Source organism: Cohnella sp. GbtcB17 (assembly GCF_019091135.1).
In the GTDB taxonomy this organism is placed as follows: Bacteria; Bacillota; Bacilli; order Paenibacillales; family Paenibacillaceae; genus Cohnella.
On sequence record NZ_JAGXJW010000036.1, the window covers coordinates 1 to 83371 of the forward strand.

The 83371-nt window shown below is 56.2% G+C and carries 75 protein-coding genes and 1 pseudogene; 8 read left to right on the forward strand and 68 right to left on the reverse strand.

Features of this window, described 5'->3' with window-relative positions:
* A partial coding sequence (locus tag KVT38_RS19685) for a family 78 glycoside hydrolase catalytic domain (protein WP_217595453.1) occupies nt 1-1105 on the reverse strand: 1105 nt, incomplete at its 3' end.
* Between the two features lie 112 nt (nt 1106-1217).
* Here KVT38_RS19685 and KVT38_RS19690 point away from each other — a divergent pair.
* Nucleotides 1218-2099 carry an AraC family transcriptional regulator gene (locus KVT38_RS19690; protein ID WP_217595454.1) on the forward strand — a complete coding sequence of 294 codons (882 nt, stop codon included), beginning with the start codon at nt 1218-1220 and terminating at the stop codon, nt 2097-2099.
* A gap of 18 nt (nt 2100-2117) precedes the next feature.
* Here the strand turns inward: KVT38_RS19690 and KVT38_RS19695 are convergent, their stop codons facing one another.
* The 6 genes from KVT38_RS19695 to KVT38_RS19720 form a co-directional block, all read right to left on the reverse strand.
* Nucleotides 2118-6581 carry a discoidin domain-containing protein gene (locus KVT38_RS19695; RefSeq protein WP_217595455.1) on the reverse strand — a complete coding sequence of 1488 codons (4464 nt, stop codon included), beginning with the start codon at nt 6579-6581 and terminating at the stop codon, nt 2118-2120.
* Between the two features lie 199 nt (nt 6582-6780).
* The gene (locus KVT38_RS19700; RefSeq protein ID WP_217595456.1) at nt 6781-9399 is read right to left on the reverse strand and encodes a DUF5695 domain-containing protein; all 2619 of its coding nucleotides are present in this window, start codon (nt 9397-9399) and stop codon (nt 6781-6783) included.
* A gap of 18 nt (nt 9400-9417) precedes the next feature.
* A complete protein-coding gene (locus tag KVT38_RS19705; protein ID WP_217595457.1) occupies nt 9418-11049 on the reverse strand; it encodes an alpha-amylase family protein in 1632 nt (543 codons plus the stop codon).
* 60 nt (nt 11050-11109) lie between these two features.
* Nucleotides 11110-11931 carry a carbohydrate ABC transporter permease gene (locus tag KVT38_RS19710; protein WP_217595458.1) on the reverse strand — a complete coding sequence of 274 codons (822 nt, stop codon included), beginning with the start codon at nt 11929-11931 and terminating at the stop codon, nt 11110-11112.
* 1 nt (nt 11932) lies between these two features.
* Nucleotides 11933-12841, reverse strand: coding sequence for a carbohydrate ABC transporter permease (locus tag KVT38_RS19715; RefSeq protein ID WP_217595459.1), 909 nt, complete (start codon nt 12839-12841; stop codon nt 11933-11935).
* On the reverse strand, nt 12834-14240 hold the full coding sequence (locus tag KVT38_RS19720; protein ID WP_217595460.1) for an extracellular solute-binding protein: 1407 nt from the start codon (nt 14238-14240) through the stop codon (nt 12834-12836). The genes KVT38_RS19715 and KVT38_RS19720 overlap by 8 nt, the downstream gene beginning before the upstream one ends.
* 259 nt (nt 14241-14499) lie before the next feature.
* Here KVT38_RS19720 and KVT38_RS19725 point away from each other — a divergent pair, with 259 nt between their 5' ends.
* Nucleotides 14500-15405 carry an AraC family transcriptional regulator gene (locus KVT38_RS19725; RefSeq protein ID WP_217595461.1) on the forward strand — a complete coding sequence of 302 codons (906 nt, stop codon included), beginning with the start codon at nt 14500-14502 and terminating at the stop codon, nt 15403-15405.
* Between the two features lie 118 nt (nt 15406-15523).
* On the opposite strand, the gene KVT38_RS19730 is transcribed toward KVT38_RS19725, so the two are convergent.
* Nucleotides 15524-17812 carry a family 78 glycoside hydrolase catalytic domain gene (locus KVT38_RS19730; protein WP_368859130.1) on the reverse strand — a complete coding sequence of 763 codons (2289 nt, stop codon included), beginning with the start codon at nt 17810-17812 and terminating at the stop codon, nt 15524-15526.
* 122 nt (nt 17813-17934) lie between these two features.
* Here KVT38_RS19730 and KVT38_RS19735 point away from each other — a divergent pair, with 122 nt between their 5' ends.
* Nucleotides 17935-18804, forward strand: coding sequence for a helix-turn-helix domain-containing protein (locus tag KVT38_RS19735; RefSeq protein ID WP_217595462.1), 870 nt, complete (start codon nt 17935-17937; stop codon nt 18802-18804).
* A gap of 39 nt (nt 18805-18843) precedes the next feature.
* On the opposite strand, the pseudogene dgoD reads toward KVT38_RS19735, so the two are convergent.
* Together dgoD and KVT38_RS19745 are read right to left on the reverse strand one after the other, a co-directional pair.
* Nucleotides 18844-19992, reverse strand: a pseudogene (gene dgoD / locus KVT38_RS19740) (galactonate dehydratase).
* Entirely contained in the window at nt 19989-20669 is a 681-nt protein-coding gene (locus KVT38_RS19745) for a FadR/GntR family transcriptional regulator (RefSeq protein ID WP_217595463.1), read from the reverse strand. Before KVT38_RS19745 ends, dgoD begins: the two are co-directional and overlap by 4 nt.
* Nucleotides 20670-20871: 202 nt before the next feature.
* On the opposite strand from KVT38_RS19745, the gene KVT38_RS19750 reads away from it, so the two are divergent.
* Complete coding sequence (locus KVT38_RS19750; protein ID WP_217595464.1) at nt 20872-21843, forward strand: aldo/keto reductase; 972 nt, start codon at nt 20872-20874, stop codon at nt 21841-21843.
* A gap of 113 nt (nt 21844-21956) precedes the next feature.
* Nucleotides 21957-22703, forward strand: a complete 747-nt coding sequence (locus tag KVT38_RS19755) for a YqcI/YcgG family protein (RefSeq protein ID WP_217595465.1) — start codon at nt 21957-21959, stop codon at nt 22701-22703.
* A 75-nt stretch (nt 22704-22778) separates the two neighbouring features.
* Here KVT38_RS19755 and KVT38_RS19760 read toward each other — a convergent pair whose 3' ends face one another.
* Entirely contained in the window at nt 22779-24272 is a 1494-nt protein-coding gene (locus tag KVT38_RS19760; protein ID WP_254639358.1) for an alpha-L-fucosidase, read from the reverse strand.
* Between the two features lie 148 nt (nt 24273-24420).
* On the opposite strand from KVT38_RS19760, the gene KVT38_RS19765 reads away from it, so the two are divergent.
* Complete coding sequence (locus KVT38_RS19765) at nt 24421-25269, forward strand: AraC family transcriptional regulator (RefSeq protein ID WP_217595467.1); 849 nt, start codon at nt 24421-24423, stop codon at nt 25267-25269.
* 48 nt (nt 25270-25317) lie between these two features.
* On the opposite strand, the gene KVT38_RS19770 is transcribed toward KVT38_RS19765, so the two are convergent.
* The 10 genes from KVT38_RS19770 to KVT38_RS35245 all read right to left on the reverse strand — a co-directional run bounded on the left by KVT38_RS19770 (nt 25318) and on the right by KVT38_RS35245 (nt 35938).
* Nucleotides 25318-26487 carry an MFS transporter gene (locus KVT38_RS19770; protein ID WP_217595468.1) on the reverse strand — a complete coding sequence of 390 codons (1170 nt, stop codon included), beginning with the start codon at nt 26485-26487 and terminating at the stop codon, nt 25318-25320.
* Nucleotides 26488-26620: 133 nt separating this feature from the next.
* Nucleotides 26621-27793, reverse strand: a complete 1173-nt coding sequence (locus KVT38_RS19775) for a Gfo/Idh/MocA family protein (RefSeq protein WP_254639359.1) — start codon at nt 27791-27793, stop codon at nt 26621-26623.
* A 58-nt stretch (nt 27794-27851) separates the two neighbouring features.
* Nucleotides 27852-28895, reverse strand: coding sequence for a Gfo/Idh/MocA family protein (locus tag KVT38_RS19780; protein WP_217595469.1), 1044 nt, complete (start codon nt 28893-28895; stop codon nt 27852-27854).
* A 52-nt stretch (nt 28896-28947) separates the two neighbouring features.
* The gene (locus KVT38_RS19785; protein WP_217595470.1) at nt 28948-30006 is read right to left on the reverse strand and encodes a sugar ABC transporter substrate-binding protein; all 1059 of its coding nucleotides are present in this window, start codon (nt 30004-30006) and stop codon (nt 28948-28950) included.
* A gap of 34 nt (nt 30007-30040) precedes the next feature.
* Nucleotides 30041-31075: an ABC transporter permease gene (locus KVT38_RS19790; protein WP_217595471.1), complete on the reverse strand. Its 1035-nt coding sequence runs from the start codon at nt 31073-31075 to the stop codon at nt 30041-30043.
* Complete coding sequence (locus KVT38_RS19795) at nt 31059-31331, reverse strand: hypothetical protein (protein ID WP_217595472.1); 273 nt, start codon at nt 31329-31331, stop codon at nt 31059-31061. Before KVT38_RS19795 ends, KVT38_RS19790 begins: the two co-directional genes overlap by 17 nt.
* A gap of 3 nt (nt 31332-31334) precedes the next feature.
* A complete protein-coding gene (locus KVT38_RS19800) occupies nt 31335-32540 on the reverse strand; it encodes a sugar ABC transporter ATP-binding protein (protein WP_217595473.1) in 1206 nt (401 codons plus the stop codon).
* Nucleotides 32537-33382, reverse strand: a complete 846-nt coding sequence (locus tag KVT38_RS19805) for a sugar phosphate isomerase/epimerase family protein (protein ID WP_217595474.1) — start codon at nt 33380-33382, stop codon at nt 32537-32539. Before KVT38_RS19805 ends, KVT38_RS19800 begins: the two co-directional genes overlap by 4 nt.
* A 21-nt stretch (nt 33383-33403) precedes the next feature.
* Nucleotides 33404-34234: a sugar phosphate isomerase/epimerase family protein gene (locus KVT38_RS19810; RefSeq protein ID WP_217595475.1), complete on the reverse strand. Its 831-nt coding sequence runs from the start codon at nt 34232-34234 to the stop codon at nt 33404-33406.
* 231 nt (nt 34235-34465) lie between these two features.
* Nucleotides 34466-35938, reverse strand: a complete 1473-nt coding sequence (locus KVT38_RS35245; RefSeq protein ID WP_217595476.1) for a sugar ABC transporter ATP-binding protein — start codon at nt 35936-35938, stop codon at nt 34466-34468.
* A 212-nt stretch (nt 35939-36150) separates the two neighbouring features.
* On the opposite strand from KVT38_RS35245, the gene KVT38_RS19820 reads away from it, so the two are divergent.
* On the forward strand, nt 36151-36960 hold the full coding sequence (locus KVT38_RS19820; protein ID WP_217595477.1) for an AraC family transcriptional regulator: 810 nt from the start codon (nt 36151-36153) through the stop codon (nt 36958-36960).
* An 85-nt stretch (nt 36961-37045) separates the two neighbouring features.
* Here KVT38_RS19820 and KVT38_RS19825 read toward each other — a convergent pair whose 3' ends face one another.
* The 15 genes from KVT38_RS19825 to KVT38_RS19895 form a co-directional block, all read right to left on the reverse strand.
* Nucleotides 37046-37816, reverse strand: a complete 771-nt coding sequence (locus KVT38_RS19825) for an SDR family NAD(P)-dependent oxidoreductase (RefSeq protein WP_217595478.1) — start codon at nt 37814-37816, stop codon at nt 37046-37048.
* Nucleotides 37817-37831: 15 nt separating this feature from the next.
* The gene (locus KVT38_RS19830; RefSeq protein ID WP_254639360.1) at nt 37832-38584 is read right to left on the reverse strand and encodes an SDR family NAD(P)-dependent oxidoreductase; all 753 of its coding nucleotides are present in this window, start codon (nt 38582-38584) and stop codon (nt 37832-37834) included.
* Nucleotides 38585-38604: 20 nt separating this feature from the next.
* Nucleotides 38605-40059 carry a CoA-acylating methylmalonate-semialdehyde dehydrogenase gene (locus KVT38_RS19835; protein ID WP_217595480.1) on the reverse strand — a complete coding sequence of 485 codons (1455 nt, stop codon included), beginning with the start codon at nt 40057-40059 and terminating at the stop codon, nt 38605-38607.
* A gap of 18 nt (nt 40060-40077) precedes the next feature.
* The gene (gene iolC / locus KVT38_RS19840; RefSeq protein WP_217595521.1) at nt 40078-41088 is read right to left on the reverse strand and encodes a 5-dehydro-2-deoxygluconokinase; all 1011 of its coding nucleotides are present in this window, start codon (nt 41086-41088) and stop codon (nt 40078-40080) included.
* A gap of 110 nt (nt 41089-41198) precedes the next feature.
* Nucleotides 41199-42239, reverse strand: a complete 1041-nt coding sequence (locus KVT38_RS19845) for a LacI family DNA-binding transcriptional regulator (protein WP_217595481.1) — start codon at nt 42237-42239, stop codon at nt 41199-41201.
* A 133-nt stretch (nt 42240-42372) separates the two neighbouring features.
* Nucleotides 42373-44355: an alpha-amylase family protein gene (locus tag KVT38_RS19850; RefSeq protein ID WP_217595482.1), complete on the reverse strand. Its 1983-nt coding sequence runs from the start codon at nt 44353-44355 to the stop codon at nt 42373-42375.
* Nucleotides 44356-44384: 29 nt separating this feature from the next.
* Complete coding sequence (locus KVT38_RS19855; RefSeq protein ID WP_217595483.1) at nt 44385-46670, reverse strand: helix-turn-helix domain-containing protein; 2286 nt, start codon at nt 46668-46670, stop codon at nt 44385-44387.
* 137 nt (nt 46671-46807) lie between these two features.
* Nucleotides 46808-48520, reverse strand: coding sequence for an ABC transporter substrate-binding protein (locus tag KVT38_RS19860; protein ID WP_217595484.1), 1713 nt, complete (start codon nt 48518-48520; stop codon nt 46808-46810).
* Nucleotides 48521-48591: 71 nt separating this feature from the next.
* The gene (locus KVT38_RS19865; RefSeq protein WP_217595485.1) at nt 48592-49497 is read right to left on the reverse strand and encodes a carbohydrate ABC transporter permease; all 906 of its coding nucleotides are present in this window, start codon (nt 49495-49497) and stop codon (nt 48592-48594) included.
* A 17-nt stretch (nt 49498-49514) separates the two neighbouring features.
* Complete coding sequence (locus KVT38_RS19870; protein WP_217595486.1) at nt 49515-50399, reverse strand: ABC transporter permease; 885 nt, start codon at nt 50397-50399, stop codon at nt 49515-49517.
* 343 nt (nt 50400-50742) lie between these two features.
* On the reverse strand, nt 50743-52797 hold the full coding sequence (locus KVT38_RS19875) for a hypothetical protein (RefSeq protein WP_254639362.1): 2055 nt from the start codon (nt 52795-52797) through the stop codon (nt 50743-50745).
* A gap of 60 nt (nt 52798-52857) precedes the next feature.
* On the reverse strand, nt 52858-54489 hold the full coding sequence (locus tag KVT38_RS19880; RefSeq protein ID WP_217595487.1) for an extracellular solute-binding protein: 1632 nt from the start codon (nt 54487-54489) through the stop codon (nt 52858-52860).
* An 89-nt stretch (nt 54490-54578) separates the two neighbouring features.
* A complete protein-coding gene (locus KVT38_RS19885; RefSeq protein ID WP_217595488.1) occupies nt 54579-55439 on the reverse strand; it encodes a carbohydrate ABC transporter permease in 861 nt (286 codons plus the stop codon).
* 13 nt (nt 55440-55452) lie between these two features.
* Nucleotides 55453-56361: an ABC transporter permease gene (locus KVT38_RS19890; protein ID WP_217595489.1), complete on the reverse strand. Its 909-nt coding sequence runs from the start codon at nt 56359-56361 to the stop codon at nt 55453-55455.
* Between the two features lie 31 nt (nt 56362-56392).
* On the reverse strand, nt 56393-57553 hold the full coding sequence (locus KVT38_RS19895) for a Gfo/Idh/MocA family protein (protein WP_217595490.1): 1161 nt from the start codon (nt 57551-57553) through the stop codon (nt 56393-56395).
* Between the two features lie 91 nt (nt 57554-57644).
* Between KVT38_RS19895 and KVT38_RS19900 the strand changes: the two genes are divergently transcribed.
* The gene (locus tag KVT38_RS19900) at nt 57645-58532 is read left to right on the forward strand and encodes an AraC family transcriptional regulator (RefSeq protein WP_217595491.1); all 888 of its coding nucleotides are present in this window, start codon (nt 57645-57647) and stop codon (nt 58530-58532) included.
* A gap of 402 nt (nt 58533-58934) precedes the next feature.
* On the opposite strand, the gene KVT38_RS19905 is transcribed toward KVT38_RS19900, so the two are convergent.
* The 32 genes from KVT38_RS19905 to KVT38_RS20055 all read right to left on the reverse strand — a co-directional run.
* Nucleotides 58935-60350: a SulP family inorganic anion transporter gene (locus KVT38_RS19905; RefSeq protein ID WP_217595492.1), complete on the reverse strand. Its 1416-nt coding sequence runs from the start codon at nt 60348-60350 to the stop codon at nt 58935-58937.
* A 926-nt stretch (nt 60351-61276) separates the two neighbouring features.
* Nucleotides 61277-61687, reverse strand: coding sequence for a hypothetical protein (locus tag KVT38_RS19910; protein WP_217595493.1), 411 nt, complete (start codon nt 61685-61687; stop codon nt 61277-61279).
* The gene (locus KVT38_RS19915; RefSeq protein WP_217595494.1) at nt 61684-61893 is read right to left on the reverse strand and encodes a hypothetical protein; all 210 of its coding nucleotides are present in this window, start codon (nt 61891-61893) and stop codon (nt 61684-61686) included. Before KVT38_RS19915 ends, KVT38_RS19910 begins: the two co-directional genes overlap by 4 nt.
* A 119-nt stretch (nt 61894-62012) precedes the next feature.
* On the reverse strand, nt 62013-62792 hold the full coding sequence (locus KVT38_RS19920; protein ID WP_217595495.1) for a DUF1906 domain-containing protein: 780 nt from the start codon (nt 62790-62792) through the stop codon (nt 62013-62015).
* Nucleotides 62776-63054 (reverse strand): phage holin family protein, encoded by a 279-nt coding sequence (locus tag KVT38_RS19925; protein ID WP_217595496.1) that lies wholly within the window; start codon nt 63052-63054, stop codon nt 62776-62778. The genes KVT38_RS19920 and KVT38_RS19925 overlap by 17 nt, the downstream gene beginning before the upstream one ends.
* A 13-nt stretch (nt 63055-63067) precedes the next feature.
* A complete protein-coding gene (locus KVT38_RS19930) occupies nt 63068-63394 on the reverse strand; it encodes a hemolysin XhlA family protein (protein WP_217595497.1) in 327 nt (108 codons plus the stop codon).
* 63 nt (nt 63395-63457) lie between these two features.
* Complete coding sequence (locus tag KVT38_RS19935; protein ID WP_217595498.1) at nt 63458-63601, reverse strand: CD1375 family protein; 144 nt, start codon at nt 63599-63601, stop codon at nt 63458-63460.
* Between the two features lie 41 nt (nt 63602-63642).
* On the reverse strand, nt 63643-63768 hold the full coding sequence (locus tag KVT38_RS34855; RefSeq protein WP_254639364.1) for a CD1375 family protein: 126 nt from the start codon (nt 63766-63768) through the stop codon (nt 63643-63645).
* On the reverse strand, nt 63765-64259 hold the full coding sequence (locus KVT38_RS19940) for a hypothetical protein (protein ID WP_217595499.1): 495 nt from the start codon (nt 64257-64259) through the stop codon (nt 63765-63767). The genes KVT38_RS34855 and KVT38_RS19940 overlap by 4 nt, the downstream gene beginning before the upstream one ends.
* 16 nt (nt 64260-64275) lie before the next feature.
* On the reverse strand, nt 64276-67017 hold the full coding sequence (locus KVT38_RS19945) for a hypothetical protein (RefSeq protein ID WP_217595500.1): 2742 nt from the start codon (nt 67015-67017) through the stop codon (nt 64276-64278).
* Nucleotides 66983-67204 (reverse strand): hypothetical protein, encoded by a 222-nt coding sequence (locus KVT38_RS19950; RefSeq protein ID WP_217595501.1) that lies wholly within the window; start codon nt 67202-67204, stop codon nt 66983-66985. The genes KVT38_RS19945 and KVT38_RS19950 overlap by 35 nt, the downstream gene beginning before the upstream one ends.
* Nucleotides 67205-67284: 80 nt before the next feature.
* Entirely contained in the window at nt 67285-67485 is a 201-nt protein-coding gene (locus tag KVT38_RS19955) for a YqaE/Pmp3 family membrane protein (protein WP_217595502.1), read from the reverse strand.
* Between the two features lie 78 nt (nt 67486-67563).
* Nucleotides 67564-68064, reverse strand: a complete 501-nt coding sequence (locus tag KVT38_RS19960) for a copper amine oxidase N-terminal domain-containing protein (protein WP_217595503.1) — start codon at nt 68062-68064, stop codon at nt 67564-67566.
* Between the two features lie 33 nt (nt 68065-68097).
* On the reverse strand, nt 68098-70131 hold the full coding sequence (locus tag KVT38_RS19965; RefSeq protein WP_217595504.1) for a hypothetical protein: 2034 nt from the start codon (nt 70129-70131) through the stop codon (nt 68098-68100).
* Nucleotides 70132-70135: 4 nt separating this feature from the next.
* Entirely contained in the window at nt 70136-70495 is a 360-nt protein-coding gene (locus KVT38_RS19970) for a DUF6711 family protein (protein WP_217595505.1), read from the reverse strand.
* Nucleotides 70496-70497: 2 nt separating this feature from the next.
* A complete protein-coding gene (locus KVT38_RS19975; RefSeq protein ID WP_217595506.1) occupies nt 70498-73050 on the reverse strand; it encodes a tape measure protein in 2553 nt (850 codons plus the stop codon).
* Entirely contained in the window at nt 73040-73354 is a 315-nt protein-coding gene (locus KVT38_RS19980) for a Gp15 family bacteriophage protein (protein ID WP_254639365.1), read from the reverse strand. The genes KVT38_RS19975 and KVT38_RS19980 overlap by 11 nt, the downstream gene beginning before the upstream one ends.
* Nucleotides 73355-73382: 28 nt before the next feature.
* The gene (locus tag KVT38_RS19985; RefSeq protein WP_217595507.1) at nt 73383-73700 is read right to left on the reverse strand and encodes a hypothetical protein; all 318 of its coding nucleotides are present in this window, start codon (nt 73698-73700) and stop codon (nt 73383-73385) included.
* A gap of 3 nt (nt 73701-73703) precedes the next feature.
* The gene (locus KVT38_RS19990; protein ID WP_217595524.1) at nt 73704-74180 is read right to left on the reverse strand and encodes a phage tail tube protein; all 477 of its coding nucleotides are present in this window, start codon (nt 74178-74180) and stop codon (nt 73704-73706) included.
* An 18-nt stretch (nt 74181-74198) separates the two neighbouring features.
* Nucleotides 74199-74588: a minor capsid protein gene (locus KVT38_RS19995; protein ID WP_217595508.1), complete on the reverse strand. Its 390-nt coding sequence runs from the start codon at nt 74586-74588 to the stop codon at nt 74199-74201.
* A complete protein-coding gene (locus tag KVT38_RS20000) occupies nt 74585-74965 on the reverse strand; it encodes a minor capsid protein (protein WP_217595509.1) in 381 nt (126 codons plus the stop codon). Before KVT38_RS20000 ends, KVT38_RS19995 begins: the two co-directional genes overlap by 4 nt.
* A complete protein-coding gene (locus KVT38_RS20005; protein WP_217595510.1) occupies nt 74966-75286 on the reverse strand; it encodes a hypothetical protein in 321 nt (106 codons plus the stop codon).
* A complete protein-coding gene (locus KVT38_RS20010; RefSeq protein WP_217595511.1) occupies nt 75286-75651 on the reverse strand; it encodes a head-tail connector protein in 366 nt (121 codons plus the stop codon). The genes KVT38_RS20005 and KVT38_RS20010 overlap by 1 nt, the downstream gene beginning before the upstream one ends.
* A gap of 11 nt (nt 75652-75662) precedes the next feature.
* A complete protein-coding gene (locus KVT38_RS20015; protein ID WP_217595512.1) occupies nt 75663-75965 on the reverse strand; it encodes a hypothetical protein in 303 nt (100 codons plus the stop codon).
* Nucleotides 75966-75968: 3 nt separating this feature from the next.
* On the reverse strand, nt 75969-76169 hold the full coding sequence (locus KVT38_RS20020) for a hypothetical protein (RefSeq protein WP_217595513.1): 201 nt from the start codon (nt 76167-76169) through the stop codon (nt 75969-75971).
* The gene (locus KVT38_RS20025; protein WP_217595514.1) at nt 76169-77125 is read right to left on the reverse strand and encodes a major capsid protein; all 957 of its coding nucleotides are present in this window, start codon (nt 77123-77125) and stop codon (nt 76169-76171) included. Before KVT38_RS20025 ends, KVT38_RS20020 begins: the two co-directional genes overlap by 1 nt.
* An 11-nt stretch (nt 77126-77136) precedes the next feature.
* The gene (locus KVT38_RS20030) at nt 77137-77739 is read right to left on the reverse strand and encodes a phage scaffolding protein (RefSeq protein ID WP_217595515.1); all 603 of its coding nucleotides are present in this window, start codon (nt 77737-77739) and stop codon (nt 77137-77139) included.
* Nucleotides 77740-77858: 119 nt separating this feature from the next.
* The gene (locus tag KVT38_RS20035; protein WP_217595516.1) at nt 77859-78995 is read right to left on the reverse strand and encodes a phage minor capsid protein; all 1137 of its coding nucleotides are present in this window, start codon (nt 78993-78995) and stop codon (nt 77859-77861) included.
* Nucleotides 78992-80488, reverse strand: coding sequence for a capsid protein (locus tag KVT38_RS20040; RefSeq protein ID WP_217595517.1), 1497 nt, complete (start codon nt 80486-80488; stop codon nt 78992-78994). Before KVT38_RS20040 ends, KVT38_RS20035 begins: the two co-directional genes overlap by 4 nt.
* Nucleotide 80489: 1 nt before the next feature.
* Nucleotides 80490-81887 (reverse strand): phage terminase large subunit, encoded by a 1398-nt coding sequence (terL, locus tag KVT38_RS20045; RefSeq protein WP_368859131.1) that lies wholly within the window; start codon nt 81885-81887, stop codon nt 80490-80492.
* Nucleotides 81880-82578 (reverse strand): terminase small subunit, encoded by a 699-nt coding sequence (locus tag KVT38_RS20050; protein ID WP_217595518.1) that lies wholly within the window; start codon nt 82576-82578, stop codon nt 81880-81882. The genes terL and KVT38_RS20050 overlap by 8 nt, the downstream gene beginning before the upstream one ends.
* Before the next feature lie 232 nt (nt 82579-82810).
* Nucleotides 82811-83371, reverse strand: a 561-nt coding sequence (locus KVT38_RS20055; protein ID WP_254639366.1) for an RNA polymerase subunit sigma-24, incomplete at its 5' end; no start/stop codon positions are given.

Consider the following 83371-nt stretch of genomic DNA (forward strand, 5'->3'; position numbering starts at 1 on the left):
CATGGCGCACGGTCACGACCGTTCCCGCCTTGGCCCGAACGGTGAACCGGACCCAGCCGACCATGTTCTGTCCCATGTCAAGCAGCGTCTCGCCGCTCGGCGTGGTCACCACGGAGATCGGCACGATCGTATTCACGATCCGTACGGGCTCGCTCTCCTGCGCGACAAGCGATGTCTTCGGATGCGAATACGGCGAGGCGCTTCCCCATTCCGAATCGTCGAATGCCGGATGCGACCACGACTTCCGCTCCAGCCTGGCGTCGTAATGCTCGCCGTCATAAAGCTCGGACCAGCGAAGCGCGCCGTCGCTGCCCCGCCAGCTGCCGTCCGAGCCGACGATGGTCTCGGTGCCGTCGGCATAGCGTACCTGCAGCAAGACAAGTGCGGCTCTGGTGTCGCCGTAGTAGCTCTTTTTCTCCCAGCCCAGTCTGCCCCGGTACCAGCCGTTGCCGAGCATGAAGCCGATCGCGTTATCCCCTTCGTTCAGCAAGGCCGTGACGTCAAAGGTCTGATATTGCACGCGCTTCGCATAGCTGGTCCAGCCGGGGTTCAGGCAGGTATCGTCGGCAGCCTCGCCGTTGACGAACAGCCGATACATGCCAAGCGCCGTTGCGTATATGCGTGCGGAGGCAACCGGACGGTCCAGTCGGAATGCCTTGCGCAAATAAGCGACAGGTTCATGCCCGTCTTCGATCGCGGGCAGCGCGTACGAGATCCAGTCGGCTCCCGCCCACTCCGCCTCCGACAACAGCCCCGTCTCGAAATAGGCGGCCGGGCTCCATTCCGATTCCTCGCTCTGATTAACCCATACTTTCACACGATAGAAATACCGCGTGCGCGATCGCAATGTCTCGCCTTCATAAGTCACCGCGACCGAACGATCGCCGGCCAACTTCTCCGTATCCCACGCAAGCCCGCCTTCAAACGCGGCATCTTCCGCGACCTGGATCCGGTACGCCTCCTGAACGCCCCCGCGCCGCTCCGAACGTAGCTTCCAGCCCAGCCGCGGCGCCTTGTCGTCGATGCCCACCGGGTTTAACCTGGTGTTGCAGGACAGTCCGTATACTTCGATCTCCGCCATTCGTTCATGCCCCCATGCCGTCATTAAATTACCGATCCTGATTGCAGTTTAAAGCGCTGCCAGCGGCAAATACATTGGTGAACCGGACAATATTCCATGGTAAAATAGACATCAAATTGAAGCTGGAGGCCCTGAGATGAAAAAGACGCAATATACGTTGCGGGGCAAAAATCTGTTCCGCGGCGGCCTGCGCATTTTCGTCAACCGCATCGAGGAGAACTTCTTCGATTCGGGTCTGCACGAGCACGATTTTATCGAACTGAACTACGTCGCCGAAGGGACCGGATACCAGTACATCGGCGAACAGGCGCTGCCCGCGGCTCGCGGCGATCTCTTCGTGCTGCCCGTCGGCTGCTCGCACGTATTCCGTCCCTATTCTGCCGACAAGCGGAGCCGGCTTGTCGTCTATAATGTCGTGTTCGCGCCTTCTCTTCTGACGGAGATCGCCATAACGGCTCCCGAGCTGCTGCTCGACCAGATCGTGGCGGGGCTGATCGAGGACAAAATGGAAGCAGGCATCGCAAGGGACAAGCGACTCGTACTCGAGCCGCTGTTCGAGCGAATCCACGAGGAGCACGCCGCCCTTCGCCCCGGCGCCTCGGCGATGCTGACCGCGCTGCTGACGCAGATTCTGATCGAATGGACGCGGCTGCGCGAAAAGGCGACCGGAGCAGGATCGCCCGCGGCCGCCTTCCTTGACTTCGGCGAAGCCGTCGCCTACGTTCGCGAGCAGGCGCTCGAGCCGCTGACGCAGCGCCAGGCCGCCGAGCGGTTCGGCCTGAGCGAGCGGCACTTCCAGCGGCTGTTCGTCCGGCATACCGGACAGACCTTCCATACGTTCGTCCAGCGCCAGCGCGTGCTGACCGCATGCCAGCTGCTTCGCGATACGCGCCTGAAGCTCGACGCCGTCTCGGGCATGGTCGGCTACCGGGATACCCAGTCGTTCACGGGCGTGTTCAAGCGGATCGAAGGCGTTACGCCGGGGCAGTATCGGAAGAGGTTGGCGGGGGAGCTTTGATCCGCAGCCAACTTGCTTCTATTTCCCGTAAACCTCAAATTCCCTGATTCTAGCATAATTCGCTTGCCCGTCCTGCGCCCCCTGCGTAATGTACAGCCTTACATACCGTCCGCTGGCCGCGATGTTTCGATTGGTGATGTCCGCGGTGTTCCCTGTCACCGAATCCACGTCCGTAAAGTTGGTTCCGTCATTGCTCACCTGGAGTTTGAAGTTTTTCGTATTGTATGCCGCCGCATCGCCTCCAGAATGAGCATGCTTGACCACCCATCTGGAAAGATTGTATACCCGGCCAAGATCAACGCTTAACCAATGCGGGGCTGCGTCGATGCTGCACCAATGATTGGTCAGCAAGCCGTCTACCGCATTCGCGGGACCGCTGCTCGCGTCCACTTGCCCGCTTGCCGTCGCCGTTTTGCCTAAGGTCACATTTTTCTGGATCGCGCCGTAAACCTCAAAGTCCCTTATTCTCGCGAAATTCGACTGTCCGTTCTGCGCGCCTTGGGTGATATAGAGCCTTACGTACCTTCCGCTAACGGTGACATTCCTGTCCGTAATATCCGCCGTATTCCCGGTTACCGTATCCGCATCCGTAAAATTCACGCCGTCGTCGCTAACCTGCAGCTTGAAATCTCTTGTATTGAATAGGGCATTGTCCCCTGCCGAATGCGCATGCTTGACTACCCATCTCGAAATGCTGTAGTTCGCGCCTAAGTCCACTGTCAGCCAGTGCGGAGCGCTGTCGATGCTGCACCATTGGTTGTCTATGGACCCGTCGACGGCTTTAGCCGCTGCAGATTCGGCGTTCACCTGGCCGCTTGCCGTCGCCGGCTTATTCAATACGATATTGTGCCTGTTCGTATCGATCTCCGCCTGGTATAACCTCGCCCCCATATTACTGTCGGCCGCTCCGTCCGTAAATTTCAAGTAGATCTGCTTGCTCGGATTGTTGGATAACAACGCATTCAGATCCACGTCGATCTCGCCTCTCGGCATAACGCTCCCCGGGTCGGCCAGCACCGTCCAATTCGCGTTGTCGCGGGAGCCGCTCACGATATAATCCCCTCCGATATCCAGATAGGCGGTCGCATCGGATACGGCATCGTCCAGGTCGAACTTGTAGGTCCAGGAGTTGGCCGCGCTTGCATATCTGGAATTGCCGTCCATGACGGTGCTTCCATCGTCTTCGAACAGGACGGAGGTTTCAGTTCCTTTCCCGTTTGCAGGAAAACTCAGGTTGGATAAGTTCGCGATCAAAGATTGCCTGTATAATCTGAAAAAGGCGTATTGGTCGACGACCTCGAAATTTAACGCCGGAAAATCGGCATGCAAGGCGTCAATGGCATCCGCAAGCTGCTTGGGGTCTTGTATGACCGTTCTGAAAAAATAAAATTGTTCGTTCGGAAGGATGGCGGTCATGTAATCGTAAAAGGTTTTCTCCACGAAGCTGGCGGACTCATTGATGAATGGGCTGATGACCGGCACATACGGTACGCCCTGCACCAACTTCTTTTCCGCGCTGGTCCAGCCTACGCCGTTTGGAACCAGCTCGCTCAGGACGTCATACGTTGCCGCGGTCATGGGCGCGTCTTCCGTTACAAACAAAAGACCCGTGCTATCGATGTCGAACTTGTTTAATTCGCCTGCGAGATACGCTTTATAGGACTGTAAATATGGACTTGGTATCTTTTGCAAATAAATATAGGCGCCGCTCGAATCGCTGCCGGTAAAGTAGTCCTTTTGCGTCGCTTCGGCATACAGCTTGTTAAATACCATCGGCACCCGTTTGGAGACGACGGGCGATACGGGCCACGAGAGGGGAATTCTTCCCCTTCCATTCGTCTCGTCCCATATTCCAGGCAGCAGGCTTCCTGCCCATGCCGCGTTATCGTAATCTCCCATGTAGAGCATGACGTATTTTTTGGCGGGATCGTATTGCACGCTCGAGTCTCCGTTATTCGTCCGATGCAAATTGCCGTCCAGGGGGATATCCTGGTAGACGGACGCATTGGCTAACGATTCCATTCCGATCGCATCCGCATCGAACTGAATGAGTCTTTGGGAAAACATATGGCCTTGGGCAATTTCCACCGAGCTTACCGTATCCGCAGTCGCATCGACAAAATCGGTATATTTATATTTCCAGGGCAAATAGCCGCCTGTCGTTATCGGATCGGTCCCCGATTGGGCTCTTGCAGCATCAAGGATGGCAGACAAGGTGTTGTAATCCGTCCCTAAAGGCTGAGTAGGGTCATCGTTCGGTTTATGCAACACGCTGCCGGGATTGCGCTCGGGCTGCAGGTCCAGGAAGAAGGCTTTATTTCGGATGAAATAATCCTTGACGATCAGCCCGCGGTCGTTAAGTTCGCCCTCGGCCTCCGTGCTGTTGGGATAGACGATATTCCCGTTTTTATCCGTGTTTGTCGTCCAGGCATCGATATAGTAGGCCAGCAGCCGGGCGTTCGCCTTGCCGGTATCGATGTACTTCTCTTTGGCCCATATATAGGCATCGTTTTTTTTGCTTCCTGTGGAGGGCGTGGACGAATTCCAGATCGTGCCGCTCCCCGTAAATTTGCCGTTCAAATAGACCGACGGGGTGAGTCCAAGCGAGCTTCTGCCCATGATATCGCTGTAGAGGCTGTTGACGGACGCGTCGTATCTGACCGGCAGCAGATCCTCGACGCCTGCAATCGTGTTTGCCACGTTCGAGGTCGAAGGTACGGCTTCATCCCACAGTACAAGCCCGCCGAACTTATAGGCGAAAGCATCGATCAGCACGAACGGATCGGTAACGGTTATTCTGGTCTTGCCGGCGAACAGATTGCCCGGGTCCGTCAGGCCGTCAAGCCAGTAATCGGCCGAATTATAGCCGGACAAATATTCAAGGTTCGTCGTGAAATATTTATAAAATATTTTGGGGCCGCCGGTATCCCTGTTCACGACGCCTTGCAAGGCAGTAAGAAGCGTAATCATATCGTAAGCGTATTTTTTATAGAGCTGCGTGCTGAACGACCTGTCGAAGGCGTTCGGATACGTGGTGTTCGTATAACTCCCTGCGCCGATAAATCCTTTATAGCTCGCATCGACATCCGCAGCGCTCGCCAGCACTTCGAAGGCCACGGTGTTGTTCGCTTGCGGCCCTCCCGAATAGCCGTCGTTTTTTAAGACCACCCTGTTGAATTTCATCACGCTTCCCAGGTCGATCTTGAGCCAGCTTGCAGGCGTGCCGGTGCTCGTCCAGCTTGTCGCGGCATTCCCGTCGATCGCACTTTCAGGTATGTTCGCCCCATCGTGACCAGAGCTCGCAATGACCGTTTTGTTCGTCAAGAGATTTCCCTGGTCGTATAGTTCAAACTCGTAAATATTCGCATGCAAGTCCCCGTTCTGGCTGGGCGTCGTTATATTCAGTCTAAAGTACCTGCCGGTTGCGCCGGTTATCGTCCTCTCGGTTACCGCGCCGGTATTTCCCGACACGCTGTCCGCATTCGTAAAGTTCACCCCGTCCGTGCTGACTTGAAGCGCAAAATCGCGCGTATTTAATGAAGCCGGCTCTCCCCCCGCCTCGGCATGCCTGACCGCCCATCTCTTTATCGTTTTCGTTTGACCCAGATCCACCGTGAGATTGCTGTTTGCCGAGGCGCCGTTGCTCACCCATTTTGTTTCGGGCTGTCCGACGATGGACGATCCGCCGTCCACCGCGGCCTCCGGCCTTGTCGTCTCATTCAGATAGCTCGATGCCGCAACGCTTTTCGCCTGCGCCAGATTGTAATAGAGCTCGAATTCGGGCACCCTTGCCGTCGCGTTGAACGCGTCGCTTGAAGGTCTGCTAATATTTAATTTAATGTACCGGCCGGAAGGGATCGCCGATTCCGCCAAATATTCCGTGGCCCTGCCGGGGTAAAAGGATTTCGGGTCGCTGTTGATATAGCTTTTCATATCGAAGTAGTAATAATTGTTCGAGCTTGGATGCGTATCGTTAAACAGTTCCACTTCCAGTATTCTTACGATCGTGTCCATTCCCTGATTGGGAGCGGTAATAAGTATTCTTGCATACCGAGCCGTCTGCGGCGAAAGGAGTCTGTTCGTGATTCCCTGCGTATTCCCGGAGACGGTATCGACGTTCGTGAAGGCGCTTCCGTCATTGCTGATTTGAAGAACGAAGTCCTTCGTATTGTAGGCCGGATTGTCGTCGCTGGCCTGGGCATGCTTGATTTTCCACCTGTTAAACGTTGTTGCGGCGCCCAAATCGATACGGAGCCAACGGTCCCCGGTACCGGTGTTGTACCAGCCCGTTCCGTAGCTGCCGTCGACGGCCAGCTCGGGGGTCAGGCTGCCTGTCGAAGCGGTGACGGATTTGTTCAAGGCCAGATTCGGACTGGAGGCGAATGCGATCTGAGGCGCGAATATCCCATTGGAACCAAAGTCGGAATACGCCACCAATAGTAACGCTAGCAGAAGGATGCTCATCGCTTTTTTTGGATTCATTTATCATTCTCATTCCTCTCGATTCATCGATTTAAAAGGATCATTTCAAAATGGAAGGGGAAAACGAAATAAACTTATCCTGAAAACCTCCGGTTGTTTCGTCCGAAAAACGCAATAAGAGAATCGGATCGTCAAAGCGATGGAGAGTTCCAGGATAAGCTCTAATGAAAGAATTGATTCTAACCTTAAGCGTTGGAAGTTAAGGGGCCACTGCGATATCGATGGCGAATTCGCCGCCGACCGGCAAGACGGACGGATAGTCGACGGCGTACTCCCGCTCGGCAATCGGGCGGAGTCGAACGGCCTTTCCGTCAATGGCGGCGCCAACCGGCTTGACGGGCAGCCGAAGCCGCAGCTCTCCGGCGGCGTTAGCGCCCGTGCCGACGCGGATGCCGTCGCTTCCGCTGCCCCGGATGGCGATCCGCAGCCCGCCTTTTTCTCCGCCGAAGACGATCTCGCCGATTGCGCCGGACGAGCAGTACGCATCGCCCCGCTCGACCTTCCCGTTCTCGTCCTCGAAATGCCAGGACACCCGCCTGTCCGCACCCGCAAGTGGCGCAAACCGAAGGCCCACTCCGGACGGCTGCCGCGTCAGCTGGCCCAGATACCCCAGCTCGCCATGCCGGGGCGAAGCATAGGCAAAAGCTTGCAAGCCCAGCAGCGTGCCGTACAGGCTCAGCCCGACATCGCCCGTGCACACATGATCGCCGAAGTTGGGAGATTCCTGCTCCCAGCAATAGCTCATGCTGGCCCGCCCGTCCCCGTGAATCTTGGCCGTGGAGCCGAGCAAGCCGCCATAGATAAGGGACAGCAGCGTCGGATCGGGCTGCAGAACGCCTTGCCGAACGAGCATCAGAAGCGCGCTCGAATTAAGCGGGCTGGTATAGTGATGGCATACCTCCGCAAAGTCGGTCCCCGCATCCCACCAGCGGATGTCGCTGCCCTGCCACCACCAGACCGGCTGTTCGCCGCGCACGGCCTGCATCGCTTGGCCGATCGCCGACAGGCAATCTTCTTCCTTGAAATAGTCGGCGTAATAGGCGATACACTCGTATCCGGTGTTGTCGTACGGGCATTCCGAGCCGTAGGGCACATCCCCCCGGAACAGCTCATCCGCGTGCCGACGGACCCGAATGAGCAGGTTGTAGTACATCTCCACCTTCTCTTCTTCCCGCAAGCTGTTCAGCAGGTCGAAGATTCGCTGTCCGCCCATCAACCCGGTGATGAGATCCATCGGACGCGACGCATCGAACATTTTCATCAGCGTCCGGTAGGCGAAGTCCAGGTATTGCTCGGCCGAATACGCTTCCGTCATGCCGTATTGCCTGGCGATCCGGTACATCGAGTAGTACAGATTGGCGACATGCATGTAGTTGTAAGAACGGGTCGTGTCGAAACGAAAGAGCCACCACTGGACTTCATCGTTGTCCGGGTTTTGCAGGTAGCGGCGGACATAATCGACGATATACCGCTCCAATTTGGCGATCTGTCCCCGATTCGGATACAACGCGTTTTTCTCTGCGGCGAACATCCCGTCGGTGATCCCGCCTTCATAGGATCCGTTGCCCCACAAGCTGTCCTCCTTGGCATACAGTCCTTCGCCCTTGAATGCCTCGAAGTCGCCGAGCGAATACAGGAGAATGGCGCCGTTCAGAACGCTGTTCTCGTCGTGCAGCACCTGACGGTCGACAATAAAGTCCGCGCGGCGCTCGAACAATTCGGGCAGCGGCGCGGTCACGCGAAAAAGCAGCGCAGCTGGCTCGGCTGCGCCGTCGCCGGCAATCCGCACCAGCTGCTCGCCCGGTTCGCGGAATTTGAACCGCCAGACACGGCCATCCGCGCTCTCTTGCTCGGACACCGACTCAAGCTTGTTCGCGTCCAGGAGCGACAGCTTGCCGCGGCCCCTGGCGACGATCCGGAACTCGGCGTCGATCGGCCCGGTCATCGCGGGCACCGCGTACGCATCGATTTTACCGCTGTTGACCAGTACCTCGGCCAAGTCGCTCCGTCGCTCGACGAAGCCCAGCCGGAGACGTCGGACGGCCGTCTCTCCCGGCCCCAGACGAATTCCGCTTGCTGCCAGGCCGGGCAGCAGCGGCTTAAATCCGTTCGCGGCCAAATAGCCTTCGGCATGAAGGAACAGCAGGCTGCTTCCCGGCCAGGCGTGGTTGGGAATGCCCGGCCTTTCGAGATCGATCGTGCCAGGGAACCGGGAGACGTGCTCGAATCGGGTATCCCCGAGCGGGATACAGTACAGCAAAGGTTCGTTCCCGCTTAGGCTTTCCACCAGCTGATAGCCGTGCGCGCCGCCCGGATGGACATGCTCGTAGTTCAAATGCCCGTACAAGTAGCGCTGGTCGTATCGCCACGGACAATAGTAGTTGTTTATCGGCGCCGAGATCGCCAGTTCGGCGGCTTCGAGCCCGCGGCTGCCTGCCGTGACGGCGAGTTCGACCGTCAAGGCATCGGCCTCGGCACGGAACGTCTTGATTACCCGGACATGCTCGTTTTCGAATACGTAAGTTTCCGCCTCTCCCGGCTCCCGTCGGAAAGAGAGCCATTGTCGGCAGTAAGCAGGTTCTTCCTCCGGACGGTCTCCCGGCAAACGGTAACCGAGCAGGACGGCCGAGTAGCCTTCCACTTTGTTCGGGGCGTCAGATCCGATCAACGGCAGTTCCATAGGACCGGCTACATAATTTTCCTGTCTGGGGTCGCCTGCGTAGCCCAGAAAAGCAATCTCTCCGTTGTCCGGATTCGGACGAAACGTCAGGCCGATGCCGGGTCCCGCATCACTTCGCGTCGCGGCCGCAGCTGTCATAGCCCATCCCTCCCATGGTCAAAATGGTACGCCTGCCAGGCCCGGCAAATGCATGCGCCACGCCTTGGCCTTGGCGATTTGCGATTCCGCCTCGTCCGCGTGCCGAGTCAGCGTATCCGCCACGATCGACAGCGTCGGGATCACCTCCGGCGTATCGCCGGACGGGAGCTGCCCGCCGGAAGGCCACGCCCACTCGTGCACGCCGCCCGACCCTTTGCCCGGCGCCGGATGGGCCAAATAATGCGTTTGCCTGGCATAACGGTACAACGCGTATTCGTATGCGCCCGGGGCGCGTCCTTCATGGAACAGACTGAACGCGCCCCATAGCGCATCATAGCTGTTCTCGCCGAACAGCAGGAGGTCCGGATAACGGCTCTTCATGGCCGCCGCCCACGCCAGCGTGCCTTCGTACGGCGAATGGACCGGGTCGTTGATCCAGTAGCTCGACACGTCCAGGAAAATGCCGTCCACCCCGTAGGTGTCCACCAGATACGCCGCCCGTTCGATCATATGCTCGCGAAAGGCCGGATGGCCAAGATTGGCAAGCACGCTGTTGCTTTCCGCGGACAGGTCGTAATCCCAATCCACCCAATTGATGCGGCTCTCCATTCCCCATCGGTCCCGCGCGGCAACGTCCCGCAAACCAAGCGCTTCGGCGTACTGCAGGTTCAGCCCGTTGGCGCCGAGCATCGGCACGATCCGGAAGCCGAGACGGTGCGCCGTCGCGACGAGACTTGCGAACCCTTCGGCTCCGCCCATCGCTTCGCTCGGCTCGTAAATCGGATAACGATGATAGTAACGGCCGTCCCACGCGGGGAGAAAAGCCATCGCCTGATGGGCGGGCATCCGCTCCGCGATCCAGTGCAGACTGCGTTCCATCTCCGCGAACGTCTGAAATACATGACCTGTCCAGTGCTCGCCGTGCAGGATCGTCACCAGCTTGATCTCGTCCAGCCAGGCCGGGACGTCGGACCGCCGTTCGTACGGCACGATATTAAAGTGCGACTCCAGGTCGGCGCATCGCTCCCGCACGATATCGGCCGGCTCCTCGCAGCGCCCGATGTGCCAAGGCGGCGCATCGATTTCAAACGCATGGCGTCTAGCGTCTTCCTGATGGACCAAGTCGAGCACATTGCCTTCCAGGTACGGATCTTCATGCACGGCGAAGCTTTTGCCCCGGACGGCGCGATCCTTCGACAAGGCGTACCAGGTTTGTCCCTTTCCGTTCTCGACGAATACCAGCGGCATTTTCATGATAAAGCCGGGATACGGTTTGGCTGCGATGCAGCCGCCGGACCCAACCGTCTCGCGCCTGTTCTGATCGTAGGTGAGCGCCTTAACGTCCAGTCCCAGCACTTCGAGCATGATGGATTTGCATTCCTCCGAGGCATGACTCCCTCTGGCCGTCACGATGTAACGCCCATCCGCTCCTCGCGCGATTTCAAGCCCGATCGAGCCTTCCGCGCGCCGCTGGTTGCCCGCCCACGACAACCCGCTCGCCGCAAGCGTTACGCGGTCCCCTTCCCTGCGCACTTCGACGCGCTGCGGGTCGGGCGCGTATACGTTGTTCACCGTGAACAGGCGGACGGCGAATTGCAATTCGTCCATTCGGACAAAGGTATCTCCAAAATCGTAACCAATCGTATACAACCGCATCTTCCTCCTGGATCGCCATAAGCTGCGATCCGCAAATTTCATCGCCGACCGGCGCTAGCCCTTGATGCCGGTCAGACTGATACCCTCAATAAAGTATTTCTGGCCTATGAAGAACATTGCGATGGCGGGCAGCACCATGATCGCGGAGCCGGCCATCAGCAGGTTCCAGTCCGTGGCGTACATGCCTTTCAACTGAAGCAATCCGAGCGCCAGCGTAAACTTGGAATCTTCATTAAGAAAAATGAGCGGCCCGAAGAAATCGTTCCATACGTTCATAAAGGTGAAAAAGGCGACCACCGTCAATGCGGGTTTGACCAGCGGGAGCATAATGCGAATATATATCTGCAGAAAGCTAGCGCCGTCGATGACGGCGGACTCGTCCAGGTCCCGCGGTATGTTCATGAAAAACTGGCGCATCAGAAAGATGTTGAACGCGCCCCCGCCGAACCAGGCCGGCAGAATGAGCGGCCAGAACGTATTGACGGCCCGCAGCTCCGACCACATGATGAAGGTCGGAATGAGCGTTACGGCCGAGGGCAGCATCATAGTCGACAGAATCACCGCGAACCAGGCGTTGCGGAACCGGAACCGCAATCTCGCGAATGCGTATCCGCACATGCTGCTCGTCAGAACCACGCCGATCATGACCGGGATCAGGATCAGCAAGGTGTTGAACAAATAACGGGCAAACGGAATGATGTCGAACACGTCCGCGTAATTTTGCCAGAGCAGCTCTTCCGGCCAGATGCGGGGTGGGAAGATGAACAACTCGTCGGTTCTCATCAGCGAGCTGCGAATCAGCCACAGGAACGGTACGGCTGCCAGCGCCGCGCAAACGAGCAGAACCGCGAAGCTGGCCGTCTTGCGAATTCGCATGTTACTTGCCACCTCCGTAATGCACCCATGCTTTCGAGCTCTTGAAGACGCCGGCAGTCAACAAAGCGATCAATGCGAACAAAATCCAGGACAACGCGCTCGCATAGCCGAAGTGATTGTATTGGAACGCCTCCCGGTAGATCAGGTAGACATAGAACAATGTCCCGTTGTTCGGTCCCCCGCCGGTCATGACGTAAGCCTGGGCGAACGCCTGCAGCGAACCGATCAATCCCATGACCAGATTAAAGAAAATGACCGGCGTAATCATCGGGATCGTGACGTAACGGAACTTGTGCCAGCCGTTCCCGCCGTCGATCTCCACCGCCTCCAGCAGATGCTTGGGCACATCCTGCAGCCCCGCGAGGATGATAAGGGCCGCGCTGCCGCAGCCCCACATGCTCATCAGGATGAGCGACGGAATGACGGTCGCTTCGTCGTAAATCCACATTAACGTCGGGAGACCTACGCTTTTCAGCACGGTATTCAGCAGGCCGAAGTCCGGATTGAACAGCCATACCCACAGCATGCTCGAAGCCACGATCGGCACGATCGTCGGCAAGTAAAAAATCGTGCGGAACGCCGCTTGACCCCTGACGCCGTAATTCATGAACAACGCCACGACGATGGAAGCCAGCATCGTGAACACGACGCTCCCGATGGCGAAATAAAAGGTGACCAGCAGCGACTTTTTAAAGAAAAGGTCCTCGGTGAAAACGGTTCGGTAATTGTCGAAGCCGACCCATTTTGCCGCGCTCAAAATCTGCCAATCGGTCAGGCTGATGCCCAGACTGGCCACCATCGGACCGATCGTCCAGATCAGCAGGCCGAGAATCGCCGGAAGGGCGAACAGATACCCGGCGATCTCTTCCTTCTTTTTCAGCGCGATTTTTCTCGATGCAGGCTTACTCATACCGGTACTTGTCCCCGTATTTGGCCTTCAGCTTCGGCAAAATGTCGTTGCGCACGACATCCGCGGCCGTCTTTTTACCCTGCCACAGCTGATCGAGCTCCGGATTGATGATGACGAGCGCCTCGGTGTCCTCCCAGTAGTAGGAAGGGTTCTGCTTCGTGTGATTCAATGCGTAATCGACGACGGCCTTGCGGTATTCCGGCGGATGCACCGGCGTATCGGTCCACTTTTTGATCAACGCTTCGTCCGTATACCATTGCTCTTCGTTGGGCATCCACAAGCCGCTGTTGATCAGGCTGATGCTGTTCTCGGGGTTCATGATATAGGCATAGACCGTTTCGACCTGCGCCTTGTATTTCCGCGTTCGATCGGTGTCGAAAATGATGACCGGTTCGCCGAAGTTGGTCGTTAGCGGCGTCTTGAATTTGGGCAGCACGCCGATGCCAAGCTGCAGATTTTTCTCGTTTTTGGCTTTGCCGAGCGTCTGCAGCGACCATTGCCCGCTGATCGACATGGCGATCCGTTTGGTGAGCAGCGCCGTATCCTCGGCGGGGATGGTGGACATTTGCGACGGCTTGGGCATGACTTTGTCCACGTACATCAGATCGGCGATCGACTGAAGCGCTTCCACGGATGCGTCGCTGCCGATCGTGAAGGCGGCGGCGTCTTCGCTTACGATCCCGGTTCCGTTGCTGAATAGCGCAGCCGGATAATATTGCCCGAGACTTTGAATATTGACGCCGAATGTCTGCACGTTATTGGCGTCGAAGCCTTCTTCCCCCGGATGCTTGCCGGCACGGTCCTTCGTCAGCTTCTTGGCCGCATCCACGAATTGCTCCCAGGTCCAAGCCTCGTCCGCGGAAGACGGCGGATAAGGCACGTTCGCTTCATCGAACATTTCCTTGTTGTAATTGAGCACCAGAATTTCGTTGGCGACGCCCGCTCCGATGATGGAACCGCCGCTATTCCGGAAAATGACCGAATCCAGCTTCTTGCCGATCCGGTCGCTCTCATACAGCTCGGTCAGATCCGCCAACTTGCCGTTTTGCGTCCATGACGCCACGGCTCCGGAAGGAAAGTAGCCGAGATCCGGCAGCGTATTCGAGGACGCCATCGTGTTCATCTTCGCCATATAGTCGTCCGCGACGTGCATGCCTTCCACCTGAATGTTCGGATGGAGCTTGTTGAACTGATCCAGCTGTGCCAGCATCGACGCCTTCTCCTCCGGTCCTCCCCAGAAGGAAAACTTGAGCTTGACCACCTCTTCGTTCGCCTTCGCGCTCCCTCCGGGACTTGGGGCGGAACCGCCTGTATTCCCCCCGTTCGCGCAGCCTGCTGCAATTGCAAGCAGCAGAAGCATGGCAATCCACGCGATAGCTCTCTTTCTCGTATTGACCATTTCCCAGCCCTCCGTCTATTTTCTGATAGAATGTGACCTACGCCCAGAATAACATCCGGACGCAGCCTTGTCGGTATACGAAAAAACAGAATAGGTGGCTGAAACCGACCCTCTGTAAACGCTTTATATTTTCTGCTACACTGAAGCTGATTCCATGGATCGCCCCAAAGACTCCCTCTTATCGGCTATAATCGGTCTTTTTTGAGGCTTGCCATGGCGCGCGGGAATGATTCACGTACATTAGGTGGTGAATACTGACATGAAATTCCTGAAATTGAACATCAACCGCCCGCTCTCCTTCGTGTCAGCCGGCAGCTTCGTCGCCGACCAGCCCTGGATTCACACGAAGCGAAGCATCACAAGCTTTGAACTCATCATCGTTGTGCGCGATACCGTCTACCTGGAGCTCGGCGAGGAGCAATACCCTTTGCAGCCCAAGCAAACCTTGCTGATCCTGCCCAACCAATCGCATTGCGGCTACGATTGGTCCGACAAGAACTGCTCCTTCCACTGGTTCCATTTTCAATGCGAGAACGATTACGACGTTATCGAGGAAAAAGAACTGTACGCCGACCTGATCATGTTGGACAACAACCCGTATCTCCATCGTTTGGCCGATTATGTGTACATTCCCGTCTTTTCTTCCCCCCGGGAGATCGAGCGCGTGAATATTCTGTTTCATCAGCTGCTGCACACCATGGAATCCGGATATTACACCGGACATAGTCTGAACTACTTGGTTACGCTGCTGCTCATCGAGCTGTCCGAGCAGACGCTTTCCCAACTGAAGAGCCAATCACAGACGGACGAAGCGGCCGATCCGGCCGAAAAAAAGCTGATGAAGATTCTCGAGTGGATCCGCATTCACAGCGCCGAACGTATATCGGTCCAGGACGTCGCCCAACAATTCACTTACAATAAAGACTACTTAATTCGCTTTTTTAAAAAACATATGGGCATGAGCATGCAGGAGTATATCCACAGCCTGAAAATCGCCAAAGCCAAAAATATGCTGTACCAATCGTCCATGAGCATCAAAGAAATCGCCTTTGCGCTGGGCTTTCAGGACGAGAAATATTTCATGAAGCTGTTCAAACGGCTCCAAGGTCTGACGCCGACGGAATTCCGCAGCGCCTATTACCGCACGCACCTGAATAACAAATGACTAAATGGTGCTGTAGGGGCAAAAAGTTACTTTATAGACTCGCGGGCCGGTCTACATGGAGCGCGAAAAAAGCCCTCGCTATCGCGAGAGCTTGATGCTGGCACGCATTTGGATTCATTCATTCCGTCGACCACTCGTTGTCTCCTGCCTTCAGCTCGCGATCGATCGTCCTGCCGCCGATCGGAAGAGACAATCGGGCGTCCATCCCTTCCGGGATCCGGGCCCGCACGCGGACGGCTCCGTTTTCTTCGCGGTACCAGCCCGCCCGGATGACGCCGAGCGGCGTCCATACGTCGGCTTCGGCGAACGTCAGGCCGTCCGGCAGGTACGGGCGGATGACCGTCTTCGCGAAGCCCGGCGCTTCCGACCGGATGCCGACGACGAACTCCTGCAGCAGCCGGGCCGGGTAACCGTTCCACGCATGGGAGTGGCTCTCGATATCGTCCCAGCCCTCCCACATCGTTGTCGCCCCTTGGGCGAGCATGTATCCCCAGCCGGGATATTCTCTCCGGCTCAGCAGCGCGAACGCTTCGGCCTCCCGTCCGTTCTCGAACAGCATACGCAGCAGCGGCAGCGAGAGCACGGTGCGGCATTCCCACGGCTGGCGCGCCACGGAATCGATCGACGCTTCGCGGTCCTCCGCCGGCACGAGGTCCGCGAGCAGCGCGATGGCCGTCACGCCCTGGTGGGTCGCGGACGCGCCCGAGCTGTCCCGGAACCGCTTCGCCTCCGGGTCATACAGCTGCCCCACGACCCGCTCGGACAGCTCGGACGCCAGGCTCGCGTAGGCGCCCGCCTCCTTTTCCCGACCGAGCAAATCCGCCGAGCGGCTCAATATCCGAAGCGCCAGCACGAGTTTGATCTGCTGCACGGTCAGATGCGCGCCGGCGTGCTCGACCGATGGATACGGCCAGTCGCTGATATGCCAGCCTTTGTCGAGCGGCACGAGCCCCGTCTTCGGGTCGCGGATGCCGACGAAGTAGTCGGCCATCCGGCGCACCGTCTCGTAATGCTTCGCAAGCACCGAGACATGTCCCGACGCTTCGTACAGCTTCCACATGAGCGTCGCGTAGTGCAGGTCCCACTCCGGAATCTGGAGACGGAAGTCCTTATTCTCGTAATTGGTCGGCGCGACGAACGGGAACGTACCGTCGGCCAGCTGCGCATCCGTGAAGTCGGAGAGCGTCTTGTCGACGACGTCGATCGCGTCGAAGTTGTATAGCAGCGTCTCTGCCTGCAAATCCGTATCCGCCGTATATTGCGCTTGCTCGCGATGCGGACAATCGACGGTCTGGCCGAGCGTGTTGTTTTTCTGCGTCCGGATGGCCGCGGCGTACAGCGCGTTCAAATGCTCGTCCGAGCAGGAGAAGCTGCCTACGTACGCCATATCGGTATGCGCCCAGCAGAGGGTCACTTCGCCGGGCAGGATCTCATCCGGATATCCGGTTACCTCGACGTAACGGAACGCCTTGAAGGAAAAGTCCGGCTGCCACGTCTCCGTCTCCGCTCCGCGCATCGTATACTCGTCGTAGTAGTAATCCGAATGCTCGTTTGTCACATTATGCTTGACCCGGCCGTTCTCGTCGAGATCCTCCGACATCCGGAGCCGGATCGTCGCGCCTGCGATTCCCCTCAGCTTAAACTTCGGCCAGCCAGATACGATACGCCCGGGATCGAACACCTGCGGCCGCTCCCCGTTGGCGTCGCCTCCCGCCGGCTGCGGCAGCTTCGCGCAGACGATCTCCTCCTCGATCGCGCCCTCCGGAATCAGCTGAACTGCCATCGGCCATTGTTCCCGGCCGATCTTGGCGACCTTCGCCTTCAGCGTCGCCGCTACCGCGTTGCCGGCGAAGCGCCATTCGGAGTCCAGCTTGCGCGCGTCGAACTTCTCGATCGCCGACACCCGGCGCTTTTGCTGATAGGGCGTCCCCGTCTCGTGCGGCATCTCCTTCAGAACCCGCCACGTCGCGTCGGTCCGAACGACTTCCTCGGTGCCGTCCGCATAGGTCAAATGAAGCTGCAGCCTGAAGCCCGGCAACCCGTCGTAGTAGTTCTGGCCGCCCCCGCCGAGGTAATGGGCATCCGCCGTCAGGCAGTTCGTGCCGCTCGAGAGCAGCTCCGTTACGTCATAGGCCATATAAGCTTTTCTTTTCTCCGGATTCGTCGGCGCGGGAGAGACGAATCCACCCAGTTTCGTCCCGTTGACGTAGACTTTGGCCGTATGGTGCGCGGAGTAAAACAGCTTGGCCGAATCGAGCGTCCCGCGCACCTCGATTTCCTTGCGGAAATAGGCGAAATCGTTGATCCGGATGCGTCGCGAACGCCATATCCAATCCGCCTCCCAGACGACCTCCAGATCCGGTCGATGCTTGATTGCCGTTCCCTGCTCTTTATCGCTTGCGCTCACGATGCCGCCATCCTCTCCGCTTCATTTTTCATTAGCATACAAGAGAGAATCGGTTGCTTGTAGAGGGGGGCATATGATATGAATAGGGCAATCGCATCCTGATGGAAGAGGAGTCGTCGATCGTGTCCGCTACGCCGTTTAAGCTCGAAGGCAAGATTTTCTGGCAGCCGGAATTTCCAATCGCGGTCACGCGAGAGCGCGAGCGATTCACGCTGCCTATCCACATTCACGACTTTGTGGAAATTCAATTCGTCGCCGAGGGCAAAGGCTTCCATTATATCGGGGACGAACGGATTTACGTGGAAAAAGGCGATCTGTTCATTATTCCCGTCGGCACGAGGCACGTCTACCGACCCGCATCGGAAGCGCCGAAGGACGAGTTGATCGTCTACAACTGCTTGTTCGACCCTTCCGTGCCGGGTATTCTTGCGCGTGCGTATCCGCTGCCTGCGACGGCGCTGTCGCTGCTGTCGGGCGACGACAGGCCGTACCGCCGGTTCAAGGATATTTATAATGAAGGAAGAGCTTGCATGGAGTCGCTCTACCGGGAATACGGCTCGCAATTGCCCGGCTACGAAGCCGTGCTCTACGCGCGCCTGACCGAGCTTCTCGTCTGCCTGCATCGCCTGGAGACGGCAGGAAGCGCTGCCGTCGCGACAAGCTCCCGGTTGTCCGCCGCGCTTGACTACCTCGAACGCCACATCGATCGGCCGGTCACGCTGGCCGAAGTGGCCGCCCATCTCCCGGTAAGCGCGAGCTACATGCAGCGTATGCTGAAGCGCGCGACGGGACAATCGTTCACCGAGTACGTGCAAAACCTGCGAATCCGCCATAGCTGCGAGCTGCTGCGAAGCACGACGCTGCCCGTCAAGGAGGTCGCCGCGCGGTCGGGGTATCGCGATTTGAAGTTTTTCCACGAGCTGTTCCGCAAAAAAACGGGGAAGACACCGATCTCCTACCGGAACGAAGGGGACGACGCCAAGGTTGAATAAAAGATTGCGAGATTTCCGCTAGTCAACGCGTTTTTCCTGTTACCACTCCGCTACGCTGCCGTCTTGATGGCGCCATATCGGATTTTTCCAGTCGTGTCCGATATCCGCCATCTTCCGCACATGCGCCTCATCGATCTCGATACCGAGTCCGGGACCGTCCGGGATCGTGACGCAGCCATCTACGTAATTGAAGACGGACGGATCGACGATGTAGTCGAGCAGATCGTTCCCTTCATTATAGTGAATCCCCAGGCTCTGCTCTTGTATAACCGCATTATGGCAAGTCGCGTCCACTTGCAAGCAAGCAGCAAGCGCGATCGGTCCGAGCGGACAGTGCAACGCAAGCGCTACATCGTAAGCCTCCGCCATGCTCGCAATTTTTTTGCACTCGGTGATGCCGCCTGCATGCGACACGTCCGGTTGAATGATATCGGCGTATCCGTCCGCGAGCAGCCTTTTGAAGTCCCACCGCGAGAACATCCGCTCGCCGGTCGCGATCGGGATATTCGTAGCGGACGCGATCTCCCGAAGCGCCTCGTTGTTCTCCGGAAGCACGGGCTCCTCGAGGAACATCGGACGGAATACTTCCAGTTCCTTGGCCAGAATCTTCGCCATCGGCTAGAGGACGCGCCCGTGGAAGTCGATGCCGATGCCCAAATACGGACCGACGGCTCCGCGGACCGCAGCCACTCTCTTCAGCACCTCGTCGATCTTTTCGTACGAATCGATATATTGCAATTCCTCGGTCGCGTTCATCTTGACGGCGGTGAAGCCTTCGGACTGCGCGCGCAACGCGGCTTCCCCCACATCGGAGGGGCGATCCCCGCCGATCCAGGAATATACCTTGATCTTCTGGCGGCAAGCTCCGCCCATCAGCTGATAGATGGGGGCTTGGTGGTATTTCCCCTTAATATCCCACAGCGCTTGATCGATTCCCGCGATGGCACTCATCATCACGGGACCGCCGCGATAGAAGCCGCCCCTGTACATCGCCTGCCAATGATCCTCGATCGCGAGCGGATCCTTGCCGATCAGGTACCCGCTCAACTCCTCGACCGCGGCTCGCACCGCGCGCGCTCTGCCTTCCACGATCGGCTCTCCCCAGCCCGTTATCCCTTCATCCGTATCGATCTTCAGGAACAGCCATCTTGGCGGCACGATAAACAATTCCATACTCGTAATTTTCATGATCCGCTTCCCTTCGCTTGAATGGCATTGATCATATCTTGAATATGTGACTTCATGAGCGCTCTTGCTTGCTCCGCCTCCCGCTCCCGTATCGCGATGGCGATCAATCGATGATAGCTGGCAGCCTTCTCCCGCATATACGGCAGCTTATCCGTCTCTCTCCTTCCTTGCGCCGACAAATCCGCCACGACGGACAGCATTTGGGCAAGCAGCGGGTTGCCTGCGCCTTCAGCGATCTCCTGATGATAGCGGACATCCGTCTGAAAATGCTCCTCGCCCCGCTCCAGCTGCGCCTCCATCAGATCCGACAAATCACGGATCGACTTGACCTGGGCCGCAGACGCCCGCATGGCGCAATAAGCCGCCAGCTCCGGTTCGATCGCAAGACGCGCCTCCAGCAGCTCAAGCAGCGAACGCGTCTCCATTCCTTTGATCGGAGCCATCGGATCTTCGAGAAGACTTGGATCGTTGCGTACGAAAATGCCTCTACCATGTTCGATACTAACGACGCTCCGGCTCTCGAGCAGACGCAGCGCTTCCCTTACTGCAGTCAGACTGAGTCCGTACCGGGACGCCAATTCCTGCATCGTCGGCAGGCGTTCGCCGGGCTTCCACTCCCCCGCGCGGATTTGTTCCTGTATTTGCTCGATTACTTCTTCATGAGCCAGCTTCTTCATCAGCGTCTCCCGTACATCATTCTTCTTATTGATATGATCTTATTTATTTAAAGATAATATCTTTATTCTCAATTTGTCAATCATTCTAATTGCGGCAGGCAGCAATCTACTTTGTTCAATTTGGTCCTGGCAGCGGCTATAATCAAGTTGATCGCAAGATGAAGTTCCTGCCAAATGGCGAAAATAGGAGGCTCGTAAAAGGATGAGCATGCGCAAACGTCCGATAACCGGCATCGATCAACCGTGCTCGGTCATCGTCCTCGGCGGCGTTCCGCTCGGGACGCGGCTGGACGAACGGCAGTCCATGCGGCTGCTGGATCTGTATGCGGATGCCGGAGGCAACATGGTCGATACGGCCGAAGTTTACGGCAACTGGGTGCCAGGCAAAGCGAACGCGAGCGAGCTCGTGATCGGCAAATGGATGAAGTCGCGCGGCATCAGAAGCCGCATGATCGTGACGACAAAGGGCGGGCATCCGGATCTGGGGGCGATGAACGTCTCCAGGCTTCAAGCGGCCGACATCAGAGCCGACGCCGAAGGCAGCTTGCGCCGGCTGCAGGTCGACGCGATTGACCTGTACTGGCTGCATCGCGACGACCGGTCGATCCCGGTCGCCGAGCTGCTCGGTTCGCTCGGCAGACTGGTCGAGGACGGCATCATCAGGAGCTTCGGCTGCTCCAATTGGGAGACGGACCGGATCGCGGAAGCGAATCGCCTCGCGGCGGAGCAAGACTTGCCGATGTTCGCCGCCAATCAGGCATGGTGGAGCCTCGCAAGCCTGGATACGGCGCATATCGAGGATCCCACCGTCGTCGTGCTGGACGAAGCGATGTACCGTTACCATGAGGAGACGGGCCTGCCGCTCTTTGCCTACTCGTCGTTGGCCAAGGGCTTGTTCGCCAAGATGGAAGCCGCCGCCCGGGCGGGGACCGCTTTTGAGGCGCCGCCCTTGTTCGATCTTCCGGCGAATAAGCGCCGGTTCGAGCAAGCGAAGCTTATCGCCTCGGATCGGGGCGTCACGATCTCGCAGGTCGCCCTCTCCTATATCGTATCGCGCCGCTTTCCCTCCTTTGCCGTCGTCGGCGCGACCGACGAATCGCAGCTCGCCGACAGCCTCGGCGCAGGCGGCTTGACGCTTGGCGAGGAGGAGCTTGCCCTGCTCGACAACGGATGATTGGCCGAATAGAAAAGCCGCGCCTCTTCGCATGAGGCGCGGCTTATCATTTTTGCGGCGGTTGTCACCATATTGCGCCCAGGCAATATGCTGTAGCAAAAGGAGGATGCTTCATGTCGCTTTTGCTGCAGCCTGCCGATATCGAAAATGCGGAGCTCGTTCCGGAAGCGTGGAAAAAAGAGGCGTTCCGTGCATTCGCGGCCAAGATGTCCGACCGGAAAGCCCGCTTCCCTTGCATTCCCGCTACGCAAGCTTTTGCGCTGGGTCACCTGCGATACGGGTTCGTCGCGAATCCTTGGCACGCTTGCGCAGGCCGGGAGCTGGGCGAGCTCGTCGCCGAATACGGCAAAGCGTCGCGCCAGTTCGGCGATTATTCGTCTTTGATCGTATTTTTTGAACAAGAACCGGACGAAAAGGATGTCCTCGCCTACGAGGCGAAATTCTGGGACTTGTTAAGCGAAGTGAGCCGCCTGGACCAAGCGGCATGGCCCGCGGACATTCCCGAGGACACCGGACAGCCGACTTGGGAGTACTGCTTCGACAACGAACGGTACTTCGTATACTGTGCGACGCCGGCGCATCGCTCCCGCCAGAGTCGCCACTTCCCGTTTTTTATGCTCGCCTTGACGCCCCGCTGGGTATTGGATCGCTGGCACGCGCAGCCCGCACGCGCAGCCGCTACGGCTCCCCTCATCCGCGCCCGCTTGGCCGCCTATGACGAAGCGCCGGCGCATCCCGAACTGAAGCCTTACGGCTCGCAGGGGAATCTCGAGTACAAGCAATACTTTCTGCGGGACGACGATACGGCGTTGACGGGCTGTCCTTTTCACCGGGGGATCAAGAAAGAGCATGCGGAGTAAAAGCGTTAGCCGCTCCTGTCCGCGTGAACGGGGATCTGCGACGATCGGTCGGCCGTCCGTGCCGACTGTCGCTCCCTAATCCTCGAGCTCGACGGCAAGCGCATGGACGTACGGCGTCGGCCGCCGGTCGGGCAGGCGCACGATCAACGCTCCGTAAGGCTGCTCAAACGGGACTTCGCCGGCGCCGAGCAGCTTGACCGACTTGACCCGATCCGCTTCCGTCAACGTGCGTATCATCGCGATTCCGTCTGCCGGCCAGCGCATCTGGAAGGCATAAAGCATGTTGCCGCGCCGCGTAAACCGGAAATCCGCCGGCGTCCAATCGACGGCATCTTCCTTGAAGTGGTCGATCACGACGCTTGAAGGCCCCTCGCCGAATACGCGAAACGGGCGCGTTTCATAGACGGCCTCCTCGTTGACGCTTTTCCAGGCGGCCATTTCCCGGAGCAGGTAAGTGCACTCGTCGTCCAGCGTGCCGTCCGGCTTCTGCGGAATGTTGAGCAGCAGATTGCCGTTTTTGGAGACGATGTCCACCAAAATTTCAATGACATGCGCCGGCGTCTTATATACCGCGCGCACGTCATAGAACCAACCGCCGACGCAGGTGTCCGTCTGCCAGGGCTCGGGCTTGATGTCGCTCTCCTGGCTGCGCTCGATATCCAGAATGCCGATGGCATAGACGCTCTGTCGCCGATCCTTCTGATTGTATACCGCCTGGTTGACTCCGCCGTGCAGGCTTGCGCTCTTGTTGTACAAGTAAGCGACCGCCTCCCGCCCGGCCTCGAACGCTGCCGCCGCGTCCGACTCCGTCGCGCTCTCCTCGATTCTCCCGAAGGGCAAGGCGCCGTCGGAGTAGAGCAGATCCGGCTCATATCGATCGATCAGCTCTTTCATGACCGCCAGCCAATGCCGGCGCCAGCTTTCGTTCGTCGTATACCAGGGCTCAAGGTCGTGCATGCCTTTGTCCGGGCCGTAGTGCTCCCGGTTGGGCAAATACAAATCTTCGTAAGCCGGGTCGTTGCCGTCATACGGAACGCCCGCGTACGGTCCCGCTTTATCGCTGCCTTTGTTCGGCGCAAACCAGCTGAAGGTCGCTCCCATATGCTCGGTCAGACCGAAAGGCAAGCCTTTCTTTAAAGCCGCGGCTCTCCACAGAGCTACGATGTCCTTCTGCGGTCCCGCCTGCGCCGCATTCCACTTATGCAATTTGGAGTCGTAATTAAAGAAGTTGTCATGGTGCATGGCCTGCGCGACGAAGTACTTGGCGCCCGCTGCCGCATACAGCTCCATTAAGGCGTCCGGATCGAACCTTTCGGCCTTCCAGCGCTGAACGATGTCCTTGTAGCCGAATTCGGAAGGATGTCCGTACACGCGGGCGTGGTGGCGATATTGGTCCGTATTTTCGATATACATATTACGGGCGTACCAGTCGCCGAACATCGGCACGGACTGCGGTCCCCAATGGGACCAGATGCCAAGCTTCGCATCCCTGAACCATGCCGGGCATTCAAAGGTTCTTAACGAATCAAAGGTCGGTTGGAACGGTCCGTTCTTATAATCTGCTTTCAACAAAAGCACCTCCGGTTGTCCGATTCATACGGAGACAGTCCCGTTTTAAATGGAGACAGACCCATGGTAGCACCGGTATGCTATGCTGAAGAAGATACAAACCTAACCGTTGCTTGTATAAAACTAACCATCCTTGCAGGTGAAAAACATGATGAACGAACGCTCCCGTAAGCGACTTCTGCAGATGTACCTTTCCAATTTGCAGGTCAACGTGACCGCGTTAGGGTTTAATCCGGTCTGGTCCGATTGGCGCGACATCGATTATACGCCGGACTATAACAAGTTTTACTTTATTACGGACGGAGAAGGGTGGCTTAAGATCGGCGACCTGGAGCTTTATCCGAAGCCGGGCCAGCTGGCCCTCATGCCTGAAGGCGTCCGGCAATCGTACTCGGCCATTAACGACAAGCCCTATACGAAATACTGGTGCCACTTTACGGCGAAAATCGGAACGATCAACTTGTTCGACCTGATTCGTCTCCCCTGGATGATCGACGTGCAAGAAAAGGACGGCCTGCCTGCCGATCTGTTCAAAGAGATGCTCCGGTTCCACCAGGCCGATACGCTGTCCTCGTCGCTGCATATGAACGCCTGTCTGCTCCGGCTCATCGGATACTTTCTCGACCGGTCCGTTCCGATCGACATCCAGCACGCGCACGCCGAAACCTCCGACCTCCTCCGCGCCGTGCTGACCTACATCGACGATCATTTTCAGCGGAACATTACGGTGCAGGAGCTGGCGGATTTGACGCATATGCATCCCAATTCCTTTATTCGGCTGTTCAAAAAGCACCTCGGCACGACGCCGATCCAATATATCAACCGCAAACGAATCGACAGCGTAAAGCGGCTGCTCACCTCTACCGATCTCACGCTATCCGAGATCGGCGAGCGGACGGGCATTCCCGATACCTCCTACTTGTCCAAGCTGTTCAAGTCGACGACCGGTCTGTCCCCGACGCATTTTAAGATGCTCGCAGGGCGTAAGCTTGTCTGATTGATTGGTGAGCGCGCGACAGGCATCGGCGCATGCCGCGCGAGAGATTTACGTTGATTGCGTCATCGAACGGCGCTCCATGCGGCGGAACAAAACCGCGAACACGGCAATGCAACCGACCGCGAGCACCGCATTGTACAGGAACACGTTGCGCATCCCCCAGATCTCGCTCGCTTCTCCGCCCGCGTAGCTCCCGATCAAGCGGGCGATGCCCAGACAGAGCAGCGCGTTTAGCGTCTGTCCGCTCGCTTTGAGTTCATCCGGCACTTCCCGGTTGATCATGGTAGCCATCGTGACGGACAATACGATAAAGATCAAGCCGTGCAGCACCTGCACCGGAATCGTCCAATAGGGATCATGGATGGCCGAGAACAAGTACCACCGCAGCGCCGCCGCGATGCCTGCCCCGAACAAAATGTAGTGGATGCGTACCCGCTGAAATATTTTGCCCGCCAGCAGCAGGAACGGTACCTCGCTCAGCGACGACAGAACCATCGACCAGCCGAGCCAGGCGTTGCTGCCGCCCAATTCCTGAAAATATAAAGGAAAAAACGTATAGTAGTAGCCCAACGTGATATGAAGAACGAAATTGACCGCCAAATAGAAGACGAGCTTGCGATTGCGAAACAAGATCCAAATTCGGATGCGACGTCCCTGCTTCTGGTGGCCGGCGACCGACGGAAAGCGGAGGACGAACGCGAAAGATACGGCCATGACCATCGCGTAGACCGCAAACATCAGGTCTACCCGCTTCTCGGCAATCAAGCCGAACACGATCGACATGAGCGCGAATCCGAGCGTGCCCGCCAGCCGAATGCGGCTGAATCCGCCCGCCCAGCGGCGCCGATCCAATTCTTCAAGCGTGATCGCGTCGCTGAGGGCGAAGATCGAGGCCTGGAAAAAAGTAAAGATGCTGATCATGCCTAGCAAATAGCCGAACCCGTCGGATAAAGGATACAGCAGCATCGCGCCTCCGCTCCCGGCGATCAGCAGCAGCAATATATGATTTTTGGTCTTGGCCCTGTCGCTGAGCGTTCCCCATACCGGCTGCGCAAATATGGCCACCAGCGGGCCGATGCCAAGCAGGATGCCGATCTGCGAGGCGTCAAACCCCGCATCGCGGAAGTAGAGCGGGATAAAAGTGCCGTATACCGCGTTGCCCATATAAATGAAGAAATAGAACAGATAGAAATAGGATAGCCGAACCGATGCTGTCATAAGTCGAAGTCGCTTCCTTTGCGGCAGGTTAAACAAGATGCCTCTAGCATAAGCCTTGCTGCCGGCAAGATCAACGCTGAATCGCCACAAGCCGGGACCGACATCCGCATCGGAAGTCGGTCCCGGCTTGCATTTAATCGTCCACCCGTACCCAAGCGCCTGTCCGGCGGCTTTCCAGAATGGCGTCGATCACCTTCATGATGCCATGTCCGTCGGCCAGCGTCGCGAACGACGCCGGTCCGGGACGGTGCGCCTCTCCGGCTTCCCGCTTGCTCATCGCCTCCCGATAGAAGTCGGCCATCAGATTGCGCAGCGCATCCGGCCAGCCTTCCTCGTGCCCGCCGGGGAAGTGCGCCAGCCGGGCGGCTTCCGGAGACAGCAAGCCGGGATCGCGCATCCGCTCGCGGTTGGGCTCGCTGCGCTTGCCTTCCCAGAGCCGGTTCGGATTCTCCTGGTCCCAGCACAAGGAGGATTCGGCCGCCGCTATCTCGAAGAGCAGCCGGTTCTTGCGGCCCGCACTGACCTGGGAGACGGTGAACACGCCGCGGGTGCCGTCCTCGAAGCGGAGCAGCACGGAGCCCGCGTCCTCTGTCGCGACTTCGAACGCCTCGCGGTCGCCGTCATCCGCTTGTCCGAATGTTGCCGCAGCCAGCCTCGGCTTATACCGCACGGGATGCACCGTACTCAGATCGGCGAACACCTCCGAGATCCGGCTGTTCAACACGAACTGAACGGTATCGCACCAATGGGAGCCGATATCCGCGATCGCGCGGGACTCGCCGTTCACCCCGGGCTCCAGCCTCCAGCTGTAGTCGGTATCGTAGAGCAGCCAGTCCTGGAAGTAGCCGCCGTGGACCAGATGCGCCTTGCCGATCTCGCCGCTGCGCAGCATGGACCGGGCCTGCACGACCATCGGGAAGTGCCTGTAATTGAAGCAGACGCCGCTCACGCCCTTGCTGTTCTCCGCCAGCCGCGCCAGTTCCGCCGATTGTGCGCTGTTCATCGCCAGCGGCTTCTCGGACAGCAGATGCTTCCCGGCCAGAAGTACGTCCCGGTTGACGGCAAAGTGCAGCACGTTCGGCGTGCAGTTGTGGACGGCCTCCACCGCCTCGTCCGCGATCAGATCGCCATAGCTTCCATAGGCGGCAGGGATGCCGTATTTGTCAGCCAACGCCCGTGCCTTGGCCTCGCTGCTGCCCGCGACCGCGACGACCTTCACCTCAGGCAGCCGCAGCAGCGCCTGAATATGGAAGTCGGCCGAAAAGCCCGTCCCGATCACGCCGACGCCCATCTTGCCGTTGTCCATTCCGATTCCCTCCGCCCTTTCATATGTCAGGCCCGGCTTCTTCCGATATCTCGTCTTCCTATTCGTTCATAATCTCGTCGATCGTGACCGGGCGCCCAAGCTCCGCCGAGCGCACCGCCCCGATGACCATCGCCATGCTCTTGATATTGTCCGCACCGGACGTCTCCGGCGCGCGATTGTCGTCGATCGCCAGCGAGAACTCCAGCAGCGTCGCCTGCCGTTCCTCGGCAGGAAGACGGAGCAGGTCCGCTTGAAGCGCGCCCCTTTTCTCCACCGCCCCCTCCTGGAATACGGTCTTGAACAGGTCATGGGGCTTCACCGTCACTTCGTTGTCAGCCCAATGGATCTCGCCGCCGTCTCCTTGGATGCGCCAATCGCCGTCCCAGGTCGTCTCCCAGCCCCGCGATACCCAGCTGCCGGTATAGGAGACGCGTGCGCCGTTCGACATCTCGAACAGTACGGTGGCCGCCGCATTGCCTGCGAACCTGCTCCAGCGCGGATTCCAGCTGACCGCCGTGATCTTGACCGGCTCCAGGCCCAGAATGCCGCGGATCTGATCGAAGTGATGGATCGCCATGTCGGTGATAAGCGGCTCCTCCATCTCGGTGCGAAAGCCCGTGAACGCAGGATCCTTCTGAAATTGAATGTAGACGCTGCCGATCTCGCCGATCAGATCGCGGCCGAGCAGGGACTTGACGGTCTGCGGGGCGCGCTTGAACCGGTAATTCTGTCCTACCATCAGCTTGCGGCCGAGCCGATCGGCCGCCTCGACGATGCGGCGCGCATCCTGAATCGTGTGCGCGAGCGGCTTCTCGACGATGCAATCGAGCCCCCGCTCCATCGCTTCGATCGCGACGGAAGCGTGGAACTGGGGCGGCACGATGACGAGTGCCGCATCCGCATGGACGACGGCGAGCGCCTCGCCCAGCGAGGAGAAGCATTGCCTCTCCCGGTCCAGGCCGAACTGCGCAGCCGCTTTGTCCAGCAGCTCTGCATTCAGATCGACGATCGCGGCCAGCTCCCATACGGCGGAGTCCACGACGACCTGCTGCCAGCTCCAGCCCCATCCGCCGATGCCGATTTGAATCATTTTCCGTTTCATACGGTTTTCTCTCCTTTGTGCCTATCCTTGTTGTTCGGGCCTATCCGCCCGTTTATTTCTTAAACTTGTTGCCCCACAGGTTCGGATCGTCGACGTTGTCCTTCGTCACGAGCGTCGCCGGCATATACTGCTCTTTGGTCACTTCCTTGCCGTCGATCTTGTCGACGGCCGCTTGAACGGCCGCGGCGCCCATCTCGAACGGATCCTGCTGGACCGTGGCATCCTGCTGACCCTTGCGGATACGGTCGAGCGCTTCCGGGGTGCCGTCCGTGCCGACGATCATGATGTGCCCGGCTTCGCCTACGTTTTTAAGCTTGCCGATCTGGCGCAGTCCGCCGAGAATGCCGCGGATCATATCGTCGTTATGGGAGAAAATCGCGTTGATGTCGGGATTGGCCGTGACGGAATCGGCGGTGATGTTCTGGGCGTTCTCCGCTTGCCAGTCGGCGTTTTTGGAGATGACCTTGAAGTCGGGGGAAGCCTTCATGCCTTCGTTGAAGCCGCCACCGCGGAGCACGGCATGGTAGGCGCCTTGCGCGCCGGTATTTTCCAGCACAGTTCCCTTTTGCAGTTGCTTGATGATATACTCCGCCGCCATTTTGCCGGCTTTTTTGTTGTCGAAGGTGACGCTGCTGACGACGTCAGCGCCCTCGGAGACGACGCTGTCCACGGTGACGACCGGGATGCCGGCTTGATTCGCTTTTTTGACGCCCGGAACGAGCTCGTCGGAGTTGTTCGGAGCGAGGACGATGGCGTCGACCTTCTTCGCGATGTTGTCTTCGATCTGGCCGATCTGCGTCTGGCTGTTGGACTGTCCGTCCAGAACCGTCACCTCTACGCCCAGCTCCGCCGCCTTCTGCTGAATGCCCTGATCCAGCGCGACCATGAATTCGAAGCCGCGGCTGTAGAGGAGCACGGCGATTTTTTTCTTGCCGCCGCCGGCTGCGGGTTGCGCGCTGCCGGAGGCAGCTGCGGAAGCGCTTGCGGAATTGTCGGAGCTGCCGGCGGAATTGCCGGCGGAATTGCTGGTGGAGTTGCCGGACGAACCGCATGCGGATAAGACGACTGCGAGCAGCGTAATCGATAATGTGCTGACCAACGATTTTTTCATAGGAAAAGCTCCTCTCTTGGCATAGGGGACAGGCTTATTTGGATAAGCCCGCCTTGGAATACTTGCGTCGGTACACGTCCAGCAGCGCGGCCACAAGGATGACGACGCCTTTGACAAGCTGATCCCAAGCCGGCGGAACGCCGAGCAGGTTGACTGCATTCGATACGAGGGAGATGAGCAGCACCCCGAGCAGCGTGCCGAGGATGTTGCCCTGTCCGCCGAACAAGCTCGTGCCTCCGATGACGACCGCCGCGATGACGGTCAGCTCGATGCCGTTGCCCGCGGTCGGACCGGCCGACTCGAGACGCGCCGAGAGCAGAATACCCGCGACGGCGGCCATCAGTCCCGACAGAACGTAGGTCATTGTGATGACCCGCTTGGTGCGGATGCCCGCCAGCCGGGCGGCCAGCTCATTGCCGCCGCTGGCATAGACCGAGCGGCCGTAGACCGTATTGGACAAAATGATATGGGCGATGACGGCGAGCAGTCCGACGAGGAGCAGGATGACGGGAATGCCCAATATCCGTCCATTGGCCAGATAGACGTAGCTGTCCGGGACCGGAGAGATATTTGCGCCGTTCGTGTAGATTAAAATGATCCCCCTGCCGATCCCCATGGATGCCAACGTGACGATCAGAGCCGGCACCTGAAACCGGGTGATGATAAAGCCGTTGAAAATACCGAACGCAATACCGATAATCAGACTGACCAGCACCCCGACGATGACCGGCATGCCGTGATGCTCGATGAGCCCGAGCCCGACCGCGGAGGAGACGGCCAGTACGGAGCCGACCGACTGATCGATGCCGCCCGTCATAATGACGAAGGTGGAGCCGATGGCAAGCGCGGCCAGAATCGTCGATTGAATGAGGAGATTCACGATGTTGGTCGTCGACAGGAAGACAGGCGACAGGATGCTCAGCACGATGCCGAATACGAGAATGACGAGGAACAGTCCCAGACTTCCCATATACCGGCCGAGGCTTTTCTGACTGATTTTCGATGTGCCGCTCTTCTGTCCGGCACGGGCGGATCCGGCTCCCGCCTCTTGTTCATGAACCCGTTGCATACTTAAGCACCTCTTCTTTGGTTGCGTCCGGTCCGGCCAATTCGGCTACGGTGCTGCCGTCCCTGACGACGACGATACGGTCGCTCATGGACAGCAGCTCAAGCAGGTCGGACGAGATCAGAATAATCGCGAGGCCCTGACGCACCAGCTCTTCGATCAGCGACTGGATCTCCGCCCTCGCGCCGACGTCGACGCCGCGAGTCGGCACGCCCAGAACCAGGATCTTGGGCAGGACGGCCAGCCATCTGGCCAGCACGACCTACTGCTGATTGCCGCCGCTCAGCGAAGAGACAGGCGTGTCGATCGAAGGGGTCTTGATCCGCAGCTGCTCCTTGTAGCTCTGAACGAGATCCGTTTCCTGCCCGCCCTTGATCCAGCCAAACCGCTGCAGCCGGCCGAGCACCGACAGCGTTGCATTGTTCTTCACGCTTCCCTGCAGGACGAGACCCTGATTTTTCCGGTCCTCTGGTACCAGCCCGATGCCTTTGCGAATGGCGTCCAGCGGATCGCGAATGCGCACGGTCTCGTTTTGCAAAATGATCTCGCCCTCGTCGATCCGGTCGACGCCGAACAGACAGCGCGCAATCTCCGTCCTTCCGGAGCCGACGAGGCCGGCGAAGCCGACGATCTCGCCTTCGTGGAGGTGGAAGTTCACGTTCCGGAGCGCCCCGGAACGTCCCAATCCCCTGACCTCGAGCACCTTGCGGCCGTGAACGCCTTTGTTTTTGCGCTCCAGCGAGACATCTCGTCCCACCATGAGGCGGACGACCTTGTCCGGATCCATCTCTTCCTTCGATGCCGATTGTACCACCGCTCCGTCGCGGATGACCGTGATATCGTCGGCCAGATCGAACACCTCCTCCATCCGGTGGGACACGTACAATATAGCGAGGCCGCGTTTTTTCAGGTCCTTGATGATGCTGAGCAGCCTCGACGTCTCGGACTCGGACAACGAAGCCGTCGGCTCGTCAAGAATTAAAATCTTCGTATCGACGGACAAAGAACGCGCGATCTCGACGAGCTGCTGCTCTCCCGTCGACAGCTCGGCCACCTTCGATTTCGGATCGATGGCGGCGTTCAGCAGGGCGAGCGAGCTTGCCGCCTTTTGCTGCGCGCTCTTCCAGTCGATCAGTCCGGAGCCGGCCTTCGGCAGCCGGCCGAGCGATATGTTCTCGGCGACGGACAGCTCCGGCACGAGCAGCAGCTCCTGGTGAATGATCGAGATGCCGAGCCGCTGCGATTCGCGCGGGTTGGCGATCCGCAGCGGCTGCCCGTCGAGCGCGATCTCGCCTTCGTCCGGCATGTAGTGCCCGGCGAGAATCTTGATCAAGGTGGACTTGCCCGCCCCGTTCTCGCCGACAAGACAGTGAACCGAACCGCCGCGCAGTTTGAAATGCATGTTCTTCAAGGCGGTGACGCCGGAGAAGCGCTTGACGACGTTGCGGACTTCCAGCGATTCGATCATGCGAATACCTTTTTCAGAAACGCGATGCCCTCCGCGGCGATCGCATCCTGGGTCGGCGCCAGCTTCCGCCACTGGGATACGGCTCTGGCAATCTCCTTGATCTCGGTCGTGAACGCTTCGATCACGATGTAGCCGTCATAATTTACGTCCCGCAGCGCCCCGGCCGTTTGCTCCCAAGGGATGTGACCGGTGCCCGGGATGGCGCGGTCGTTTTCGCAGGTATGGAAGTTAAAAATATGCTTGCCGGCCAGCCGGATCGCGTCGGCAATGTTTTTCTCCTCCAAATTCATGTGGAACGTATCCAGCAAAAAGCCGAGGTTCGATTGCCCCACCTTATCCAGCAGCTCCAGCCCCTGCTCGACCGTGTTGATCAGATCCGTCTCGTAGCGGTTGAGCGGCTCGATCGCCAGCTTGACGCCTCGCTGCCCCGCATAGTCCGCCGCCATCTTCAGATGCTCGACCGTCCATGCCCACTGCTGCTTTTTCTCGTCCGGACCCAGCAGCCGCGTCTTGCCCGTTGCCGAATACATCGGACCGGAGACGAGCGGCGAGCCGAGCTTAACGGCAAAGTCGACACAGGTCTTGATGTAGGCAAGCCCTTCCGCACGGATGCCGGCATCCTCGGAGCTGATGTCCCGGTTCGGACCGAAAGCGCCGCATACGAGCGCTTCTACGCCCTGCTTGTCCAGATATTCCCGCGTCTGCTCCGCCGGAATGGTGGCGGGATCCTCAATGCAGATCTCCAGGACGTCGAATCCCATTTCCTTGACCTTGTCCGCCAGATGGAACGTAGCGGGAGAGAAGGGCGATGCCCAGATGAATGTGCTTGCGCCGAATTTCATGCGATCTCCTCCTCCTGCGGTTTAGAGCGATTTTTCGATTTCTTTAATGAACGCGATCGATTGCTGCGTGTATTCGTCGAAGAACTCCTTGCCGCCGCCCTTTTGCATAACCCCGAACGGGTCGGCCGCCGCCGGGAGAATCTCGAAGGTCAGATAGCCTTGATAATCGATATCCTTCAGCGCCTGCAGTACGGGACGGAAGTCCGTATGGCCGATGCCCGGCGCCGCGCGGTTGCTGTCCGCCAGATGAATATGGATAAGCGCGCTGCCGCTGGCGCGGATGGCGTCAGCGTTGTTCGTCTCCTCGATGTTCATATGGAAGGTGTCGCCCATAATGCCGACGTTCGTCAGGTCGACATCCTTCATCATCGCAACGCATTGGTCCAGTCGGTTAAGCATGTACGTCTCGTAGCGGTTCCATGCTTCGATGCAGAGATTGACGTTCAGCGATGCGGCGTATTCTCCGCCCTCGCGAATGCCTTCGACCGCCCACTTCCATTCGTCCGACGCGGCTCCCAGCTCCTTGATCCGCATGTTCGCGGCCGGTGCGACGATCATGACCGGAGCCCCCACCTCGGCTGACATGTCCGCGATGCGTTTGACGTACTCCACGGCCTTCTTGCGTTTAGCCGGGTCTGGATGAGCAAGGTCCCGCTCCGCGTTGTAGATCGAGCATATCGAGGAGACAGCCATATTGTGATCGCTTACAACTTGGCGAACTTCCTTCGTATCGTAGAGCGCCGGCTCGCCGACCAGCTCAATGGCATCGTAGCCGAACTTGGACAAGCGCTGCACGCTTGCGCCAATGGATTCACCATGGTAGACGAGAGCGTCAAAGCTGTACTTGAACATTTAAGGTTCCTCCCGGGATTGTGAATTTTGAGGGCTGTCGGACGGCGGCGTCGCTCCGGAATCGACGGGCCGGCTTTGCCTTGACTCCATACTACTCAGCAACCGGTTACAAAACAATTCAGCAAAATTGAGATTCGATTATAAATAATTGCGCTTTCATTTCCGCAAAATAATGCAATTAGTTAAAAAAAGCCCGTCCGCGCGACTGAGCGGACAGACTTCGGTTCACGATCAGGAGATCAGTACAGCAATTTGCTCCTCGCTCGTCTCGCTGCTCTTGCAGTTCTCTATAATTTTGCCGCCCCGCATGACCAGAATCCGATTGCACAAGCCGACCAGCTCCTGAATGTCCGACGAGATCAGTAGGATCCCTTTGCCCTGGCGCGCCAGGTTGTGTATTTGCACATACAGCTCCGCTTTGGCACCGACATCGATTCCCTGCGTCGGTTCGTCGAGCAGGTAAACTTCACTGTCCGCGGCGAGCCATCTGCCGAGCATGACTTTCTGCTGATTGCCGCCGCTCAAATACTTCACCTGCTGATTCAGATGGTTCAACTTGATATCCAGCCCGACGATCTTGTCAAGCGCGAGCTCCCGCTCCTCCCCCCTGTGCAGGAACTTGTAGCGGTTGATCTTGTCGAGGCTGGAGATCGACAGGTTTTCCGTCACGCTCATATTCATCAGCAGCCCCGAATCGATGCGGTTCTCACGGACGTAGCCGAGATTCTGCTTCACTGCATCATAAGGATCGGCGACTTCGACCGGCTTCTCGTCGCGGTATATCGCGCCATGGTCCTTGCGCATCTGGCCGAACAACGTGTCGGCGAGCTCCGTCCTCCCGGCTCCCGCCATCCCGGCTACGCCAACGATCTCGCCCTGACGCAACGCGAAGCTGATATCCTGCAGCTCCGGCCACCTGGTCAGCTTCTCGACGCGCAGCAGCTCCTTGCCGAACTGCTCGCGGATCGGCGGAAACAGATTGCCGATCTCCCGCCCGAGCATAAGCGCAGCCGTCTGTTTCTCGGACAGTCCTTCCACGCTGCGCGTGATCACATGCTTGCCGTCGCGCAGGATGGTGATCCGATCGCACAGATTCGCTATTTCTTTCAGGCGATGGGTAATATAAACGATGCCGATGCCCTGCGAGCTGCAATCCCGCACCAGATCGAAGAGGCGTCCCCGGTCCTGGTGGGGCAGGTAATCGCTGGGCTCGTCCATAATCAATATTTTCGGCTTGCGCGAGATGGCCTGCGCGATCGCCACCAAGTACCTGTCGCTGGCGGACAAATAACGGACAAGCGTATCGGGATGAAGGCTGCTGCCTAACGAGCGGAGCAGCTGCTTGGCCTGTCTCCTTCGCCTGCGGTTGTTCGTGAAGATGCCCATCAAATCGGCTTGGCGAGACAAAAATATATTTTCCGCCACGGTCATGTCGGGCAATAGCGGGGGTTCCTGATGCACGATTGCGATGCCCAGTTTTTTCGCATGATAAGGCGATCCGATCGACACCTCGCGGTCCTCCAGCATAAATGTGCCGGAGTCCGGCTGATGGACACCCGCGATCAGATGGGCAAGCGTAGACTTTCCGGCCCCATTCTCGCCGATCAGTGCGTGGACCTCGCCGGCTTTCAGCTCAAAGCGGATGTCGTCAAGCACCTTGACGCCGTAGAATGTTTTCGTCACATTTTTGAGTAATAAAAGCACGGAAGCACCTCGCTTCGGCGGGACAGAAGATACACTTCAGTTTATACAAGATAGGCATGATGTAAAATAACGATTGTTGTCCATTGATTATAAATTATTGCGAACCTTATCGGGAATCCTTGAATTCGGAAACACACAACTTTAATATGTACAATAATCGCAGGCGTACGATTCAGTTCGATCGCTGTTCGCTGGAGGAGGATGCCGACCGTATGTTCGCAGGGGAAATGCCCGATATCGTCCGCCATCCCTCCTTCGTCCAGTCGTTCTCCCTCGCCGGCGAGCCTTCGTGGAGCAACCCTCTCGGCAGCGGCGACCGTACAGACCTGTTCCTCGTTCAAGAGGGGCGCGGCGAATGTCTGATCGACGACATGATCATCTCTCTATCCGCTGGCGATGTGCTGGCACCGGCTCCCGGCAAAACCTATGAACTTGTCTCCTCCGCCCAAGCTCCGTTGACGGGCATCGTCATCGCCTGCGGCGGCGTCTCCTTATCAGGATTGCCCCAAGGCTGCGTCATCTCTCCGGAGGCGGTGCCGGTTGTGAATCTCGGCCACGATTTCAGCTCCGTCAACCGCTATTTTACGGATATCCACACCGAAGCCAAGAGCCCGTCGTACGGCTCCCGCGATCTTATTCAATTGCTGATGCAGGCCGCATTTGTCATTCTGCTGCGCAAGCTGTACCATGCCGAGCGGCAGACTGCGCCCACGACCGCGATGACGGTCAAAGCGTACATCGAGGAAAATTTTAACCGCGACCTGACGCTTAGCGATTTAGCCAACCTGGTGTTTGTAAGCCCTTATCACTTGGCCCATCTTTATAAGGACGAAATGGGCGTCTCCCCGATCCAGTACTTGATCCATTGCCGGATCGAGGAAGCCAAGCGGCTGCTTCAGCACTCTAATTTGACAATACGTGAAATCGCTTCCAGGATCGGATATCCGAACGCCATTTATTTTAATCTGATGTTCAAAAAAATAACGGGCATGCCGCCGGGGAAGTATCGCAAGAAGAGCTGAGGCGGGGTCGTGGCCCGGCACATCCGCGCGCATGGCGGCGATCAATTTATTTTCGTCGCCGCATATGCCTCCTCCTCACGGCAAATTAAATATTAAACCCGCCGGTAATATGAAGATCCGTTCCCGTGACTTGCGAAGACTCGTTCGCCAGCAGATAGATGACGCCGTAGGCCATATCTTCCACCGTTTGAAGCCGTCCGCTCGGCACTTCGGACCTTCCAAGAGCTTCGAGTTCCTGTGCGCCGCTTCCGTTCTTTTCTACTCTGGCGACCTCGCCTTCCGTAGCCACCCATCCTACCGTCACCCAGTTAGACCGGATTTTATGCGCCGCATAGTTTCTGGCGATATGCTTGTTGAGCGTATGCATGGCGCCTTTGGCGCATCCGTAGGCAGCGAGGTCGTCAATTCCCCCGAACCCGTGGGTGGAGCCCATATGGACGATCGACCCGCCGCCCGACTTCAGCATGTGTTCGATCGCGAACCTGGAGCAGAAAAAAGCGCTTTTCATGTTCACGTCGAACACCTGGTCATACAGCGCATCGTCCGTCTCCAGCAGCGTCGCCCGGGGGAACCAACCGGCATTGTTGACAAGCCCGTCTATCCTTCCGAATCGGTTGACTGTGCGCTCGATGAATAGCCGGCATGTCGCAGATTCCGCGATATTGCCCTGAACGAAGCAGATTCGATCGCCGTACTCGGCCGACAGGCGCGAATCCAGCTCTTCGCCTTCGGAAGCGCTCCTTCCGCCGAACGCCACCATTGCGCCTTCCCGGACCGCCATCTCTACGATCCCTCTGCCGATCCCCTTCGTACCGCCGGTAACGGCAATCACCTTGTCTTTCAGACGTCCTTCCATTGAAACGCTCCTCTCTTATCGGGCCAAATATCCCCCGTCGACGGGTATAACCGCCCCTGTAATATAGTTGGATGCCTCCGAGGACAAAAACACGGCGATACCCGACAGGTCCTCCGGCGTGCCCCAGCGGCCGGCCGGAATTCTCGCTGTAATGGCAGGATACCGTACCGAATCCTCATGCAGATCCTTATTCATGCTCGTGTCCATGTATCCGGGAGCGATCGCGTTCACCTGAATGCCCTGGCCGGCCCATTCGTTCGAGAGCGACTTGGTTAACTGCGCTACGCCGCCTTTGCTCGCCGCATAGGCAGTCGCATTGAAGCCGCCGATGAAGCTCAGCATGGACGCCATGTTGATGATTTTGCCTCCGCCTCTCTTCAACATAACCTCGCCGGCATATTTGCACAACTGAAAAACGGCAGAGAGGTTAAGCTCGATCACCCGATCCCATGCCTCCAGCGGCAAATCCAGGCAAGATCGGCGATCGTGCATGCCGGCGTTGTTGATCAAGATATCAAGCCGGCCCCCGAGCAGCTCCACGGCATCCGTGAACGAACGCAACAAATCTTCCCGGTCCGACAAGTCGCCCCTCACGGCAAAAGCCGTCGGCCCACTTTCGCTCAACTTGAGCGCGGCCTCCGTCGCTTCGTCGCTCACGTCCAATATCACCACTTCGGCCCCGGCATCGTGCAGACCTCTGGCCATCCCGTACCCCAAACCGCGGCTAGCGCCTGTGACGATCGCCTTTTTCCCTGTCAAATCAAACATGGTCCGCATCCTCCGCCTCGTTAATATCGCGCGACGACCATTTTTTTGCGCGTATAGAACGCCACGCCGTCTTTGCCGTTGGCATGCAAATCGCCGTAGAACGATTTTTTGTAGCCGGAGAACGGGAAGAAGGCCATGGGCGCCGGTACCCCCACATTGATCCCCAGCATTCCCGCGTCCATCGTCTCGCGGAACTGACGGACCGATCTGGCATCGTACGTATAAATGCATCCTCCGTTGGCAAAATCCGACGCGTTGGCCAGCTCGATCGCTTCCTCAAGGGTGACCGCCCGAACGACTTGAAGGACAGGGGCGAATATTTCATCGTTCCATATGTTCATCCCTTTGCGGGCATGGTCGAAAATCGTAGGGCCCAGAAAATACCCCGACCGACCGCTCGCTGCATGCTCCCTGCCGTCCAGGACAAGCGTCGCTCCTTCGCGCACGCCTTCTTCGATATATTGAACGGTTCGTTTTTTGTGTGCTTCGCGGATGACGGGTCCGAGAAACGTTCCTTTGTCCCTGCCGTCGCCGACAGTCAAGTTCCTTGCCGCGTCCGCCAGCTTTTTCACAAGCTCGTCGGCAATGCTTCCCACCGCTACGACGACCGAGCAGGCCATGCAGCGTTCTCCCGCCGAGCCGAATGCAGCGCCGACGATTTCTTTTACCGCCAGCTCCAAATCCGCATCGGGCATGACGATGGAATGATTTTTGGCTCCCCCGAGTGCCTGGACTCGTTTTCCATGGGCGGCGGCCGTCCGGTATACGTACTCCGCTACCGGCTGGGAGCCGACGAACGAGATGGCGGCTACGTCCGGATGCTCCAGCAATCCGTTGACTACGTCGTGGGCGCCGTGCACGATATTAAGTACGCCGTCCGGCAGTCCCGCTTCGCCGAACAGCTCCGCCAAGCGATTCGCCAGCAGCGGCGTACGTTCCGAGGGCTTCAGCACAAACGTATTGCCGCAAGCGATCGCCAGCGGGAACATCCAGCAAGGCACCATCATCGGAAAGTTGAACGGCGTAATGCCGCCGACCACGCCGATCGGATAATGATACATCGCGGATTCGATATTCGTGGCGATGTCCGGCAGCTGACTGCCCATCATCAAGGTCGGCACCCCGGCCGCGAACTCCACGCACTCGATGCCGCGCTGCACTTCGCCGTAAGCCTCGGCATAGCTCTTGCCGTTCTCCAGCGTGATAAGTTTGGCCAGTTCGTCCCAACGATCGACGAGAAGCTGCTGATACTTGAACAGAATCCGCGCTCTCTTGGGAACCGCGACTTTGCTCCACTCTTTGAAAGCCTTGCTTGCCGCCCGTACAGCCTGATCCAGTTCGTCCTTGGTGGACAAGGGAACGCGAGCCACTTCTTCTCCCGTTGCCGGATTCGGAACCGGGTCCGATTGCTCCGATGCCGAGACCGTCCATTGCCCCCCAATAAAATTAGGTACCGTCGTTATAGATGCTGTCATATCGATTCCTCCTATGCGTTACCCCATCTGCTTCTTGGATGTCCATCGATCGATTTTCTCCTGGACCTGGCTTACAGTGGGCATGGCATCGGAGCAGCTATGGCTGGATACGACGATCGACGCCGAAGCCGCACCGAACGTCTGGGCTTTTTCAATTTCCCATCCTTGCATGATGCCGTATATAAAGGCGCCGGCGAAGGCGTCCCCCGCTCCAAAGGTTTTGACGACCTCGGCGGGAAAGGTGCTGCCATGGAAAATGTTGCCGCTGCGGTCATAAGCCTTGGACCCGTCGCCTCCTCTTTTAACGACGATCAGCCGTGCCTTATGCTTCAGCCAGTGAGCTGCCGTCCAATCGTCTTCTTGATGGAGGGGGCGGCCCATAGCGAGTTCGAGCAAATCGAATTCCTCGCGTCCTCCCAGAATACAGTCGCATTTCTCGGCTGCCAGCTTGGCATAGATGCCGGCTTCAAGCGCCGAGGTCCACGTATACGGACGGTAGTCGATATCGAAAAAAGTGACGACCTCATGCTTGGACGCGTATTCCAACGCCATGAACACCGCTTCCCTTGAGGGGCTCTTCGCCAGCGCCGTTCCTGATATGAGCAGGGCTTTAGCCTTGCGAATATAGCCTTCGTCAATATCCGCCGGAGACAGCTTCAAGTCGGCGACATTATCCCGGTACATGAGAATACTGCAGTCCGTCGGAGACTTGATCTCCGTAAATGCCAGTCCGGTAACGGCTCCTTCGCGATCAACCGCAACGCAGCGGGCATCTACGCCGGTCTGCTGCAAGTACCGGACGATATATCGACCGAAGGCATCGTCCGACACTTTGCCGATAAACCCGGCGCTCAATCCGAGCCTGGCGGCTGCCACGGTAATATTCGCGGGAGAGCCGCCCAAATACTTCGTAAAGGTCAAAGTCTCCTCCATCGGCCGATGAATCTCGTTCGCATTGAGGTCGATGCATAGCCGGCCTAATCCGATTAGATCCATAGGTCGGTCCTGCTTAAAGTTCAGAACTCCTATTATAAAAACCTCCCTTCGTGTTATTCATCTAATCGATTAGATAGAATCGCAAGTTCATCTAATCGATTAGATATCATTACTATAAAACGTGCTCGCGGCGTTGTAAATCATTATTTTTCCATTTCTCTTGCCCTTGCTCCGCAAGTCCCCCGCACGATCAGCTCCACCGGCAGGACGATTCGATTGACAGGCTTATCATCGGCTTCTCGTTCCGGCATTTTTAACTTCTCCAGCAATATCATTGTCGCCTTTTTGCCGAGCTCATATCGAGGAATACGAACCGTAGTCAGCTGAATCAGCCGCGAATTCGCGATAAAAAGATCGTCAAAGCCGACGACGGCCAAATCGTCGGGTACGCTCAATTTTAAATCATAGGCAGCATCGATGACGCCGATCGCGCCTACATCATTAATATTTATTATGGCTGTCGGCCGTTTGGATGCATCCAGCTCCATTAATGTCTTCGTTGCGAGATAGCTAGGCTCATAACGCGCTTCTCCGGAAATAAGCCATTCCGGTTCGATCGCAAGCCCTGACTCGCGCATGGCGAAGACATAGCCTTCTCGTCTCAAACGGGTTATCTCGGAGCCCTCCACCCCACCCATAAACGCAACTTTGCGATGGCCAAGTCCGAGGAGGTGGTTCGTAGCCGTCACCGCACCGTTAAAGTTGTCGGATACCACACTGTCCATATCAAGCCCCGGAAGCTCTCGATGCGCAAAAACGACAGGCAAAGCATAATCTTTTAGTTCTTTTAATACGGCCCCATCTTTTTCCAGCGCGGTTGTAATAATCATACCGTCCGTCTTGCCTTCGCGCAGTAGCCTAAGCGCATCCGCCAGACGTTGACCATCTTCATTGGTGTTAATGATGTTTACCAAATAACCGGCTTCTTGCGCCACCTCTTCGCAAGCCTTGGCGATGTCCGGATAAAAAGGATTCGTAATGTCGGCTACGACAAGACTTAAAGTCTGGCTTCGCCTTACTCGCAGTCCTCTGGCTACCGCATTAGGCACATAGTCCAGCTCGCGGATCGCCTGAAGGATCCGTTCCTTTTTCTCCGGGCTAACATATCGCGTATTGTTCAACACATAGGAGACGGTAGCAACCGACACTTTGGCGTGATTCGCAATATCTTTTATCGTAGTCATCGTTTCGTTCCCTGCCGTTTGTTTTTTGCCGACCGCTGTTAATGGCTAATCATAACTATGGCATGTTCTACGCGATTTCACAACGCTTTAAAAAAAGCGCAATCGAATGAATCCGAGAATACAAAAACACGCCTTATCGGCGTGTCTCTTCTAAAACGACCATCTGATGTCCCTGAACGCGGGGAACGGTCAGCTTCACGGTGTCGCCGGACTGAACGAAAGGTATGGATTCACCCTGGGGAATCAACGTCGCCCGCGTCACGCGCGATCCGACGGTCAGCTCGGCAGCGATGTCGTGGAGCGGCGGCATATCCTCGATCACGCTCGTCCTTCCGCGTTGAATCGGCGCGGCATACGTCAGGTGCAATATATATCTCTCCTGCGAACGCTGATAGACGAATCGTGCCCGACCGCAGCTGGGCAAGCTTACCCGCATGACAGGCTTGCGATAAACCAGCTTCAGAGCGTTGATCAGATAGTCGCGATGATATTTGGCGCCATGGCGGAAGTACATCGAGCAGATCGGATGAGCCACGTACACAATGCTGCCTTTGCGGATGGCGGCCGGGTAATCGGCCGGTTCCATACCATAGGGCGTGTTCTGATGCGAGCAATAATGTCCATATGTCCTGTTGAAGTACGGTTCGTAGATCGTGGCCAGCACTTCCGCGTCCTTCACGCTGACCTGCTCGGCGCCTTCATAGAACAAAAACGGACTCGATACGATGCCGGCGTTCAACGGTTCGCCCGCAAGCACATAATCGTTCTCGTACAAGGAGGGACCTTGATAGGCGGCGCCGACATCGAGCTGAAAATGTGTTTTTCCCGGATTCAAGCCGCTTGTCCCCGTGAGGAGCAAACTTCCGCCCCGGTCGACATAGCTTTGGATTCGCAAGGCCGCTTCCTCATTTAACACAACGGAATCCGGCAGGATCAGCGTCTCGAATCGGTCCAACGCCCGTTCCGGGTCCGCGATGTCGAAGTCGAGCTGGCATTCGAGCAGCATCTTGGTCAGACCTTCATCCGCTTCCGATCGGTTCGATAATATGACGCCGAGCGTAGCCGTCTCCTCGACGTCGAAGCACCATTCCTCGATCTGTTCCGCATAGCGGTAAGCTTCGCCGATCGTGCGATACGTCTCCATATCCATCAGACCGCTCGGATGCATCTGATCGCCGATGCTGCAGCGGGCGCCGTACATCATCATCGAAGCGACCTCGTAGCGAAGCGCTTCGGGGCTCTTAAATCCGCCGAACTCGCCCCACATCGTGTGAAATTTCCCGGTCATCCCGAGGTACGAACTTCCGAGGGCGGCAAAATATTTGGCACGCACGGGCATCTTGTCGTACCCGCCCCATGTCGTCGGCAAGTCTTCCATCTCGATATGGGTGTGGACGCCATGCCACTCCTTGTGATTCAACTCCGCGCCGCCGTTAAAGAAAATGGACGCATCCCGGTGATACGCTCTCAATATTGACGTGCAGGTTGAAGTAAAACGCGTCCATTTGAGAACTTGATAGCTGCGCACGTCCTGTTCGACAGCCGGGTTCAGCCCCTGCTCCTTCATGCCGGCGACGCAATTGTCACACCAGCATAGCGGCGGCTGGAAGCAAATATCGTAAAAAAGACCGTCGAGCTCCGGATAACGTTCGCACACTTCGCGGGTTTGCGCATAAATCAATTCCGCATAGCGGCCGCTTGGACACATGAATTTCCAGGAAACGATCGGCCGCTTGTCGGAGGGCGACGCATCCGGCAAGCCGCCGATCATCTGTATCCCGCCATCCTGCTGCCGCGCTACGCATTCCGGCATGTCGTCCGCATCCCCTGCCGACCAGCCGACCGTAATATAGATCGGCGCCTTGACCCCGATCGCATGCGCGGCGTCCACCATCGCTCCGGTCAGGTCGACATCGAGCGTCGGATGCATGCGGCCCGCCTTGGTCGGGTAATAGCTCCAGCTGTGATGGCACTTGGCGAAAATCGTGATGGAGTTTACATGTCCCGCTCGAAGCGCATCCTGGAATTGCCCTGCATCGAATTTAGCACCTACGCCCGGTATGAACTCGGAAGTATGAAAATCCAGATGCACTTGTCTTGAAGCCAGCTTGTTCATTCGTCAGACCTACTCCCTCTCGTGATCGTTCACGTTGTCGATGTCCCCTCTAACCCTCTGGTGGCCCTTACATATTCTGTGGGAGCCACCCCCATGATCCGCTTGAATGCCCGCCGGAACGTGTGATCGCTGCTGTATCCGACCGCCTTGGCTACGTCCCGGATCGTACATTCCTCCCCGTTCAGCAGCTCGCACGCGCGCCGAATGCGCGTACCTTCGAGATAATCGGAAAAGGTGGCGTTCATCAGCTCCTTGAACAGCTGGTACATGTACGTTTCCGAGAAGCGAAGTTGCGATGCAAGCTCATACAACACAAAATCTTCACGCATATAGGATTGCTCGACAATCGCCGCGATCTGCGCCTTCAATTTGGCTTTGTCCTGATTTTTCTGTTCGGCCTGCGCATGGCATAATAACAAATGCGACGCCAGAATCGCTTCGAAAATGTCTTCGATCCGGTCCATCCGTTGAACCTTCTCCAGCAGCCGACCGATCTGCGGCTCCATTTCGTTCGGACCGAGACTTCGGACGACAGTGCCTTTAAGCACATGAATGAGCTGCTCGATCATCCCGGACGTCAAGCTTCGGTTCACGAAGTTCTCCTCGCTGATCCTGCGGATGATCCTGCGAACCTCCGCCTCGTCGCCGCTCTTGACGTTGCTGATGAGCTTCAGTTCCAGCTCAATGGGATAATAGAACTTCTGGTTCTCATTCGGCACTTCGCTAAAAAGCGTATAGGCGCTGCCGTTCTTCGCGTAACGGGCGTATTCGAGCGCCTGCTTGGCCTCGTCGAACGAAATGCTCACATTATGCAATCCCGGATACACCGCACCTGCGGAGAAATGAACGTCGAAGGGCAGCTTGTCCCGAACCTTCTCCTCGAACCGTTCGACGATGCTCCTCATCGACGACGGATCGCCTTCTCCGAAGGAAACGACAATCACGATCCGGTTATCGTTCAAGTCATCCTTATAAAAGGGTACAGCTGCTTCGGTACACAGCTCCTCCTTGACGAGAAGCATCAGTCTGTTCATTTGTTCCGCCGTCCGTCTGTCCGACGTATCCTTGCCCGGCATGATCCGCGCCAGCATGACGCCGAAGCGTTCTCCTTCTACATGAACCGGCAGCGAATCCTCGCCCTGATCGTAAAAACCGCCGTTCAGCAGCCGCTCGAAAAAGGTCGTTCGGAGCATCTGGTCGCGCATGCTCCGATGGCTGCGGTACAATTCCGAGATCCTGCTGTCCAAATAATCGTATTCGCTCATGCTTCTGTCGTTGTCCGTTCCGAATAGCTCCCTGATTTTGCCGACCAGCTGTTTGACCGGCTTATAGTTCCGATAAGCCAGCATGCAAGCCGTGACGATGCCAAGCGTAAGCGTGATTAGCAGTACGGCAAAGGTAACATTGCGGATGTAGTCCACCTTGGTCATCACCAGTCTCGACGGGACGACGGAAACGTATTTCCAGCCGCTGACGGTCGACAACGAACGGGACACGATAAACTTCTCCCCGGCAGGCGATACGTAGTTTCCGTCTCGAAGGTTGCCCGCAGCAATGCCGGACGGCTCGATGACCGTCCGATCTCCCGTCAACTGCGTAATGATGTCCCCATCCTGATTCTCGACGAATATCATCCCGCTGCGTCCGAGGTTGATCTTGGACAACAGGTTCTGAATGGCGGATTCATCGATCAGAATCATCAACGCGCCCTTGGGATTGCTGCTATACTCCCAAGGGATCGACTGCAGGTAATAAATGACGCGGTGGCTCTTGCCGTCGATCGTCACGTGGCCGCCGGAGACATATTGGCTTTGATGACGCTCGCTCCACAGGACGCGGTCCCAGTCCGGGCTACCGCTGTCTTGATTCCGATACAGACTCTTCTCGAACGCTTCCGGACTCGTATAGGACCGGTCCGACGACAGCACCAGCCGATTGTCCTTGAAGAAGACATAATAATCGACGATAAATTTGTTGGTTAAATTGTACTTGGGGTTCGTGCTCAGGATGTCCCAGACCTTGTAGTAATCGTTTGATCCTTCCGCGATTTCCTCGACGTTCATCAGGGAGATGATCTTGCGGTCCATCGCAATATACTTGGAGATGGCGTCAAGCTCGTTCAGCCGCTCGTCCACAATCGCCCCCGTTTGCTCCAGAAGGGATTGATTGGAACGGAGCGCCTCCTCCTGCGCAAGCTGGACGGTTTCCTTATAAACGTAGCTTCCGATCAGCAGCGGAATGACGAGGACAAGCAGATAGGACAGGATCAGTCTGGTCAGCGTGGCATGCCTGCGTCTTTTCTTTAGAAATGACATCGAATCCCCCCAGCACTTGCGAAAGCGTTGTCAAAAAAGTATATCACAGCCCTTTTGGTGTTGCCATCTTGCAGAAGGGCAAGAGGCAAGGCCGCCATAACGAAGTTATGGCGGTCTTTTCCGTCGTTTCCGTATGCTTAATGGCTCGCGTACTGTCGATCGTAAGCCTTCTGATTGATATCGACGAATCGTTGGAGTCCGATTTTATCGAGGCTCTGCACGTAGCTGTCCCAATCGGCTGCAGGCTTCAAGTTGCCGGTAATAAATCGAACCGTCGATTCGTTGATATGGTTTTCCAGTTCGATCCGGATCGTTTGAAGCTCGTCGTTTTCTTCTGCCAGCAGTTTGACCGGCGGCATGACTGTCGTATTTTCCGGCGTATAAGGCTGGTATTTTTTTGCCGTCTCCTCATACAACAGACGCTCGAGGCCATCCGGCGTGAAAAGATCCGAGCTGGGCTCCACCTGTTCGCCCAGTCGCCATTCGGCCGGCGCGTATTCGATGGCCGCATGCATCCAGCCGTCATTTTGCGGTTCATTCGTATAAGGCTTCAGTCGCTTCAGCAGCGCCGGCTTCCCGTTGAGCCCCACGGCGCCCGGATCCGGCGTTGTCCAGCCGACGTCCTTCGGCCCGGTGATCAACCGAGTCTGCGTTTCGAATTCATACAGACCGTCCGCCCAGCGAATGGCCGCTTCCGGATATTTGGAGGTGGAAGAGATCAGGAAGTCGCCGCCTTGCACCGCATCAAACTTGAAAAACGTAGCTTGTCTCGTTCCGTCCGGCCCTTTAAGCGGAGGTACGGTTACGTACTGCTTGTACCGTTCCTGGTTCGTGGCGGGATCGATCACGCCGACGCTGGCTCCGGTCGGGAATGCGCCGAGAATCGCGCTTCCTTCGCTCGCGGCAATCGACTTCAGTTGGTCGATTTTCTGGGTGAACGAAGGCTGATAGATCAGCCCCTCGGCATACAATTTATTCAGATAGGCGAGACCGTCCCTGTATTGCGGCGTATTTACGATCGACATGACCTTTCCGTCCTGTACGATCATCTTGAGCGGGTTATACATGCCCGGATTAAGAATAAACGGATTCATTAGAAAACCGTCGATCGTCGTGTACCAGCCGTCAGTCGCGCCGGCCAGCGGAATTTCGTCGGCTTTGCCGTTGCCGTTGGGATCCTTTTCCTTGAAGGCCTTCATCACTTGATAGAACTCGTCCGTCGTCGTAGGCATCGGAAGTCCCAAGTTATCGAGCCACTCTTGATTGATCCACATTTTTTGGGCATAACCGCAGTGGAAGCAGTCGTTCCAGGAAGGCAGCGAATAGATGTTGCCGTCCGTGGCGGTGATTCTTCCCTTCATGTCCGGATGCTTCTGCATAACCTCCTTGAAGGCAGTCATGTGCTTCTCGATCAGGCCGTCGAGAGGCCGGAAAATTTGCTGACCGACGCCGTACTGGGCTTCGATGACGTCGTCGACGCCGAGGCCGAGAAAGATGTCCGGATAGTCGCCGCTTGCCAGAACGAGATTCAGCTTCTCTTTGACGTTCCCCGAAGGGACGACTTCCCATTCGATATGAATGTTCGTTTTCTCCTCATACCATTTCGTAAACTCGTTGGTGTTAAAGTCGATGATCTGTGGAATTTGCGGCGCCATGACCCGCAACGTAATTTTATCTTTGACGATCGGGTAGCTGCCGGGTTCGGTTACCGCCGCTTCTCCGGCGCTGCCGCCGCCGGAGGCGTTCGGGTTGCCCGTCTGATTGCCGGTTCCCTTATCTTTGGCGCATCCTGCAAGAATGAAGGACAGACAGATCAGGCTTACGACTAACGTTTTCACCACTTTTTTCATGGTATACCCCCTGATTTTTTTCGTGCGACGACCCTTTCAACCATTACACCGCTTTTGCGCCAGGCTTGCAATCAGCCTTTGATTGCGCCGATCATAATACCGCGAACGAAGTATTTCTGCACGAACGGGTAGATAAGCAGCACCGGCAGGCTTGCTACGACGATGACGGCATATTTGACGATGTCGGCCAGACCCTGCTTGCGCTGCAGCACCTCAAAATCCTGCATCATCGTCGGGTCCAGCTGATTCAACACCAGGATATTGCGCAGTATGATTTGAAGCGGCTGAAGATCCGGCGATTTCAGATAGATGAGCGCATTAAAGTAACTGTTCCAGTGACCGACTCCGTAATAGAGCGCCATGACGGCCAGAATCGGCGCGGACAGCGGTAGCGCCATACGGAGAAGGAAGCGAAAGTCGGTGCAGCCGTCCATCGATGCAGCCTCGTATAATTCGTCCGGGATCGTAGCCTGAAAGTAAGTTCTTGTGATAATCAGGTTCCATACCGACAAGGCCACGGGCAAAATCATCGCCCACCTCGTATCGAGCAAGCCCAGATCCCTGACCAGCAGAAAAGTCGGGATGAGCCCCCCTGAGAACAGCATCGTGAACAAGAAGATCGCCATAAAGAGGTTTCGGCCGAACAGCTCCTTCCGGGACAGGGGAAACGCTGCCATAACGGTCATCACCAGATTGATCAGCGTGCCGGCCACCATGTAAAAGAGCGAGTTGGCAAAACCGCTTACCAATTGCTTGTTTTTGAATACGGCCTCGTAACCGTTTAATGTCGGCTCTACGGGCCAGAGCCAAACCTTGCCTGAGATTACCGCGCTCGGCGCGCTGAAGGAAGCGCTTACGACATAGATCAGCGGATAGGCGACCAGCACAAAAACAATCGCCAGATATAAATAGGTCGCTACATTAAATATCCGGTCTCCGGGCGACTCCTTCATCAACCGATTCGGATGCGCTTCCATGGTGTCCCCTCCTTTTTTCACCACAGACTGCTATCGGTGAACTTCTTCGCTGCGTAGTTCGCCGCCACCAGCAGAATCAGGTTGATAACGGAATTAAATAAACCGATTGCCGTAGAGAAGCTGAAATTCGCATTGACCAAACCAACCTTGTACACATAAGTCGAAATGATCTCGGATGTCGTCAGATTCAAACTGTTCTGCATAAGGAAAATCATCTCATAACCGACGTTCATCACGTTGCCGAAGCTTAAAACGAGCAAAATGACGATGGTAGGACGGATGGCAGGCAGATCGACATGCCAGATCCGCCGAAGCTTGGACGCCCCGTCAATGACGCAGGCTTCCTGCAGATCCTTGCTGACGCCTGACAAAGCCGCGAGATAAATAACGGCCGAATACCCGGTTCCCTGCCAGATGGTCGTCCATACGTAGATAGATTTGAAGTATGCCGCCTTGCCCATCAGGTTGACGGGATCCCCGCCGAACAACGTAATAAATTGATTGATCACGCCGATCCGCGGATCGAGAATCTGCATCAGCATGCCCACGAGCACGACCGTCGAAATAAAGTACGGCGCATACGTGACCATCTGGACCGTTTTCTTAAAAAAACGCCCCCGCACCTCGTTTAACGCGACGGCAAGCAAAATGGGAAACGCAAAACCGGCCGCCAGCGAATACAGACTGATGCCGACCGTATTCCGGATAATTCTCCAGCTGGATGGTGAATTGAAGAACTGGTCGAAATGTTTGAATCCGACCCAAGGGCTGCCGCCAATTCCGCTCATCGCCTGGAATTGTTTGAAAGCAAGCTGTATCCCGTACATCGGAATATAGTGAAAGATGATCACATACAGCAGCGGAGGAAGCAGGATCACGTAAAGCTGCCAGTGGGCCAGCATTCTCCGGATCGTATGTCTCGTTATGCGTCGCGACTTCCGATTCCAATCAGTCCGAACAAGTACATCGGCCTTCAATACGGTATCCCCTCCATACAATCAACTGGTTCACAAATGCGTTCAATCGCAATGGCGCCTCCTCTCCCGTTCTCGGCTATGCGCAGTGCCTGTCCCAAACGTATCATCGGGGCATGGCAGAAGAATACGGCCAAAACTTAGTTTGCGCGGGCATTTCTCGGGAAACCGACAAGATGCGGCCCCGTCAGCCGACGGACGATTTTTAAAATGGCGTACGATTTATGCGTGCGAACGAAAAAACACGCCTTATCGGCGTGTCGGAACTTACTCATCTCTCCTTATGTCCCCAATAGTCGCCAGCCAGTCCTTCAATAATGCATCCGCTCGCCCAAGGCATCAGGCAGAACCATGTACTGGCTAACGAACCGTCCCGATACTTTTGAGTGAGCAGCCCTTCCGAATGACAAAACCTTTCGGACATCCAGCCTTTCTTCCCATAATCGAATTCTCGATCATATCGATTATAGGTTTGGCAGCCCCAGCCGATCGTATCTAACAAGCGATCGTGAACATACGGGTCTTCACCGTTCTCCAAGAAATAGAGCATTTCGTCTACGACGTTGCCGGACATGGGATGGATGTGCGGGTTCGCGATTGAAGTGACGCTCCCTCCGGAGCTGGACCAGCCGATCCGGCTGAGCGGCGGCACCTTCACAGGCGAATTGTAGCAGAACTTGAACGTAAATTCGTAGTTGAATGCATCCTTCATATGCTGTAGATATAGAGGATCGCCCGTCAGCGCATGAATGTATCGCAGCGCTTTTATATAAGCGAGGATGCCTTCGGAGTCGGTTGCCTTGTCCGTATCGAGCGGTGTTCCATAACATTCCATGCGTCTGACGAACGTCTCGTAATAATGGTTTTCGCTCTTTTTCAAGCTGTCTAAATGCGCGCTGTCGTCAGTCAACCAGCAATAATAGGCCAACGCGGCCATGCACCACGTTCCTGCGAACGCATCGTACTCGATGCCGACGCCGGTCTTTTCGGAAATGACATAAGGGTACTCATGATCCTCATTTTTTGTCCTTTCCAACTTCAGGAGCGTACGCTTGACGAAATCCAGCCAATCGTCATGGATACAATTCCTGTACCGCCGCTCATAATCGAATGCCTTTAAGATATAATACAGAGCCTGCCCCGCCAGATAAGAGGAATGCCCCGAATTGCGCATCCCGTCAAACCACCAACCGTTGTTGCACCATTTCCCATTCTCATAAGATTCGTACGGCAGACCCGTGACCGGATTCATACAATTCTCGACGATGTTCGCGATACAATCGATCGCCTGTCCGCGCATGGACTCGTCTCCCAATCGCAGAGCGGCCATCAAGACAGGCGTCGCCACAGACAACCCATTGGTCCAACTGATCGATAAAAGCTTGTTATATCGGTAGCCCCCCGTGTCATCATCCTCGATGACAAATCCGGAATATTGCCGTTCTTCCGGGAGCCATGCATATTGATAAATGGCCGTCGACAAATCGGTAACCGTCGTCCATACATCGCTTGCTTTCCTGGGGCTCTGATGATATTGATAATAAACCGCCTCGATTGCGGCATTGATGCCTAACTCCGAATCGGCATCATAGTCGAATAGGTCGAATGATACTTCCACCGACTCCCCCGGTGCCAATTCGAAGCAGTTGTTCGCGAGAGGCGCCCGCTCCTCGACCTGTTTGGATTTGATAAACAGGAGCGGCGCATTTTCGTAACCAAGCGTATACCCCACTCTTCCGCTAGAGAGCGAGCAAGTATAACCGCCATACTGATAGAACGCTCCTTCGACGCCTGGCTTCCACTGCCGCTTAACGCCATCCTTGCGAATAAAATAGGGACTCGCGCTAAGTCCGTATACTTTCCGGCTGTCGTAGACGAGCGCGACGGGGTGGGAGAGCCGGTCGCTTCTCACCATCCACCAAGGCGAAGAAGGACGGGACGGATTCCCCTCTCTCAGACGGGGAAATTCGTTCGTCACATTTTGAGGAGCCTCTCCCCGGTTTCTCCCGTAAATGAAGGCCGGCAGGAAAAATCTCGGATTCCTTTTCGGAAAAGGCATTTCGATGTGAATGACGCCCGCCCAAGCACTTCTTCCCTCATTGCAGATCCTTACGCTTGCTCGAACCGGATCGTTCGAACCGCCATCGCCGCCCGATATCTCTATTAAAGCTCTCAATCCATGTTGCTCCAGACCGATATATTCCGTCTGTTCCTGCGCTCTGCTTCTAGCCGAGAAAATGAGTTCCATGAAAGCCTCCAACCGTCTTTCGATTGCGACCAACGCGTTTCTTCCTATGATTGCCGGCAAAAGATAACCAACTCCCAAGCGCCTTCATCGACCCTTGGGAGTTGGATGTGCTGGTTATCTCAATCTTAAACCTTCGAATTATTGACCGTTCTGCGCATCGTAATTTTTGACGAATTCATCCAGTACGGCCTTGCCGCCCTGATCCATGAACTGTTGAACCGACGATTTGTACAGGCTGTCGAATTCGGCCGGTTTAGCGGTAATCAGCTTAGCGAGCAGTTGAGCGGACAGACTCGTGAGCTGAGAGTGGTATTTGGCATCTGCCGCATTTGGCGTCGAGTAGTAGTAAGGCGCATAATTCTCTGTCATCGATACCTTTAACGCGTTCTCTACCTCTTTCTCATAACCCGGATATCCGGCAGAGATGGCTGCCTGATTTTTCTGCGGATCCCCAAGCTCGATACCGTTGGAGAGGATATCGTAGTCGAGATTGTTCGCGACCGTCATCATCTTATCGCCGGAAGTCGTCGTTCCTGTCTGAACCGGAACGCCGTTCACCATGTTATAGTCCTCGCCTTCCTTGCCATTCTGGAGGAAGAGGGTATTTTGGGGATCGGCCATCCAGTTCAGATATTGAACCGCGAGATCGGCATTTTTGCTAAATTTGGGCACGAAGATATAAAGGCCATTCGGGCTGTAACCTTGCTTGGGATGGTTGCCCGCATCATTCTGCCACGGATCGATCGGAATAAGCTCTGCGCCCGGAACGTTTGCCTTCAGGTTGTTGTAGGTGCCGGGAGCGGTTCGGTACGGACCGTCCCAGTTGGTGAAGAACGCTCCGACCTTGCCGTTGGAGATATCGGCGTCCGAGAGTTTCCCATCCTTGTCCGTCACGAAATTCGGGCTTAACAATCCAGCGTGAAACATCTTGTTCAAATATTGGACGGCCTTATCATACCCCGGCAAGTTCCACGGCGGCATGCTCACGCTTTGCGCTTGAAGCGTGGCGAATTGTTTTTCCGTAAGGTTGGATGGTTTAAAAGCTTCCATGATTGCGCCCACCCCCGGAGTGGACGAGCTCAAGCTATATCCATAAGGGATAACGCCGGACACCTGACCGGGATTTTTCTCCTTAAATGCCACCATGGTGTCGTAGAACTGTTCCGCGGTCGTAGGGACGGGAAGACCCAGCTTATCGAGCCAGTCCTTGCGTATAAAGGTATTAAAACCTGCAAGAATCGTCCTTTTAGCAGATACAGCATACTGGGTGCCGTTGTATTTACCGTACTTTAATATATCTTCGCCAAGATAGCTGGTGAGAGCAGATCCGTATTGATCGAGGAGCGGACCAAGATCCGTCAAACCGCCCTGCTGTACGAAGTTATAGACGGTTCCTGCGTCGTAAGTGAATACAATGTCGGGTGCATCCGAAGATGCCATCAATACGTTCAATTTCTCGACTTCCTGGGACCTGGGAACGGTAACAAACTTTACGGTAGCATTATACTGCTTGCCGAAATTATCGTTGATGTACTTGGTCCAGTAGTTATTGTTCAAGTCCGGTTGTCCGGGTTTGCCTCTGTCGAAAACTTCGACCGTCAACGTTCGATGTTTTTTTGAGGTGCCTTCGCTTGCCGTATTTTGCGTACTGCCTGATGGCTTGGTGTTATCTGACGTATTGTTGCCTTTTGACGAACAGGCTGACAATGACGACGCAAGCATGAGCGTCGCAAAACCAACAGAAACAAATTTACGTGCCCCCGCCTTCATAGAAACCTCTCCTTTAAAATATATTATTTATATAAATGGGTGAAATGAATGGGACAAGCCCGCCCTCGATCCATCCCGCGCCATCTATATCAACCTTTTACGGCACCGATCATGATACCGGATACAAAGTATTTCTGAAGCCATGGATACACCAGAAGAATCGGAATGGTGCCAAATACGATAGCCGCTGCCTTCAAAGCTTCCGAAGGCAAATTTACGATAGCGCTTTCGCCAACAAAATCCTGCGAGATATTGATCACGTTGTATAACTTGAGCTGGATCGTATAATATTTTTCGTTCGTAACGTAGAACAGGGCATCCTGAAAATAATTCCAACGAAATACGGCATAGAGCAAACTCATGGTGGCAAGTGCCGGCTTCGAAAGAGGCAAAACGATCTTAAGCAAAATCTGCAAGTCGTTGCATCCGTCCAAGTGGGCGGCCTCCTCCAAACTGTCCGGCAAACTCTGAAAAAACGACTTCATAATGATCATGTAATACACGCTCACGAGTCCCGGAAGAACCAGCGCCCATGGGGTGTTTAATAAATGCAGATTTTTTACGTTCAAATAGTCCGGAATCAAGCCGCCGCTGAAATACATGGTAAACAGCATGAGCAGGAGAAAAAATCCTCTGCCCCGGAGTCTTTTTTTCGTAAGCGGATAGGCAGCCAGGATGGTCGTGATCAATGCAAGGAGCACAAATCCAACCGTCAGAACGACCGAGTAGAATAAGGAATACAGCATGCCGTCATCCGCGAAGACGACCTTATAAGCTTCGATATTGAAATCTATGGGGTACACGGTAACGGATTGGGATATGATAGCCCTATTGGAGCTTAATGACTGCGATAAAATAAAGAGAAAAGGCACCAGGCATAAGAAAACCGCAATTAAAATAACGAATGCAATGATATAATCAGACATTTTTAATTTTCGTATAAGCAGCATCGTCGTCATCTCCTTACCAAATGCCGTCATCGCCTAGTTTGCGACTAATATAGTTGGAACTTACGAGGAATATTAAGCAAATTACGGATTGGAACAAGCCGACAGCCGTACCTAGCGAGAAGTCTGCGGATTGAATGCCTACACGGTACACATAAGTGCTGATCACGTCTCCAAAGTCCATAACCAGGTTGTTTTGAATATTGAAGGGACGATCGAAGTTAATTGCCATAATATTGCCAAGCTGGAGAATCATCAGAATGACGATGGTCGGCCGGATGCCCGGCAACGTGATATGCCATATCTTTTTGAATCTACCTGCACCATCCGCTTCCGCGGCTTCGTATAATTGGTTGTCGATGCCCGTCATCGCGGCCAAATACAAAATCGTTCCCCACCCCGCATTCTGCCAGACGCCGACTAAAATATAAGTTCCAACCCATGCGTATTTATCCGTGAGGAATGGAAAGCCATGACCCCCCATATCGGCGATCAGGGCGTTTAGCATGCCGGTGGGAGAAAACAATTGGGCGACGATTCCGCCGATAATGACCCAGGAGAGGAAGTGAGGCAGATACAAGATGGTCTGGCTTGCCTTTTTAAACTTCGTCGATACCAGTTCATTGAGCAAAATAGCTAACAGTATCGGCGCCGGAAATCCCACGATCAGATCCAAACCGTTCAATACCAAGGTGTTTCGTACGACCTGAAAGAATTGTTTCGAGGAAAAAACTTGCTTGAACGTTTCGAAATCATTCCAGGGACTACTGTTGATACCCTTAAAAATGTTGTAATCCTTAAAAGCGATCTGTATACCATACATGGGAGCGTATTTAAAAATCAAAATATAAGCAACAGGGATAACCAACATTAAATAAAGCAGAAAGTCATGTTTAATGTAGTGAATAATCCCTTTCTTCGCCATCAATCAAAACCTCCATTGCTGAACTTCCGTATTATTTCGAATAGTCGCTGCCGAGCGTGATCTCGTTCTCCGAGAAGGAAACTACCGACGAGCTCTTCTCATAAAAGTGCGGGACGTTCGCGAGCAAGCCACTTCTCGAATAGAAAAGACTGTCCTTCGACAAAGGCAGACTAACGGGATTGCCCGTAACCGCCGCTTCATAAATGGCTGTGATCAACTCCAGCGTTTTGCGTCCTTCGCCGCCGTCGATAAGCACCTTGAGCGAACCGGTTTCGATCGCCGACATGACATCGTTGATTTGTCCGGCGTGCCCGGTATAAGGAAGATTCTCAAAGTTGTTGTACGTGTGCTCAATCTCCTCCTCAAGCGAGGTATTTCGAACGGGAAATCCGTTCTCCTTGGAAGAAGACGCGTAAACCTTCCACGGCACTGAAATTCTTGCCCTTTCCCCTTGGAATATAAGTTGCTGGTCCTCTCCATGATGCACGACAGAGCTTGTAATTTGCGCCAGACTTCCATTTCCGTAAGAAAGTATAGCGATGGATATGTCCTCGACTTCCGCATTATCATGCGACGTATTGCTCATCAAAGCCTGGATCTTGTCCGGCATCCCCATCATCCACTGCAGCATATCGATATGATGAACGGCGTGATTAAGCGTACAGCCGCCGCCTTCCTTTTCCCAAGTGCCTCTCCACCACAGATCGTAATAACAGTGGCCTCTCCACCAATGGGAATCCACTTGGGCATGTACGATTTTTCCTATTTCCCCTGTGTCGAGCGTGCGCTTTAGCTTCATGATTGGATCTCTGAACCGGTTTTGACCGACGACCGACAATATCCGTTTCGACGCCATAGCCGCATCCAACATGCGGTCGCATTCTTCCAAGGAAGAAGCCATCGGCTTTTCTACAAGTACATGCTTGCCGGCACGCAAAAAGTCGATCGCGATATCAGCGTGCGTATACGGCGGTGTACAGATCGATACCAGATCGATATCGCTCTCCAGCAGTTCCTGGTAATCTCGCACGACCTTGCAGTCGAGCTGGTAATCCTCTTTGCACCGGGCTGCCTTTTCTTCGTACATATCGCATAAAGCAACGACTCGGCATCTTTCCTTGAACGAAGTTACATAGGCCTCCAGATGCGAATTTGCAATTCCACCCGTACCGATCAGAGCTACTTTGATCACACCGCTCACTCCCTGGAATCGCTTATTGGTCAATTTCTTGCCGGTATTATTTGAATACTGTAAACTTTCTTATAGAGAGGATGTGTATCCAGTGTCCAATCATTTTCTTCTGACCTTTTATCACCACGATTTTTTTCTTCATTATGCCTATCTGCGCAAAAGCACCGGGACAGACTGGTTTAAAGGAACATTCCATGCGCATCGAGGATTGGAAGTCCTTATTGTTCATGAAGGCAAAGGCAAACTCATCGTCGATCAAAAAAGCTACGAATTGACGCCCGGCACGCTTTGCGTATTTCAACCCTATCAATTGCATTTTTTACAAGCGGAGATGTCGGAGGAAACCCCTTTCGTCCGTTCGATCATTCAATTTGAGCCCTTGATGTATGAAGCTTACTTCGAGAAATGGCCAAGTTTGTTTGCATTCTATAAGAGACTGCTGACCAGCAAACTCCCTTCTCCGTGCCTGTACAACCTCGATGAAGCGGATCAATTCCATTCCGTGTTTCAAAACTGGGAAAACCGGAAACGGACGAATGAGGAAGAATTTTCGTTGTTTCTCGTTGCATTTTTCTATCAGCTTAAGTCGGTGTGGGAGCGCTACCAAGATCAAATAGAGTTAAGCGCCGTCCGTACCCCCAGTCAAATCGAACGCATTCTCGCATGGCTGGAAGCTCGATATACCGAGCCGCTGAGTCTGAATAACATGGCAAACGAGCTGCATCTTTCCCCGTATCACATCTCGCATCGGTTCAAGGAATGGGTCGGAATGACGTTATCCGAATATTTGAATGAGCGCCGTTTGCAGGAATCGGTTAAACTGTTGACCACGACCAATCATACGGTCGCTCAGATCGGCGAAACGATAGGACTTGAAAACTGCTCCTATTTCTGCAAGATCTTTAAGAAAAAGTTTGGCCTCTCGCCTCATCAATACCGCAAGAAATGGTTAGAATTGTTTGAATCCACCCAGAGGTAGAGTCAATGACGATGCGATATTGCAAATTTTTCTATTTTATTTAATAGAAGCGTTTTATATTGCATGCGCTTACAAACCAGTCATTGCTCTTTTACTATGCAGCATGGCCTCGGCTCGCAGCGTTATTCGCATGACCTCATCTCCCTTTTCGCCCGTTTTTTTGCCAACCCTTTGTCGTTCCAATCGTATCACAGCCCCCCTGGATAGAAGTGACCGGGCGTTGCGCTAAAATATAACGATATTGCGGTCGGGAGTTCCCGTGTTACTAAACAGAAACCCACAGCGAACAGCGAACTGGGGGTTTTCGAATACAAAAAAACACGCCTCATCGACGTGTCTGAAAATTGCATTTGGTGGTTTTCGTTTGATAAATCTCGGATGAATCGAGTTCATAAAAAACAATCAAGTGTTTTTGTATGAAATGACGCCGGGCTCCTTTCTGATCAAGCGAACGCTCTTCTTCTGCCGCCGGAAATCGTCCAGCAGGTTCTCGATGTCGCGTTCGGCGTAATGGTCCCATACGCTTGCCCGGCTCAGATCGATCGTAACCGCCGTCTCGTCGCCGGGCAGCTCGATTTTCTCGCGAAGCATCGGCGAAGAGCCGAAAAACAGGTGGCCCGTTACCGCATAGGTGAGCGTGCTGCCGGTCCGTTCGCTCGTCACATGAATACGCGACATTTGCACGACGAATAGAACAAGATTAAGCAGCACGCCGGCGAACACGCCGATTGCCAGATCGTGCGTCAGCAGCGCCGCGACCATCGTCGTCAGCATGATCGTGGTTTCGCTCTTCGGGATGCGCCGAATGTTCTTAAGCGAGCCCCAATCGAAAATTTGCACGCAAATCATGATCATGACCCCGGCCAGCACCGACATCGGAATATAATTTAGCACGCTGCCGAATACGAGCACGAGTGAGAGCAGAAAAAGCCCGGCCGTCAGCATGGACAAGCGGCCTTTTCCCCCAAGCTTGACGTTCAGCACGGATTCAGCCACCAAGGCGCAGCCGGCCATGCCGCCAAAAAATCCGGAAGCGGCGTTGGCGATGCCCTGACCGCGAATTTCTTTATTTTTATCCGTCTTCTCGCTCGTCAGTTTATCCAGAAAGTCCTGCGTCAGCAGCGTCTCCGTCGTGCCTACGATAGCCAGCGACAGCGCATAGGGTAAAATCACGCGAAACGTCTCCCACGTGAGCGGAACTTGCGGCAGGCCGAATCCGGGCAGCGCCGACGACAGCTGTGCCACGTCGGATACGCGCTGCAGCGGAATGTGGAACGCCCAGGCCGCAACGGACATCACGACGACCGCAAAAAGCGGCGAAGGAATCGTCTTGTTAAAGCGTGGGAACAGGAAGACGATGACAAGGGTGACGCCAGCCATTGCAAATGCGCCCCACGGCTGACCGCGGAAATTTTGCAGTTGGGCCATAAAGATAAAAATGGCAAGCGCATTGATAAAGCCGGTGACGACGGCGCGCGACACGAAGTTCATCCAGCGCCCCACGCGCAGCAATCCCATCGCGAGCTGAAGGAGCCCGGTCAGGATGGTCGCCGCGAACAAATATTGCAGCCCATGGCCGGCGACGAGCGTGGTCATGAGCACCGCCATCGAGCCTGCCGAAGCAGAGATCATACCGCCCCGGGCGCCAAGCACCGTAATGACCAGCAAAATGATAATCGACGTGTAAAACCCTACATTCGGATGAACGCCCGCCATAAAGGAAAACGCCAATGAATCCGGAATCACGGCCAGCGAGGTCGTAATCCCCGCCAGCACCTGAACTTTCCAATTACTGAAAAAACTTTGTTTGCCAAGCAAAACCGTTCACTTCCAATCTGTATGCGCTTGCTGCCCGTGCTACGACAGCACAATGTCCATTTTACCATTCCCCTTCAAATCAGCAATCCTTGTAAACGAAAATAGGCCCAGCACCTCAATTTTTTGAGTGACTGTGCCTTTATCATTCGTCGGTATTTACTTTACCGTGCGGTCCACGGTGGCTGCTTTCGCCGCTGCAGAGCGCTGCGGTTGATATCGATGCCGTGCTCGTCCGCTTCGCTTCCTGCGCGCGGAACGCCCCCCGGGCTATTCGATATACTCATTAAAATTACTCTCGAAGTTTTGTCGATGAAGTAGAGCGCAGCGGTTGATATCGAATCTGTGCTCCTCCACTTCGTTCCGTTCGCGCAGTCTGCCCCCCTACGGGGCTTCACCAAACAACAAAAAACCACGTCCGGTTGGACATGGTAGGTGGTCGTTGTTTGGTGGAGCCAAGGGGGATAACGATATCCTGATTAAACTTGCTGCCGAAGCAGATTCACCGAAGTAGAGCGCAGCGGTAGATATCGATGCCGTGCTCGTCCGCTTCGCTTCCTGCGCGCGGAACGCCCCCCGGGGTCCGCCCCCTAAGGGGCTTCACCAAACAACAAAAAAACCACATCCAGTTGGACGTGGTAAGTGGTCGTTGTTTGGTGGAGCCAAGGGGGATAACGATATCCTGATTAAACTTGCTGCCGAAGCAGATTCACCGAAGTAGAGCGCAGCGGTAGATATCGATGCCGTGCTCGTCCGCTTCGCTTCCTGCGCGCGGAACGCCCCCCCGGGGTCCGCCCCCTAAGGGGCTTCACCAAATGCAAAAAACACGCCTCATCGGCGTGTCTGAAGTTTGCATTTGGTGGAGCCAAACTGACACTTTTAAAAACCCTACAAATTTCGTATAGAAAGGCGAAAACGACGTCTCCTAGTTAAGGGTTAGGCTGGATGAACATGTGCTTATCCTTGGCGTACTTGACGTCGAGTGGCGGCCGAGGAATCTGCACTTTGATGATCAGATCGGAATAGTCCTCTACCCTTTCCGTCATGTAGGCGCGGAGCGTCGCGCGCTCGATCTCGTACAGGCCACGTTTGCCCGCGACCGAATATGTAAATTGCAATTTGAGCCCGGCCCGTTCCGGCTTATCCTTGATCCAAATGCGCCGAGCCTTCAGGCGCCCCAGGGAGCGCTCCAGCTCACCTTGGAGAAAGCTGCCGACGAGCTTAGTAATGCCGCTGCGCGTACCCTTGGCGTCCTCATGCTGTGCCCGTGCCATCTCCACGAGCGTCATGATCTCGATATGCTCCTGGATGAGCTGCAGGTCCTCTGCCTCGGCCGTCATGAGATGCCACGCCCCTGTGCCGGCAGCGGCCGACATGCGAGGATGCGATCGACGTGCAGGCTGCGCGGCGCGTGCTTGGTCAGGTCGTAGGCCGATACCGTGTTGTCGTTCACAGCGATCACCTTAACAGGTCGTTGCGTGAAATTGCCCTTTTGGTCCTCGTAGATCATTTCGACGGATCGATTTACGTATTTCGTGATATCCATCTTGTTCGCCTCCACTGGGAACTTATGTTCTTATATTAACCAGAACGTACGTTCTTAATCAATAGGCGACAACTACCAAATAAAAAAAAGCCCGAGAGCCGAAGCCCCCGGGCGGAATATCAAAGCAGATAAAGTTTTTTGGTATCGTTATCGTAAGCGAACGGGACGCCAGCCGCCTTCAGCACGTCTGCGATCGGTGCGACCAGCCGCCCATCCACGATCTCGCCGGTCGTGATGACCTCGTTACCGATCAAGCGGACGACTTTCGGCACGATCTCGGGCGCGGCCGGTTGCTCTGTAGCGATCGGCTTCGTGCTCCACCAGCCCTCTCCGCCATACGACTCGTTCAAATCGACGCCGATACCGGCAAGGCGCGTGTCGTTCTTGTACTGGTACAGGTTCGCCTTGCTACTCCGCTTGCCGCGACTCCAGGCGTACGTCTGCCAGAAGTGTTTGGCCGCGCCACGCTTTGCCATCTCCTCGATAACGGCATACGAGCCGTACACGCCGACCTGATAACCCGGGATCTCCGAGGCGGCCGCGCGCAGGTAATCCTCGATCAGATCGTAGCCCTTCGGCTGCGCATCGTAATCGACGGCGAAATAGATCGCACTGCCGATCGGCTGCTCGATGGCGCGAGCCTCCAGGTACGCCGCCGCCCCGTCTTTCTTGCCGTTGACTGCTCCGCCTTGTGGCCGGCTGGCGGTCGTCTCGAACACGCTCACGACCTGCATGCCTGCTGCCGTGATGGTGACCGCCTCCGCGCGCGTTAGGCGCTTGCTGTACCCGACAGGCACGAGGTACCGGGCTGCCCACTGGTAGCCGGCAGCGGCCACGGCAGCGGCCGTTTTCGGCGTGAGCGGCGTTGCACAGTCAATGCCCTTAGTCGTTTGTGACATCGGTTGCGCCCTCCTTGGTCTGCTTGACCAGCTGATATCCGTACACCGCCACGGCGCCGCAAAGGAAGCCCTGCAGCAGCGGCAGCGGACCAGGGCCAAGAATCCAAATGGAGAGCAGTACGGCGGCCAGCGTCACGATGTACACGATCGACCAGTCCGGCACGCGGGGCGTGCGCTTTAAAATGTAGCCGAGCACCCAGCAGGCAGACAGCACGATAAGTAATTGCGGATCGAGCAGATTTTCGATAACAGTCCATTCCATATGTGATCGCTCCTCAAAATAGTTTGATCCCTGTCAGCACAAGTCCGGCAACAGTGAGCATCGTCGCTATCATCCACCTACGGTCCAGCTTGCGCTCCTGATTCTCAGCTTTAATTCTTGCGGCAAGCGCCGTCGATTCCGCTTCGACTCGGGCATTCAATAATCGTATTTCGTTGTCGTAATGCTTGTCCATCTCATCGAGCCGCTGCTTGAATTCCTCTAGGCGATGGTGCGCCGACTTAGCCGACTGCAGCGCCTCGGCCGCCTTGTCTCTGGCGTCGAGCTGCATGTCCAGCTTGGTCTCGACGCGGGTCAATCGCTGCAGTATCTCGGTGTTCACGTCTTCGCTCCCCAGCTCGTCCACCCCCAATAGTAAAGGCCCCGCCGAAGCGAGGCCCGCTGTCTAATCTCCGAGCGGTTGACCATCCGTTCCGAGTCCCGTCGAAGCCAAATCAGCTTCTACGGCCGGCTGCAGCGTTGCAGGAACTTGATCAAACGTCCGGCGCCCTGCCAGAATCAGCGTCACATAAACCGTCACGATTGCCATACGATCACCTCCAAGGATTAGAAATAAAAAGAGCCGGAGCATCATGTCTGCTCGGCCCCTTGATTCAGTTCCTTTTCGACTTCTTCCCGAAGATTTTCAGGCACACTTTCAAGTGTTCGGCGCCCCTCCTGTATCAACCGCACATAGACCTGCACCATGACTGTCATAGGCCACCTCCGAGCATCATTTCGTACAGTTCGGCGAGTGCTTCCATGGTCGTAAGGTTTTCGGCTTTTAATGCTGCAATCTGCTGTTCCGGTGTAGGCGCATGTGGCTGGTTACGTATGGCGTCAATCTCTGCCTGCGTCAATCCCTCCACCCAAAACGCCGGCGCCTCTGGCAGCGTCAGCACGGGCTCGTCTCCGCGTGTATCCTCGTCCTCATGGCTCCAGTCCGAATATGCCTGTGCGTAGGCAAGGCGCGACTCCGTGACGGCCGTTTGATACCCGTCATATGCAGCAAAGTCCCATCGGGGCTGATATAGCCCTTCTGGGACTTTCTCTGCGACGATGTAACCGACGACAATTTCCGTTGGTTGGCCGCCCTCTTCTTCCGGCGCTCGGTCCTCGTAAAGAGGCATCACCCCGGTTCGATCGTCCGTCACGATGATCGACTCAATGATATGACCCTCTAAGTCAACGATATGAGCTTCCTTCACGTTCGTTATCCCTCCTTTACTGAGTAGCCAAGAACGGCACCGCCGCTAAACTTGTCCAGCTTGTTGAACTGCCAGAATCGATGATGACTCGGCCGTCTGTTGATATGATAAGTGATCCAAATGCAAGATTGGAGTTAACGGAGACGCGGACCGGAGAATCAGGCCTGTATCCTGCCGGTAACGTAAACGCCGCCTGTCCGATCGCCCCAGACTTTATGAGCCCACGCATGAATACATATCCACGATCATCCTTGTAGTATCCCGCGACCGTCTCCCCGTTTCCGTAGTTAACCCACCCATTAACTAACGTCGGCGCAATCCATTGTGATTGTTGCTTTCCGGCTTTCTGCGTCTGTAGTATGCTTACCTCGCGCTTGAGATCAGTTACGACCCGCGTCACGTCGTCCAAGCCCTCTTTGATGTTCGGGGCATAGTCGGCCGAGATGGTCTGCGGAGCGATTCCAAGCGAATACGTGTCGAGCGCTAAGTACGTAACGGCATATGGGGCGGCAGTATCAAATCTTGACGGTAAGATGGACGCTGCGACATTTCCGTACACATCCGTTCCCGACCAAGTAGACCACAAGGCGTCGAAACGATCGGATCGGTATATGCCGACGAATTTGGCGACTCGATATTTTAGCGCTGATCCTGTCGTCTTGTTGTTAATGTCCCAGTTTGTGGCGAGTGTCGGTTTGACTGATTCACGTACAACAATCCCCGTACCGACTTCGATCTGATTGCCGCCTTCGTGCAAGACCAGGTCGCCTTCGTAATTGACCGGCTCGTCCGCGCTCTGCGCGAGTTGGTAGATCAGACGGTATGGCGTATATCCAGCCCAAGGCGCAGTTGGGACAGTGAGCGGTGCATCTGCCGGCGTATTGAAATCTACGCGGCACCACTGTTTTGTGCCTGTTCCGTTATATGGAACGCTGGAAGACTGACCATTTTGGAACATTCGATACCCATAAAAATACGCCGCGATCTCCGCAGCGCTTGGTGTGTATGAGTCTCCCCAACCGGAGTCGCTGGAAGGGATGGTAATATACACTGGGTTATTGGACGTCCCGTCGCCGACCCTAAAGCCATCAGCTACGCCGTAGTTCCGCGTCAGTATGGACCCATTGTATTTGACGACGTTGCCTTCTGCGTTGTTTATAACAGGCGATCCGCCGAGTGAAAAGAGAACACGTTTGTAACCTGTAAACGATGAGCCAAACGACCAAGGCAGCGACCCATCCAGCACGACAGGCCACCATCTCCGCGTCACCCTCGGCTTACCCTCTCCATCCGTATACAGGCTATCTGCTACGGAGCCGTCTACGTTGCTGCGGAGTTGGGCATCTGGCAAGTAAAGGTAGCTGCCACGCTTGGGTTCGAACGTTGCCGGCATTGCAGATGCATCTCCGACAACAAGTATCGGATTATTAAATGTGTACGTCCCCGCCGTGTTTGAATATAGATTTAGGTATAACAGTGTCGTAGTTGCATCAGTTGTAAAAGTTATCGTAGCAGTCGATGATTGATTTTGAATAACTGAGAAACTAGAACTAGCTTTAGTCGGAGTGAGATTCCATCTTACATTGCTGTCCCCTAGTACCTCGACCCGGATAGTATAAGTCGTGTTGGGTAGCAAGTTGATTGGGTAAGATGAATGGCCCCCCGGCGCTGTATTTACGAGAGTTAGACTGTTTGCTCCTTTAATTGTCGCGCTAGAAGCAATTGTCCAATCAGAAGATGAAAACGAATCAACCAGATTCTTCCCCGCATTGCTCACATACACCGCATTGGTATGCTTGGCATCGTCTACATACGGCCACTTCGCGGCGACTTGGGCGGCGGTCATGGAGTCGATGGCGGTGTAGTCGGCTGCGGAGATTTCGTAGACGCGCAAGCCGTCAGCGAAGAACGTTTGTCCATTTGCCGATGATGACGAGTAAGGACCAATCGACAACCTAGCGCCAATCGTTGTCGGCGAAAATTTGCGGTATAGCACGGAATAGCTTGTCGACGTAATCGTGTTCGAGCTTGGACCGCTAACCGCGCCTGCTGCCGGGTCTAGTCCGAGAATCATCGAAGGGGCCGTCCCGACTTTGCCGTTGCAGATCGCGACGTAATATTTGCCTACGGATACTTGATTGACGATGTCGATAGATGCGAACGAATTCGCCCCCGATGCCGTCACCTGGAGTGCGTCACGGCCTTCCTGCCCGCCACCGGATACGACCGCCGACGTTCCGGTTACAGTAGTGATTCCGGTTAAGTTTGCGAACTTCCCGGCTCTGCCTCCGAGATTAACCAACGTCCGCCCCTTGATCTCCTTGATACGGAGACGGGAGCGTCTATTGGCGATGATGTTTTGTAGGCCGGGGGATAGGGTGACGGCTGTTGGCGCCGCCTTGAGTTGCTGGGCGTGAATCTCGCGAATGAGGATGCCAACAGAAGCCCGGGCGATAGCATCCGCACCAGTACGAGCGTCGGATACTTCGGCCGCGGACGGCGCCGGGCCTGCGATGATCTCGGTAAGCTGCGCGGTCAACTGCGCCAAAGCCTGCTGCACGTTTGCGGCTGTTACCCCCGTTATTGGGTCAACCGTAATGCTCTTGGCCGCGTGGGCGATCATTGACGAAAGATGATCGGCGATTAAAAGGTTAACCGCGTCCATATCATCTTTGACCCGATCAAAGCCTAGCGTGATAGTCTGAAAATCGTCCTTAATCTTTTTAGACGGCGTCAGATTGGCGTACGGGTTCGGCATCTCGTTCAGCTCCTTTCATCTTGGTGCGCTGGGCTTGGACGCGTTCGATTGCTTCCTTGACACCTTGCAGAATTTCGTCCTCGCGGCCAAGGTTCGCCTGGATCATCGCGGACACGACTTCCACGACCTCCTGCACGGGCTGTCGCGGATCGAGATCCATTCGAACAATGATTTGTCTATGAGCCATGCTGGGGCCTCCCGCGCACGAAAAAGAGCCCGTCAGCCGACGGACCCTTTGTGCAGATATGTGGTTAAATTGTGGATTAACTATGAAACCCTATTTCGCTCGATTGCTCGAATTAGCTTTTCGTTCCGTTTGTCAGCTTTATGGCTGCTGACCACAAGAAACGCATGAATAACGCCGGGTACATAGCCGAAACAAGTAAGAATCAGATTAAGCAGGAATGCCCCAGGCTTTCCGCACGCGAGGACGGCGAGTGGCGGCAGAAAACAGAGAAAATAACGCATGAATTAACCTCCGCGACTTTTGTCTCAAATATAGCAGATATAGTCGTGGATAAAAAGAACTATTTTTCAATTAAGTAATTACTTTCCTTCAAGTTCAGCCTTGCGCTGTTGCCATATAACAAGCTCCGCTTTTTGCTTTTCAGCGTATTCGCGATAAGTTTTGGCAATATCCATTTGACCGTCCTTCTCATACTGATCGGCAGAAGCGCTGAAATATTTAATTTGATTCTCGATTCCGAGTATCGATAAGTTGATTGCCTCCATGGTGTATTGCTGTGCGCCAGGAGTTGGCGTTGCTGCCGGCCCACTCGAAGGTGTAGGCTCTGGAGTCGAAGGAGACGACAAATTGATCTTCCCCCCGTCAAAATTAATATCCAATCCAAGCGCTTCGGATATCGGCCTCACTGGGACGAGGCTGGAGTCGTTAACAATTGCCGCATTACCGACGGTCTTCCCGTTAAATGTAACTTCGCGGACGTTCGCCACTTTATCACCTTTTGATAGTAGTCCGGAAGCACCTGCTTGTATTCCGAATGTCAAAGCCGCACCAATAAGCATCCCGACAACGAGTTTGCGCATATTCGCCATCCTTTGCCATTTTTCCAAAGTATATCATTGGATGACTCCGTTGACTACGGATATGGCTCGATTCGCTGCCCCTCCAGATGTATTCGCAACGTACAACGTACCCGTGAAACTGGACTTGTCAGCTTTAGATGAAAAGCTTTGTCCGTTAATCATGACGTTGTTGCCTACAAGGTTCATATCCGCGTTGCTTGGACCGATTCTCATAGGAATTCCGGTGGAATCCAACGTAAACAATGATGCGTTGCCGTAGATTGTTGCCCCAACACCGCCGAATGTAAAATCAAGGGCTGGAAATCCTCCACTCGCACTCGCAATAAATCTTGCGTAACTTGTAGCGCTTGAGTATACAACAAACGAATTTGCGGAATTGTTCATTTCCGCTCTCGGGTACGATCCGTTGCTCGTTGCGATATACGAACCGAAGATGTTAGTTCCGGTAATCGTTGTGCCATCGATCGTGCCGCCATGTATCGATGATGCGGATATATCGCCTTGTATCTCAGCATTGAAAGCAAACAGATGTCCGGTCATATCCACGCTAAACGGTGCCGAATCGAAGCTGCTGTGTCCAGCCCAAATGCCCGAATCGCTCGCCTTAAAAACGTTGTTGCCGCTACCGATCACGATCTCGCCGCCCAGGAACCGGCCGCCTTGCACATCGCCCTCGAACGTTCCAGTCGCCGCCATGAGCGCTCCCGCAAAGGTTCCGGACGCCGCCTCCAGCGTGCCCGCGAATTTCAACGTGCCGGCGAGCGCGTCGAGGTATAGAAGCGAGTTCCCATTCACTCGCCAATCCCAAACATCGCTGTTTAGGGTTAGCTTTGTAAGATGATCATCGCGTTCGACAATAAAGCCATCCTCTTTCGTAATCGTCACGCCAAAGTAATTCCGGCCCTGCTTCACCGTGGACTGGCTCAGCTTGTTGACCTTGTCGGTCAGTGTCCCGACCGGCTTAAACTCGCTCTGCGGCGCGCTGTCGCTGCTTGCGCTAATCTGCCCCGTCACCCCACCGCGGTAAGTGATCGTGCTCACCAGGATTACCGAGTCGAACGTCACGATACCGTCCCATGGGATGTCCGTCTCATTCCACGCCGTTCCGGTATTCTCCCAAGTGTCGCCGATAAATTCCTGCATCGTTATAGGGTCGCCCACCTCGAGCCAAGGTAGGCAGATCCAGTCCATCGTGAACGGGTTATACGTCGTGCCGCTGAGCTGCGCCAGCGCGCTATTCACGGCCGCCTGGTTCATGTATGGGTTCTCAATCGTCACCGTGTTGTCAGCGCCGCCTGTGCCCGCCTCCAGCGTTGAGCCTTCATCGTCGACAATGCAGACGAGCCGGGTAATCGTCTTGACCGGATTGGTATGCGTCAACTTGCGGTATTCGCTCGTCGTGATCGTCTCCGCCGGCGCGCCGCGCTTGAACGGCACGAACGACAAATATCCATCCTTGCCGATCCGCGCGCACGACGCAGCCGCTTGTGCGACCAGCCGGATGACACCGCGGCAGCTGTAACCTGTCGGCGCGATCTGGAAGACGAGCGAGGAGCTGACCGACACTGCTGACGGGACGCCTGCCTGAGCGCATGCCTCGGCCAGCACGGCAGACATGGTCGCCGGGTACGTCAGCGCCGACACGAAAGGCTGCTCCGCCTGCAGCAACGCGTCATAGCAAGTGAACCGCCAGTACCCGTTGACTTCCTTGCGGCTGTCTACGTAATAGACGCCATACGGGATGCTCTCCGTACTCGCATCTTCCCAAGGCACGTCCGCAGCGATCCAGGACATCGTCGCCATATCCCAGGTCAGATCAGCCGCTCGCAGGTACAGCCGCACCTCGGCATTGACCGGGATCTCGTCGGTTGTCCGCAGCGACAGACCCAGCTCTGAAGAAAACACCGTCCCGATGCCGAACGTCTCGCCGTCCTGGATGGAATCGCGAATGGTCAGGTCGACGATCTGCGAGGGACCGTATTCGACGCCAGCGATGACGGCCTTAAATTCGACGTATCGGCGCGGATCCCGGAACGCGTCCTTGAATTGCTGCGATACGGACAGCATCCAATCACCTCTCTGTCAGCGTCATTTTCAGTTTTGACCAGTATACCGTGCCGCCTTTGCTCAGCGCCGCCGGCGTCGGTCGGTTGCCGGCGTAGAAGGTCCGCGTCATGTACTTGCCGTCCATCGGGTCCGGATACGTGAGCTCGAAAAAGGGACCTTCCATGGCTTGTAGGATACTAGCAGTATCCGCCCAGTTGAGAAGGCCCCAGCTCATGTCAATCTGCCGCTTAACCGCGATGCGGGCCCGGTGCAGCGTGCCGTCGGCCGTTCTTCCCGTGGCCTCACTATCGTCGATATCCAGCGGCGTGACAGTAAACTCCGTCGGCGCTTGCGCAAGCGATGTTCCATTCACTTTGATGTCCATGCTTACCCTCCAATCAGCGTCCGGCCTTCCTGGCGCTGCACTTTGTTGATCGCATTGATTGCTGCGCGCCCTAGCTCCGTCTCGCCGATCATCAGGATCATTTGCCGATCGAGCCGTCGGATCGCCTCCAGAATCGACTCGAGGACGATAAGCATTTCGGAGTTACCACCGCCCATCAGCTCCTGCAGCTTGGACAATGGACTGATGACCTCGGGATCTGCTGCGGCGCCGCGGTTGTCGCCGACCATAGCGAGCGTCGGGCCGTAGGCTAGGCCACCTTTGGCGAGCCTTGGGATGCGAGGAATGTGCACGCCGAAGTCGTCATAGCCAGACACCTTCTCGGCCCACTCTGGAATATCAATCTTGATCATGTTAATTCCGTCGATCATTCCATTGATCAGGTCGATTACAATGTTAATTGCGCCCTTTACGGCACCGACGACTGCATCCCAAATGCCGATGGCAAACGTCTTGATGCCTTCCCAAGCGCGCTTCCAGTCTCCCGTGAACACGCCTGCGATAAAATCGATCACGCCGCCAAGTGCCTTTATCAAGCCCTTCAGTACGTCTGCGATCAACGCCACAGCGGATGTAATTACATCACCGATCACCTTGAAAACGACTTTAAAAGTCGGGCCTAGTTTATCAACGAGCCAGCTTAACAGCGGTGCAATAAATTTATTGTTAATATCTTGCGCTGCCGTAATCAGCTTGCCGATGAAAGTCCCGATTTCCTCTAGCAAACCCTTTAAATGCTTTTCCCATAACCACTTCGAATTCTCCAGCATGTTGGAAAAAAAGGGCTGGAGGAACTTGTCCCAAAAACTGCGCCATAGCTCTTTCATGTTGTCCAGGCTCGTCTTGATATTGCTCGTGATCTTCGAGCCCCACGTGTCCCACCAGTCAAACAGAACATCGAGGGTGCCGATGATAACGTCCGACAAGGCGGCCATAGCTGGCGCCGCAGCGCCTTCCCATATGTCGTCAAAGATCATTTTGGCATTGTCGAACAACTGCGAGAAGATATCCACTGCCCCATCAAGAAACTCTGTGAGACGCGGCAAGCCCTCGCTGACGAACAACGACAGGATCGGAAAGACAGCATCCCATATATCCTCGAATACGGTCGTGAATGAATCTAGCAGCCCCGCGAGCGTCTTTCCGGCGATCACAATGCCCTTTTGCCAGAAAGGGACGAGCTCGTCGATGAACCAGTTCTTAAGCGGCGCGCCCAGCTCTTTGATGTCGGAGAAGACTGACCCGAAGACGCCCTTGAGCCTTTCAAGCTGCGGCGCAATCAGCCCCCAGGCAGTCACCAGCGGCGGCCCGAACGCGTCAGCAAGTACGCGGCTAGCACTGCGGAACGTATCGCCGATGCCAGACATGACGCCTTTGACGCGATTTGCGAAGCCCTGCACCTGCTCCGTCGCCACGGACGTGTCAACCTGCGGCGTAATCGCGCCCATATCGCCGAGGCCTGCCCCGAGACCAGACAAAGCCGCGCTGTCCGCAGCATCGTCGAGCGCCTTCGCTGTCGCTTGGCTCAGCGTGTTGAGCTGGTCGAAGCCGGCCAGGCTACCCTTGACGGACTTGCCTGCCTTCTTGACCGCTTTGCCTGTGTCCGTCGCTGCTGTGCCGACGTCACCGATCGAGTTGGCCGCGTTTGATGTCGACGCGGATGCTGCCGCCGCGGTCGAAGATATCGAGCTGGCATCGCCAAATAGTGCAGCCGTAAAGGCCTTGAAATACTGGGCCGCCACCTGCAGCTTCGAGATCAGCAGGTTAATCCCGCGGATAACCGGCGTCAGAATGTTGATAAAGCCCGCGCCCATCGTTCCCTGGAAGATCTTCCACTGCTCCGCCAGCACGCGCGTCTGGTTCGCCCAGCTTTGCGACGTCCGCGCGAAGTCGCCCTGTGCGTCCTTCGTGACCGACAATAAGTAGTTGTATCGCAGCAGCGTCTGGTTCGCCTGGCTCATGTTCTGGTACGACGTCTTGATTCCCTGGCTCAGCGCATAGGCTTCCAGGTTTGCGATGTTCATGTTGACGCCGAGCTGCTTTAGCGGCTCCGTCTCTCCAGTCAAACCGCTAAAAACCTTGTAAAACGCGTCGTCGTTAGAGAGATTATAAAAAGAGGACATGTCCGCAGCAAGTTCGGTCAGCTGCTTGGACATGTCCTTCATTTGTGCGCCAGTCAAACCGGACGATTTGAGCATGGCGCCCATCGTACTGCTATAACGCTTTGCCGACAGCTCGGATAAGCCAAAGTTGTCGATCAAGTTTTTCGACCAGTTGTTCACCTCGGCCGCCATGCTGCCGAACGTCACGTCGACGACGTTCTGAACCTCCTGCAGATCCGACGCCAGCCCGATGGCCTCCTTGCCGAAGGCGACCAAACCGCCTACAGCAAAGGCCCCGGCGATGATCCCGCCGAGGCCTTTAAACGCACCGCCCACCAAATACGTCGCCTTATTGGCGATGCCGTCCAACTCTCGATTGAACGAGCCGTAATCCAGCCCGAGGTCGAGATCTATGCGACCGATGCTACCTGACAACCTGATCACCTCCGAACATCCGAGCCAGCGCGGCTTCAAGACTGCGCATCTCTTGCTCCAACGCTGCCGGATTGCTCAGCTTGGCTTTGGCTCTACGATTCCGCCATTCGTTGTAGATTCGGCGCTGGTCCGTGTTGAACGCCTTGATTGCTTTCGGGTCCGTCTCCGATCGAATCGATACGACGCTGCCCAGTGGTGTGTCAGGCATGAGCCCGGCCACCAGCGTGCAAAATTCGGCCCAAGGCATGTCCGAATGCTGTCTGATCCGAATGCCATACTGCTTCGCCAGACTCGCCTCGATCAACGGCCAGTCCTCATACAGGTCGTACCAGTTACTCGGCTGCTGCGCTTGCCCGGCGAAATCGGGCAGCGGCGTCCTCGTAGGAGATGTTGGTCAGCGCGGCCAGAATCCCCGTTGCGAGTACCTGAAGATTCCCGAAGCTGATCGAGGTAACGCCGATGTCCTCGCATGCCTCTTTGCCCAGCGCGGTTTCCAGTGCCGACAGAATCCCCTGCACGCCGGAGCCTGCCCTTTCTTGGAAAGCCATAACGGCATCGATTCCGTCATTGACCGGGTACAGCTTTTCGCCGATCTGAATGGCCGGCTTCTCATTGTTCAGTAGCGCCGACAAATTGATGATATTGCTCATGGATTACGCTCCCCCGCCGCTCGGCGCGGCCGTGAATGTTGGCTTGCCATCGCTCAGCAGCTCGAATTCCAAGCCGTCGATGTTCGTGCTGTCACCGCCACCGGGCTGCGTCAGATTAATTACGCAGTCCATCGTCAGCTTGGCGCCGCTCGGCATCGTCCATTCGAACTTCGTCTCGACGTCTTGCCCGGTGCCAAGCAGAAGGCCCGCGATATAGTCGTTACCCGGGTCGCCATAGTGGCGCTTACCGCTGAACGAGAACGTCAGCCCCTTGCCGGTAACTGCCCGGCGCACCCAGCCCTCCTGGTCCATCGCGTACCATTCCTCGGTATTGCCGTCGATGGCCGGCGAGAAGTTTTCCAAGTCTTTGACCGTGACCATGTCGGTCGCGGAAGAAGAACGCCCCGCGATGCCGATCTTGAACACGTTGTTGTGCACCGGGAAGACGCCGGTCGCCCCTGCGAATGTTTGCAGATCCATTTTCAACAATGCTATCCCCTACCTTTCGTATTGAATCGTGACCTCGATCACGTATTCGTAAATTCCCTCGTCATCCGTGCCGACGCTGACCGGCTCCGGCGTGCGCATCGCAAAGTTGATCACGCGGCGGTCGCCGATCACCGCCGACTGGCCGAACAGGGCCGCATAGACCTCTTGGGCCTTCTGCTCGGCCGTGTCCGCATTCTTGCCCCAATGGACGAGGATCGACACCGTCTTCGCTGCATAGCTCGTGTTCTCCAGCCCGCCGACTGCTATTACTGGCAGCCCGCCGGTTACGTTATACAGCCCGATGCATTGGGCCTTCTTGCCGTCGATCTTACCGATGTACCATGCCGGGCAATCGATCTGCGTCTTCAACCAGTCGCGAACCTCCGAAAGCAGCATCATTGGATCGTCCCCCGGTTCAGCTGACGATAGAGCGCGCGGAATGCCTTAGGCGCAAACTGCTGCTTGTCGCCCGAGATCCAAGCCTCCAGCCACTTACCGCTCGCGTTGGCGTTCTTGTCCTGCCGGAAGTCGTATTCCGGATGCCAGTAAAGCCGGCGTGCGTACGGCGTGTCATATACCAGCTTGGCGAGCCCTTCGCGGGCGCGGCTGCCGTCGACGTGGCCGCTCCGCTCAAGCTCTCCCGTCTGCTTGGGTACGACGGCGGCCGTCATGACTTCGGTCTTCACGGCTTCGGCCGTAAGCACCAACGCCTTGATCTGCGAGCCGGAGAGCTGTCGAATCGCTCGACGGTTCATCGTCGTTTTGACCTTGACCATCTAAATCAGCTCCAACTCGGTCGAAAACACGCTGCCGTCTGGATTGCGCGGCCGCGCCGACCGGAATATCGTCCGTTGCTCCGCGCCTAATTTGACGTAACCCTCGATCAGCTTGTCCGGCAGAATGTCACCCTGCACGATGACCTTGCCCGATAGGCGGACCAGGCGGCGCTCCGCGTCCAGCGTTTGCTTGGCCTTCTCGTCTAAGCAGCATAACCCGTCATAGATCAGCGTCTCAACAGGCTCACCGTCCTCGCTCAGCTCGACCTGGTAAACCTGCACTGGCGTCTTGAGGATCCACGTCGGAAAAGGGAGCTTCATCAGATCAGCCCCCTGCCCGTGAGCCCGGTCGACAGCAGCAGGTTGGACACGGTGGGCAAAGATTTGATTCCGCCGGCGCCCTGCGTCGTGTTCAGCGTGACGGAGACGCTACCCGCGCTGTAGCTGGAGAGTGGCATGTCGAGGTAGTCGCCGTACTGAAAGACAAAGTCCGCCTGCTGGCAGACCGCCTTTTTGATGGCGAGCTGCTGGAAGGCGGACAAATTCGTAAATCCCCGGGCTGTGATGCGGCTATAGGTCAGCGTGTCGACCTGATCGCTTGCGCGCTCGAGCGCCTTGTCTAGATCGGCAGGCGCGATCAAGCCGCTGCCGTACAGCTCATAGTCCGCTGCCGTTGCGTAGGCCATGAGAGCACCGCCTATTCTACGGACGGGTCAGGCTGCGCGTCCTTGATCTTTGCCAGAATATCTTCCTTTTTCGTCGCATCGCCGAGGTCGATCAGATGATCGGCTGCATGCTTTTTCAGTTGCGCCACGGTCATCTTGTCGATGTCCGTTTCTTCGACTTCCGGCTCCTTTTCCGTTCCGCCTTCGACCGTATAGCCATGATCCTCGAACCAGGCGATCAGGTTCGGATCATCCGTCTCCCCGACGCCGTTAACGAACGACACGGACGCAGATACACCGCTATACTGCTTGTTTGGTGCGTAGATCTTTGCCATGGATTATTCCTCCTCTTCGTCAATCGGTACCGGGATGCCGGGCTCGGCGCCGTCCTGTAGAACCGTGCCGACGTGCTCAGTGGCCCGGAGGTGATCCAGGCCGTCGTTATCCGGGTCAGCACCGTCGGCAAGCCGTGTACCGACGCTAACGCCCGCGTACTGAGCATTCACCGTTTTGCGCGTATCGTCGTCTTCGTAGCGCATTACTGCACCTTGACCTTGCGCAAGACAGCTGCGGCCTTGGTCGCCTTGAGTGCTACGGCTGCGACCATTTCGACTTCGCCCTTCTTGACCGCGCCTGCCGTCGAGAAGTCAGGCAACCAGGAACGCACTGGCGGCTGGCCGGCCATGCTCACGCCGTGGAAGCCATCAAGCCCGAGGCGCACTGCGTACAGGCTGGTCTCACCCGTCGTGCCATTGACAGGAATAACCGGGTTATTCGTACCCGGTTTGGCGCCAAGATCGACGAGGGGAATGATGCCGTACTTCTCGATCTGCTGACCGAATTCGTTCATCGATGTGTTATACATGCTGGAGCGACGAGCTGCTGCACGGATCTTTGCAATCAGCTTCGTGTTGCCCATGATAGCATCCGGCGGACCGTCCAGCCCCATCAGGAACTCGTCCAGAATGTCAAGGAACGACTTGTAATTCGTATCTACGTTCCCCGAAGTCGAGAGATCGATCGCCGACGTAGGGATGAGTTCCGTCGAACTGCCCGTCAGCGCCTTGTCGAGTCCGTCAAAGGCGTCAACATCGACAGCGGAATCGCCATTGATGACCGTATCATTGAACAGCGCCTGCGCGGCCTTGATCTTTTGAGCCATCTGGAACGTCGTCTCGTTGATGATGCCGCCCATGCCAGCGATGATGCGGTCGATCTCGAACGCACCGCCGAAGACCTTCAGGTCGACCGTGTAGCGCTGCTTGGTCGTTTCTTGCGGCGTGTATTCCGTGTTGATCGCACGGAAGTCGGCAGTCGGCTGCGTTACAACGCGCGTATAGCCATAGGTCAGCGTCGCGCCGCCGCCCGTCGGGCTGACCGCGTCATCGAACGTCATGTTGTCTAGCAAAAAGTTACTTTTACGGAATTCGTCGATGACGCCCATTTGCAGGTCATCTTGTACGTTCTTTTTTGCTTCGGCCAAAGTTACTGGCATTTAAATCACTCCTATTTGTTGGTTTGGAAATGCGCCGCAACGGCATCCGCCAGGCTCTTTTGACCGCCTCCAGCAGCGCCGCCGCCAGCCCCACCTTGGCCGCCATTGCCTCCGACGCGCTGAAAGCCACCGGCGCCGCCCTGGCCCCCGTTTCCGCCCTCGGGCTTGAACAGGAACGCCTTGGACTCCTGCAGCGATTTGACCTGTTCATCGAGGCCGACGATCTTGTCACCATCCACAACAAGCTTGGTCTTGTCCACGAGCCCGGCGACCAGCGCCTCGTCATGAACCTTACCGGCCAGCGCCGTCTGGATTGCACTGCTCAGCTTCAGGTCCTTGAGATCAGCTTCATACTTGTCCTTGGCGGCCTTGTTGTCCGTCTGCAGCTGGGTGATCTGCGCCTTGAGCGATTCGGCATCCCCCGTCGACTTTCTCAACTCCTCGAGCTGGCCGTCGCGATCGGTGACGTCCTTCTCCAGCTTCTTCTTGGCGTCATTCACCTCGTCGAAGCGCGCTTTGGGAATGAAGCTCTTGAGCTCGTCCTGGCTGGCTGCTGCGGCCTTCTCGGCCATATCTTCCGGCAATCCGATTGCTACAAATTGCTCTTTGTTCATGGGTTGGTGCCTCCTCGTCATCTTCGCTTTTTAACCCGGTCGCGTCCGGTGATGGCCCTTTGTTTTGCGCCGCGAGCAACGGCTAATGGGCCCCGGCAGTCTCATCCAGGGCCCGTTGCTTAAACCTGTAACTTTTCACGACTGCGATCCCGTCGCAGTTCGTCGTGATCGGCCAAATGCTCACGAAGGCGGCCGCGCCATTCCTTTACCTTGGATGCGGCCGCGTCTTGGTTGCCCGGATCGGCGCTACCTGCCTGCCGGCGCTGATACATGCGGATCTGGCGTTCCATGTATCGCTGCTTCTGCTCCGCCTGGTATGACTCCTCGGCCTGCTCGTCGTCGACCGGCTGCGGCACGCTGCTGATGCCCGGAAAATAAGTGGACATGTTGTGCCGGCAGTTCGGATGGAAAAGGCCGCCGGCCATCGCCGTACTAAGCAGCGTCATTCCGCCGCTTTCCCCCGACTTGCCCGCGCTGTACACGTCGTCCACGTACGGCTTGCCCTGCCAGGGCAGACAGAGCGGCGAGCAATTCGCATGCGACGAGACGATGACCGTCTTGACGCCCCACTCCTGCCGGCGCGCGCCCTCCCCGGCGAATACGGCACGTTGAGAGGCCGTGCGTAATGCCATCTCTGCGTACGAGGCAATACTGACTTGCCGGCCATCCTTGAACGTGATGCAGTTGTATCCACGGTCCAGAAAGTCCCGGGTCGCCATGTCGATCGCCTTGTTCACCGTGGCCGCGCCGGCATTGGCGTACACCTGCGCCTTAAAGATGGTCTGCCGGTACACGTCATCCGACATCCGGAGCATCGCCGCCGTCCCGTCGCGCAGCTCGCTCTGCGTGGCTTCGATCAGGGCATTCAGCCGATACGCATTTATGCCAAAAAAGCTCTCGTCCGTCCCGTCGACGCGGGTGATCGGTTCCGTGAGCTCTCCAGCGATGAATAAATGCTTAAGCTGATTCCACAGCCGGCGGATGATCCCGTCGGTCTGCTTGGCGCCATCCATAAACGATTCCTCGATTACCTCGGCTGTCAGGCGGTCCACCTCGGAGCCGTAAGCAGCCAACAGCGCGGCGTTCTGCTTGCGATACCGAGCGAGTGCCTCGAGCTTTCGCTGCTGCCACTGCTCCCACTTGAAGCCCATCTGGCGTTCCTCATCTTCATGGCGCGCAAGATTGCGCTTCATGGACTTGATCAGGTCGAGCTCCATCTGGGCGAAGATCTTGGCGATCGAATAGGGACTGCTCATTCGACGTCATCCCCTGGCGGGCTGTCCCGATTGATCGCTGGCTCAGTTGCAGCTGCCCCTGCTTGCTCGGCCTTCAGACGGGCGATCTCTTCGGCCTTCTCCTCATCGGTCCAAGTATCGCCGTACATCTCGTCGACGGATGTCTCGATCGACATAACGCCGTAAGCTCTGGCCTTGCCCACGATCTCGACGACGCTGCCGAAGTCCGGCGCCGCGTACTCACCGAACGAAACGCTGGCCTCGTAATCGCCTGGCGTCTTGGTTTGCATCGTGTCCCAAACCCTGAGCGCCACGGAAACGAGCTCCGGGATGACCTCGTTGAGCCGGTCGACGATCTTGCCGCGCGTGTACAGCGTCGCCTTTTCCTTCTCGCGCTGCGCCTCCGCGTTGTCCGTCTTCTTCAGGTCAATGCCAAGCGTAGCCGGGCTCATGATGCCCTGGAGGCACATATCCAGCGCCGACGCGTATGATTCGACGAACGCCTCGTACAAAATCTGCGGCTGCACCATGCTGATCTGGCTTTTCTCGTCCTCCGCCAGGCTGGAGCCGACCTTGATAAACTGGTTATCGAAGGGATTCGACCGAAGCAGCTCGCCTGTGTCTGGGTTGCGCGGGACCAGGTCCTCGGGGATATACTTCTGCACCCGGCCCGCGCGTATGGCATCCATCCATTGGCTGATGACTTCATCGAGCGCGTCGAAGTTATCCGCTTTGCCGCCGTCGAATAGGCTTTTGCCGCGGCCTTTCCATTTCGGCGACTTGAAGAACATCAGCGGCACGCCCATGAGGAATTCGCCGGCATACGTCGTGTCCTGCAGCTCGGCGAGCTCCGTCACCGTGGACAGCGGCACCTCTTTGCCGTCCGACGTCAGCAGCCGGTACTTGATGTATCCTTTGCCGTACGTCTCCTCGAGCCGGTATTCCTTGTCGTTCGCAACGTAGTCGCTGTAAAAGATGATCTCCTGCAGCCGGCCGCGCTCGCGCTTGTACTCGACCTGATCAGCCGCGTAGAACTCTATGATTGGGTATTGGGTCAGGGCCGTATCGACGGACAGCTTGAACGCCCCGTCGCCGGTCGCCAGCGTCTGCGCGATGGCATCCCCCAGCAGCTCGCTGATGTCGTTATCCTCGGCGATCTCGTCCCAGGTCGTCGTCTGCGCCTCGTTGCCCAGCTCAATGCTGTCGAGATCCGCCACGACGATGTCCGCTAGGCGGTCCGCCATGAGCGCCGGCAGGCCGCTGTGGATCTTGCGGATCCCGAGGCCGTCCGTCGGTACAGCGGCCCAGAAACGCGTCCTGCTGACGGCATCCCACTGCGTCGCCTTATAGAATTGATCGAGCTCTGACGGGTCGCCTCGGTACCATAGCCGATTCCGCAGCACATTCGTCTGGTAGCTCATCGGCTCCTTGATCGTGATCGCCCGGTTATCTGGCGCCGGCTGTATCCGAAGCATCTTCATGAGTGCGTTTTTCACCCCCGTCCATACGCCCATATCAAGCCATCCCTCCTAGCAGATACATCGTCTCGGCCATGCCCGTCGTGGCGTCTGGCGCATCGTCGTGTGCGTTCTTGCCTTCGCGTTGATAACTCGTCATGGCCTTGTGGTACTCCGGCCAGCGATCGCGCCAGTTAACCGGGAAATACACATGCTGCATGACCCACGTCGCATTCGATACGATCCGAGCGACTTTGTTCTTGCTTTGGTGAAACCAGCTCACGTCCGTGCGGTTGCTTTTCAGCTCCGTCTCCAGAATGCGCTTGATATTCCGTGCGAACGCCCGGCCTCCGTTGTTGCTCTCAATCCGAGCTTTGTTCACCTTGGCAGCAGAAAGAGCCCGCGCAGTGGCAGGCTCGGTAATCTCCATCGGCTGTTTGGTGTAGAGCACGTCCAACACGTACGCCTCTTTCTGGTAGACGCCCCAGATGATATTGCACAGGTAGTCGTCGCCCTGATCGGCGCTGTCGCAGTAGGCGTATATGCCGGTAAACAGCGGCGCGCCGGATGCGTCCCGGGGGATATCTGTGTACGTCTTGAATCTGCTGTACAGCTTACCCTTGATGTCGATCGGGATCTGCTGATAGTTGGCGCTTGCGATGTCTGCACCCATCGCCCGCACCTTCATGTCGTATGACTCGCGACTCAGGATCTCATCGCACAGCATCGTCCCGTCGTCCTGGAGTGCCTTCATGGTCAGCAGGCGGACGCGCTTCTTCTCGGCAGCAAAGTGCTCCAGCGCCCGGCCAGCCAAGTCGCCGGTCGCCCACCTTGTCATGATGATGATGATCTTGCCGCCTTCCTCCAGACGGCTCAGCATCGTGTTCGTGAACCATTCCCAATGCTTCTCCAACGTGGCCTCGTTATTGGCCTCCTCGGCGTTCTTGATCAGGTCGTCGATCATGAGGATCGTCGCGCCGAAGCCTGTCGCTGTACCCGTCGGAGACGTCGCCAGGTAGTTGTTATAGCCGTCCTCGAGGCTCCATAGGTTCATGGCGCTATCGCCACGCTTGATGCGCGTCGCTGGGAAGATATCGCTATAAACGATCTTGTCAGCGTCAACTTTGATCGTGCCGATGCCATCCCGTACGGCCTTTGAGAACGTCGTGGACAGCGTCTCATTGTACGATCCGGTCATGACCTTCTCTCGCCGATTACGCCCCAATACCCACTGCGCGAACATGGAGGCGGTCCTGCTTTTGCCATGCCGCGGCGGCTCGTTGATAATCAGAATGTCATCGCTCGACTCGTAGAAGTCTTGCATTTCGTTGCACAGATCGACGAGATACTGCCGATTAGGCTTGTAGAAGTCCGGCGCCATCTCCTGGCAGAACGCAAAAAATTCCCGACGTGCCAACTCCATGCGGGCGCCGCGGATGATCGTCGCTTTATCCACTGCCGATCAGCTTCTTTAGCTCCTCGGTCGTTAGGCCGGCGTACGGATTGTTGACGTCCACGCCGCCCGATAGCTCCAGCTTGTCCTTGAACATGCCGAGATGCCTTGCGACGTTCTCCAACGCCTTTCCCTGGTCCTGTAGCTTGATCTCCATGCCGTCTTTGGTCGTCTTGACGCCGGCATACAGCATGCGAGCCTGCGGGCTCAGATCGCGCGTATCAGCCGCCATGATGTCGCCGTGTCCCTCGCCGTGGCACTTCGGGCATTTCGGATGTGGCCGGATCGTCGGGTCGAAGCCGTAACCCCCGTAATCTGTCGGCACAGGCTGCTTTAGATCCTGCGCCAACCTGACCTGGCGATCGTATTCATCCTCGTCGGCCCACTGGTATTCGTGATCTTTGCCGAAGCAGTACCGACAGCAGACGCGGCGATGTGCAATAAGCTCGTTCGGGTCCGCTGTCGCAATCGCCCACCAACGCTGAAGCACCATATCGGCTGTGATCTCTGTACGCGCTGCTCGCTTGTTCATCGCCGTCTTGAGGGCTGTCTGCACACTAACATTCGCTAACAGCCTTGCCCCCTGTTCGTTCGCTGTCTTTGCACTATAGCCGGCTCTAATGGCCGCCTGAGTCGCATTCAGGTCAACGAGGTATTCCTGCACAAACTTCTTTTGCTTCGCGGCCAGCGCCATCAGACGGCCTCCTTTCTGTCATATTCCCAAATTGAACCAGTTGCGGTATATTGAAAAAGAACACCGTCTCGGAAAGCATCTGGGCGGTGTTCTTGCTATGTAAACGCAGAACGGGCGACCGCCAACCCTCCGAGGTTGTTGACGTTCGCCCATATATTGCACACTATCATCTTAGCACGGGTTGACATGGCCTGTGTTATCAACCTATTCGCAAATTATTCGCAAAATAGTATCACCTTCCGATAACTGCATACTCCCGTAACGCTTTGCGCTTCATCCGGTAAAAGCTGTCTTTGGATAAGCACATTTGCTCGGAAACCTCGTCCCACTGCCTATCCTCGATGACGTGAAGCCGAAGTAGCCGCGCGTAATCCGGCTTATACTCGGCCAGTGCCTCCAGAACGTTGTCGATCCGCTTGACCTCGGCCTGCAAGTCCTGAAGCTCGGCCAGGCGCTCCAGCACATCATCGACATCGTCCATGTAAAGCCCGCGCGTCTCGATGACCTTGCGGATGGATCGGCGTACTTCCTTCAGCGCCTGTTCGTCTTCTTCGTCCATAGCGCCGGCGGGTATGGCGTGCAGTTGCGCCCGGGTGCCGGCTGGATACCGTCGCAGGTAGGCGTGTGCCGTGGCCTCCAATCGCTGCTCGTGCCTGTTCAGATACAGGTATGACGGCATGCCGCGGAGACGCTTGTGCAACGCCTGCAGCTGGTCGTCCTCGCCGATCCGGCTCACCGTAATGCCGCAACCGATATTATGCTCACTCAGGATCTTGATCCGCGCGCGCATCTG

Excerpts from the sequence above, each read along its gene's own strand:
- KVT38_RS19925 (WP_217595496.1), bottom strand. The coding sequence starts at position 63,054 with ATGGAATGGACTGTTATCGAAAATCTGCTCGATCCGCAATTACTTATC.
- KVT38_RS19955 (WP_217595502.1), bottom strand. The coding sequence starts at position 67,485 with ATGCGTTATTTTCTCTGTTTTCTGCCGCCACTCGCCGTCCTCGCGTGC.
- KVT38_RS19995 (WP_217595508.1), bottom strand. The coding sequence starts at position 74,588 with ATGATGCTGCTTTCGGAGGTTCGCGACTGGTTGAAGACGCAGATCGAT.
- KVT38_RS20040 (WP_217595517.1), bottom strand. The coding sequence starts at position 80,488 with ATGGGCGTATGGACGGGGGTGAAAAACGCACTCATGAAGATGCTTCGG.
- KVT38_RS19950 (WP_217595501.1), bottom strand. The coding sequence starts at position 67,204 with ATGGCTCATAGACAAATCATTGTTCGAATGGATCTCGATCCGCGACAG.
- KVT38_RS19890 (WP_217595489.1), bottom strand. The coding sequence starts at position 56,361 with ATGGCGAAGAAAGGGATTATTCACTACATTAAACATGACTTTCTGCTT.
- KVT38_RS19790 (WP_217595471.1), bottom strand. The coding sequence starts at position 31,075 with ATGCAACGGGTTCATGAACAAGAGGCGGGAGCCGGATCCGCCCGTGCC.
- KVT38_RS19745 (WP_217595463.1), bottom strand. The coding sequence starts at position 20,669 with ATGAAGAAGCTGGCTCATGAAGAAGTAATCGAGCAAATACAGGAACAA.
- KVT38_RS19915 (WP_217595494.1), bottom strand. The coding sequence starts at position 61,893 with ATGGATATCACGAAATACGTAAATCGATCCGTCGAAATGATCTACGAG.
- KVT38_RS20030 (WP_217595515.1), bottom strand. The coding sequence starts at position 77,739 with ATGAACAAAGAGCAATTTGTAGCAATCGGATTGCCGGAAGATATGGCC.
- KVT38_RS20000 (WP_217595509.1), bottom strand. The coding sequence starts at position 74,965 with ATGGTCAAGGTCAAAACGACGATGAACCGTCGAGCGATTCGACAGCTC.
- KVT38_RS19700 (WP_217595456.1), bottom strand. The coding sequence starts at position 9,399 with ATGACAGCTGCGGCCGCGACGCGAAGTGATGCGGGACCCGGCATCGGC.
- KVT38_RS20020 (WP_217595513.1), bottom strand. The coding sequence starts at position 76,169 with ATGCGCTACGAAGACGACGATACGCGCAAAACGGTGAATGCTCAGTAC.
- KVT38_RS19970 (WP_217595505.1), bottom strand. The coding sequence starts at position 70,495 with ATGGACATCAAAGTGAATGGAACATCGCTTGCGCAAGCGCCGACGGAG.
- KVT38_RS19780 (WP_217595469.1), bottom strand. The coding sequence starts at position 28,895 with ATGAAACGGAAAATGATTCAAATCGGCATCGGCGGATGGGGCTGGAGC.
- KVT38_RS19770 (WP_217595468.1), bottom strand. The coding sequence starts at position 26,487 with ATGACAGCATCGGTTCGGCTATCCTATTTCTATCTGTTCTATTTCTTC.
- KVT38_RS19870 (WP_217595486.1), bottom strand. The coding sequence starts at position 50,399 with ATGCTGGCCCACTGGCAGCTTTACGTGATCCTGCTTCCTCCGCTGCTG.
- KVT38_RS19825 (WP_217595478.1), bottom strand. The coding sequence starts at position 37,816 with ATGGAAGGACGTCTGAAAGACAAGGTGATTGCCGTTACCGGCGGTACG.
- KVT38_RS19855 (WP_217595483.1), bottom strand. The coding sequence starts at position 46,670 with ATGTCATTTCTAAAGAAAAGACGCAGGCATGCCACGCTGACCAGACTG.
- KVT38_RS19805 (WP_217595474.1), bottom strand. The coding sequence starts at position 33,382 with ATGAAATTCGGCGCAAGCACATTCATCTGGGCATCGCCCTTCTCTCCC.
- KVT38_RS19725 (WP_217595461.1), top strand. The coding sequence starts at position 14,500 with ATGAAATTCCTGAAATTGAACATCAACCGCCCGCTCTCCTTCGTGTCA.
- KVT38_RS20015 (WP_217595512.1), bottom strand. The coding sequence starts at position 75,965 with ATGGCAAAGATCTACGCACCAAACAAGCAGTATAGCGGTGTATCTGCG.
- KVT38_RS19985 (WP_217595507.1), bottom strand. The coding sequence starts at position 73,700 with ATGAGCAATATCATCAATTTGTCGGCGCTACTGAACAATGAGAAGCCG.
- KVT38_RS20035 (WP_217595516.1), bottom strand. The coding sequence starts at position 78,995 with ATGAGCAGTCCCTATTCGATCGCCAAGATCTTCGCCCAGATGGAGCTC.
- KVT38_RS20010 (WP_217595511.1), bottom strand. The coding sequence starts at position 75,651 with ATGGCCTACGCAACGGCAGCGGACTATGAGCTGTACGGCAGCGGCTTG.
- KVT38_RS19775 (WP_254639359.1), bottom strand. The coding sequence starts at position 27,793 with ATGGACAACGGCAAGATGGGCGTCGGCGTGATCGGGACGGGCTTTTCG.
- KVT38_RS19800 (WP_217595473.1), bottom strand. The coding sequence starts at position 32,540 with ATGATCGAATCGCTGGAAGTCCGCAACGTCGTCAAGCGCTTCTCCGGC.
- KVT38_RS20050 (WP_217595518.1), bottom strand. The coding sequence starts at position 82,578 with ATGGCGCTGGCCGCGAAGCAAAAGAAGTTTGTGCAGGAATACCTCGTT.
- KVT38_RS19850 (WP_217595482.1), bottom strand. The coding sequence starts at position 44,355 with ATGAACAAGCTGGCTTCAAGACAAGTGCATCTGGATTTTCATACTTCC.
- KVT38_RS19880 (WP_217595487.1), bottom strand. The coding sequence starts at position 54,489 with ATGAAGGCGGGGGCACGTAAATTTGTTTCTGTTGGTTTTGCGACGCTC.
- KVT38_RS19910 (WP_217595493.1), bottom strand. The coding sequence starts at position 61,687 with ATGACGGCCGAGGCAGAGGACCTGCAGCTCATCCAGGAGCATATCGAG.
- KVT38_RS19960 (WP_217595503.1), bottom strand. The coding sequence starts at position 68,064 with ATGCGCAAACTCGTTGTCGGGATGCTTATTGGTGCGGCTTTGACATTC.
- KVT38_RS34855 (WP_254639364.1), bottom strand. The coding sequence starts at position 63,768 with ATGACAGTCATGGTGCAGGTCTATGTGCGGTTGATACAGGAGGGGCGC.
- KVT38_RS19830 (WP_254639360.1), bottom strand. The coding sequence starts at position 38,584 with ATGTTTGATTTGACAGGGAAAAAGGCGATCGTCACAGGCGCTAGCCGC.
- KVT38_RS19835 (WP_217595480.1), bottom strand. The coding sequence starts at position 40,059 with ATGACAGCATCTATAACGACGGTACCTAATTTTATTGGGGGGCAATGG.
- KVT38_RS19920 (WP_217595495.1), bottom strand. The coding sequence starts at position 62,792 with ATGTCACAAACGACTAAGGGCATTGACTGTGCAACGCCGCTCACGCCG.
- KVT38_RS19695 (WP_217595455.1), bottom strand. The coding sequence starts at position 6,581 with ATGAATCCAAAAAAAGCGATGAGCATCCTTCTGCTAGCGTTACTATTG.
- KVT38_RS19710 (WP_217595458.1), bottom strand. The coding sequence starts at position 11,931 with ATGCGAATTCGCAAGACGGCCAGCTTCGCGGTTCTGCTCGTTTGCGCG.
- KVT38_RS19990 (WP_217595524.1), bottom strand. The coding sequence starts at position 74,180 with ATGGATCTGCAAACATTCGCAGGGGCGACCGGCGTCTTCCCGGTGCAC.
- KVT38_RS19935 (WP_217595498.1), bottom strand. The coding sequence starts at position 63,601 with ATGGCAATCGTGACGGTTTATGTGACGCTGATTCTGGCAGGGCGCCGG.
- KVT38_RS20025 (WP_217595514.1), bottom strand. The coding sequence starts at position 77,125 with ATGCCAGTAACTTTGGCCGAAGCAAAAAAGAACGTACAAGATGACCTG.
- KVT38_RS19845 (WP_217595481.1), bottom strand. The coding sequence starts at position 42,239 with ATGACTACGATAAAAGATATTGCGAATCACGCCAAAGTGTCGGTTGCT.
- KVT38_RS19885 (WP_217595488.1), bottom strand. The coding sequence starts at position 55,439 with ATGCTGCTTATACGAAAATTAAAAATGTCTGATTATATCATTGCATTC.
- KVT38_RS19720 (WP_217595460.1), bottom strand. The coding sequence starts at position 14,240 with ATGGTCAATACGAGAAAGAGAGCTATCGCGTGGATTGCCATGCTTCTG.
- KVT38_RS19690 (WP_217595454.1), top strand. The coding sequence starts at position 1,218 with ATGAAAAAGACGCAATATACGTTGCGGGGCAAAAATCTGTTCCGCGGC.
- KVT38_RS19860 (WP_217595484.1), bottom strand. The coding sequence starts at position 48,520 with ATGAAAAAAGTGGTGAAAACGTTAGTCGTAAGCCTGATCTGTCTGTCC.
- KVT38_RS20005 (WP_217595510.1), bottom strand. The coding sequence starts at position 75,286 with ATGAAGCTCCCTTTTCCGACGTGGATCCTCAAGACGCCAGTGCAGGTT.
- KVT38_RS19820 (WP_217595477.1), top strand. The coding sequence starts at position 36,151 with ATGTTCGCAGGGGAAATGCCCGATATCGTCCGCCATCCCTCCTTCGTC.
- KVT38_RS19965 (WP_217595504.1), bottom strand. The coding sequence starts at position 70,131 with ATGCTGTCCGTATCGCAGCAATTCAAGGACGCGTTCCGGGATCCGCGC.
- KVT38_RS19945 (WP_217595500.1), bottom strand. The coding sequence starts at position 67,017 with ATGCCGAACCCGTACGCCAATCTGACGCCGTCTAAAAAGATTAAGGAC.
- KVT38_RS19765 (WP_217595467.1), top strand. The coding sequence starts at position 24,421 with ATGATGAACGAACGCTCCCGTAAGCGACTTCTGCAGATGTACCTTTCC.
- KVT38_RS19865 (WP_217595485.1), bottom strand. The coding sequence starts at position 49,497 with ATGGAAGCGCATCCGAATCGGTTGATGAAGGAGTCGCCCGGAGACCGG.
- KVT38_RS19750 (WP_217595464.1), top strand. The coding sequence starts at position 20,872 with ATGAGCATGCGCAAACGTCCGATAACCGGCATCGATCAACCGTGCTCG.
- KVT38_RS19755 (WP_217595465.1), top strand. The coding sequence starts at position 21,957 with ATGTCGCTTTTGCTGCAGCCTGCCGATATCGAAAATGCGGAGCTCGTT.
- KVT38_RS19785 (WP_217595470.1), bottom strand. The coding sequence starts at position 30,006 with ATGAAAAAATCGTTGGTCAGCACATTATCGATTACGCTGCTCGCAGTC.
- KVT38_RS19715 (WP_217595459.1), bottom strand. The coding sequence starts at position 12,841 with ATGAGTAAGCCTGCATCGAGAAAAATCGCGCTGAAAAAGAAGGAAGAG.
- KVT38_RS19810 (WP_217595475.1), bottom strand. The coding sequence starts at position 34,234 with ATGTTCAAGTACAGCTTTGACGCTCTCGTCTACCATGGTGAATCCATT.